Origin of the sequence: Bradyrhizobium sp. LCT2 (assembly GCF_009931255.1) — a bacterium.
Classification (GTDB): Bacteria; Pseudomonadota; Alphaproteobacteria; order Rhizobiales; family Xanthobacteraceae; genus Bradyrhizobium; species Bradyrhizobium diazoefficiens.
In genome coordinates, this window is sequence record NZ_CP034432.1 from 6,657,859 (window position 1) to 6,769,792 (window position 111,934).

At 64.9% G+C, this 111,934-nt stretch carries 109 protein-coding genes and 2 pseudogenes (2 of these 111 running past the window's edge); 45 read left to right on the forward strand and 66 right to left on the reverse strand.

Translation table 11 applies throughout. From position 1 onward, the window contains the following. Positions 1 to 840, reverse strand: partial view of a LysR family transcriptional regulator gene (locus tag EI171_RS31750; RefSeq protein ID WP_161535672.1) — the 5' portion only. The gene continues 84 nt to the left of window position 1, outside the view; 840 of the gene's 924 nt are visible here — the first part of the coding sequence; its start codon is at positions 838 to 840; its stop codon lies beyond the left edge, outside the window. A 128-nt stretch (positions 841 to 968) separates the two neighbouring features. On the opposite strand from EI171_RS31750, the gene EI171_RS31755 reads away from it, so the two are divergent. From EI171_RS31755 to EI171_RS46840, 15 genes are all read left to right on the forward strand, one after another. Next, complete coding sequence (locus EI171_RS31755; RefSeq protein WP_011086031.1) at positions 969 to 1,907, forward strand: ring-cleaving dioxygenase; 939 nt, start codon at positions 969 to 971, stop codon at positions 1,905 to 1,907. Beyond that, the gene (locus EI171_RS31760) at positions 1,904 to 2,530 is read left to right on the forward strand and encodes an alpha/beta hydrolase (protein WP_011086030.1); all 627 of its coding nucleotides are present in this window, start codon (positions 1,904 to 1,906) and stop codon (positions 2,528 to 2,530) included. Before EI171_RS31755 ends, EI171_RS31760 begins: the two co-directional genes overlap by 4 nt. 178 nt (positions 2,531 to 2,708) lie before the next feature. Next, complete coding sequence (locus EI171_RS31765; protein ID WP_011086029.1) at positions 2,709 to 3,491, forward strand: IclR family transcriptional regulator; 783 nt, start codon at positions 2,709 to 2,711, stop codon at positions 3,489 to 3,491. After that, entirely contained in the window at positions 3,488 to 4,363 is an 876-nt protein-coding gene (locus tag EI171_RS31770; protein ID WP_161535673.1) for an ABC transporter permease, read from the forward strand. Before EI171_RS31765 ends, EI171_RS31770 begins: the two co-directional genes overlap by 4 nt. An 8-nt stretch (positions 4,364 to 4,371) precedes the next feature. After that, positions 4,372 to 5,238 carry an ABC transporter permease gene (locus EI171_RS31775; protein ID WP_028172142.1) on the forward strand — a complete coding sequence of 289 codons (867 nt, stop codon included), beginning with the start codon at positions 4,372 to 4,374 and terminating at the stop codon, positions 5,236 to 5,238. Between the two features lie 28 nt (positions 5,239 to 5,266). Beyond that, positions 5,267 to 6,331 carry an ABC transporter substrate-binding protein gene (locus EI171_RS31780; protein ID WP_161535674.1) on the forward strand — a complete coding sequence of 355 codons (1,065 nt, stop codon included), beginning with the start codon at positions 5,267 to 5,269 and terminating at the stop codon, positions 6,329 to 6,331. Next, entirely contained in the window at positions 6,328 to 7,413 is a 1,086-nt protein-coding gene (locus EI171_RS31785; protein WP_161535675.1) for an ABC transporter ATP-binding protein, read from the forward strand. The genes EI171_RS31780 and EI171_RS31785 overlap by 4 nt, the downstream gene beginning before the upstream one ends. 2 nt (positions 7,414 to 7,415) lie before the next feature. Further along, positions 7,416 to 8,102, forward strand: coding sequence for an AroM family protein (locus EI171_RS31790; protein ID WP_161535676.1), 687 nt, complete (start codon positions 7,416 to 7,418; stop codon positions 8,100 to 8,102). Further along, complete coding sequence (locus EI171_RS31795) at positions 8,099 to 9,205, forward strand: DUF917 domain-containing protein (RefSeq protein WP_161535677.1); 1,107 nt, start codon at positions 8,099 to 8,101, stop codon at positions 9,203 to 9,205. Before EI171_RS31790 ends, EI171_RS31795 begins: the two co-directional genes overlap by 4 nt. Positions 9,206 to 9,211: 6 nt before the next feature. Next, positions 9,212 to 10,765, forward strand: coding sequence for a hydantoinase/oxoprolinase N-terminal domain-containing protein (locus tag EI171_RS31800; protein ID WP_161535678.1), 1,554 nt, complete (start codon positions 9,212 to 9,214; stop codon positions 10,763 to 10,765). 334 nt (positions 10,766 to 11,099) lie between these two features. Next, a complete protein-coding gene (locus EI171_RS31805; RefSeq protein WP_246740647.1) occupies positions 11,100 to 11,957 on the forward strand; it encodes a DUF3800 domain-containing protein in 858 nt (285 codons plus the stop codon). 75 nt (positions 11,958 to 12,032) lie between these two features. Next, positions 12,033 to 12,446 (forward strand): hypothetical protein, encoded by a 414-nt coding sequence (locus EI171_RS31810; RefSeq protein WP_161535680.1) that lies wholly within the window; start codon positions 12,033 to 12,035, stop codon positions 12,444 to 12,446. Positions 12,447 to 12,462: 16 nt separating this feature from the next. After that, positions 12,463 to 12,765, forward strand: coding sequence for a hypothetical protein (locus EI171_RS31815; protein WP_161535681.1), 303 nt, complete (start codon positions 12,463 to 12,465; stop codon positions 12,763 to 12,765). 491 nt (positions 12,766 to 13,256) lie between these two features. Then, positions 13,257 to 14,897, forward strand: a complete 1,641-nt coding sequence (locus EI171_RS31820; RefSeq protein WP_161535682.1) for a tetratricopeptide repeat protein — start codon at positions 13,257 to 13,259, stop codon at positions 14,895 to 14,897. Between the two features lie 172 nt (positions 14,898 to 15,069). Beyond that, positions 15,070 to 15,297, forward strand: a complete 228-nt coding sequence (locus EI171_RS46840) for an SH3 domain-containing protein (protein WP_371740549.1) — start codon at positions 15,070 to 15,072, stop codon at positions 15,295 to 15,297. A 725-nt stretch (positions 15,298 to 16,022) separates the two neighbouring features. Here EI171_RS46840 and EI171_RS31830 read toward each other — a convergent pair. Beyond that, positions 16,023 to 16,259: a hypothetical protein gene (locus EI171_RS31830; protein WP_039184130.1), complete on the reverse strand. Its 237-nt coding sequence runs from the start codon at positions 16,257 to 16,259 to the stop codon at positions 16,023 to 16,025. Positions 16,260 to 16,405: 146 nt separating this feature from the next. Next, positions 16,406 to 16,587: pseudogene (locus EI171_RS45925) on the reverse strand (ABC transporter substrate-binding protein); the annotation flags it as partial. Positions 16,588 to 16,771: 184 nt separating this feature from the next. Between EI171_RS45925 and EI171_RS45015 the strand changes: the two are divergent. Together EI171_RS45015 and EI171_RS31840 are read left to right on the forward strand one after the other, a co-directional pair. Beyond that, complete coding sequence (locus EI171_RS45015) at positions 16,772 to 16,945, forward strand: hypothetical protein (RefSeq protein ID WP_165448148.1); 174 nt, start codon at positions 16,772 to 16,774, stop codon at positions 16,943 to 16,945. Between the two features lie 8 nt (positions 16,946 to 16,953). Continuing rightward, positions 16,954 to 17,337, forward strand: coding sequence for a hypothetical protein (locus tag EI171_RS31840; protein ID WP_231166669.1), 384 nt, complete (start codon positions 16,954 to 16,956; stop codon positions 17,335 to 17,337). A gap of 831 nt (positions 17,338 to 18,168) precedes the next feature. Here the strand turns inward: EI171_RS31840 and EI171_RS31845 are convergent. The 6 genes from EI171_RS31845 to EI171_RS31870 all read right to left on the reverse strand — a co-directional run bounded on the left by EI171_RS31845 (position 18,169) and on the right by EI171_RS31870 (position 25,098). Next, positions 18,169 to 19,665, reverse strand: a complete 1,497-nt coding sequence (locus tag EI171_RS31845; RefSeq protein WP_161535684.1) for an ABC transporter substrate-binding protein — start codon at positions 19,663 to 19,665, stop codon at positions 18,169 to 18,171. Between the two features lie 54 nt (positions 19,666 to 19,719). Next, positions 19,720 to 20,724: an ABC transporter ATP-binding protein gene (locus EI171_RS31850; RefSeq protein ID WP_161535685.1), complete on the reverse strand. Its 1,005-nt coding sequence runs from the start codon at positions 20,722 to 20,724 to the stop codon at positions 19,720 to 19,722. Beyond that, complete coding sequence (locus EI171_RS31855; RefSeq protein WP_161535686.1) at positions 20,721 to 21,734, reverse strand: ABC transporter ATP-binding protein; 1,014 nt, start codon at positions 21,732 to 21,734, stop codon at positions 20,721 to 20,723. The genes EI171_RS31850 and EI171_RS31855 overlap by 4 nt, the downstream gene beginning before the upstream one ends. A 2-nt stretch (positions 21,735 to 21,736) precedes the next feature. Then, positions 21,737 to 22,630 (reverse strand): ABC transporter permease, encoded by an 894-nt coding sequence (locus EI171_RS31860; RefSeq protein WP_161535687.1) that lies wholly within the window; start codon positions 22,628 to 22,630, stop codon positions 21,737 to 21,739. Next, positions 22,627 to 23,577: an ABC transporter permease gene (locus tag EI171_RS31865; protein WP_161535688.1), complete on the reverse strand. Its 951-nt coding sequence runs from the start codon at positions 23,575 to 23,577 to the stop codon at positions 22,627 to 22,629. Before EI171_RS31865 ends, EI171_RS31860 begins: the two co-directional genes overlap by 4 nt. Positions 23,578 to 23,676: 99 nt before the next feature. Then, positions 23,677 to 25,098, reverse strand: a complete 1,422-nt coding sequence (locus EI171_RS31870) for an amidase (RefSeq protein WP_161537120.1) — start codon at positions 25,096 to 25,098, stop codon at positions 23,677 to 23,679. 134 nt (positions 25,099 to 25,232) lie between these two features. Here EI171_RS31870 and EI171_RS31875 point away from each other — a divergent pair, with 134 nt between their 5' ends. Next, positions 25,233 to 26,120, forward strand: coding sequence for a LysR family transcriptional regulator (locus EI171_RS31875; protein ID WP_028172156.1), 888 nt, complete (start codon positions 25,233 to 25,235; stop codon positions 26,118 to 26,120). 7 nt (positions 26,121 to 26,127) lie between these two features. Here EI171_RS31875 and EI171_RS31880 read toward each other — a convergent pair whose 3' ends face one another. From EI171_RS31880 to EI171_RS31950, 15 genes are all read right to left on the reverse strand, one after another. Beyond that, entirely contained in the window at positions 26,128 to 27,063 is a 936-nt protein-coding gene (locus tag EI171_RS31880) for a carbohydrate kinase (RefSeq protein ID WP_161535689.1), read from the reverse strand. 17 nt (positions 27,064 to 27,080) lie between these two features. Next, positions 27,081 to 28,727 (reverse strand): FGGY-family carbohydrate kinase, encoded by a 1,647-nt coding sequence (locus EI171_RS31885; protein WP_028172158.1) that lies wholly within the window; start codon positions 28,725 to 28,727, stop codon positions 27,081 to 27,083. 39 nt (positions 28,728 to 28,766) lie between these two features. After that, on the reverse strand, positions 28,767 to 29,540 hold the full coding sequence (locus tag EI171_RS31890; RefSeq protein ID WP_161535690.1) for an SDR family NAD(P)-dependent oxidoreductase: 774 nt from the start codon (positions 29,538 to 29,540) through the stop codon (positions 28,767 to 28,769). Between the two features lie 30 nt (positions 29,541 to 29,570). Beyond that, a complete protein-coding gene (locus EI171_RS31895) occupies positions 29,571 to 30,578 on the reverse strand; it encodes an ABC transporter ATP-binding protein (protein ID WP_161535691.1) in 1,008 nt (335 codons plus the stop codon). 15 nt (positions 30,579 to 30,593) lie between these two features. Further along, complete coding sequence (locus EI171_RS31900; RefSeq protein WP_038966046.1) at positions 30,594 to 31,424, reverse strand: carbohydrate ABC transporter permease; 831 nt, start codon at positions 31,422 to 31,424, stop codon at positions 30,594 to 30,596. Between the two features lie 3 nt (positions 31,425 to 31,427). Then, positions 31,428 to 32,300 (reverse strand): carbohydrate ABC transporter permease, encoded by an 873-nt coding sequence (locus EI171_RS31905; protein ID WP_161535692.1) that lies wholly within the window; start codon positions 32,298 to 32,300, stop codon positions 31,428 to 31,430. A gap of 96 nt (positions 32,301 to 32,396) precedes the next feature. Beyond that, positions 32,397 to 33,707, reverse strand: coding sequence for a sugar ABC transporter substrate-binding protein (locus EI171_RS31910; RefSeq protein WP_161535693.1), 1,311 nt, complete (start codon positions 33,705 to 33,707; stop codon positions 32,397 to 32,399). 314 nt (positions 33,708 to 34,021) lie between these two features. Further along, on the reverse strand, positions 34,022 to 34,972 hold the full coding sequence (locus tag EI171_RS31915; protein WP_011086003.1) for a DNA-binding transcriptional regulator: 951 nt from the start codon (positions 34,970 to 34,972) through the stop codon (positions 34,022 to 34,024). A 6-nt stretch (positions 34,973 to 34,978) separates the two neighbouring features. Beyond that, entirely contained in the window at positions 34,979 to 35,641 is a 663-nt protein-coding gene (locus EI171_RS31920) for an HAD family hydrolase (RefSeq protein WP_161535694.1), read from the reverse strand. 73 nt (positions 35,642 to 35,714) lie between these two features. Continuing rightward, on the reverse strand, positions 35,715 to 37,634 hold the full coding sequence (locus EI171_RS31925) for a nitric oxide reductase activation protein NorD (protein WP_161535695.1): 1,920 nt from the start codon (positions 37,632 to 37,634) through the stop codon (positions 35,715 to 35,717). Between the two features lie 10 nt (positions 37,635 to 37,644). Then, a complete protein-coding gene (locus EI171_RS31930) occupies positions 37,645 to 38,454 on the reverse strand; it encodes a CbbQ/NirQ/NorQ/GpvN family protein (RefSeq protein WP_028172166.1) in 810 nt (269 codons plus the stop codon). 62 nt (positions 38,455 to 38,516) lie between these two features. Continuing rightward, positions 38,517 to 39,863, reverse strand: coding sequence for a cbb3-type cytochrome c oxidase subunit I (locus tag EI171_RS31935; protein ID WP_028172167.1), 1,347 nt, complete (start codon positions 39,861 to 39,863; stop codon positions 38,517 to 38,519). 37 nt (positions 39,864 to 39,900) lie between these two features. After that, positions 39,901 to 40,353 (reverse strand): cytochrome c, encoded by a 453-nt coding sequence (locus EI171_RS31940; RefSeq protein ID WP_011085998.1) that lies wholly within the window; start codon positions 40,351 to 40,353, stop codon positions 39,901 to 39,903. 95 nt (positions 40,354 to 40,448) lie between these two features. Then, on the reverse strand, positions 40,449 to 40,709 hold the full coding sequence (locus tag EI171_RS31945; RefSeq protein ID WP_051000292.1) for a cytochrome C oxidase subunit IV family protein: 261 nt from the start codon (positions 40,707 to 40,709) through the stop codon (positions 40,449 to 40,451). Between the two features lie 2 nt (positions 40,710 to 40,711). After that, positions 40,712 to 41,287, reverse strand: coding sequence for a cytochrome c oxidase subunit 3 family protein (locus tag EI171_RS31950; RefSeq protein ID WP_011085996.1), 576 nt, complete (start codon positions 41,285 to 41,287; stop codon positions 40,712 to 40,714). 169 nt (positions 41,288 to 41,456) lie between these two features. Between EI171_RS31950 and EI171_RS45020 the strand changes: the two genes are divergently transcribed. Further along, positions 41,457 to 41,612: a hypothetical protein gene (locus EI171_RS45020; RefSeq protein ID WP_091892367.1), complete on the forward strand. Its 156-nt coding sequence runs from the start codon at positions 41,457 to 41,459 to the stop codon at positions 41,610 to 41,612. A gap of 102 nt (positions 41,613 to 41,714) precedes the next feature. Here EI171_RS45020 and mmsB read toward each other — a convergent pair whose 3' ends face one another. The 16 genes from mmsB to EI171_RS32030 all read right to left on the reverse strand — a co-directional run bounded on the left by mmsB (position 41,715) and on the right by EI171_RS32030 (position 59,562). After that, positions 41,715 to 42,905 (reverse strand): multiple monosaccharide ABC transporter permease, encoded by a 1,191-nt coding sequence (gene mmsB, locus EI171_RS31955; protein WP_011085994.1) that lies wholly within the window; start codon positions 42,903 to 42,905, stop codon positions 41,715 to 41,717. Next, positions 42,902 to 44,479 carry a multiple monosaccharide ABC transporter ATP-binding protein gene (mmsA, locus tag EI171_RS31960; protein ID WP_161535696.1) on the reverse strand — a complete coding sequence of 526 codons (1,578 nt, stop codon included), beginning with the start codon at positions 44,477 to 44,479 and terminating at the stop codon, positions 42,902 to 42,904. The genes mmsB and mmsA overlap by 4 nt, the downstream gene beginning before the upstream one ends. 113 nt (positions 44,480 to 44,592) lie before the next feature. Continuing rightward, positions 44,593 to 45,666 (reverse strand): multiple monosaccharide ABC transporter substrate-binding protein, encoded by a 1,074-nt coding sequence (chvE, locus tag EI171_RS31965; protein ID WP_011085992.1) that lies wholly within the window; start codon positions 45,664 to 45,666, stop codon positions 44,593 to 44,595. A gap of 72 nt (positions 45,667 to 45,738) precedes the next feature. Beyond that, on the reverse strand, positions 45,739 to 46,617 hold the full coding sequence (locus tag EI171_RS31970; RefSeq protein ID WP_161537121.1) for an SMP-30/gluconolactonase/LRE family protein: 879 nt from the start codon (positions 46,615 to 46,617) through the stop codon (positions 45,739 to 45,741). Further along, positions 46,617 to 47,693, reverse strand: a complete 1,077-nt coding sequence (locus EI171_RS31975; protein WP_161535697.1) for an aldose epimerase family protein — start codon at positions 47,691 to 47,693, stop codon at positions 46,617 to 46,619. Before EI171_RS31975 ends, EI171_RS31970 begins: the two co-directional genes overlap by 1 nt. A 2-nt stretch (positions 47,694 to 47,695) precedes the next feature. Next, positions 47,696 to 48,622 (reverse strand): Gfo/Idh/MocA family protein, encoded by a 927-nt coding sequence (locus EI171_RS31980; protein ID WP_028172172.1) that lies wholly within the window; start codon positions 48,620 to 48,622, stop codon positions 47,696 to 47,698. Between the two features lie 2 nt (positions 48,623 to 48,624). Beyond that, entirely contained in the window at positions 48,625 to 49,395 is a 771-nt protein-coding gene (locus EI171_RS31985; protein ID WP_011085988.1) for a FadR/GntR family transcriptional regulator, read from the reverse strand. After that, on the reverse strand, positions 49,392 to 50,372 hold the full coding sequence (yjfF, locus tag EI171_RS31990; protein WP_161535698.1) for a galactofuranose ABC transporter, permease protein YjfF: 981 nt from the start codon (positions 50,370 to 50,372) through the stop codon (positions 49,392 to 49,394). Before yjfF ends, EI171_RS31985 begins: the two co-directional genes overlap by 4 nt. After that, positions 50,369 to 51,361 (reverse strand): ABC transporter permease, encoded by a 993-nt coding sequence (locus tag EI171_RS31995; RefSeq protein ID WP_028172174.1) that lies wholly within the window; start codon positions 51,359 to 51,361, stop codon positions 50,369 to 50,371. The genes yjfF and EI171_RS31995 overlap by 4 nt, the downstream gene beginning before the upstream one ends. Then, complete coding sequence (locus EI171_RS32000; protein ID WP_161537122.1) at positions 51,358 to 52,902, reverse strand: sugar ABC transporter ATP-binding protein; 1,545 nt, start codon at positions 52,900 to 52,902, stop codon at positions 51,358 to 51,360. Before EI171_RS32000 ends, EI171_RS31995 begins: the two co-directional genes overlap by 4 nt. A 117-nt stretch (positions 52,903 to 53,019) precedes the next feature. Further along, positions 53,020 to 53,985, reverse strand: a complete 966-nt coding sequence (gene ytfQ / locus EI171_RS32005) for a galactofuranose ABC transporter, galactofuranose-binding protein YtfQ (RefSeq protein ID WP_011085984.1) — start codon at positions 53,983 to 53,985, stop codon at positions 53,020 to 53,022. A 406-nt stretch (positions 53,986 to 54,391) separates the two neighbouring features. Next, positions 54,392 to 55,564, reverse strand: coding sequence for a fumarylacetoacetate hydrolase family protein (locus EI171_RS32010; protein ID WP_161535699.1), 1,173 nt, complete (start codon positions 55,562 to 55,564; stop codon positions 54,392 to 54,394). A gap of 134 nt (positions 55,565 to 55,698) precedes the next feature. Further along, on the reverse strand, positions 55,699 to 56,676 hold the full coding sequence (locus tag EI171_RS32015; RefSeq protein ID WP_161535700.1) for a HEAT repeat domain-containing protein: 978 nt from the start codon (positions 56,674 to 56,676) through the stop codon (positions 55,699 to 55,701). 2 nt (positions 56,677 to 56,678) lie between these two features. Then, entirely contained in the window at positions 56,679 to 56,912 is a 234-nt protein-coding gene (locus EI171_RS32020) for a ferredoxin family protein (RefSeq protein ID WP_011085981.1), read from the reverse strand. 31 nt (positions 56,913 to 56,943) lie between these two features. After that, complete coding sequence (locus EI171_RS32025; RefSeq protein WP_161535701.1) at positions 56,944 to 58,686, reverse strand: fumarate reductase/succinate dehydrogenase flavoprotein subunit; 1,743 nt, start codon at positions 58,684 to 58,686, stop codon at positions 56,944 to 56,946. A 102-nt stretch (positions 58,687 to 58,788) separates the two neighbouring features. Further along, a complete protein-coding gene (locus EI171_RS32030; protein ID WP_028172180.1) occupies positions 58,789 to 59,562 on the reverse strand; it encodes a ferredoxin--NADP reductase in 774 nt (257 codons plus the stop codon). Between the two features lie 215 nt (positions 59,563 to 59,777). On the opposite strand from EI171_RS32030, the gene EI171_RS32035 reads away from it, so the two are divergent. The 5 genes from EI171_RS32035 to EI171_RS32055 all read left to right on the forward strand — a co-directional run bounded on the left by EI171_RS32035 (position 59,778) and on the right by EI171_RS32055 (position 64,586). Next, positions 59,778 to 60,074 carry a gamma-butyrobetaine hydroxylase-like domain-containing protein gene (locus EI171_RS32035; RefSeq protein ID WP_028172181.1) on the forward strand — a complete coding sequence of 99 codons (297 nt, stop codon included), beginning with the start codon at positions 59,778 to 59,780 and terminating at the stop codon, positions 60,072 to 60,074. A gap of 358 nt (positions 60,075 to 60,432) precedes the next feature. Next, positions 60,433 to 61,206, forward strand: coding sequence for a Crp/Fnr family transcriptional regulator (locus tag EI171_RS32040; RefSeq protein ID WP_186363047.1), 774 nt, complete (start codon positions 60,433 to 60,435; stop codon positions 61,204 to 61,206). Between the two features lie 181 nt (positions 61,207 to 61,387). Next, a complete protein-coding gene (locus EI171_RS32045; protein ID WP_161535702.1) occupies positions 61,388 to 62,809 on the forward strand; it encodes an ABC transporter substrate-binding protein in 1,422 nt (473 codons plus the stop codon). Continuing rightward, positions 62,806 to 63,717, forward strand: coding sequence for an ABC transporter permease (locus EI171_RS32050; protein ID WP_082756356.1), 912 nt, complete (start codon positions 62,806 to 62,808; stop codon positions 63,715 to 63,717). The genes EI171_RS32045 and EI171_RS32050 overlap by 4 nt, the downstream gene beginning before the upstream one ends. Further along, complete coding sequence (locus tag EI171_RS32055; RefSeq protein ID WP_161535703.1) at positions 63,714 to 64,586, forward strand: ABC transporter ATP-binding protein; 873 nt, start codon at positions 63,714 to 63,716, stop codon at positions 64,584 to 64,586. Before EI171_RS32050 ends, EI171_RS32055 begins: the two co-directional genes overlap by 4 nt. A gap of 134 nt (positions 64,587 to 64,720) precedes the next feature. Here the strand turns inward: EI171_RS32055 and EI171_RS32060 are convergent, their stop codons facing one another. From EI171_RS32060 to EI171_RS32090, 7 genes are all read right to left on the reverse strand, one after another. Continuing rightward, positions 64,721 to 65,779, reverse strand: a complete 1,059-nt coding sequence (locus EI171_RS32060; protein WP_161535704.1) for a YeiH family protein — start codon at positions 65,777 to 65,779, stop codon at positions 64,721 to 64,723. A 111-nt stretch (positions 65,780 to 65,890) separates the two neighbouring features. Then, positions 65,891 to 66,070, reverse strand: coding sequence for a hypothetical protein (locus tag EI171_RS32065; RefSeq protein ID WP_246740314.1), 180 nt, complete (start codon positions 66,068 to 66,070; stop codon positions 65,891 to 65,893). A gap of 205 nt (positions 66,071 to 66,275) precedes the next feature. Next, entirely contained in the window at positions 66,276 to 66,989 is a 714-nt protein-coding gene (locus tag EI171_RS32070) for an ABC transporter ATP-binding protein (protein WP_011085971.1), read from the reverse strand. Further along, positions 66,986 to 67,741, reverse strand: a complete 756-nt coding sequence (locus EI171_RS32075) for an ABC transporter ATP-binding protein (protein WP_028172187.1) — start codon at positions 67,739 to 67,741, stop codon at positions 66,986 to 66,988. Before EI171_RS32075 ends, EI171_RS32070 begins: the two co-directional genes overlap by 4 nt. A 145-nt stretch (positions 67,742 to 67,886) precedes the next feature. Beyond that, on the reverse strand, positions 67,887 to 68,906 hold the full coding sequence (locus EI171_RS32080; protein WP_161535706.1) for a branched-chain amino acid ABC transporter permease: 1,020 nt from the start codon (positions 68,904 to 68,906) through the stop codon (positions 67,887 to 67,889). Beyond that, positions 68,903 to 69,805, reverse strand: coding sequence for a branched-chain amino acid ABC transporter permease (locus EI171_RS32085; protein WP_011085968.1), 903 nt, complete (start codon positions 69,803 to 69,805; stop codon positions 68,903 to 68,905). Before EI171_RS32085 ends, EI171_RS32080 begins: the two co-directional genes overlap by 4 nt. A 90-nt stretch (positions 69,806 to 69,895) precedes the next feature. Beyond that, a complete protein-coding gene (locus EI171_RS32090; protein WP_028172189.1) occupies positions 69,896 to 71,155 on the reverse strand; it encodes an ABC transporter substrate-binding protein in 1,260 nt (419 codons plus the stop codon). A 171-nt stretch (positions 71,156 to 71,326) separates the two neighbouring features. Here EI171_RS32090 and EI171_RS32095 point away from each other — a divergent pair, with 171 nt between their 5' ends. The 3 genes from EI171_RS32095 to EI171_RS32105 are packed head-to-tail and all read left to right on the forward strand — an operon-like array spanning position 71,327 to position 75,365. Continuing rightward, on the forward strand, positions 71,327 to 72,820 hold the full coding sequence (locus EI171_RS32095) for an AMP-binding protein (RefSeq protein WP_161535707.1): 1,494 nt from the start codon (positions 71,327 to 71,329) through the stop codon (positions 72,818 to 72,820). Continuing rightward, complete coding sequence (locus EI171_RS32100) at positions 72,817 to 73,458, forward strand: TetR/AcrR family transcriptional regulator (protein WP_161535708.1); 642 nt, start codon at positions 72,817 to 72,819, stop codon at positions 73,456 to 73,458. The genes EI171_RS32095 and EI171_RS32100 overlap by 4 nt, the downstream gene beginning before the upstream one ends. Continuing rightward, a complete protein-coding gene (locus EI171_RS32105) occupies positions 73,455 to 75,365 on the forward strand; it encodes an NAD(P)/FAD-dependent oxidoreductase (protein WP_161535709.1) in 1,911 nt (636 codons plus the stop codon). The genes EI171_RS32100 and EI171_RS32105 overlap by 4 nt, the downstream gene beginning before the upstream one ends. Before the next feature lie 137 nt (positions 75,366 to 75,502). On the opposite strand, the gene ald is transcribed toward EI171_RS32105, so the two are convergent. After that, positions 75,503 to 76,618: an alanine dehydrogenase gene (ald, locus tag EI171_RS32110; protein ID WP_161535710.1), complete on the reverse strand. Its 1,116-nt coding sequence runs from the start codon at positions 76,616 to 76,618 to the stop codon at positions 75,503 to 75,505. A gap of 141 nt (positions 76,619 to 76,759) precedes the next feature. Between ald and EI171_RS32115 the strand changes: the two genes are divergently transcribed. From EI171_RS32115 to EI171_RS32125, 3 genes are all read left to right on the forward strand, one after another. Then, positions 76,760 to 77,239, forward strand: a complete 480-nt coding sequence (locus EI171_RS32115) for an Lrp/AsnC family transcriptional regulator (RefSeq protein WP_028172194.1) — start codon at positions 76,760 to 76,762, stop codon at positions 77,237 to 77,239. 250 nt (positions 77,240 to 77,489) lie between these two features. Then, positions 77,490 to 79,847, forward strand: coding sequence for an Orn/Lys/Arg decarboxylase N-terminal domain-containing protein (locus EI171_RS32120; protein WP_161535711.1), 2,358 nt, complete (start codon positions 77,490 to 77,492; stop codon positions 79,845 to 79,847). Positions 79,848 to 79,853: 6 nt separating this feature from the next. Further along, positions 79,854 to 80,432 (forward strand): GNAT family N-acetyltransferase, encoded by a 579-nt coding sequence (locus tag EI171_RS32125; protein ID WP_161535712.1) that lies wholly within the window; start codon positions 79,854 to 79,856, stop codon positions 80,430 to 80,432. A 3-nt stretch (positions 80,433 to 80,435) separates the two neighbouring features. Here EI171_RS32125 and EI171_RS32130 read toward each other — a convergent pair whose 3' ends face one another. From EI171_RS32130 to EI171_RS32140, 3 genes are all read right to left on the reverse strand, one after another. Beyond that, positions 80,436 to 80,648 (reverse strand): hypothetical protein, encoded by a 213-nt coding sequence (locus EI171_RS32130; RefSeq protein ID WP_028172197.1) that lies wholly within the window; start codon positions 80,646 to 80,648, stop codon positions 80,436 to 80,438. A gap of 190 nt (positions 80,649 to 80,838) precedes the next feature. Beyond that, a complete protein-coding gene (locus tag EI171_RS32135; RefSeq protein ID WP_161535713.1) occupies positions 80,839 to 81,279 on the reverse strand; it encodes a flagellar basal body rod protein FlgC in 441 nt (146 codons plus the stop codon). 119 nt (positions 81,280 to 81,398) lie between these two features. Beyond that, positions 81,399 to 82,448 (reverse strand): hydroxyacid dehydrogenase, encoded by a 1,050-nt coding sequence (locus EI171_RS32140; protein ID WP_161535714.1) that lies wholly within the window; start codon positions 82,446 to 82,448, stop codon positions 81,399 to 81,401. A 267-nt stretch (positions 82,449 to 82,715) separates the two neighbouring features. Here EI171_RS32140 and EI171_RS32145 point away from each other — a divergent pair, with 267 nt between their 5' ends. From EI171_RS32145 to EI171_RS32155, 3 genes are all read left to right on the forward strand, one after another. After that, positions 82,716 to 83,273 carry a thiamine pyrophosphate-binding protein gene (locus EI171_RS32145; RefSeq protein ID WP_161535715.1) on the forward strand — a complete coding sequence of 186 codons (558 nt, stop codon included), beginning with the start codon at positions 82,716 to 82,718 and terminating at the stop codon, positions 83,271 to 83,273. A gap of 8 nt (positions 83,274 to 83,281) precedes the next feature. Continuing rightward, complete coding sequence (locus EI171_RS32150) at positions 83,282 to 83,878, forward strand: thiamine pyrophosphate-dependent enzyme (protein ID WP_161535716.1); 597 nt, start codon at positions 83,282 to 83,284, stop codon at positions 83,876 to 83,878. A gap of 75 nt (positions 83,879 to 83,953) precedes the next feature. Further along, positions 83,954 to 84,331 carry a VanZ family protein gene (locus tag EI171_RS32155; protein WP_161535717.1) on the forward strand — a complete coding sequence of 126 codons (378 nt, stop codon included), beginning with the start codon at positions 83,954 to 83,956 and terminating at the stop codon, positions 84,329 to 84,331. 39 nt (positions 84,332 to 84,370) lie between these two features. Here the strand turns inward: EI171_RS32155 and EI171_RS32160 are convergent, their stop codons facing one another. From EI171_RS32160 to EI171_RS32210, 11 genes are all read right to left on the reverse strand, one after another. Beyond that, positions 84,371 to 84,754 carry a DUF1236 domain-containing protein gene (locus EI171_RS32160; RefSeq protein ID WP_028172203.1) on the reverse strand — a complete coding sequence of 128 codons (384 nt, stop codon included), beginning with the start codon at positions 84,752 to 84,754 and terminating at the stop codon, positions 84,371 to 84,373. A gap of 114 nt (positions 84,755 to 84,868) precedes the next feature. Then, on the reverse strand, positions 84,869 to 85,756 hold the full coding sequence (locus tag EI171_RS32165; RefSeq protein ID WP_161535718.1) for a 2-hydroxy-3-oxopropionate reductase: 888 nt from the start codon (positions 85,754 to 85,756) through the stop codon (positions 84,869 to 84,871). A 210-nt stretch (positions 85,757 to 85,966) separates the two neighbouring features. Next, entirely contained in the window at positions 85,967 to 86,752 is a 786-nt protein-coding gene (gene hyi / locus EI171_RS32170; protein ID WP_161535719.1) for a hydroxypyruvate isomerase, read from the reverse strand. An 11-nt stretch (positions 86,753 to 86,763) separates the two neighbouring features. Then, positions 86,764 to 88,554, reverse strand: coding sequence for a glyoxylate carboligase (gene gcl / locus EI171_RS32175; RefSeq protein ID WP_161535720.1), 1,791 nt, complete (start codon positions 88,552 to 88,554; stop codon positions 86,764 to 86,766). Positions 88,555 to 88,706: 152 nt separating this feature from the next. Further along, a complete protein-coding gene (locus tag EI171_RS32180) occupies positions 88,707 to 90,509 on the reverse strand; it encodes an adenine deaminase C-terminal domain-containing protein (protein ID WP_161535721.1) in 1,803 nt (600 codons plus the stop codon). 85 nt (positions 90,510 to 90,594) lie between these two features. After that, on the reverse strand, positions 90,595 to 91,392 hold the full coding sequence (locus tag EI171_RS32185) for an NYN domain-containing protein (protein ID WP_161535722.1): 798 nt from the start codon (positions 91,390 to 91,392) through the stop codon (positions 90,595 to 90,597). Positions 91,393 to 91,446: 54 nt separating this feature from the next. Then, positions 91,447 to 92,946: a tripartite tricarboxylate transporter permease gene (locus tag EI171_RS32190; RefSeq protein ID WP_161535723.1), complete on the reverse strand. Its 1,500-nt coding sequence runs from the start codon at positions 92,944 to 92,946 to the stop codon at positions 91,447 to 91,449. Beyond that, a complete protein-coding gene (locus tag EI171_RS32195; RefSeq protein WP_161535724.1) occupies positions 92,946 to 93,425 on the reverse strand; it encodes a tripartite tricarboxylate transporter TctB family protein in 480 nt (159 codons plus the stop codon). The genes EI171_RS32190 and EI171_RS32195 overlap by 1 nt, the downstream gene beginning before the upstream one ends. Continuing rightward, positions 93,422 to 94,390, reverse strand: a complete 969-nt coding sequence (locus EI171_RS32200; protein WP_161535725.1) for a tripartite tricarboxylate transporter substrate binding protein — start codon at positions 94,388 to 94,390, stop codon at positions 93,422 to 93,424. The genes EI171_RS32195 and EI171_RS32200 overlap by 4 nt, the downstream gene beginning before the upstream one ends. Positions 94,391 to 94,503: 113 nt before the next feature. Further along, the gene (locus tag EI171_RS32205; RefSeq protein WP_161537123.1) at positions 94,504 to 95,346 is read right to left on the reverse strand and encodes an IclR family transcriptional regulator; all 843 of its coding nucleotides are present in this window, start codon (positions 95,344 to 95,346) and stop codon (positions 94,504 to 94,506) included. 167 nt (positions 95,347 to 95,513) lie between these two features. Beyond that, entirely contained in the window at positions 95,514 to 97,643 is a 2,130-nt protein-coding gene (locus EI171_RS32210; protein WP_161535726.1) for an acetate--CoA ligase family protein, read from the reverse strand. Positions 97,644 to 97,989: 346 nt separating this feature from the next. On the opposite strand from EI171_RS32210, the gene EI171_RS32215 reads away from it, so the two are divergent. The 4 genes from EI171_RS32215 (at position 97,990) to EI171_RS32230 (ending at position 102,365) form a co-directional block, all read left to right on the forward strand. Beyond that, on the forward strand, positions 97,990 to 98,685 hold the full coding sequence (locus EI171_RS32215) for a GntR family transcriptional regulator (protein WP_161537124.1): 696 nt from the start codon (positions 97,990 to 97,992) through the stop codon (positions 98,683 to 98,685). Between the two features lie 60 nt (positions 98,686 to 98,745). Continuing rightward, the gene (oxc, locus tag EI171_RS32220) at positions 98,746 to 100,479 is read left to right on the forward strand and encodes an oxalyl-CoA decarboxylase (RefSeq protein ID WP_161535727.1); all 1,734 of its coding nucleotides are present in this window, start codon (positions 98,746 to 98,748) and stop codon (positions 100,477 to 100,479) included. A gap of 65 nt (positions 100,480 to 100,544) precedes the next feature. Then, entirely contained in the window at positions 100,545 to 101,822 is a 1,278-nt protein-coding gene (frc, locus tag EI171_RS32225; protein WP_011085940.1) for a formyl-CoA transferase, read from the forward strand. 360 nt (positions 101,823 to 102,182) lie between these two features. Continuing rightward, the gene (locus EI171_RS32230) at positions 102,183 to 102,365 is read left to right on the forward strand and encodes a hypothetical protein (protein WP_028172216.1); all 183 of its coding nucleotides are present in this window, start codon (positions 102,183 to 102,185) and stop codon (positions 102,363 to 102,365) included. Positions 102,366 to 102,407: 42 nt separating this feature from the next. On the opposite strand, the gene EI171_RS32235 is transcribed toward EI171_RS32230, so the two are convergent. From EI171_RS32235 to EI171_RS32245, 3 genes are all read right to left on the reverse strand, one after another. Beyond that, a complete protein-coding gene (locus EI171_RS32235) occupies positions 102,408 to 102,632 on the reverse strand; it encodes a hypothetical protein (protein WP_011085939.1) in 225 nt (74 codons plus the stop codon). 157 nt (positions 102,633 to 102,789) lie between these two features. Continuing rightward, positions 102,790 to 103,032, reverse strand: a complete 243-nt coding sequence (locus tag EI171_RS32240; protein ID WP_027546334.1) for a hypothetical protein — start codon at positions 103,030 to 103,032, stop codon at positions 102,790 to 102,792. A gap of 98 nt (positions 103,033 to 103,130) precedes the next feature. Further along, entirely contained in the window at positions 103,131 to 103,340 is a 210-nt protein-coding gene (locus EI171_RS32245; RefSeq protein ID WP_011085938.1) for a cold-shock protein, read from the reverse strand. 366 nt (positions 103,341 to 103,706) lie between these two features. Between EI171_RS32245 and EI171_RS32250 the strand changes: the two genes are divergently transcribed. Then, the gene (locus tag EI171_RS32250) at positions 103,707 to 103,904 is read left to right on the forward strand and encodes a hypothetical protein (protein ID WP_028172218.1); all 198 of its coding nucleotides are present in this window, start codon (positions 103,707 to 103,709) and stop codon (positions 103,902 to 103,904) included. 266 nt (positions 103,905 to 104,170) lie between these two features. Next, entirely contained in the window at positions 104,171 to 104,614 is a 444-nt protein-coding gene (locus EI171_RS32255) for an SRPBCC family protein (protein ID WP_060912999.1), read from the forward strand. 161 nt (positions 104,615 to 104,775) lie between these two features. On the opposite strand, the gene EI171_RS32260 is transcribed toward EI171_RS32255, so the two are convergent. Next, positions 104,776 to 106,107, reverse strand: a complete 1,332-nt coding sequence (locus EI171_RS32260) for an Hsp70 family protein (RefSeq protein WP_161535728.1) — start codon at positions 106,105 to 106,107, stop codon at positions 104,776 to 104,778. Positions 106,108 to 106,451: 344 nt separating this feature from the next. Here EI171_RS32260 and EI171_RS45025 point away from each other — a divergent pair, with 344 nt between their 5' ends. The 6 genes and pseudogenes from EI171_RS45025 to EI171_RS32285 all read left to right on the forward strand — a co-directional run. Further along, a complete protein-coding gene (locus EI171_RS45025; RefSeq protein WP_165448147.1) occupies positions 106,452 to 106,589 on the forward strand; it encodes a hypothetical protein in 138 nt (45 codons plus the stop codon). 247 nt (positions 106,590 to 106,836) lie between these two features. Continuing rightward, a complete protein-coding gene (gene oxlT / locus EI171_RS32265; protein WP_161535729.1) occupies positions 106,837 to 108,123 on the forward strand; it encodes an oxalate/formate MFS antiporter in 1,287 nt (428 codons plus the stop codon). Between the two features lie 249 nt (positions 108,124 to 108,372). Continuing rightward, positions 108,373 to 109,694, forward strand: a pseudogene (gene oxlT, locus EI171_RS32270) (oxalate/formate MFS antiporter). A 201-nt stretch (positions 109,695 to 109,895) separates the two neighbouring features. Beyond that, positions 109,896 to 110,324, forward strand: coding sequence for a CBS domain-containing protein (locus EI171_RS32275; RefSeq protein WP_028172222.1), 429 nt, complete (start codon positions 109,896 to 109,898; stop codon positions 110,322 to 110,324). Positions 110,325 to 110,424: 100 nt separating this feature from the next. Then, positions 110,425 to 111,444, forward strand: coding sequence for a 2-dehydropantoate 2-reductase (locus EI171_RS32280; RefSeq protein ID WP_011085931.1), 1,020 nt, complete (start codon positions 110,425 to 110,427; stop codon positions 111,442 to 111,444). Further along, positions 111,444 to 111,934: the 5' portion of a fumarylacetoacetate hydrolase family protein gene (locus tag EI171_RS32285; RefSeq protein WP_161535730.1), read on the forward strand. Its footprint extends 295 nt past the window's final position; 491 of the gene's 786 nt are visible here — the first part of the coding sequence; it begins with the start codon at positions 111,444 to 111,446; its stop codon lies beyond the right edge, outside the window. The genes EI171_RS32280 and EI171_RS32285 overlap by 1 nt, the downstream gene beginning before the upstream one ends.

The following is a 111,934-nucleotide window of genomic DNA, read 5'->3' on the forward strand; positions in this document are numbered from 1 at the left end:
CTTCACCGACAAATGCCGCGTCGGCGGATAGACCGCATAGAGCGCGAGCGGCGGCGCCGAATAATCATCCAGCACCGTCAGCAACTCGCCCTTCCGCAAAGCGTCGGCGGCGATGAACTCCGGGAGCAGCGCGAGCCCCCTGCCCTTGATCGCGACGTCGCGCAGCACTTCGGCGTTGTTGACGCAGAGCGACCAGGTCGGCTGGATCCAGTGATCGCCATCCGCGCCGGTAAGCTTCCACTGATTGCCGGTGAGCAGGAAGCCGTAGGTCAGCGCCGCATGCTCGCGCAGATCCTGCGGATGCTTTGGCGTGCCGTGCCGCGCGAGATAATCGGGCGAGGCGCAGATCATGCGCGCCACCGGCGTGATCTTGCGCGCGATCAGGCTGGAGGATTCCAGTTCGGCGATCCGCAGCGTCACGTCAAAGCCGTCCTGGACCGGATCGAGCAGATCGTCGCTCAGCACGATCTGGAGCTGAAGCTCGCCAAAGCGCGCCATGAAATCGGCGAGCACCGGCCCGAGCCGCATGGTGCCGAACGACATCGGCGCGTTGACGCGCAGCAGCCCGCGCGGCGCGGACTGGGCTTGCGCCACCGCCTGGTCCGCGGCCTCGATCTCCGAGAGGATCACGACCGCGCGCTCGAAATAACGCTGGCCGTTCTCGGTCGGGCTCGCGTGGCGGGTGGTCCGGTTCAGGAGCTGGACGCCGAGGCTCTCCTCGAGGTCGGCGATGTATTTGCTGATCGCCGACCGCGACAGCCGTAGCTGACGGCCCGCCTCGGCAAAACTGCCGCTTTCGACCACCTTCACGAAGGCCCGGAGGCTAGCGACCTTATCCAAGCTGCCGCTCCAGCGATTGTTTCCAAATCGTAGACATAGACGTCATATTTGCATGGATTGTCTCCAATCCAAAGCGGAACGATATTTCCGGCCAGAGCAAGACTGCTCCCCGAATTTGGAGGACGACAATGTCTGGACTGCACCACGTCACCGCGATCGCCGGCGATCCCATCAGGAATTTCGGCTTTTACACCAGGGATCTCGGCCTGCGCTTCGTCAAGAAGACGGTCAATTTCGATGATCCCGGCACCTATCACTTCTATTATGGCGACGAGACCGGCCGCCCCGGCACCATCCTGACCTTCTTCCCCTGGGCCGGCGTGCCGGCTGGGCGCCGCGGCGTCGGCGAAACCCATCAGACCGCCTTCCGCGTGCCTCAGCGTTCGCTCGGCTACTGGACGCAGCGCTTCACCGAGAAGGGCATCGCCTATGAAGCCCTGGAGAAGCGCTTCGGCGAGTCCGTGCTGCCGTTCACCGACCCCGATGGCATGGCGCTCGCGCTCGTCGGCGTTCCCGGTGCCGAGAACGAGCCCGGCTGGAGCAATGGCGACGTGCCGGCCGAGCATGCGATCCGCGGCTTCCACGGCGTGACCTTGCTGCTCGACAGCGCGGCGAAGACGGCCGCCGTCCTCACCGACGTATTCGGCTTCAAGGAGACGGGACGCGAGGGCTCGGTGATCCGCTTCAAGGCGCCGGGCGATGCCGAGGGCAGCGTCGTCGACATCTACGAGGCCAAGGGCTTCTTGCGCGGCCATCAGGGCGGCGGCTCGGTGCACCACATCGCCTTCCGTGCGGCCGATGACGCCGAGCAGGGAGCGATGGCGCAAAAGCTCGTCAGCAATCACGGCCTGCACCCGACCGAGCAGAGGGACCGCAACTACTTCCGCTCGATCTACTTCCGCGAGCCCGGCGGCGTGCTGTTCGAGATCGCGACCGATATTCCCGGCTTCGCCGTCGACGAACCCGTTGCGACGCTGGGACGCGACCTGAAGCTGCCGGCCTTCCTCGAAGCGCATCGCAAGCAGATCGAGGGTGTGTTGCCGAGCCTGGAAGAGAGCGTGTCATGACCGAGAGTGCATTCATCCATCGTTTCGAGCCCGCGCGCGACGCGGGCTCGGCCCCGCTCCTGCTGCTGCACGGCACCGGTGGCGACGAGAACGACCTGCTCGGGCTCGGCAAGATGATCTCGCCCGGTGCCGCCCTGCTCTCGCCGCGCGGCCGCGTGCTCGAGCACGGCATGCCGCGCTTCTTCCGCCGCCTTGCCGAGGGCGTGTTCGACGAGGACGATGTGCGCCGGCGTGCGCGCGAGCTCGGCGATTTCGTTGGCGAGGCGCGGCAGCGCTACGGCATCGCCGCGCCGGTTGCTGTCGGCTTCTCCAACGGCGCCAACATCGCAGCCGCGCTGTTGCTGCTGCAGCCGGGCGTGCTGGCAGGCGCGATCCTGCTGCGCGCCATGGTGCCACTGTCAGATCCGCCCAAGGCCGAGCTCGGCGGCAAGCCCGTCCTGCTCCTGTCCGGACAGGCTGATCCGATCGTGCCGGCGAGCAACTCGGCCCGGCTCGCTACGCTGCTGTCGGAAGCGGGTGCGCGTGTCGATCACAGGGTCCTGCCAGCGGGCCATCAATTGTCGCAAGCCGACGTGACGCTCGCCCGCGACTGGATCGGCAACGTCGCCGTGGAGGCGGCCTGATCCCAAAGCGGCGTACCGCCTGACCGCGGTGCGCCGCTTCGTTATATCCGAGCGACCTTCCGCCGCATCTGCGCAATCGGGCACCACCCTGCCGGAAATTTCCGCTTGCTCGTTTCCGCGCCAGGCTTAGAATTTGGGACAAGGTTCCGAAATATGGAACTACCTTGGACCGACCTGCATGAGCGCCCTCACCAACGCGATCGAGATCCTGCGCTGCTTTTCCAGCGCGCGGCCGGATCTGTCGTTCGCGGACGTGATGGCGCTGACGGGCAAACCGAAGAGCTCGACCTCGCGGCTGCTGCGCTCCTTGCGCGACTGCGGTCTGCTCGAGCAGGACCCGCACACCCGCCGCTACCGCCCCGGCCTCCTCACCTTCGAGCTCGGCCGGCTGCACCGCGCCCATGACGATCTCATCAGCATGGCCGAGCGCGAGCTGCGCGAGGTCTGCGCGCGCACCGGCCACACCGGCTACATCGCCGTGCTCGACGGCTACGAGCAGGTCGTGCTCCGGATCGTTCCGGGCTCGAATCCCCTGCGTGTCGTCAATCCGCCCGGCCAGCGCACGCCGGCGCTCGCCACCTCGAACGGCCGCGCCATGCTCGCCCGCCTCGCCGACGAGGACGTCCGCGCGCGGGTGCCTGCGACCTATCCAAAGCTGCCGCGCAACTCGCCGCAGAACTTCAAGCAGCTGATGGCCCGCCTCGACGAGATCCGCCGCACCGGCGTGTCCGAGGCAGCCGATGAATCGATCGAGGGCGTCGGCTCCCAAGGCTTTGCGCTGAAAAGCGGCGAGACCGGCGAGATGATCGGGATCGCGGTGTCCTATTCGGTGCAGGCGACCACTGCCGCCGAGCGCGCCAATGTCCGCCGCGAGCTGGCGGCGATGGCCGCAAAATTGCGGCGCATGACCGGCGATCCGCTCGACCAGGATACAGCGCGCGTTCAGACGGGGACGCGATGAGCAGCGCCACCACCCAGCGCCCCAACGGCCTTGCGCTCTTCATTCTGCCGAGCGCGCTGCTGTTCGCCCTCTTCTTCTTCCTGCCGATCGGGCTGATGGCGCTGATGAGCGTGCTCACCGGCAATCCGGTGGTGGCGCCGAAGGTCGCCTTCACCACGCGCCACTACGCCCGCATGATCGACGATCCCTTTTATCTCGAGGTGATCTGGACCACGATCCGGATCGGGCTCGTGACCACGCTGGTCGCGCTCGCGATCGGCTATCCGCTGGCGCACTGGATGGCGCGCATCAAGAGCCGCACCGGGCACGCGCTGCTGCTGATGGCGGTGCTGGCGCCGATGCTGACCGGCATCGTGGTGCGCACCTTCGCCTGGATGACGCTGCTCTCCGACAAGGGCGTCGTCAACCAGACCCTGATGTCGCTCGGCGTCATCTCTCAGCCCCTGAAGCTGATGTACACCGAGACCGGCATCGTGGTCGGCCTCGTCCATATCTACGTTCCGTTCATGGTGCTGACGCTGACCGGCGTGATCGGCCGCATCGACGAGCGGCTGGAGCAGGCCGCGGAAAATCTCGGCGCGAGCCCCTTGCGCGCCTTCCTCGAGGTGACGCTGCCCTTGAGCCTGCCCGGCATCCTCGCCGGCTCGCTACTGGTCTTCGCGCTGGCGATCAGCGCCTATGTCACGCCGATCCTGCTCGGCGGCTTCCAGATCATGACGCTGCCGATCCTGATCTACCAGCAGATCTCGGCGAACTTCAACGTCGGCTTCGCCGCCGCGCTCGGCATCATCCTGCTGATGATCTCGCTCGGGCTCGTCGTCGCCTATAACCGCGCGCTCGGCCTCGTCTCCGGCCAGCGCGAATTGCAGTGAGGCCGACGATGCAAACCACCGCCTCGCACAGCCCATCGCTCGCGGCGGCCCGGCAGGCAGCTCCCGCGCGGACGACGGGAAGCGTCAGGCACTACGGCCGCTATCTCTATCTCGCCGTCAACATCGCCATCCTGATCTTCCTGCTGGCACCGATCGCGATCGTCGTCGTGTTCGCCCTGAACCCGACGCCGTTCATCCAGTTTCCGCCGGTCGGCGTGTCGCTGCGCTGGTTCGAGAAATTCTTCGCCTCGCGCGACTTCATGCATGCGCTCGGCTTCAGCCTCGAAGTCGCGGTCCTCACCACCATATCGGCAACGATCCTCGGCGCTTCCGCGGCGCTCGCGCTCGCGCGCGGCAATCTGCCGGGCACGCGGCTGATCGTCGCGACGATGCTCTCGCCGTTGATGCTGCCGGCGATCCTGACGGGCCTTGCACTGTTCCAGACCTATGTGCTGCTCGATGTCGGACGTCCGACCTGGGGCCTCGTTGCCGGCCATACGCTGGTGACGCTGCCTTACGTGGTGCGCACCACGCTTGCCGTGCTGCATAATTTCGACCTGCGCCTCGAGGAAGCCGCGCGCAATCTCGGCGCAAGTCCCTTGCGCACCTTCTTCGAGGTGACGCTGCCGCTGATCAAGCCGGGCGTGCTGGCGGGCGCGATCTTCGCCTTCATCGTCTCGTTCGACCAGTTTCCGGTGTCGCTGTTCCTGGTCTCACCGGGCAACGAGACCCTGCCGGTCACGCTGTTCAACTATCTCAAGTTCGATCTGGACGGCACCATCGGCGCCGCCTCGGTGGTCTCCATCGTCCTCGCCTTTGTCGTCGTCATCGGGCTCGACCGCACCGTCGGCCTGCGCTCCTACGTCAAATTGTAACCGCTCATTGCACCGAAGGAATCGAGACATGATGAAAGCTCTGGGATCCTCACGGCTCAGCCGCCGCCGCTTTCTGACCGCGAGCGCCTCGCTCGGCATCGGCACGATCGCCGCGCCCTATGTCGCGCGCGCCGACGATCCGACGCTGCGCATCACCGGCTGGGGCGGCAAGTGGGGCGAGATCATGAAGGCCGAGATCGGCCCCGCCTTCGAGAGCGAGTTCAAGTGCAAGCTCCAGACCGACTCCGCCTTCCCCTATCTGCCGAAGCTCCAGGCAAGCTCGCGCTCCGCGCCGATCTACGACGTGCTGCACACCAATTCCAACGAGCAGTGGGCAGCGGCCGAAATGGGCCTGGTCGAGCCGAAGATCGATCCCAAGCTCGTCCCGAACCTTGCCGACGTCTACCCCTACGCGATCAGCGACAAGATCGTCGGCGTCTCGATCTTCACCAGCGCCATCGGCCTTGGACTTCGCACCGACAAGGGCTACGGCAACATCACCTCGTGGAAGGAGCTGTGGGACGCGAAATACAACGGCGTCCGCGGCGGCTACGTCATTCCCGTCAACAGCCTCGGCCAGGCCTTCCTGATGATGTGCGGCACCCTGTTCGGCAAGGGCCAGACCGATCTCGACGCGGCCTATGCCGCGCTGGAGAAACTGAAGCCGATCAAGATCGTCGATTTCACCGGCGCGATGGAGAAGATGCTGCTGTCCGGCGAAGTCGGCCTCTGCGTCATCCACGATTCCGGCATCTACCGCTATGACGGCCAGAACCAGCCGACCGATTTCGTCTCGCCGAGCGAAGGCATCTTGTCGCTCGAGCAGGTCCTGACCATCACGCCCGGCAGCAAGATGAAGGAGCTCGCCAACGCCTATGTGAACTACATGCTGCGCCCGGAGGTGCAGAAGCGCCTTGCGGAGACCGTGTGGTATTCGCCGGCCAACAGGAAGGTGAAGCTCGACGCCAAGTATGACGCCAAGCTGCTCACCACGCCCGAGAAGGTCTCGAAGCTGATCCAGGTCGACTGGAAGTGGTACAACGAGCGCAAGGACGAGATCGACCAGCGCGTCAACCGGATCTTCCGCGCATGAGCGCGTCGATCGAGATCGCCGGCGTCAGCAAGGTCTATGACGGCGGCGTGCGCGCGGTGGACGCGGTCGCGATGGACATCAGGCAGGGCGAGTTCTTCTCCCTGCTCGGCCCGTCCGGCTGCGGCAAGACCACGACGCTGCGCATGATTGCCGGCTTCGAGACGCCGAGCGCCGGCGCGATCCGTGTCGACGGCGCCGACATCACCCATGTGCCCGCGCACAAGCGCGACATGGGCATGGTGTTCCAGAACTACGCACTGTTCCCGCATCGCACCGTCGCCGAGAACGTCGCCTTCGGCCTGCGCATGCGCGGGCTCGACAAGGCGAGCATCGCAGCCAAGGTGAAGGCGGCGCTGGCCATGGTCGAGCTGTCCGGCCTCGAGGACCGCCGCCCAGCCCAGCTCTCCGGCGGCCAGCAGCAGCGCGTGGCGCTTGCCCGCGCCATCGTGATCGCACCGCGCGTCCTGCTCTGCGACGAGCCGCTCGGCGCGCTGGACAAGAAGCTGCGCCAGCAGATGCAATTCGAGCTCAAGCAGCTCCAGAAGAAGCTCGGCCTGACCCTGGTCTTCGTCACCCACGACCAGGAGGAGGCCCTCGCAATGTCCGACCGCATCGCCGTGATGAACGGCGGCCGCGTCGAACAGGTCGGCACGCCGACCGAGATCTACAACCAGCCCACGACGCGCTTCGTCGCCGACTTCATCGGCGACACCAACATCTTTCGTGGCGAGCGCACCACGACGAGCGCAGGCGGCCCGGCGCTCGACGTCGGCAAGGGTCTGATCCTGGCGCTCCCGTCCTCCGAGGCGCAAGGCACCGGCGTTCTCTCGGTCGCTCTGCGCCCCGAAAAGATTCGCCTCATCCCGCGCGCTGACGCCGCTACCGCAGCCGGCAGCTCCGCCCACGGCATCGTCGAGAACACCAACTTCCTCGGCGGCGCGGTGCTCTACCGGATCACGCTCGAGGGCGGCCATCGTGTCCTCGTGCAACAGCCCAATGCAGGCACGAGCCGCCTGTTCGTCCCCGGCAACGGTGTCACGCTCGACTGGACGCCGGCCGATCTCGTCGTCTTGAAGGACTAGACATGAACATGCCATTGAAGCACCAGCGCATCGGGGTGGTCGTGATCGGCCAGAGCCCGCGTCCTACCGTCGCCTCCGAGATCGCTGCCGTGCTGTCGCCGGGCATCGAGATCGAGCTGCGCGGCGCGCTCGACGGCATGAGCCGCGCGGAGATCGACGCCATTCCGCCGATGGACGGCTACGACACGCTGTTCACGCTGCTGCCGAACGGCGACGGCGTCACCATCAGCAAGAAGGAAGTCGAGCGCCGCGCAAGCCAGCAGATTACCCGCTTCAAGCACGAGGGCGTCGGCGTGACGCTGATGGCCTGCACCGGCAAATTCCCCAACCTTGCCGCCGACGGGCTCGTCATCCTGCCCTCGGCCATCCTGCACAATCTCGTCGAGGCCGTGCTGCCGAAGGGCCGGCTCGGCGTGTTCTCGCCGCTGCCCGAGCAGACCGTGCTGATCGACAAGAAATGGCAGCGCGACGGCGTCGAGGTCGTCGGCATCACGCTGCGTCCCGGTTCGAACGACGCCGTCGTCGACGAGGCCGCACGGACGATGGCGGATCTCGAGCCCGATCTCGTGGTGATGGATTGCATCAGCTACACCAGCGCCAACAAGGCGCGCGTGCGCACGGCCTATCCGGGTCCCGTGATCCTCGGCATTGCCGCCGCGGCCCGCATCGTCGAGGAGCTGGTGTCGTGAGCAAGGTGGAATTGAAGACGATCAGCCTCGAGGAGATCGAGGCGCTCGCGGTCGGCGCCTGGATTCTCGGCACCGGCGGCGGCGGCAGCCCCTATCTCGGCCTGCTCAATCTGCGCCGGCTCTATGCCGAAGGGCACCGCGTGCAATTGATGTCGCCGCTCGACCTCGACGACGCGGACTGGGTGGCGGTGGTCTCCAACATGGGCGCGCCGCTGGTCGGACAGGAGCGCCTCGCTGACAGCCGCAACATCGCGCGCGCCGTGCGGATGCAGGAAGAGATCAATGGCATCAAGTTCCGCGCCGTGATGTCGGTCGAGATCGGCGGCGGCAACGGCGTGCAGGCGCTGATGGCGGCCGCGCATCTCGGCATCCCCGTGGTCGACGCGGACTGCATGGGCCGCGCCTTCCCCGAAGCGCAGATGACCTCGGTCGCGATCGGGGACCTGCGTCCCTATCCCTGCACCCTCTACGATCCCCGCGGCATCGAGGCCGTCGTCACCAAGGTGCCGAGCTGGAAGTGGATGGAGCGGGCGAGCCGCAAGATCTGCGTCGAGATGGGCTCGATCGCCTCCACCAGCAAGGCGCCGCGCACCGGACGCGAGGTGAAGGACTGGGGCATCCACTTCACCACCACCAAGGCGATTCGCATCGGCCGCGCCGTGCAGGAGGCAAATCGTCGTCACGAAGATCCGATCGCCGCGCTGCTTTCGACCGAAGGCGGCAAGAAACTCTTCACCGGCAAGATCATCGACGTCGCCCGGCGCACGACGGAAGGATTTTTGCGCGGCTCGGCCATGATCGAGGGCAGCGATGCGGATCGCGGCAGCAGGCTGGTGCTCTCGTTCCAGAACGAATGGATCGTAGCCTGGCGTGGCGAGACGGCGATCGCGACATCGCCCGATCTGATCTGCGTGCTCGACAGCGTCAACGGCCACGGCGTCGGCACCGAAACGGTGCGCTATGGCCAGCGCGTCACAGTCGTGGCCCTGCCGGCGCCGGCCGTGCTGACGAGTCCCCGGGGTCTCGAATTCGTCGGCCCCCGCGCCTTCGGCTACGACCTCGACTACCGTTCCCTCTTCGCGCCCGCTGAGGCAGGAGCTTAAGATCCCATGAAGCGTATTGGCATCGATGTCGGCGGCACCAACACGGACGCCGTGCTGATCGTCGACGAGAAGGTCGTCCATTCCGTCAAGCGCCCGACCACTGCCGACGTGACCTCGGGCATCCTCGACGCCCTCAAGGCGCTGCGTGCCGAGCCTACGGCCGCGGTGAAGGTCGACGCGGTCGTGATCGGCACCACGCATTTCATCAATGCGGTGGTGCAGCGCCGCCATGTGCAGAAGATCGGCGCGATCCGCATCGGCATGCCCGCAAGCGCCTCACTGCCGCCGTTCTGCGACTGGCCGGCGGATCTCGCGACACTCGTCAACGGCGAAATCTTCATGCTGGAAGGCGGCCACGATTACGACGGCCGTCCGTTCATGCCGCTCGACACCGCCGGGCTGAAGGAGGCCGCGCGAAAAATCAGGGACAAGGGCCTGCGCTCGGTCGCGGTGTGCTCGAGCTTCTCGCCGCTCGATCCCTCCTGCGAGACGACAGCGCGCGAAATCCTCGCGGAGATCTGTCCCGACGTCGCGGTGACGCTGTCGCACGATCTCGGCCGCATCGGTCTTCTGGAGCGCGAGAATGCCGCGCTGCTCAACGCCTCCCTGCACGATCTCGCGGTCACCACGGTCGCCGCCTTCCGCAAGGCGATCGCCGACAGCGGCATCGATGCGCCGCTGTTCCTGACCCAGAACGACGGCACCGTCATGCAGGCCGAGATCGCCACCGCCTTCCCGGTGATGAGCTTTGCCTCCGGCGCCACCAATTCGATGCGCGGCGCCGCGCATCTGTCCGGCCTCGACGACGCCATGGTCGTCGATGTCGGCGGCACCACAAGCGACATCGGCCAGCTGCGTCACGGTTTTCCGCGCGAGGCGAATGCGGTCGTCGAGGTCGGCGGCGTGCGCACGCTGTTCCGGATGCCCGACCTGCTCTCGATCGGGCTCGGCGGCGGCAGCCATGTCGACGAGGACCCGGTCCGCGTCGGTCCGCTCAGTGTCGGCTACCGCCTGACGTCGGATGCTCTGGTGTTCGGTGGCTCGCGCCTCACCGCCACCGACATTGCGGTGGCCGCAGGTCTCATCGACATCGGCGACCGCTCCCGCGTCGCCAAACTGCCGAAGCGCCTGATCGAGGCCGCGCTACGCGATGCCTGGCGCAAGCTGGAGGAAGACATCGACCGCATGAAGACCGAGGCCGGCGACGTGCCGCTGCTCGCGGTCGGCGGCGGCGCTTTCTTGGTGCCGGATCGCCTGCCCGGCATCTCCGAGATCGTGCGCGTGCCGCACGGCGACTGCGCCAATGCTGTGGGTGCCGCGATCGCGCAGGTCTCCGGTGAGGCCGACCAGGTGTTCCGCGACCTCAGCCGCGAGGACGCGATCGCGGCCGCGCGCGACATCGCGGCGGACCGCGCGGTGCAGGCAGGTGCGGCACGCGACAGCCTCAAGACCGTTGATGTCGAGGACATGCCGATCGCCTATCTGCCCGGCAACGCGCTGCGGGTGCGCGTGCGTGTTGCAGGGGCGATCGCCGATCCGGATCTGCCTGCGGCGGCGTAGCCGTCCATCAAAAACTGAAAAACAACCCCATGCACAGTAGCCGATCATAGCAAAGTCAATGGCTTACGCGGGCAGCGAGGCCATTTGACTCGTCGGGCAAAACAGGGGCATAATGCTATTATTCCGAAGTCTGGGCATTCACCTCTTCCTTCTCCCCTTGCGGGAGAAGGGATGATATTATGCATTGTAAATCAATTACTTAATTCGCGAACCCTAGCGGAGTGTCCCTATAGTGTCCTAACCCGCTCCGCTCAGCTTTTCTGTTTATAGCCATTGCGGGGCCGGACCTTCACGGATTGATCCACCTCCTGTGGACACGCCATAGTTGAGTGTTATGGCGACTCATATCCCAGACCCTTATTACGTCGCTTTCATTGATGAGGCGGGCGACCCAGGACTGAAAACCGTGCGCCCAATCGATCCAGTTGGTGCCACGGAATGGCTGTGCCTTGGCGCGGTACTTATCCGAGCGAAGCATGAACCCGAAGTGAGCAACTGGGCTCGGACGATCCTGTCCAAGGCTGGATGTAACCGCACCGATCTTCACTACAGGCATTTGTCGCCCCCTCAGAAGCGGATCGCTTTAGGGGAAATCGCTCAGCTTCCGTTACGCGGTTTTGTTCTCGCATCGAACAAGAAGAACATGCGCCGCCACCAGAACGAACGAGCAGAGCGCGCTGGAGCCCAACAGTGGTTCTACAACTATTGTCTACGTTTGCTTTTGGAGCGCGTAACGGACTTCTGCTATCGGCATACAGTCAAGGACCGCGCAAAGGATCGCTTCCTCAAGATCCTGTATAGCGAACGCAGTGTCCATTCCTACGCGCAAACAGCCGCCTATCATGAGCTGCTTAAGATGCAGGCCAAAGCTGGGGCTCTCGTCCTTCCGAAGCGCCGGATTATGTGGGAAGTACTAGACTGGCGCCTTGCCCAGCCGGTGCCACACCTCGCAAGCCCCGGTGCTCAGCTTGCTGATCTTGTAACCAGCGCATTCTACCAAGCTGCGGACACGCTTCCACCGACGAAGTGGAGCAACGAATTTGCGAAACTACTGGAGCCGGTTATGGCTAAGGAGAATGGGTCGTGTATGGACTATGGCGTGTCTCTTCAACCGACACCAACTTGGAAGGCCAAGCTGAACGACAAGCAAAAGCAAATCTTCGAGTTCTATGGATACAAATTCTGGCCGTAAGGGCATGACAGGCAGCGAAAGCCCGTCTTTTGGTGATCGACCGGCTTGAGTGTGCGAACGACTAAGGGGTGGCCGATGCTGCGCTGGTGGGTCAACTACCAATACTGGAAGCGTGACACTATCCGGTTTGAGTACAGGGCAGTACTGATTTTTCTGCTCATTTTGGCAGGGGCTTGCTTCGTTGTCGGTTGGTTTTTCGCGGCGCCTGAAGTTCGAGGAAAATGGATAAACAGCGCCGGACTGATGTTCGATGTTGGTGGCGTGATCCAACTTCATATCAGCGGACTTTTCGATGAGATCGTCAACAAGTACGGCGACGCTGAAAAATACCCGTACGGACCGCCTTCTCACATCACACGGAAAATAATCGATGATCCAGATAGGCCGATCAAGATGTGGATACGAACCCACCTCTTCTTGGAGTCAACCGGCGGCTTTTACTTACTGCTAGTTGGGTTCGCATTTCAACTTATGGGAACGTGGGTCTGAGCCCCTGGGGGAGCAAATGAACTTCAGGCTGGGCTTTTTCAGAATTTGGGTGATCCTTTCTATCCTATTCATTATCGCGGTCGCCATTCTTTCGTACAAAGACGTCAGCGGCGAATTTGAGAAGGCGTCGCTAGATTTCAGTTTCGTTGGAATTGCAATGGTGCCGGTCAATTGCAAGGAGGCGCGGGCAAGGCCGGGACGGATTACGAACCGCCAGATCGCCCGTGGAATGCATATAGCAACGCAGCAAATTGCTGGTACCAAATGCCGACATTTCGACGGCTGTTCCCCGAATATAAGGACATGGTCGATGATGTAGTGAGCGACAAGCTGTACTCAAAAGCGGGCATTGAACTCCATCCGGCCCGCCCGTGGAAGGCGCTTGGAATTGCTCTCTCTATAGCGATTGGAGCGCCACTGATCGTTCTGGTTCTCGGAGCAGCTCTGGGCTGGGCGCTCGTAGGATTTCGCCCGAGGTCGACCTGAACAATTCGGAGAAGCCGAGTCGTCTCGTGGGGCGGACGAAGGAGACTTCGGCATCTGACCACGAACCGTCATCCTCGTACGAGCCGGCGTCGCAAACGGCTAGGTCGGTAACTTGCCGCCGGCCCCCGACGCATTGCCAGACAGGGGCCCGAAATGCGGGCCGCGCCGCGGCTCCCATCCGTAAATAACGGGCTCAATTTGTTCACCGGTTTTGGGGCTCCCTTTTGACAACCGGCCGCTTGGGCTCGTATTCTCGATGTCGGGCTGAGAGAACGTAACAGGAGCTGGCATCCGAAGAACGGGTGCACGCCGGGGGGCTGGCAAGTGCAATTAATTGAGAAGCTGCGCAATCAGATTGCGCAACCGCTCGGGCGACTGAACATTGCTGTCCGATTTGCGGTCGTCATTCTGGCCTGTGTCGTCATTGGCGGTCTTATTTTCTGGCTCTGCAATGAACTCGTCTACTACTACGTAGCGCGGACCTATGCGGAAGAACTTGCAGATGCGTACGACCTAAATACTGGAATAACGCGAGCCATCCTTTGGGCGAGTTTTGCCGCCGTTGTGGTTCTTGCGGGCTATTCGCTTTCGTTCTCCAAGCAAAAGCGGCGCATAGGATACGCGGGCCTGCTCGCACTTATCCTCGGACATTCGCTACTGCTGGGACGCCTCGACGCAAATTTCCGCAAGAACGGTGTTGCCGAGAGATGCTACGTGATGACGCGCACCAGCATCAAGACCCTCAACCGTGTCGGGATTGATGCGGACACAGGTCGTGAGTGCCGGCCGCTAACGCCCCAGATGGTCGAGAAGATTGCAGAGTACAAACGGGGGCATCGGCCGACACAGATAACCTCAAGTGACCCAACGTTTTTTGATCCGACAACTGGCGAGCCGGTCGTTTGGTATTTCAAGAACGATCGTGGCCAAATCCAGCTATTTGACCTCATGGGTTTTCATCCCCAGACAGGCGACGAACTAGTGCCCGTCACCCGAGAGGTCGTGGAGGCGTGGAAACAACAGAACGCAAAGGTTGTTCGGCGCGCGCCTGTTCTCGTCCCGGACCCCGAGAAGTTTGGTTTCTTCGATCCAACGACAGGTGCTGCCAAGGTTTGGTACTCGCGCAGCGAAACCGGACAGTATGAGTTCTATGACGGCCCGGGCTTCCACCCGCGATCCGGTGACCAGTTCACAATCGTCACCCGCGAAGTGATCTCCGACTGGCGACAGCAACAGGAGGCAATCGCCGCTCGCCAAAAGGCCGAGCAGGAGCAGAGGGACAAGGAGGCTCGCGAGCGAGCTGAACGCGAGGTTCAGCAGGCCCTAGAAGCAGCGGACCGGGAGCGGCGAGCACGTGAAGCCAGCGCCGAAGCTGAGCGACAACGACTGCAGGGCGGAAATGACTGCGATCGGCTTGCCGCAAACCCCACTGATGCAAAAAGAATTGGCGACGGCGTGTCGTTTGAGGCGTTGAAGTACCAAGCTGACCAAGCTTACGACGCTTGCACCAAGGCCGTAGCGGTCTCGCCCGCCGAACTCCGGTATCAGTACCAACTTGGCCGCGCGGCTCAATTCAAGGATAAGAAGCAAGCGTTCGAAATATTCTTCCGTCTCGTTCAGGCAAACTATCCCGCCGCGTTCGACAATCTAGGTGGGATGTATCTATGGGACCGCAAGGATGTAACCACAGCCATTACGCTGTTTAAGCGTGGGAGCGCACTCGGTGACGCGGACTCAATGGTGAGCCTCGTTGATCTTATCGACAAAGGGCAGATCCCAACGCCGAACCCGGAACAGACGAAGCTAGCCCTGTTGCAGCGAGCTGCCGAGCTCGGGCATGCGGGGGCCCAACGAGGTTATGAGCTTGAACTGCAAAAGCTCAATCAAGAGCGGGTCAATCAAGTGAACCAGCAACAAATGATGCAGCTGTTCGGAGCCTTCGTTCAGGGGATTGCAAGGCGTTAACCATCAGCGGCAATGCTCTATCAACTGCCCGCTAGCTGATTACATTTTGCCTTGGATAGGAAGCATCCTTTTGCGCACCGTCTGTCGCCGTCAGGTTCTAATTTTCATTCTCGCGGTCGCAAGCGGGATTTTTGGCAGTGCGTTTGCGTACGCGGGGACGGCGTCTTCTCCGATGCCGCCGGATGACCTACCAGCGTGCGTGGTGGTCGGTCCAACATCGACGCCGCTGAACGTTCGAGCCGCGCCCCAGGGGCAAATACTCTCGGCCATTTCTAACGGGCAGCTTGTTCGCATTCTGGACGAGACAAAGGACTCTCGCGGCAAGCACTGGGCTCACATAGCCGACGCTAACTCTCGGCCCGTGGGGTGGGTGTTCAGGGAATATCTTGCCTGCAGATAACTTCATGGGAGACAGCAATCTTTATGGCATCACTGCCAATCAAAGCTGCCGCGCGGCACGAAGAACGTGGATGCCCGGGACAAGCCCGGGCATGACGACCTTCGCCAAACAAAAAGCTCGAAAACAACCCCATGCACAGTAGCCGGTGATAGTGAGATCAATGGCTTACGCAGGCAGCCAACGGGGAGGTTTGACTCGGTCGGGCAAAACAGGGGCATAATGCGATTATTCCGAAATAACCGCGTGCTCCTCTTCCTTCTCCCCTCATGGGAGAGGGCACATCTACATCATATGAAAAATTTCAATTAGCTAGCGAAGCGGTATCCCTTTAACGCCCTCATTCGATTTTTGCGGTTATCTGGCTCGAGTGAAGGCGACCAGCGTGCGCAGCATCGACACCGTACCGAGATCGGTCCTCGGTGCGGCCGCGGGGGCCGTTCGCGCACTGACACGCACGCTTCATTTGTCTGTAGGGCGCTGCGGCCTTCCCTGTCTCGCCGCCTGCGAGGTTCGGCTTGCGGGGACCTCAAAGACCGCAATACGGCGATCGAGTTGCCATAGCTCGACGTCGTTGACATCAACCAGTTGCGCAGCACGTTCTCGTGCTTCCTGCTCGTCGGCACACTGCAATTTGGCTACGCTTATCACGTGGCGGTGCTGATCCAAAAGGTAAGCCCTGTAATGAGCCATCCCCACACCTCCCAACGCCCGCGTTTATCGGATCATCACCTCAATCCATCAATCAGCGTTCTCCAGCCGAACGCATCGTTCGCCGTCAGCAGCAAAGCGCCAAGCGTTGCCAAGTAGGATGGCAGTTCGCGATCAGGACGCGCGTTGATATTGGCGACAAACGAGGCGACCGCGTTCTTGAGATCGCGTCGGTCCAGATGATCGAAGGCCCGTTGCTTGCAACGCTCGACATATTTATCGCGCGCCAGCTCAATGAGCAGGGAACGTACCATTTCGTCTCCCCCAACCGATGACTGTTTTCAATCGTTGGGGAATTGGAACGGACCAGGCTTTTTCCGTCTGTTCGAAAAGCGACAAACGGATCTCTTTTGATCGCAAGTGTGGGAATTGAGATACAGGCCGCTCGTTGATGGCAACGCAGCGGTGCGGCCTGAGCGGCCGGATCGGAGATGAAGCGGATCGTCACCTTCGACAGCTTGATCGCCGAGGCGTTGCGGTAGTCGGCCCATTGTTGAGCGTGATCGAGGAGCCCTTGGCCCAAGCGCCGAGCTGGTACGGCCCTGTCCCGACCGGCTGCGTGACGTTGGTCGCCGCGCCCCTCGCTCGCGACACACCCTCGCGGGACTATTTGCGCAACATTGACCCCGACGACATCGAGACAAACAGCGGGAAGCCGAGAACTTGAAATAAAAAGTGAAAAGAAGAGCGGGGATATTCCTCAAAGCTGACTTGATTTCTCTCTCCGCTCGCTTTCCTGGCGCAACTAATTGATGAGTAAGCAGTGATGACTGATCAGCAATTAGCCCTGGAAGCGATTAGCGACGCGCAACTCATACTGGAAGAATACCTTCAGCCCTGCCCCAAGGATAATGCGCTTATCCTTGAAAAGTTGGTGGAAGTCCTCGAACGGCCTGCCTTGATCGTTGCCGTAAGTCGATTGCAGCAACAGGGCAATTGAGCGCGTCCATGAGCAAACCCCTTCGATCGTTTGCTTTAACCGTTTGCATTGCTGCGCTCTCATTGCTCGAAATGACCAGCGTGCATGCCAAGCAACAATGCAGCACCGCAATGCCGCCAAATCCGCAAGGGCAATGGTGGTCTTATCGTCTCATTGACGGACGAAAATGCTGGTACGCGGGTAAGCCCATGCTGTCGAAAGCATTGCTGGAATGGCCTATGGAGCGGTCCCCCCAACTCGGTGCTCGCGGAGAAGCGACAGGCATTGTCATAGCTAGCAAGCCCGGCAATCCCCTGGATGCACGAGCGTTGGCACTGAAAGAGGGCCCTGACACTTTTGAAGAGCGATGGCGTGCCAGGATCATCTCCAGCTCAAACACAGGGCATGACTGACCGATACTAACGACCTAAGCGATCCTGCATACCGCTTATCGCGGGCGAGGACTTTCGACTGCCTGTTCGCGGCCGTGCGCTTGGTTACATCATGCAATCACGCGCCTGAGTTCGTCCAGAACAACGCCCCTCCGCAACTCGTGCGCAGCAGCCGTCAAATGAGAGCCTACGATCAGACCGAGCCGCCTTAAAGTCAGGAGAGCAACGGGGTCACACAGCTCGATAGAAAGTCCGGCTCCCAAGGTCGCAAGGGCGCGTTGCTCATCCGCGTCGAGATCAGTCCACAAGATGCCTTCCATCAAAGCACCTAAAAATTGTTCCCAAGGGTATCTCAAAACCCAAACGCGTGCCTGATCTGCCGCAGCATGGCCATGGCCGCGTCGGTGTACCGACCGTTGGTTAGGTATCGATCCACTTGCGCTGTGCTAATCAGCGCCACAACTGCCACCGTAAAGCCCTTAAACATTGGGCCTCTCCTGAAAGAGACCGCCAACCGGGCGTGTCGAAATATCCAACCGTTCTTAGAATACGCTGCCGCGCATGGCGACGAGCTATATGCAAATGGTGACAGTGACGGGTAACCAGTTCCTTAACGAGCGCGATGTCTGGATCGGCGCGCCGTGGGCTGAGGCCAGGGCTCTAGAGACCGCCACCGGATGGTCGGCTTAAAATCGCGCTCTCCGCGAATTCATCTCGCGAGATTCGTGTGCGGAGACAGACCCCTCACCTTGCGAGTCAGTGTCTACCGGCGTCGCCGCCCTCTCCCACAAGGGGAGAGGGCACAGCAACGGGCAGGGCGCGCCTCGAACGACGAGGGTGCCCCCGCGCCCCCTACTCCCAATACCAGGTCGAGAAATCGTTCTCGTATTGCGGGACGTCCTTCCAGACGCCTTTCAGCTTCTTGGCTGTGATGGTGATGAGCTGCGGCTGGTACATGTAGGCGGAGACGGCGTCGGTGGCCAGCATGCGCTGGGCGTCGCCGAGAAGCTTGGCGCGGGCGGCCTCGTCGGGCGTGGACACGATCTGCTTATAGAGCGCGTTGAACGCCTCGTTGTTGTAGCCGAGGTAGTAGTCCGGCTCGGTGATCTTGACGAGGTCGAACGGCTCGACATGGCTGACGATGGTGAGGTCGAAATTGTGCGGACCATTGCCGGCGAACACCTGCGACAGCCATTGCGCCCATTCGACGTTCTCGATCTTGGCGATGATGCCGACCTTGGCGAGCTGGGCTGCGACGATCTCGCCGCCCTGCCGCGCATAGGATGGCGGCGGCAGCTTGAGCGACAGTTCGAGCGGCGTGGTGACGCCGGCTTCGGCGAGCAGCTTCTTGGCCTTCTCGGGATCGTAGGGGTTGATGCCTGTGGTGTCGACATAGCCGAGCGATCCCGGCACGTAGAAGCTGCCGATCGGCGTGCCGAAGCCGTCGACGGCACCGTCGATCATGGCCTTGCGGTCGATCGCGGCGAGGATGGCGCGGCGGACGCGGACGTCATCGAGCGGCTTCTTGCGCTCGTTGATCGCGACGATGGTCTTGGCCTTGGAGCCGCCCACCAGAACCGTGAAACGCGGATCGGCCTTGAACTGGGCAATGGTGCGCTGGGCCGCGACGCGCGGGAAGGCATCGACGTCGCCGGAGAGCAGTGCCGCGGTCTGCGCCGCCGGATCGGAGATGAAGCGGATCGTCACCTTCGAGAGCTTGATCGCCGCGGCGTTGCGATAGTCGGCCCATTTGGTCAGGGTCATCGAGGACCCCTTGGCCCAGGCGCCGAGCTGATACGGCCCGGTGCCGACCGGCTGCGTGACGTTGGTCGGCGCGCTCTTCGGCTCGACGATCGAGCCGCTCGCCTGCCCCAGCAGGAACGGCAGGTTCGGCTCGGAATTCTTCAGGGTGATCACGACCGTGTCGGCGTCGGGCGCGGCGACAGACTCGAAGCCCTGGAACAGGCTCTTGTCCTTGTTGGTGCTGGTCGGCACCGCGTTGCGCTCGAACGAGAACTTCACCGCGGCGGAGTCGAACGGCTCGCCATTGTGGAACTTGACGCCCTTGCGCAGCTTGAAGGTGTAGGTCTTCAGGTCGGGCGAAGCGGTCCAGCTCTCCGCCAGCAGCGGCGAGGTGGTGCCGTCCTCGTTGATCTTGGTTAGGGTCTCGTAGATGTTGTAGAGCGCGACTTCGGCGATCGCGGCAGCGGCCGCGTTGGTGGGATCGAGACCCGGCGGCTCCAGCGCCATCGCCATGACGACGCTGTCCTTCTTGCTTTGTGCCAGCACCGGCAGCGGCGCCGCGACAAACGCGGCAGTGAGTGCGACGATGGATAGTTTCCTGAACATGCGTAACTCCCCTGCCTTCTCAATTCCCAGTCTACGCCAATCCTGCGCCCGAGACTAACCCTCCGCAGCGGGCGGCGGCAACGCCATCACGGCCTCCGCCTTGTGACAGGCGGCAAGGTGTCCCTCGCCCACCTTGCGTAGCTCAGGCAGGGCCTCGCGGCAATGCTGGTCGGCGAGCGCGCAACGCGCGACATAGGGACACCCCGTGGCGGCCGCCGATTGCGAAGCGATTGCCTGGGCCCCGCGCCGACGCCGGCCGCCCCCCGCGCGCGCCCGCGGCACGGCGTCCAGCAGCGCCCGCGTATAGGGATGGGCGCAGCGCTCGAACAGATCCTCCGGCCGCCCCTGCTCGACGATCCGGCCGAGATACATCACCGCGACCTCGTCGCAGAGATAGTCGACGACGGCGAGGTCATGGCTGATCAGGACATAGCTCAGGCCGAACTGGTCCTGGAGGTCCTGCATCAGGTTCAGGACCTGGGCCTGCACGGAGACGTCGAGCGCCGAGACCGGCTCGTCGGCGACGATCAGCTTCGGCTGGGTAATCAGCGCGCGCGCGATCGCGATGCGCTGGCGCTGGCCGCCGGAGAATTCGTGCGGATATTTGTCCATGTCGGCATCGCGCAAGCCGACCTGGCGCAGCACCGCGGCGACGCGTTCCCGGAACGTGGTGCGATCGGCGCCGTCCAGCACCGTCAATGGCTCGGCGACGATGCGCGCGATGGTCTGGCGCGGATCGAGCGAGCCGTAAGGGTCCTGGAACACCATCTGGAAATCGCGGCGCGCACGGCGCAGCTCGTCGGCCGAGAGGCGGTTGAGGTCGCGGCCGAGCAGCGCGACCTGCCCCGACGTCGGCCGTTCCAGCGCCATCACGACGCGCGCAAACGTGGACTTTCCGGAACCTGACTCGCCGACGATGCCGAGGCTCTTGCCGGGCAGGACCTGCACGCTCACGCCGTTGAGCGCGCGCACCTGCCCGGGCGGACGGAACAGGCTCTCGCGCGGCAGCATGTAGCGCTGCTCCAGATCCCTGACGTCGAGAAGAGGCGCGGTGCTCATGCGGACAGGGCTCCGACATTCTCGGCCATCGAGACATCGGTGCGCACGCAGCGCACGACATGACCGGCTCCGACCTCGACCATCGGCGGCAGCGCGGCGCGGCACCGATCGATCACGAGCGGACATCGCGCGGAGAAGGTGCAGCCGGCCGGAAGATCCGCGAGCTCCGGCACGGTGCCCGAGATCGTCTTCAGCCGCGTCCCCTTGCGCGCGCCGAGCTTCGGACGGGCGCGGAACAGGCCTTGCGTATAGGGATGGCCCATGCGGCGGAACACCTCGTCGGTCGGCCCGCTCTCGACGACGGTGCCGCCATACATCACCATCATGCGCTGCACGTTCTCGGCGATGACGCCGAGATCGTGCGAGATCAGGATCATCGACATGCCGCGCTCCTCGACGAGATCGGCGATGAGGTCGAGGATCTGGCCCTGGATGGTGACGTCCAGCGCCGTGGTCGGCTCGTCCGCGATCAACAGGTCGGGCTCGCAGGCGAGCGCCATCGCAATGGTGATGCGCTGGCGCTGGCCACCGGAGAACTGGTGCGGATAGGCATCGACGCGCCGCGCGGGATCGGGCAGCCCGACGCGGTCGAGCAAGGCGATCGTCTCCTTCCGCGCCTGCGACGCCGAGTAGTTCTTGTGACGCCGCAGCGGCTCGGCGACCTGGTGGCCGATCGTGTGCATCGGATTGAGCGCGGTCATCGGCTCCTGGAAGATCATGCTGATGCGATTGCCGCGCAGGCGGCAATAATCCGCATCCGCAAGCCCGGCGAGCTCGCTGCCATCGAGCTTGATGCTGCCGGTGACGACGGCGCTGTCCGGCAACAGGCCCATCAGGGACATCGCGGTCACCGACTTGCCGCAGCCGGATTCGCCGACGAGCCCGAGCGTCTCGCCGCGCTTGAGCGAGAAGCTGACGCCGCGCACGGCCTGCGCCGGCCCGCGGCTGGTGTTGAGGCGGACGCCAAGATTATCAACCTCGATCAGCGGCATGGTGGAGCGCTCAGCCATGGTCATCGCTCCCGCGCCAGTCGTGGATCGAGCAGATCGCGCAAGCCGTCGCCGAGGAGATTGAGGCCGAGCACGGCGACCGCGATGGCGGCCCCCGGATAGACCGCGAGCATCGGCGACTGGAACAGCAGGGTCTGCGCATCGTTCAGCATGCGGCCCCAGGATGGCTGCGGCGGCTGCGTGCCGAGGCCGAGATAGGACAGTGCGGCTTCGGCGAGAATCGCGAGCGCGAACTGGATCGTCGCCTGCACGATCAGGATCGACAGGATGTTGGGCAGCACGTGCTCGATGGTGATGCGGAATCTTCCCTTCCCCGACGCTCGCGCGGCCAGCACGAATTCGCGCGCCCAGATCGCGTTGGCCGAGCCGCGCGTCAGCCGGGTCAATGTCGGGATCTGGAAGATGCCGATCGCGACGATCGAGGTCACCATGCCCGGCCCTACGACCGCGGCGAGCATGATCGCGGAGAGCACGGCCGGAAAGGCGAAGGTGAAGTCGGAGAAGCGCATGATGATCTCTTCGGTCCAGCCGCGCCGCGCCGAGGCGATCAGGCCGAGACAAACGCCGAAGGTGAGACCAATGCTGACCGCGATGACCCCGACCATGATGGTGGAGCGGGCGCCGGCGAGCAGCAGCGAGACGATGTCGCGGCCGAAGGAATCGGTGCCGAGCCAGTGCGCCGCCGATGGCGGCCGGAGCTTCGAGGCGATGTCGATCTCGTAGGGCGACCACGGCGTCCACACCAGCGAAAGCAGCGCCGAGGCGAGCACCAGCAGGCTCAGCGCGCCGCCGAGGACAAAGCTGCGATGGCGCGGCGCACGGCGCCAGAACGTGCGCGCGGGCAGCGGACGCGTGGCGACCGCTGCGTCAATCGGGGTGGTCAGGGGCGCGCTCACAGGTCGTGAACCTTGATGCGGGGATCGATGAAGGCATAGAGCACGTCGACCACGAAATTGACGATAACGACCATGGTTGCCAGCAGCATCACGCAATTGCGCACCACGATCAGGTCTCGGTTGGCGATCGACTGGAAGATCAGGCGGCCGAGGCCCGGCAGGTAGAACACGTTCTCGATCACGATTGTGCCGGCGAGCAGGTTGGCGAATTGCAGGCCCATCACCGTCATCACGGGGATCATGGCGTTGCGCAGCACGTGGCGCCACAGCACCTCGCGTTTGCCGAGCCCCTTCGCCCGCGCCGTCCGCACGAAATCCTCGCGCAGCACTTCGAGCACCGCCGAGCGCGTGACGCGGGCGAGGATCGCAGCCTGCACCACCGCGAGCGAGACCGCCGGCAGCAGCAGCGACTTGACCCCCAGCCAGATGCCGTCCTCCCAGCCGGCGAAGCCGCCCGCCGAGAGCCATTGCAGCCGCACCGAGAACAACAGGACCAGCAGGATCGCGAACCAGAAGTTCGGCAGCGCGATGCCGACCTGAGTCAGCGACATCACGCCGACATCGCCGAGCTTGTTGTGGTTGGCGGCGGTGTAGATGCCGGCCGAGAGCGCCAGCGTCACCGTGATCGACATGGCCATGATCGCGAGCGGAATGGTCAGCACCAGCCGCTCCGCGATCAGGCTGGCGACCGGCGTGCCGTAGACATAGGAGTTGCCGAGATCGCCGACGAGCAGGCCCTTGATCCATTGCAGGTAGCGAACCGCCAGCGGCTGGTCGAGCCCGAGCTTGACCGTGAGCGCGCGCACCGCGTCGGCCGAGGCATCGGCGCCCATCAGCATCTGCGCGGCATTGCCGGGAAGCGCATCCAGGACCAGGAAGATGATCAGCGACGCGCCGACCAGCGTCGCCAGCAAGGTCAAGACACGTCGGAGGACAAATACGCTCATGCGCGCCCGGTTTCAAAGCTCATCCGCGGCACGATCAACATGTCCGGACGGCGGACGCAAGTCCTTTGCGCGCAAGTGCTTTGCTGCATGCGCATGTCGTTATTCCGGCCAGCGGGAGAGAAGATTGGAGGACGCCTCGAACAGCGCGCTGACGCGCAGCAATTCGGCATCAGCCCGGAAGCGGCCGACGAGCTGAAGCCCGATCGGCAGGCCGTCGCGGCCAAAGCCCGAGGGCAGGCTGACGGCGGGATGCCCGGTCATGTTGAACGGCATGGTCCAGGGGAACCAGTGCGGCCGGACGCTGTCGAAATGCCGACCATCGATCTCGATGGTGCCGAACAAATCCTGCTTGATCGGCAGCGCGGAGCGCGTGAGCGTCGGCATCGCCAGGAAGTGGCCGCGCGCAAGCAGGGATTGCACGCGGCGGAACAGCGCGGTGCGCGCGAACATCGCCTCCTGGTAGTCAACGCCGCTGACCTCGGTGGCAAGCGCGAGCTGCTTGAGGAAGGCCTCGCTCAGCTCGTCCTTGTGCTCGGCCGCGAGTTTTGCAAAGCGCGTGCGCCAGACGGTGTGGTTGATGGCGCGCCAGATCGGCTCGATGTCGAAACCCTCGCCGGAGAATTCCTCGAGCTCGGCGCCGAGCCCGGCCAGCCGGTCGAGGCTCGCCCTGAAGCTGGCCGCGACCTCGGCGGACACCGGACGGCCCGGCGGCGTCAGGCAGTACAGGATCCTCAGCCCGCGCAAATCGCCGCGCGGGGCGGCGGTGCCGACGAAGTCGGATACGGGAATGCCGATCGACCAGGGATCGCAGGGGTCCTCGCCCGCCATCGCCTGCATCATCAGCGCGGTATCGGCGACGGTGCGCGTCGTCGGCGTGACATAGGTCTGGTTGCCGAACACATCCAGCGCCTGGCTGTGCGGGATGATTCCGTTGCTCTGCTTCAGGCCGACCACGCCGTTGCAGGCGGCTGGAATCCGCGTCGAGCCGCCACCGTCGGTCGCGACCGCGAGCGGCGCGATGCCGCTGGCCACAGCAACCGCCGCGCCGCCGCTGGAGCCGCCGGAGGAGCGGCAGGCATCCCACGCATTGCGGGTGCGGCCGAACAGCGGCGAATCCGTCAGGCACTTGCTGCCGAATTCCGGCGTCGTGGTCTTGCCGATCAGGATCGCACCTTCGGCGCGCAGCCGCGCGACCGCCACCGCGTCCTCAACTGGCACATTGTCCTTGTAGGGAACGGCGCCGAAGGTGGTCTTCACCCCCTTGGTGTTGACGATGTCCTTGACGGTGTAGGGGATGCCATGCAGCAGGCCGAGCGGCTCGCCGGCCATGACCCTGCGCTCGGCGGCGCGCGCGGCCGCCATCGCCTCGTCGCCGCAGATCGTGATGAAGCAGTTCAACTGGGGCTGGAGCGCCTCGGCGCGCGCGAGCACGGCCCGGGTGATCTCGACGGGCGAGATCCGCTTGTCGGCGATGAGGCCGCGCAGTTCGGTTGCGGACAGCAGGCAGGGATCGCCGTTCATCGTCACATCACGCTCCGAAGCCGGCCACCGTTGGCCAAGGCATTAGACAAGCCATTGACAGCCAGAATGACAGTTTTGTTAACTCGCCGTCCAATACGATTTTGGTCGCCAACCCATACGTTTTCGGTATGCCAATGGATCTTCGTCGGCTCCGCTATTTCGTCGCCGTCGCCGAGGCACGCAGCGTCGGCAAGGCCGCCGAGCGGCTGCGCATGGCGCAGCCGCCGCTCTCGGTCCAGATCCGCAAGCTGGAGGCCGAGGTCGGCGCGCCGCTGTTCCGCCGCGGCACCCGCGGCATGGACCTGACCGAGGCGGGCCAGGCGCTGCTGGTGCGCGCCAGCGAGGCGCTGGCGCTGGCGTCCGACGGCATCGAGGCCGCCCGCGCGGTCGCATCCGGCAAGCGCGGGCGGCTGTCGGTCGGCTACATGTTCGTGCTGGCCAATGCGATCCTGCCGCGGCTGATCCCCGAGCTGCGCCGCTCGGTTCCCGGTGTCGACCTCGACTTCGCCGAGCTCAGCGCATCGACACGCGAGGCGCGGGTGCTCGATCGCAGCGTCACGGTCGCGCTGTGCATGCCGGCCATCAACCATCCCGAGATCCAGGTGGCGCGGATCGGTGCACAGCGCTTCATGCTGGCGATGCCGACCAGCTCGCCGCTCGCCCGCCTGGGCTCCGTGCCGATGGCCCGGTTGCACGGACGTCCGCTGATCGCGCTGCCGCATCCGGACCATGGTCCCGCATCGTCCGCCGTGGTCCCCCTGCTGCGCCGGCACCAGGTGGTGATGCCGATCGCGAGCCGCGTGGAGACGGTGCATTCGGCGATGAGCCTGGTGCTGGCGGGCGAAGGCCTCGCGATCCTGCCGGCCTGCGCGCAGCTCGGCGCCCCGCGCGGCATCGTGTTCAGGCCGCTCCGCGATGCCACCGACTCCCTCGACATCGCGGTGTGCTGGCGGCGGGATTCGCAGAGCCCGCTGATCGGAACCTTCATCAAATGCGCCGAGAAGGCCGTCGCGCGGATGTGACGCGGCGCTACGGGCTCCAGGTGATCTCGTGGCTCCAGGGCGGATCGGCGCCCGGGCGGGTGCAGGTCAGGCCGGCGCAATTGGCGGCAAAGGACAGCGCGCGGCGGAGCTCGTCGGCATTGATGACTTTCAGCTGCTGCCGCGCCAGACGTCCCTGCTTGTGCAGGGCGAACAGCAGCGCCGCCTGAAAACTATCGCCGGCGCCGATGGTGTCGGCGACCGCGACCTTGGGCGCGGTGACCTCGATCTGCCCTGCTCCCGCGTGCCACGCGATCGCGCCGTTGTTGCCACGGGTGATGACGACGAGGCTCGTGCCCTGCCCGAGCAGCGTGCTCGCGCGCTGTTGATAGGGCTCGTCGCCGAAGAGATAGGCGAAGTCGACGTCCGACATCTTGATGAGATCGGCGCTATGCGCGAACTCGGCCATGCGGGCGAGATAGGCCGGCTTGTCCTTGACGAGGTTGGGGCGGCAGTTCGGATCGAACGAGATGGTCGACGACATCCGCGCGTCCGCGATCAGGGCTTTCGTTTCGGCGGCGCCCGGGTCGTTGACCAGCGTGGTCGAGCCGACATGGAGGACTTCGACCGTATCGAAGGGAATGGACCCGCGCCGGTAGGTCCAGTTCCGTGTCGCCGTCTCGGCATCGTAGAAGGCGTAATGCGACTCGCCCGCGACGATGCGCACGAAAGCGAGCGTGGTCTGGTGATCGCTGCGGGTGGCAAGGCCGAGCTCGACATGCGAGGCGGTTGCGTGATCGGCGATCATGCGGCCGAACAGGTCGGTCGAGATGCCGCCGACGAAGCCGGTCGGTGCGCCCAGCCGCGCCATGCCGATCGCGACGTTGAGGCAGGAGCCGCCGACCGCGGGCATCACCGCCTCGCGTCCATCGGCGTTTCGCGTCGGCACGAAATCGATCAGCGCATCGCCGCTAGCAATCAGCATTCGTTTCAACCCCGAATTCAGTCCTTTGCGATGTCGCGCATCGCGGCACGGCTGCCGCGATCGACCTCGCGCAGCAACTTGTACACCTCGCGCTTGCGGGCGTGAAACGCGGCCATATCAGGCGCGGTCGGCTCGCTCTTGCGTCCCAGCGCCGACATCTTTGCCATGGTCTCGCCGATCGAGGCACAGGCGCCGCCGGCCACCGCCCCGAGCATCGCGGCGCCGAGCAGCACCGGCTCCCTGGTCTGCGGCAGCGCGACGGTGAGGCCTGTGGTGTCGGCCATGATCTGGCGCACCAGCGGACTGCGGCTGGCGCCGCCGCCCATGATCATGATGCTGGAGCGGACGCCATGCGCGGCAAAGGCCTCGATCACCTCGGCAAGCCCGTAAGCGAGCCCGCAAAGGCCGGCGACGAACAGCCGCTCCATAGAGGCGACATCGGTGTCGAGATCGAGGCCCGCGATCACCGCGCGCGTATCGGGGTCAGCGTAAGGCGAGCGGTTGCCGATGAATTCGGGCAGGACGTGGACATCGCGGGCGAGCAGCGCGGCGCGGCTGGCATCGCCGGCGCGCGCGATGATGCGGCGCTCGAGGAAGTCGATGAGGTCGAGGCCCTTGTTGCGCGCAGCCGCGCTCGCCTCGGCAAAGCCCGGATGCGATTTGAGGAGGTGGTCGATCGCCGCGCCCGCCGCCGACTGCCCGCCCTCGTTCAGCCAGAAGTCCGGCACCATGCCGGAATAATAAGGCCCCCACACGCCCGGCACGAAGCACGGCTCCTTCGTCGTCGCCATGATGCAGGCCGACGTTCCCATGATGTAGGCGAGGCGGTCGCTGACATCGGTCGTTCCGCCCGAGCCGTCGCGACCGCCGATCGCGCCGATGCCGCCGGCATGCGCGTCGATCAGGGATGCGCCGACCGGCGTTCCTGGCGACAGGCCGAGCTCAGCGGCGGCCGTGCGGGTGAGGCCTGCGCCGAGCCGGGTGCCCGGCGCGACGATCTCGGTGCCGATGCGGGCATATTTCTCGCTGACGAAGTCGGACAGCCCGATGCGCTTGAAGAATTGCGCGCTCCAGCCGCCACCGTCATGGGCGAGATAGTTCCACTTGCAGGTGACGGTGCAGGTCGAGCGTTGCAGCGAGCCGGTCGCGCGCCAGGTCAGGTAGTCTGCCAGATCGAAGAAGTGGCCTGCGGCATCGAAGCTCGCGCGCAGATGGCGCTTCAGCCACAACAGTTTTGGCATCTCCATCTCGGGCGAGATCGAGCCGCCGACATAGCGCAGCACCGCATCCTCGGTCTCGTTGATCAGCCGCGCCTCGGCGGTGGCGCGATGGTCCATCCAGACGATGACGTTGCGCTGCGCCTCGCCTGAGGCGCTGACGGTGAGCGGCTCGCCCTGGCGGTCGAGCACCACGAGGGAACAGGTGGCGTCGAAGCCGATGCCGCCGACGCTGTCGGGCGCAATGGCAGCTTCCGCCATCGCCGCCCGCACGGATTTTGCGCAGGCCTCCCAGATGTCCCGGGATGACTGTTCGACGATATCGCCGGCCTCGTGCCAGATCCTGATCGGGTGCCGCGCCGTCGCCAGCAGCGTGCCGGCCTCGTCGAACACCCCTGCCCGCGTGCTGGTGGTCCCCACGTCGACGCCGATATACGCTCGCGGCATTGTCGCTCCTGGTCGCTCTCGTCAGTTTTGACGGTAAGCCTACCAGCAAGTGTAGCCGCCATCCACCAGCACGATGCTGCCGGTCATCAGGCTCGCGGCTTCCGAGGAGAGGAACAGCACGACGGAGGCGATCTCCTCGACCTGCCCCATCCGCGCCATCGGGGTTCCGCCGATCCAGGCGTCGTACATTTTGGGATTGCTCTTCACGAAGGCGTTGAGCGGCGTCTCGATATAGGTCGGCGCCACCGCGTTGACGCGGATGCCGCGCGCGCCCCATTCGGCGGCGAGCGACTTGGTCAGATGGTGCACACCGGCCTTCGACGCATTGTAGAAGCACTGCTCCTGCGGCTTGTTGACGATGAAGCCTGACATCGAGCCGACATTGACGATGGCGCCGCTTTGCGCCTTCAGCATGTGCTTGCCGAACTCGCGGCAGCACCAGAAGGTGCCGTTGAGGTTGACGTCGATGACGTTGAGCCAATGCTCGTCGGTTACGGTCTCCGCCGGCGTCTCGCTGCGGGCGATGCCGGCATTGTTGACGAGGATGTCGACCTTGCCGTGGCGGGCGACGAGGTCATTGGCGACCTCGGCGACGCGCCTGGTATCGGTCACGTCCATGACCGCGGTCTCGGCGTCGAACCCCTTGGCTTTCAGGCTGGCCTTGGCGCTGTCGGCGACCTTGCCGTCGCGGTCGCCGATGACGACCCTGGCGCCGGCTTCGGCGAGCGCCTCGGCGCAGGCCAGCCCAATGCCCTGCCCGCCGCCGGTGATGAACGCGGTCTTGCCGTTCAGCTTGAATTTTTCCAGGTACATGTTGGTCTTTCCGTTCTTTGCCGTTTCTTGTCAGCCGCGAAGCGCGTTGCCGCTCGCATCGAAGCGGTGGATCCGCGCGGGGTCCGGCACCAGCGACACGTGATCGCCGGCATGCAGGCTCAATTCGCCGATGTAGCGCGCGGTCAGCATGCCGAGCGGACCGGCATCGACGTAGAGAAAGGTGTCGCTGCCGAGATGCTCGGCGACCGCGATCGTCCCCTGCCAGCCGCCGGCGCCGTCGCGCTCGATCTTGAGGTGCTCCGGCCGCACGCCGATCGTGGCCGCGCCCTGCTGCCTGGCGAGTTCGCCGGTGACGAAGTTCATCTTGGGCGAGCCGATGAAGCCGGCGACGAAGAGATTGGCGGGCTTCTCGTAAAGCTCCAGCGGCGAGCCGTATTGCTCGATCTTGCCGCCGTTGAGCACGACGATCTTGTCGGCCATGGTCATGGCCTCGACCTGGTCATGGGTGACGTAGATCGCGGTGGTGCCGAGCTGCTTCTGGAGCCGCGTCACCTCGATGCGCATCTGCACGCGGAGCGCGGCATCCAGGTTCGACAGCGGCTCGTCGAACAGGAACGCCTTGGGCTCGCGCACGATGGCGCGGCCGATCGCGACGCGCTGGCGCTGGCCGCCGGAAAGCTCGCGCGGCTTGCGGTCGAGGTAGGGCGTGAGGTTCAGCGTCGCGGCGGCGGCCTCGACCTTGCGGTTGATCTCGTCCTTGGGGAGCCCCGCCATCTTCAGGCCGAAGCCGATATTGCCGCGCACGCTCATGTGCGGATAGAGCGCGTAGGACTGGAACACCATGGATAACCCGCGCTTCGCGGGCGGCGTGTCGACGACGTTCTTGCCGTCGATCAGGATCTTGCCGCCGGAGACGTCCTCGAGGCCGGCGATCAGCCGCAACAGCGTGGTCTTGCCGCAGCCGGAGGGACCGACGAACACCACGAAGGAGCCGTCGGCAATGTCGAGATCTGCGCCCTTGATGATGTGCACGGGGCCGAAGGATTTCTGCACGTCCTGAAGTGTGATCTGACCCATGATCCGGCAGCCCCTCTACTTCACCGCGCCGAAGGTCAGCCCGCGCACGAGCTGCTTCTGGCTGAACCAACCGAGGACGAGAATGGGCGCGATCGCCAGCGTCGAGGCCGCCGACAGCTTTGCCCAGAACAGCCCTTCCGGGCTCGAATAGGAGGCGATGAACGTGGTGAGCGGCGCGGCGTTCGAGGTCGACAGGTTCAGCGTCCAGAACGCCTCGTTCCAGGCCAGAATCAGATTGAGCAGCAGGGTCGATGCCAGACCCGGGATCGCCATCGGCGTCAGCACGTAGACCAGCTCGCGGCCGATGGTGGCGCCATCCATGCGCGCGGCTTCGAGGATGTCGCGCGGGATCTCCTTGAAATAGGTGAACAGCATCCAGATCACGATCGGCAGATTGCCGAGGCACAGGATGAAGACGAGGCCGATGCGGGAATCGAGCAGGCCGAAGGTCTTGTAGATCAGGTAGATCGGCACCAGCACGCCGACCGGCGGCATCATCTTGGTCGAGAGCATCCAGAGCAGGATGTCCTTGGTGCGCTTGGTCGGCGCGAACGCCATCGACCAGGCCGCCGGGATGGCGATCAAGAGCGCAATCAGCGTCGAGCCGCCGGCGATGATGACCGAGTTCATGGCGTGGTGCAGATAGTCGCTCCGCTCCTGCACGGTCGCGTAATTTTCCGTGGTCCAGTGGAAGAACAGGAAGGACGGCGGAATGGCGAAGGCCTCGAGCTCGGTCTTGAAGCTCGCCAGCACCATCCACAGGATCGGGAAGAAGATCAGAAAGCCGAAGAACCACGCCCCGATCGTCGAGATCACCACCCGCTGTGTCGTTGCCATCCGCGCCATGCTTCAAGCCTCCAAATTGCGGCCGACGATGCGGACGAGGAAGAAGGCGACGACATTGGCGATCACCACCGCGACGAGGCCGCCGGCGGAGGCGCTGCCGACGTCGAACTGGATCAGTGCCTGCGAGTAGATCAGGAAAGCGATGTTGGTGGTCTGCAGGCCCGGCCCGCCGCCGGTGGTGACGAAGATCTCGGCGAACACCGTGAGCAGGAAGATGGTCTCGATCAGGATCACGACGGTGATGGGGCGCGCCAAATGCGGCAGCGTGATGTAGATGAAGGCCGAGACGGCGCTCGCGCCATCCATCTCGGCGGCCTCCTTCTGCTCCTCGTCGAGCGATTGCAGCGCGGTCAGCAGGATGAGCGTCGCGAACGGCAGCCATTGCCAGGCGACGATCAGGATCACCGCGAACAGCGGCACGTCGTTGAACCAGTCGATCGGCGTCAATCCGAGCAGCTTGGCGAGCCAGGCGAACAGCCCTGACACCGGATGCATCAACAGGTTCTTCCAGACCAGCGCGCTTACCGTCGGCATCACGAAGAACGGCGCGATCACCATCAGGCGCACGATGTTGCGGCCGATCACGGGCTGGTCCATCAGCAGCGCCAACGGAATGCCGAGCAGAATGGTCATTGCCAATACCGAGCCGACCAGCACCAGCGTGTTCTGGAGCGACGCGAGGAAAGCGGGATCGGTGAGGAAGTAGCGGAAGTTTTCCAGCCCGACAAACTCTTCCGAGCCGGGATCGAGCAGGCTGTAGTGCAGGGTCGAGAAATAGATCGTCAGCGCGAGCGGGACGATCATCCAGATGAAGAGCAGCCCGACGGCCGGGGTCAGGAGCGCGCGCGCCAGAAACTGCGTCTGCCGGGTTGCCATCCCTGACTTCTCCGCTTGCCGAAAGAAGGCGGCCATCCATCCGGGGCTGGACTGGAGGATGGCCGCCAGTTTGAGCTCAGGAGGGAGAGCTCGGGTTCACTTGATGTAACCGGCGCGCTTCATCTCGCGCTCGGTCACGGATTGCGCGGCGGTGAGCGCGGCATCGACCGTCATCGAGCCCGAAAGCGCCGCCGAGAACTGCTGGCCCACCTGGGTGCCGATGCCCTGGAATTCGGGGATCGCGGCATATTGCACGCCCACGTAAGGCACCGGCTTCACCGTCGGCTTGTTCGGATCGGCGGCGTCGATCGAGGCCAGCGTCAATTTGGCGAAGGGCGCGACCTTCAGATATTCAGGGTTCTGGTAGAGCGAGGTGCGGGTGCCCGGCGGCACGTTGGCCCAGCCCTCCTTCGAGGCCACGAGTTTCGTGTAGTCCTTGCTCGTTGCCCAGGCGATGAACTTTTCGGCCGCCTCCGCCTTCTTCGAGCCGGCAGGGATCGCGAGATTCCAGGCCCACAGCCAGTTGGCGTTCTTGCCGAGCCCGGTGTTGGGCGCGAGCGCAAAGCCGACCTTGTCGGCGACCTTGGAGTCCTTGGGATTGGTGACGAAGGACGCCGCCACCGTCGCGTCGATCCACATCGCGCATTTGCCGGCGTTGAACAGTGCCAGGTTCTCGTTGAAGCCGTTGGAGCTCGCGCCGGGAGGGCCGGCGTCCTTCATCAGGTTCACATAGGTCGTGAGCGTCGTCTTCCATTCCGGCGTATTGAACTGCGGCACCCACTTCTCGTCGAACCAGCGCGCACCGTAGGAATTGGCCATCGCGGAGAGGAACGCCATGTTCTCGCCCCAGCCAGCTTTGCCGCGCAGGCAGATGCCGTAGACGCCCGCGTTCTTGTCGGTCAGCTTCTTGGCGGCGTCGATGACGAAATCCCAGGTCGGCTTCTCCGGCATCTTCAGGCCGGCCTTGTCGAACAGGTCGGTGCGGTACATCACCATCGAGCTCTCGCCGTAGAACGGCGCGGCATAAAGCTTGCCGTCGGCAGAGACCGCGTCCTTGATCCTGGGCAGCAGGTCGGCGACGTCGTAATCGGCGCCGAGATTGGCGAGCGGCACCAGCCAGCCCTTCTTGGCCCAGATCGGCACCTCATAGGTGCCGATGGTGAGCACGTCGAACTGGCCGCCCTTGGTGGCGATGTCGGTGGTGACGCGCTGGCGCAGCACGTTCTCCTCCAGCGTCACCCATTTCACAGTGATATCGGGGTTCTTCTTGGTGAATTCACCGGTCAGCCCCTGCATGCGGATCATGTCGCCGTTGTTCACGGTGGCGATCGTCAGGGTGGTTTCGGCCATCGCGGGGATGGCCAGCAGGACGGACGCGCCGCAGACGGCGCCGAGGACGTGTTTCACGGTGACCTCCCTCAAACTCGCGTTTTGAGCATATGCCCACGCGTTGGGCGTATGTTCGGATGAGGGATACCGCTTGTCAAGCAGGCGCGCGGGTGTTTCGGCAACTTATGAGTGCTGCGATGCGGGAGGGCGGGCTGTTGCGCACCCTCCCCTGTCATGCCCCGCGCAGGCGGGGCATCCAGTACGCCGTGCTGTCTGTTGGTTTGCCCCAAGTGAGGCCGCGGCGTACTGGATCATCCGCCTCCGCGGATGATGACAGTGTTGTGCGGGGAAAGACCTTCCGCCTCGCAAGGATGCTGACGTGCTGGCTCGCCTCAGCGCTCCAGGATCGCCCTGGCCGTCGCCTCGTCGGTGATCAGGCCGTTGATCAGGCCCCCGCTCAACGCCGCCGCGATCGCCGGGACCTTGGCCGCGCCGACCGCGGCGCCAATGGTCGTGGTCTTCGCCGGCACTTCCGGCGGGATGCTGGTGAGGCGTTTGTTGGTGCCGGCCTTGAGCAGGCGACCCTTGGCGTCATAGGCCCAGCCGGTGATCTCGCCGATCGCCCCCTGCCGCATCATCTCGAACAGTTCGTCGCGGGTGACGAAGCCGTCGATGTGGACCTGCGCCTTCTGGTCCATCTGGCCGATGCCGACGAGGCGCAGATCCGCCTTGGCCGCGACCGCCTTCACCTTGGCGATCGGCTCGATGCGCACCATCCTGTTGCGCTCGTCCTCCGACGACATCAGGAACGGCAGCGGCATCGGGTAGTGCCGCGCCCCGGTGCGGTCGGCGAGCCGCCCGACGGTGTCGTAGAAGCTCGCCGAACCGTCGGCGGAGATGTTGCCGACCAGCGAGACGATCTGGTGATTGGGCCGGTCGATCGGCGTGACGCGCTCGACCGCGGCGCGCACCGCCCGCCCGGTGCCGAGCGCGACGATGACGGGCGTTTCGGAGCGCAGCGTGGAATCGAGCAGGTTGGCGCAGCGCTCGGCAATGCCGGCGGTCGCCTGCGGCGCGGCGGGATCTTCCGGCACCACCTCGCAATGGACGAGATCGAACCGCTCCTTCAGACGCGCCGCCAATTCCATGCAGGCGGCGATGGGATGTTCGAGCCGGAAGGTGATCAGCCGCTCGGCAAGGCAGAGCGAGACCAGCCGCTGCGCCGAGGCGCGCGAGACCTGGAGCATTTTTGCGATCTCGTCCTGGGTGTGGCCGGCAATGAAATAGAGCCAGCCGGCCCGCGCGGCGTCGTCGAGTCTCGACTTGTCGTTCTCGGCGGCCATGCGGGCTCACATCTCCCAGAAATCGCTCATGCGCGCGAAGACCCGATCGGCCCCGGCGGCGGACAATATAGCCCGGCCGTCGCGGGCGCGATAATGGCTGCCGCCGACAAATCCCCATACGGTCATGCCGGCCGCCCTGCCGGCCTGCACACCGCTGACGCTGTCCTCGATCACCAGCGTGCGCGCGGGCTCCGCGCCCATCTGCGCCGCCGCGTGGAGAAAGAGATCCGGCGCCGGCTTGCCGTGCCTGACCATCTGCGCTGTGTAGAGCCGCGCGCCGAAATGCGCCTGAAGGCCGGTGACATCGAGCGAGAGCGAGACACGGTCGATGTCGCTGGACGAGGCCACGCAGAACGGCGCGGCGAGCCCGGAGATCACCGCCCCTACCCCGGGGATCGGCTCGAGCGAAGCAGAGAACGTCTCCAGCACACGCGACTTCAATCGCGGCAGGAAGCCATCCGGCACGACCTGCCCGAGATCACGGTAGTGCTGCTCGATCGCCCTGGTGCTGCGCCCGAGAAACAGCTCGAGCGCCTGCTCCTCGCTGAGCGCGAGGCCGAATTCGGCCAGCACCTCGGACAAGCACCGGCAGCTCAAGAGCTCGCTATCGACGAGCACGCCGTCACAATCGAAGATGATGAGATCGGGTTTTGGCCGGCCTTGGTCCATTCGGACATTCGATCATATACTCACCGCATGAGCAATAGCTCAGGCAAGAACGCGGTGCCGCGGCGTTCCCGCCTCAATGCGCCACCTGCCGGTAGATCGCCGGCAGCGCCGCAGGCAATCGCTTGATGTTGCCGACGATCGCATAGCCGCCGCGCCCGAACAGCGTTGGAAAATAGGATTGCGCAGTCGCGTCGACCGTCACGCCGAAGACGGCGATGCCGAGCCGGCGCGCTTCCTGCACGGACTTCCTGGTGTCCTCGACCGCAAAGCGCCCCTCGTAGTGATCGACGTCGTTCGGCTTGCCGTCGGTGAGGACGAGCAGCAGCTTCTTGCGCTGCGGCTGGCGCGCCAGCTCGGCCGAGGCGTGGCGCACTGCGGCGCCGATCCGCGTATAATAACCGGGCTTGAGCGCGCCGATCCGGCGCTCGACCAGTCCGCTCATCGGCTCGCCGAACGCCTTGATCGTTTCGAGCCGCACCCAGGACCGCCGGCGCGAGGTGAAGGTCAGGATGCTGTGGTGGTCGCCGCAGGCCGACAGCCCGTGTGCGAGCACGAGCAACGCCTCCTTCTCGACGTCGAGCACGCGGTAGCCGTCAACCCAGGCATCCGTCGAGAGTGAGACGTCCGCGAGCAGCGTGACGGCGAGATCGTGCCCTTGCGGCCGCATCGCCATGTGGACGCGATCAAGACCCGCGCCATTGCCGCCGGCGCGAAGATCGCACCGCGCGCGCACGAGCGCATCAAGATCGAGATCGTGTCCGTCGGCCTGCGCACGCATCAATTCGTGGCGCGGCCGCAGGATCTCGAAGCGGCGGCGCACCTGGCGGATGTGCCGGCGCATCGTCTCGTCCGGCGTCCAGCTCTCACCTCGCTCGGAGGCCGCGCCGGCGAGCACGCGGCAATGATCGGACAGATAGGAGCTGCTGCGATAATCCCATTCGGGATAGGTCAAATCCGCGTTCAGGCGCGAGGCGTCGAGGGCTTCCGGCGGCAGGTCGAGATCGAATTTGAAACGGCTCGCCGGCTTGCCGCTGCGGCGGCTGAGCGTGATCTCCTCGAGATCGTCGGCCGCCTTCTGTGCGTCTTCGTCATCGCTGTCGTCGGCCGGGCGATCGACATTGACCATCTCGGCCATCGCGAGGATCTTTTCGAAGCGGTTGAGCACGAAGGGATCGCGGCGATTGGCGCCGTCCTCGCGCTCGCGGACGGCGAAACGCTTGCGATTGTCCTGGGCTGCGGGCTCCGCGCCATCAGCGCACTCGTCCTCGCCGGCATGCGCGGGCGACAGCTCGCGCGTCCAGCAATCGCCCCAGAGCGGGCACGGCAGGATCGAATGATAGCCCGGCGGCGCCTTGTCCGGCAGCGGCTCCGTTCCCATCATCGCCGGCCATAATTTGCCCGCGGGCGCAGGTCCCGCTCCGAGCAGGGCGAGAACGATCTGCTCGATCTCCTGCTCAATGCGCGGCAACGGACGCCGCGGCCGGGCCGCGGCGGTTGCCGCGGCAAGCTGCGCGTAATCGGCGACGAGCCCGGGAAACTGCGTGAGCACAAAGACCGCCGTTTCGGCGGCGCGGCGCAGCACCAGCAGATCGCGCCTAAGCGGATCGGCCTCCACAATCGTCTCGATCGGCGCGACCGCGAACCATGCCGCGAGCCAGCGATAGAGGCATGCGTTGAGCTCGCGGTCGGGAAAGATCGCGATGCGATCGGGCAGGAAGATGGTTGCGGCGTCGCGGCCCGGCTGCTCGAGACGCTCGTCGCCGAGGCCGATGCGTTGCCGCCAGCCGAGCCGGTGCCCGGACTTGCGGGCGCCGGCGCTTGCGATCTGCACGCCGGCCTCGCCGCCGAGCGCGCGGAACATCACCGCGATCCGGTCCCTCACCTCGGTGAGCGACACCGCGTGATCGGCGTGAACCGGATAGCTCGCGGTGCCGCCGACCATCCGGTGCCAGGCACGGCCGACGGTTTCCTCCAGTTCGAGGAAGTCGAGCATGGGCCCGTCCTCACCCGATCACGGCGCGCGCGACGTCGAGCAGCGCGGCCTTGACGTCGGAATCGTCGGTCAAGGGCTCGATCATGCCGGCCAGCACGGCGTCGGCGATCGGCGTGCCTGCCGCAATCAGCGTGGCGCAATAGACGACGAGGCGCGTCGAGACGCCCTCCTCCAGATCGTGCCCCCTAAGTGCGCGCAGCCGCCCGGCGAGCGCAACCAGCGGCCGCACGCGGTCCGGCGGCAGCCCGCTCTCGGCGGACACCACCGCGACCTCCTGCTCTGGGGCTAAGAAGCCGAACTCGATGGCGACGAAGCGCTGCCGCGTCGAGGGCTTCAGTGCCTTGAGCAGCGTCTGGTAACCTGGATTGTAGGAGACGACGAGCATGAAGCTCTTCGGTGCCGCCAGCTCTTCGCCGGTGCGCTCCAGCGGCAGGATGCGGCGATCGTCGGTGAGCGGATGCAGCACCACGGTGACGTCCTTGCGCGCTTCCACCACCTCGTCGAGATAGCAGATGCCGCCCTCGCGCACCGCGCGCGTCAGCGGACCGTCGGTCCATACGGTGTCGCCGCCCTTCAATAGATAGCGGCCGGTGAGATCGGCGGCGGTGAGATCGTCGTGGCAGGCCACGGTGTGGAGTGGCAGTCCGAGCCGTGCCGCCATATGCGCGACGAAGCGCGTCTTGCCGCAACCGGTCGGCCCCTTGAGCAGGACCGGAAGCTGATGACGCCAGGCGTGCTCGAACAGCGCGCATTCATTGCCGGTTGCGACATAGGCCGGCAACGCGGGCGCCGAGGTCACCGTGTGAAGGGCAGGTTTCATGATGTCTCTCCGGACTTTCCAGGAAGCAGGCGGCCGCGGCGAACCGCGGCCGCCATTTGCGTTTACTCAGCCGGCTGCAGCGCGGCGGGCACGGTCGCCTGCTTCTCGCGGCCCGGCACCAGCACCGCCCAGACGAACATCAGCGCGGAGATCGCGACGAACACGCCGGAACCGAGCCGGACCCAGTAGAACATCGCGAGTTGGTCCTGCACGTCCATGTAGCTCTGGCCGAGCACGCGCTGGAGATGGACCTGGACCACGCCGGCGAAGGTCAGCGCAAAGGTCATGGTCATCATGGCCGTGCACATGATCCAGAAGCTCGTCATGCTGAGCCACTGGTTGTAGGGCGCGCGTCCCTTCAGCTGCGGGATCGCATAGGCCATCACCGACAGGTTCAGCATCACATAGGCGCCGAAGAAGGCGAGATGGCCGTGCGCGGCGGTGACCTGGGTGCCGTGGGTGTAGTAGTTCACCGAGGACAGCGTGTGCAGGAAGCCCCAGACGCCGGCTCCGAGGAACGCCATCACCGAGCAGCCGACCGACCACAGCAGCGCGGCGCGGTTCGGATGCTTGCGGCCGGCCTTCCAGGTCATCTGCACGGTGAAGATCACCATGGTGAAGAACGGCGCGACCTCGAGCGTCGAGAACAGCGAGCCGATCCACTGCCAGTAGCCGGGCGCGCCGATCCAGTAGAAGTGATGGCCGGTGCCGAGAATGCCGGAGAACAGTGCCAGGCCGATGATGACGTAGAGCCACTTCTCGACCACCTCGCGGTCGATGCCGTTGAGCTTGATCATCAGGTAGGCGAGCACGGAGGCCATGATCAGCTCCCAGACGCCCTCGACCCAGAGGTGGACGACGTACCACCAGTACATCTTGTCGACGGCGAGGTTCGCCGGATTGTAGAACGCGAACAGGAAGAAGATCGCAACGCCCCACAGGCCGAACAGCAGGATGTTGGTCACCGTGGTCTTGCGGCCCTTGAGCGCCGTCATGGTCACGTTGAACAGGAACATCAGGCAGACCACGACGATGCCGACCTTGATGATGAAGGGCTGCTCGAGGAATTCGCGGCCCTCGTGATAGTGAAAGAGATAGCCGACCACGGCGACGCCGGCCGCGCCGAAGAACATCCAGAACTGGATCTTGGCGAGCAGCGGGCTGTACAGCTCGGTCTCGGTCTCTTCCGGGAGCAGGAAGTAGGTCGCCCCCATGAAGCCGATCAGCGACCATACGATCAGCGCGTTGGTATGGATCATCCTGACGATGTTGAACGGCAGGAGGGTCGACAGGGTGTTGGGCAGGACGTAGATGGTTCCGGCGAGCAGGCCGAACAGGACCTGGGCCAGGAACAGCGTCAGCGCGCCGTAGAAATACAGCATCGCGACTTTCTGGGTCTGATATTTCATCTCGGTTCTCTCTGTCTTGAAAGAGGATTAGCGGCGCTCAACCGGCCTTGTTCGGCGGCCAGTCCTGGCGCTTGATCGTGCTCACCCATTGCAGGAAGTCGGCAAGATCGTTGAGCTCCTGGTCGGTCAGGTTGAACTGCGGCATCTGCCGCCGGCCCTCGGCGCCCGACGGCTGCGACTGCATCCAGGCCTTCAGCGTCTCGCGCGCGCTTGCCGGATCCTCCTTGCCGCCCCAGCGATCCCAGACGTTGCCGACCTCGGGGGCGAAATAGGCGCCCTCACCGAGCAAGGTGTGGCAGTTGATGCAGGAGTTCTTCTCCCAGACATGCTTGCCGCGGGCGACCGACGACGTCAGCGTCGAAGCGTCGGTCGAGGTCGTGGCCATGTAGTAATGGCTGTGCGCCGTCAGCCCTATGAAGATGGCGAAGAAAAAAGCCGAGCCGCCGTAGAAGACGTTTCGAGCGGCCGACTTGGTCAGGCGTTCAGCCATTGCCAATCCTTTCCGGTTGATTCCTGTCGAGGTCCGATGCTGCGATTTATTGCCGCTTCGCGCGGCCGGTTCTTTGTCAGGGCGCAATGAGCGCGTCAGATCAGGGCGACGACGGCCGACACGGACCAGGCAAAGAGCACGACGATGACGACCCAGGCGCTCACGAGGCCGCGCCAGAGCGCCGGCGCGGCGCGGAGATCGAGGAAATCGAGCACGATCCGGCGGCCCTTGAGTGCGGCGAAGGTCAGCAGCAGGGCGTTGCCGAGCAGCGGACGCGTCACAAGGGATGGCACCAGGACGGTCGCGAGCGCGAGGCCGACCAGCACGATCCATGTGAGGTCGAGACGATCCGGCATCATCAGCGCACCAGATACAGGATCGGAAACATGACGATCCAGAGCAGGTCGACCATGTGCCAGAAGGCGGCCCCCGTCTCGACGCCGATCACCTCCGCCCTCCGGGAAACCACGGCCAGGATCACGATGCCGAGGCCGACATGCAGAAGATGAAAGCCGGTGAGAAGGAAGTACAGCGTGAAGAACGGGCTGGTCTCCAGCCCGTTTCCCTGCGCGATCTCGCCGGCATATTCGAGCAGCTTGATCGCGATGAAGACGCCGCCAAGGGCCATGGCACCGAACAGCCAGCCGCGCGCGGCCTGCTTGCGTCGTGCCCGTGCGGCAGCCGTGCCGCGGGCCGCGGCCCAGCCGCTGGTCACCAGGACGATTGTGTTGAGCCCGGCGAGATGCGCATCGAGCGTGGCCTGTCCGGCCGCGAACATCGCGGGATGAATGGCGCGGGCGACGATGAAGGCGCCGAGGAACAGGCCGAACGCGGCCAGCTCGCTGAAGATCAGCACCCAGATCATGGGATCGCCGGGGAGATCCTCGAGGATGCCCCAGCCGGTTCCCTGTTGTTCGCAATCGGTTGCCGACATCTGCCTTCCGGATCAGGACACCGGACAGACTTAGCTGACCCGCCCCGATCCGAGTTTGTCGGCGGACAAACTGGTGGATTGCGCCGGCTTGTTTGCGCCGACGCAACGTCCACCCGCCCGGATCACGGTAGGAACCACCTCAGGATTTCAGGGAGCGGCGAGCAACGATATGAGCGACGCACAAATCGGGCTGATGACCGCGACCCCCATCATCATCGCGTTCGCCATCGCGCTCAGGCGCATGGGGGTACTGTCAACCGTGGCGACCGTCTCGGCGGTCAGCCTCTCCGTCGCCATCGCGGCGGTGCTGTTCACCACGCAGTAGCGGCTGCCGTAGGGTGGACGCGTGCCCACCACTTCTCGCGCGATCGTGGAAGGGTGGTAGGCACGGCGCTTACGCGCCTTTGCCGACCCTACAACAGTCCACTCACCGCCGCTGATTATACACGTCGATGCACACCGCTCCCAGCAGCACCAGGCCCTTGATGACCTGCTGATAGTCGATGCCGATGCCGAGGATGGACATGCCGTTGTTCATCACGCCCATGATCATGGCGCCGACCACGGCGCCGCCGACGCGGCCCACGCCGCCATAGGCCGAGGCGCCGCCGATGAAGCAGGCGGCGATGACGTCGAGCTCGAAGCCCAAGCCCGCCTTCGGCGTCGCGGTGTTGAGACGCGCGGCGAAGACGAGGCCGGCGAGCGCGGCCAGCACGCCCATGTTGACGAAGGTGAGGAAGGTCAGCCGCTCGGTTTTGATGCCCGACAGGCTGGCCGCCTTGGCGTTGCCGCCAACCGCGTAGATCTGCCGCCCGATCACGGTGCGACGGGTGACGAAGCCGTAGAGCGCGATCAGCGCCCCCATGATCACCAGCACGTTGGGCAGGCCGCGATGCGAGGCGATCAGATAGGTGAAGTAGAGCACGGCGCAGGCCAGCAAAATGCTCTTGCCGAGGAAGAAGGCATAAGGCTCGACCTCGATGCCGTGCGACTGCTCGCGCGACCGGCCCTTGGCGCTGACATAGACGAGGCCGAGCGCGAGCACGGCGCCGATCAGCATGGAGGTCGGATGCAGCGTGCCGGCCTCGGGCAGGATCTCCGGAATGAAGCCCGAGGACAGTTTCTGGAAGGTCGCCGGGAACGGCCCGAGCGACTGGCCCTGCAACACCGCAAGCGCAAGACCCTTGAACACGAGCATGCCGGCCAGCGTCACGATGAAGGACGGGATCTTGAAATAGGCCACCCAATAGCCCTGCGCCGCGCCGATCGCGGCGCCCAGCAGCAGGCAGGCGATGAAGGCCAGCGTGTAGTCGACCTTGTACGTCACCATCAGCACGGCGGCCACCGCGCCGACGAAGCCCGCGACCGAACCGACCGAGAGGTCGATATGGCCGGTAACGATCACCAGCAGCATGCCGAGCGCCATGATGACGATGTAGCTGTTCTGGAGCACCAGGTTGGTCAAATTGAGCGGCTGCAGCAGCGTGCCGCCGGTCATGACCTGAAAGAACAGCATGATCGCGATCAGCGACATCAGCATGCCGTAATTGCGCAAATTGTTCTTGATGAAGCTGCCGTGCCGGCGCTCCTCGGGCAGCGAAACCGTCTTGTCGGTCATGGCTGCAATCCTCCCATCTCCGCGGCCTCAGGCACGCCGTTTCCGTTGCTTCTCTGGTTGCGCATGATGGCGCGCAGGATCTTCTCCTGCGTCGCTTCCGTGCCGGAGAACTCGCCGACGAAAGCGCCGTCGTTCATCACGCAGATGCGGTCGCAGATGCCGAGCAGCTCGGGCATCTCCGAGGAGATGACCACGACGCCGCGGCCGGCCTCCGCAAGCTCGTTGATGATACAGTAAATCTCGTATTTGGCACCGACGTCGATGCCCCTTGTCGGTTCGTCCAGGATCAGCACCTTGGGGTCGGTCATCAGCCATTTCGACAGGACGACCTTCTGCTGGTTGCCGCCGGAGAGCTGGCCGGTCTCCTGGTAGACGTCGGAGCAGCGGATGCGCATGCGATTCCTGTAGTCGCTGGCAACCTTCAGCTCGGCGATGTCGTCGATCACCCTCCCCGGCGCGACCTGGTCGAGGCTGGCGAGCGTGATGTTCTTGCGGACGTCGTCGGCGAGGATCAGCCCGAGCTGCTTGCGGTCCTCGGTGACATAGGCAAGGCCGGCATCGATTGCGGCCGCGACGCTCGGCAGCACGATCTCCCTGCCTTCGAGCCGGATATGGCCGCTGATATTGGTGCCCCAGGAGCGGCCGAACAGGCTCATGGCGAATTCGGTGCGGCCGGCGCCCATCAGCCCGGCGATGCCGACGACCTCGCCGCGCTTGACGCCGAAATTGACGTTCTTGATGACCTGCCGCTCGGGATGAATGGGGTGATAGACCGACCAGTTCTCGATGGCGAGCACGGGCTCGCCGATCTTCACGCTGCGCTCGGGGAAGCGATGGGCGAGATCGCGGTTGACCATGCTGCGGATGATGCGGTCTTCCTGGATCGGCTCGGCACGGCAGTCGATGCTGTCGACGGTGCGGCCGTCACGCAGCACGGTGATGTGGTCGGCGACCTTGGCCACCTCGTTGAGCTTGTGCGAGATCAGGATCGAGCCGATGCCCTGCTCGCGGAACGCCATCAGGCGTTCGAGCAATGCGGCACTATCGGCTTCGTTGAGGCTCGCGGTCGGCTCGTCCAGGATCAGCATCCGCACCCGCTTGGACAGCGCCTTGGCGATCTCGACCAGCTGCTGCTTGCCGACGCCGAGGTCGGTGATCAGCGTATCCGGCGATTCCCTCAGGCCGACCTGCGCCAGCAGCTCGCGGGTGCGCCGGTACACCTCGTCGCGGTCGATCACGCCGAATTTCGACGGCGGATGCGACAGGAAGATGTTTTCGGCGATCGACATCAACGGGATCAACGCCAGCTCCTGGTGGATGATGATGATGCCGAGCGCCTCGGAATCGTTGATGTCGCGGAAGCGGCGCTCCTCGCCCTCGAAGATGATGGTGCCCTCGTAGCTGCCGTGCGGATAGACGCCGCTGAGCACCTTCATCAGCGTGGACTTGCCTGCGCCGTTCTCGCCGACAAGCGCGTGGATCTGCCCGGCGTGAACCGAGAAGTTGACGTCGCGCAGCGCCTGGACGCCGGCAAAGCTCTTGCTGACGTTGCGCATCTCCAGCATGGCGGTCATGGCTTTGGTGTCCTAAATCGCGGTCGTTCCGGGGCGCCCGAAGGGCGAACCCGGAACCTCGAGATTCCGGGTTCGATGCTACGCATCGCCCCGGAATGACGGAACAAGAACGTCTACTGGAACTGCGACTTCTTGTAGTAGCCGCTGTCCACCAGAACCTTCTCCCAATTGTCCTTGTAGACCACGACCGGCTTGAGCAGATAGGACGGAACCTTCTTGACGCCGTTCTCATAGGTGTTGGTGTCGTTGACCGTGACCTGCTTGCCGGCGAGCGCGGCGTCGACCATGTCGGCGGTCACCTTGGCGAGATCGCGGGTGTCCTTGAAGATGGTCGAATACTGATCGCCGCGCAGCATCGCCTTGATCGAGGGCACCTCGGCGTCCTGGCCCGAGATGACGGGCATCGGCTGGTCGGCGCTGCCATAGCCCACGCCCTTCAGCGAGGAGATGATGCCGATCGAGAGGCCGTCATAGGGCGACAGCACGGCGTTGACCTTCTTGTTGCCGTAGTAGGCGCTGAGCAGGTTGTCCATGCGGGCCTGCGCGGTGGCGCCGTCCCAGCGCAGGGTCGCGACCTTGTCCATGCCCATCTGGCCGGACACGACGACGAGCTTGCCGCTGTCGATGTAGGGCTTCAGCACGCTCATGGCGCCGTTGTAGAAGAAGTAGGCGTTGTTGTCGTCGGGCGAGCCGCCGAACAGCTCGATGTTGAACGGACCCTTGCCGTCCTTCAGGCCGAGACCCTGCACGAGCGACTCCGCCTGGAGCACGCCGACCTGGAAATTGTCGAAGGTCGCGTAATAGTCGACGTTCGGCGTGCCGCGGATCAGGCGGTCATAGGCAATCACCGTGATGCCCTTTGCTTTCGCCTGCTTGAGCACGTCGGACAGCGTGGTGCCGTCGATCGCGGCGATCACCAGCGCCTTCGCGCCCTTGGTCACCATGTTCTCGACCTGCGAGAGCTGGTTCGGGATGTCGTCCTCGGCATATTGCAGGTCGGTGTTGTAGCCGCGCTCCTTCAGCACCTTGACCATGTTGTTGCCGTCGTCGATCCAGCGCGCCGACGATTTGGTCGGCATGGCGATGCCGACGGTCGCCTTGTCCTGCGCGGAGGCGGTGACGCCCGCGGCCATCGTCGCAGCGCCGGCCAGCGCCAGCGCGAGGAATGTCGTCTTCAGTTTCAGCATGCTTCACTCCCTTGGGTGTCAGACTGTTTTTCGTGTCGTCGAGAACGTTCGTCGTGTGCGGCTCCGAGCCTCCTATGCGAGCTTGACGTCGGGCTCCGCGCGACCGCGCGCGGATGCCTCCAATAAAAACGTGCAGCCGGCTTGCGGATCGGCAGCGCGTGCCGCCGCGTCCATATCCTGCCAGGCCGAGGTGACGAGGAGACGCGACAGGTCAGGGCCGACGAAGGCCGGGCAGCTCGCCTGCCTGGCCGGCACACTCAGCGAGCGCAGGCGCTCGCCCTGCGGAGAGTAGACGTCGATCCGGCTCGCGCCCCAGCACGCATTCCAGATCTGCCCGTCGGCGTCGCACACCGAGCCGTCGAGGCCGCCGATGCCGGTGTGGCGGAGCAGCACCTCCGGCTCGCCGCGTGGCAATCCGGTCGCGGGATTGAGCGGGACGGCGTAGAGCATGGCGCGCGGGGTGTCGGTGAAATAGCCGGTCGCGCCATCCGGCGAGAAGCAGATCGAGTTGGGAATGCTGATGCCAGGAAACAGCGTCGAGATCTTGCCGCGATGGAGCGCGTAGATCGCGCCCGCCTTCGGCTCGGCCTTCTTGCCCATGGTGCCGATCCAGAACGTGCCGGACTGGTGCACGCGGCAATCATTGGAACGCGTCGCGGGATTGTCCGCTTCGAGCGGGCAGAACAGCGTCATCGCGCCGTCGGCGAGACTGCGGATGTAGAGGCCGTCCTCCGCGACGATCAACTGCCGGTCGGCATCGATGCGTCCGAGCGCGCTCGCCATCCGGCCGAGCGCGTGGACGCGGATGCTGCCGCCGCCGAGATGCGCCTCGAACAGGCGTCCTTCGCGGATATCGAACCACCAGGCGGTATCGGTGGTGACGTCATAGGTCGGCCCTTCGCCGAGATGACACTGCTCGGCGGAGAGCACGGAGGTCGGCACTTCTTCCATCATGGCGCCCTCACTGCAAAGCGATAGACGGTGTGATGCCGGTAGACTTGGCCCGGATCGAGGCGCGGGCTCGGAAAGTCCGGCCGGTTCGGTGCATCAGGCCAGATGTGCGGCTCCAGGCACATGGCGTCCGATTGCCGGATCAGCTTGCCGCCCTTGCCCGAGATCGTGCCGTCGAGATAGTTGCCGGAATAGACCTGCAAGCCGGGCTGATTGGTGAACAGCTCCATGATGCGTCCTGAACGCGGGGCTTCCAGCCGTGCCGCGAGCGCGAGCTTGCCGTCGCGGCCGAGGCAGTAGGTGTGGTCGTAACCCCTGCCGTTCTGCAATTGCCGATCGTTTTCGCGGATGCGCTCGCCCACGGCATGCGGGTTGCGGAAGTCGAACGGCGTGCCGGTCACCGCGCGCGGCGGCTCCGGCAACGGAATGGCGGTGGGATCGATCGCGAGGAAATGCTCGGCTGCGACCGTCAGTCTGTGGTCGAGAATGGACGTGCCTGATGTCGCGCCTTCGAGATTGAAGAAGCTGTGGTTGGTCAAATTGACGATGGTCGGCCGGTCCGTCCGCGCCTCCATCATCAGCGACAGCTCGGCGGGGCCGGTGACGCGATAGGTCAGGCGCACATCGAGCCGGCCCGGATAATTCTCCTCGCCGTGCGGGCTCGTATAGATGAGCGTCACCGCGGGCTCGGCGCCCTCTTCGATCCCGGCGATCGCCCAGAGCTTGCGGTCGAACCCGTCGAGGCCGCCATGCAGCGCATTCGGGCCATTGTTGACGGGAAGCTGCACCGTCTCGCCGTCGAGCGAGAACTGTCCCCTGGCGATACGGTTGGCGTAGCGGCCGACGGTGGCGCCCAGGAATTTTCGTTCGGCGAGATAGCCGGCGAAGGCGTCGTGGCCGAGCACGACATCGTCGTAGCCGCCCTTGGCGTCCGGCGCGATCAGCGCCTGGATCACCGCGCCATGGGTGATGATGCGGGCTTCAAAGCCGCCCTCGCCGCGCAGCACGATGCGCTCGACATTGCGGCCGTCCGGCAGCGTTCCGAAGACGTCTTTTGTTATTTTTGAGCCAGCCATGTTCAGTCCACAAACGGTTCGACGATCGTGCGCCTGCCGAGCAGGAAAGAGTCGGCAACGAGACGCAACGGCGCCAGATCGACATCGCTTGCGCCGGTCGCCGCGAGTTCGACAAAGCGCCGGTACAGCTCGCGATATTCCTGATCGGGCGCCTCGGCAATGGCCTTGCCGTCGACAGCCATCCGACGCCCGCCGCCGGACAAATTCATCCGGCCCTGATCGGTCTCCACGAGGATATCCCAGCTCTGCGGCCCGGTCTGGCGGAAGTCGAATTCGGCGGTGACCGGCAGGCCGCCGATATCGGTCAGCGTCAGGTTCGCGGCAATCGGGGCCTGGCAGTTGGCCGGAAAGGCAAGCTCGGCCGCGGTGACGAACACCGGCTTGGGCAGGATGCGGGTCAGGATCGACAGCGCATTTATGCCGGGATCGAACACGCCGAGCCCGCCCGGCTCCCAGATCCAGGCTTGGCCGGGATGCCAGACGCGGACGTCTTCCTTCCAGTTGATGTGCACGGACTTGATCCGGCGTGTCGCCAGCCATTCGCGGGCCGGCTCGACCGCCGACGCATAACGCGAATGCCAGGTCGCAAACAGCGTGCGCCTGGCATCGGCCGCCATCGCGATCAGCGGATCGAGCTCGGCAACGCCGGTGCCGGGCGGCTTCTCCAGCATGACGTGCTTGCCGGCGGCGAGCGCCGTGGCGGCCTGGGCGCGCCGCACCTGCGGCGGCGTGCAGAGCGAGACCGCGTCGATCGCCGGGCCCTTCTCCAGCAGCTCTTCGATGGTGGCAAAATGCGGCAGCTCCGGCAGCGAAGCATTGCGACTGGCAACAGCCGCGAGCGTCGCGCCCGGTACCGCCGCGATCGCACCGACATGCTGGTCGCGCGCGATCTTGCCAAATCCGACGATGGCAATGCGAAGGTCGGTCACGCTTATTCTCCAGTATCGGCTGACGGCAGCACCTCGGCCGGGGCGGTCTCGATCACCGTGTCCTCGTGGCGGCTCATGCCGTTGTGAATGACAAAGACCATGGCCTCCGATGCCGCCTCGGCATCGCCGGCCGCGATCGCGTCGACGATCTTCTGATGCCAGAGCAGCACGGCGTCGCGGTCCTCCGGCTCGACCGGGGCGCTGAGCAGGAACGAGGCGCGCAAGGCGGCTTCGATGACATGCCCGATCGAGCGCATGAACAGATTGCCGGAGGCCCGCGCCACGGCAACGTGAAGCGCGAGGTCGGCATCGGCAAAGCCCACCGAGTCGGAGGCTTCACGCCGCATGCGCTCCATGCTGCGCCGCAGTTCGGCGACGTCCTCCTCGGACCGCTGCTTCGCTGCGAGCTCGGCCGCGCGCGGCTCGACCGCAAGACGAATCTCTGCGAGGTCGTTGAGGAAGCGCTTGTCGATGCCGGCGTCGAGATGCCAGGCCAGCACGTCGGCATCGAACATGTTCCAGGCCGCGCGCTCGCGCACGACGGTGCCGACGCGGGCCTTGGTGGTGAGCAGGCCCTTGGCCACCAGCGTCTTCACGCTCTCCCGCAGCACCGGCCGCGACACGCCGAACATCGCGATCATCTCGGCATCGCCCGGCAGGCGTGTCCCCTCCGCGTAACGGCCGGCGATGATGTCGACGCCGATCGAGCGGGCCACCTCCGCGTGATTGGAGTGGGCCCGGCGCGTCGGGATGACGACAATGCGCGAGGTCATGTGGCAGCTCCCGCACTCTTGGCCGCGGGCCGGCGCGCGAGCGCGACCAGCCCCTGCTGCAAGGCGATGAAGGCGAACAGTAGCACGCCGGTCGCGATCTTGGTCCACCAGCTCGACAGCGTGCCGTCGAAATTGATGTAGGTCTGGATCAGGCCCTGGATCAGCACGCCGAGGAAGGTGCCGATCACCGAGCCCTGCCCGCCCGTGAGCAGCGTGCCGCCGATCACGACGGCGGCGATGGTGTCGAGCTCGACGCCGACGGCGGACAGCGAGTAGCCGGCGATGGTGTAGAAGGAGAAGACGATGCCGGCGATGCCTGCAAGCAGGCTCGACAGCATGTAGATCTTCACCGTCATCTTGCCGACCGCAACGCCCATCAGGCTTGCAGTGGTCCGGCTGCCGCCGAGCGCATAGACATTGGCGCCGAACCTCGTGAGATGCAGCAGCAAGGCGCCCCCGATCACGATCACGAGCATGATGATCGCAATCGCGGTCAGCCGCCCGCCGCCGGGCATCCGCAGGGCGAAGTCCGACACGGTGGAATAGACCGGCGCGGTGATCGGGACCGACTCCGTCGAGAGCAGGAAGCTCGCGCCGCGGGCCAGGAACATCCCCGCCAGCGTCACGATGAAAGGCGGCAGATCGAAGACATGGATGACCGCGCCCATCGCCGCACCGAACGCCGCCGAGAGCGCGAGGATGGCGACGAAGGCGACCAGCGGCGGCACGCCCCAGCGCTCGATCGCCAGCGCGACGAAGACGGTGGTGAAGCCGATCACCGAGCCGACCGACAGATCGATGCCGCCGGAGATGATGACGAAGGTCATGCCGGTCGCGACGATGCCGAGAAAGGCATTGTCGGTGAGGAGATTGCCGACCACGCGGGTGGAGGCGATGTTGGGGAATTGCACGGCGCAGAGCGCGAAGCCCGCGACGAGCACGATGGCCGTGATCAGGACGGGCGGCAGGCCTTTCATGCTTTCGCCCTCCGCAGCCGCGCCGCGATACCGGCAAGCCCCGAGAATTTCGGCGATTGCAGCAGCAGAACCGCGAGCACGACCACCGCCTTGACCAGCAGATTGAACTCCGGCGGATAGCCGGACAGCAGGATCCCGGTGTTCATGGTCTGGATGATCAGCGCGCCGAGTACGGCCAGAACGAGGCTGAAGCGGCCGCCGAACAGCGAGGTGCCGCCGATCACCACGGCCAGGATCGCGTCGAGCTCGAGCCAGAGGCCGGCATTGTTGGCATCGGCGCCCATGATGTCGGCGGCCGCAATCACGCCGGCCAGCGCGGCGCAGACGCCGCACCAGACATAGACCGACAGGATCATCGCGCGGGTGCCGACGCCGGCAAGCTCGCTCGCCCGCGCATTGCCGCCGGTCGCCTCGATCAGAAGCCCGAGCGCCGAACCGCGCACCACCGCGCCGGTGAGGATCAGCATGCCCAAGGCGATCGCGACCGGAACCGGCAGGCCGAGGATGGCACCATTGCCGAGCCAGACCAGGTCGGGCGAGGAAAACGTCACGATGCGTCCCTCGGTGATGAGCTGGGCGATGCCCCGCCCCGCCACCATCAGGATCAGCGTCGCCACGATCGGCTGCATGCCGAGCACCGCGACGAGAAAGCCGTTCCACAATCCGCAGACGAGGCCGGCACCAAGCGCGGCCGCCAGCACGATCGGAAGCCCGTGGCTGTCGGCGAGGCTCGCCGCAATCGCGCCCGAGATCGCCATGATCGCGCCGACCGAGAGGTCGATGCCGCGCGTCGCGATCACCAGCACCATGCCGAGCGAGAGCAGCGCCACCGGCGTGCCGCGGTTGAGCACGTCGATCAGGCTGCCGAACAGACGGCCGTCCTGCAGGCGCAGGTCGAAGAATTGCGGCGACACCACGCGGTCGACCGCCAGGATGACGATCAGTGCGAGGATCTGGGCAAGGCCGCGGCGCGGCAACAGCGCTATCATGCCCGCCCCTCATGCGCTGTGGCGGCGCCGTCGGCCGCGATGGCCGCGAGAATGTTGCCGACGTCGATCGCCTCGCCCGCGAGCTGCTCGATATGGGCGCGGTCGCGCAGCACCACGACCCGATCCGAATAGGTCACGATCTCGTCCAGCTCCGAGGAGATCACGAGCAGAGAGAGCCCTTCGTCGCAGAGGTCGCGGATCAGGCGGATGATCTCGGCATGCGCGCCGACGTCGATGCCGCGGGTCGGCTCGTCCAGCACCAGCAGCCGCGGCGAGGTCGCGAGCCAGCGCGCCAGCAGCACTTTTTGCTGATTGCCGCCGGAGAGCAGGCCCACCGGGCGCTCCGGATCGGACGGACGGATGTCCAGCATCCTGACGTAGCGGCGCGCGATCTCGTCCTGCTCGCGGCGCGACAGCGGCCGATGCAGCCCGCGTTTGGCCTGGAGCGCCAGCACGATGTTCTCGCGCACGCTGAGCTCGGCGACGATGCCTTCGGTCTTGCGTTCCTCCGGGCAATAGCCAAAGCCGTGGCGCACGCCGTCGCGCGGCGAGTGCAGCCGCACGGGCGCGCCTTCAACCTTCGCCTGCCCGCGATCGGCGCGCTCGGCGCCGAACACCAGCCGCGCCGTCTCGGTGCGGCCCGAGCCGAGCAGGCCGGCGAGGCCCACGACCTCGCCATGGCGCAGCTCGAGATTGAACGGCGCGACATAGCCGGATTTGCCGTAATTCTCGAAGCTCGCGCAGATCTCGCGCGCCTGATGCTCGCGTGTCGCCGGCCGCGCGCCGGTGGTCTCGGCCAGTTCGCGGCCGAGCATCATGCGGATCAGTTCGATCCGCAGCAGCGAGGCGGTCTCGCGTTCGCCGACCAGGCGGCCGTTGCGCAAGACGGTGATGCGGTCGGAGATCTCGTAGACCTGGTCGAGGAAGTGGCTAACGAAGACGATGCCGATGCCGCGCCCCGCGAGCTGGCGCATGATGCCGAAGAGGATCTCGACCTCGTGACGGTCGAGACTCGCGGTCGGCTCGTCCAGGATCAGCACGCGCGCGGACAGATCCACGGCGCGTGCGATCGCGGTGACATGCTGCACGGCGACGGAATAGCTGCCGAGCGGCGCTGATACGTCGATGTCGAGGCCGAACTCCGCGAGCAGCGCTTTGGCGCGGCGGCGCATCTCGCCGTCGCGCACGATGCCGAAGCGCATCGGCTGGCGGTCGAGAAACAGGTTCTGCGCCACCGAGAGATTCGGCAGCAGATTGACCTCCTGGTAGACCGTAGCGATGCCGGCCTGAAGCGCGGCCTTGGCCGAGCGCGGCGCGACCTCCTCGCCGCCGAGCCTGACGATGCCGGCGTCGCGCGGGAATACGCCGGTGACGACCTTGATCAGCGTGGACTTGCCGGCGCCGTTCTCGCCGAGCAGCGCATGGATCTCGCCGGCGCGAAGCGTGAAGTCGACCTCCTGCAACGCACGCACAGCGCCGAAGCTCTTGCTGATCCCGCACACCTCCAGAAGGGGCGGAGCAGGATCGGGGCTGTTCTCCATAACGACGTCACTCCCACCGGCGTCCGCTGATGCTGCGGACACCCAGCCTATTCGTTCGCGCAGCGGTGCCGAAGGGGGTGCCGGACCACAAATGGGCGGTCCGGCACGGCGCCCGCCTCAGTAACCGAGGCCCTTCTTGCTGTCGTAGATCTTCTGCGGATCATCGGCCGCGGTATAGAGCTTGGACTCGGTCTGGATCCACTTGGGCGGAACGGTGCCCTTGTCCTTGAAGGCCGCGATGGCATCGAGTGCGGGGCCCGCCATGTTCGGCGTCAGCTCGACCGTGGCATTGGCTTCGCCGGCGGCCATGGCCTTGAAGATATCGGGAACCGCGTCGATCGAGACGGTGAGGATCTCCTTGCCGGGCTTGAGGCCGGCTTCCTTCATCGCCTGGATCGCGCCGACCATCATGTCGTCGTTGTGCGCGTAGACCGCGCAGATCGACTTGCCGCCGCCTTCGGCCTTGATGAAGCTCTCCATCACCTCCTTGCCCTTGGCGCGGGTGAAGTCGCCGGTCTGGCTGCGCACCACTTTCAGGTTCGCGTGCTTGGCGATGGCAGTGTCAAAACCCTTCTTGCGGTTGGCAGCGACGCTGGCGCCGACCGTGCCCTGCAATTCGACGATGTTGCAGGCCTTGCCGCCGACGGTCTTGGCCAGCCAGTCGCCGGCGACCTCGCCTTCGTGCACGCTGTCCGACGTGACGGCGGTGAGATAGAGTTCCTTGCCGGAGGGATCGATGTCGCGGTCGAGCAGCACGACCGGGATCTTGGCCTCCTTGGCTTCCTTCAGCACCGAGTCCCAGCCGGTCGAGACGACGGGCGCGAGGAAGATCGCATCGACGTTCTGCGCGATGAAGGAGCGGATCGCCTTGATCTGGTTCTCCTGCTTCTGCTGGGCGTCGGCGATCTTGAGATTGACCTTGCGCTTGGCGGCCTCCTGCTTGGAGACCGAGGTCTCGGCCGCGCGCCAGCCGGATTCCGATCCGATCTGCGAGAAGCCGATGGTGAGCTCGGCGGCATTCGCCGGCAGCGCGAGCAGCAACGCGGCCGTGGCGCTGGCTGCAAAGAGGGCTTTGAGGATCATCAGGCGTGTCTCCCAAGAAGTGATCTTGTGTTTATCTCAGGCGCCGATTGGTAGCATGGCACCTGCAGACCGCCCTTTGCGGGCGGCGGGAGGCACTATTTCACGGAAGATCGGTTCCGACTAGTCATATTATTTGACTATTTGGAGGAAACCGCGCGTTGGCGGACTGGGTGGCTCTATGACACACCCAGCGCGATTTTGTTCCAGCGATGCAACGAGGAGATGAAGGTGCGCTCCCTCGCCCCGCTTGCGGGGAGAGGGTTGGGGTGAGGGCGCTCGCAATGACGATGTGTGGAGCTCGGCGTAGGTCGACCAAATCGACTCGCGGAGACTCCCCCTCACCCGGAATTCGCGCTTCGCGCAAATTCCGCCCTCTCCCCGCAAGCGTGGAGAGGCGAAAAAGAAGCTAGATCAGCTTCCGCTGCGCGAGGTTCTTCATCAGCGCACCGATGCCAAACGTCCACGGCTCGCACTCGTCGCTGGTGCGCATGCGGTTGACCAGCTTGCCGAGCTGGGGCGCGGCGATGGTGACGATGTCGTCGCGCTTGTGGGTGAAGCCCTGCCCCGGCGCATCGCGGTCCTTGACCGGCGCGAACATGGTGCCGAGGAACAGCACGAAGCCGTCAGGGTATTGATGGACCTTGCCGATGGTCTGTTCGACAAGGTCGGTCGGATCGCGGCTGATCTTGCTGATCGAGGAATGGCCGTCGAGCACGAAACCGTCGGTCCCCTTCACGTTCAGGCTGATGTCGAGCTTGCGCGCGTCGTCGAGCGTGAAGGTGTCGTCGAACAGGCGCAGCAGCGGGCCGATCGCGCAGGAGGCGTTGTTGTCCTTGGCTTTCGAGAGCAAGAGCGCCGAGCGTCCTTCGAAGTCGCGCAAATTGACGTCGTTGCCGAGCGAACCGCCGACGATCTTGCCGCGGCTCGAGACGAACAGCACGAGCTCCGGCTCGGGGTTGTTCCAGGTGGACTTCGGATGCAGGCCGGCGTCCATGCCGGTGCCGACCGAGGACAGGGTCGGTGCCTTGGTGAAGACCTCGGCATCGGGACCGATGCCGACCTCGAGGTACTGGCTCCAGGCGTTCTGATCGATCAGCACCTGCTTCAGGTGCATCGCCTGGTCGGAGCCCGGCTTGAGCTTTGACAGATCGTCGCCGATCAGCCGCGTCACCTCTTTCCGGATCGCTTCGGCCGAGGCCGGATTGCCCTTGGCGCGCTCCTCGATGACGCGCTCCAGCATCGAGATCGCGAAGGTGACGCCGGCCGCCTTCAGGGTCTGGAGATCGACCGGCGCGAGCAGCCACGGCTTCCTGGGGTCACGTCCATCGGGGGCCGTATTGGCCACGATGGCGTCGAGATCGCCGATGCGCTCACCCCCGGTCGCGGCGAGCGCCTTGGCCGGATTGTCCTCTTCGCAAAGCGCGCTGACGGTCGGAAATTTGGCGGTGACGTCGAAGACACCGTCGCCGCGCACGGCGACCACGGCCGGACCGTTCGCCTGCGGCAGCCAGACGCGGCCGACCAGCGTCCCCTTCGTTCCATCTTCGGGGAGAAGGTCTTTAACGGACAGTGTCGTCATGGCCGGCGTCCTCGCTGTTTTTCGGACCGGCCGCGTTCGAACGGCAGGCCGATCCCATTGGCGAAGACCAATAAACGTCTGGCAGGGGAAGTCCAGACCGGCAGCGAAGAGCCGCTATGCCCCTGCGCGCGCCTCTATGCGCCTGCGCGCGCTTTGCGGGCCGCGATCTGCTGGAGTGCCCAGCGTGCGTTCTTGCGGACATCAGGGTCGGCATCGTCGGCGATGACGGCGAGGAACGCCTCGCCGTCGGGATGGGCGATCTCGCCGAGCGCGGCGGCCGCCTCCTTCCGCAAATTGGCCTGGTCATGGTTGATGCAATTGCCGATCGGGCGCACCGCGCGCTCGATCTTCATCCTGCCGAGGCTGCGGATCGCCTTCAGCCGCACCTGCCAGAATTCGTCGCCAAGCGAAGCCACGAGCTGGTCTGCGGCGAGCGAGCCGTTGACGTTGAGGCCTAGCGTTTCGGCCGCCATCTCGCGCACCATCCAATCGCTGTCCTTCAGCGCGCGTGTGATCGTCTCGGCGGCCGGCTTCATCTGCGAGAACGCCAGCGCACTCACGGCGGCGCGGCGCACATGCGCATCAGGGTCGTTGATCAGCGCGGTCAGCGCCGGGATGGATTCTTCCAGCTTGAGGAAGCCGATCACGCCGATCGCCTGCACGCGTACGGCGGCGTCCGTGTCCTGGAGCGCTTCCAGCGCCGGCTTCAGCGTGTCCTTGCAGCGCAATTCCTTCAGCGCGCGCAGCGCGCCCATGCGGACGAAGGCGTGGGCGTGCTTGACCAGCGGCAGGATGATTCCGGCACAGGCCGGATCCTTGAACTCGGCCATGCTGTCGGCAGCGGCCGACGCCACGATTCTCTCAGGGTCGACCAGCAGCTTGACCAGCGCGCTCGCGGCCTCCGGCCCGTCGAACTCGCCGAGCGCCATCGCGACCTGCTGGCGTACGCCGGCATCGGGATCTGCGACCATGTTGGCGAGATGCGCAACCGCCGCCGGATCGCCGGAATGACCGAGCGCGATGATGGCGACGCGGCGCTCCGCGGGATCGGCGGCCTGAAGCCGCTCGTCGGCGTCTTCGAGGTCGTCATAGGATTCGAACGGGCTCGACATGATCACCTCAGCAGATAGGGAATGTTGACGGTGACGGCGCCGGTCGGGCAATCGGCTTCGCAGGGCATGCAGTACCAGCACTCGTCATAGGCCATGTAGGCCTTGTTGGTCATCTCGCTGATGCGGAGCACGTCGAGCGGGCAGACGTCGACGCAGACGGTGCAGCCCTTGTCGGCGATGCATTTGGCGTCGTCGACGACCACCGGAACCGATGTCTGATAGGACGCGAGAGGCATTTTATGTCTCCTGTTGCTATGGTCTGGTGGATCAGGCGGAGGCGCGGATGCGCTGCTTGTCGTAGAGGTCCTTCTCGTCGTCGGCGATCGGCACGACGTAGGGCTCCACCGCGCGCTTCTCGCTGGTCATCTTGCCGTCCTGCTTGCTCAGCAGCGTGTGGCAGAACCAGTTCTCGTTGTCCTTCTCCGGGAAATCGGTGCGCCAGTGATAGAGACCCCAGCGGCTCTCCTCGCGATACAGCGAGGCGTGCACCGCCATGTCGGCGCAGTCCATGATCGACTGCACCTCTAGGGCGCGGAGCAATTCGTGGGCGTTGCGCGCGATCATGTGCTCCTGCATGTCCTGCCGCGTCTCGGCGAGGCGGCGCATGCCGAGCTCGTACTTGCGCGTCACCTTTGGCGGCTGGAGATAGTCGTTGACGAGGCGGCGGGTCTTGTACTCGACCTGGTTCGGCGGAATGCCGTCCTCCCGCCTGGTCGGCGCCATCACGCGGTCGCGCTCCAGCGCGACATCGGCGGCGTCGAACTCCGCAAAGTCGTGGCTGTCGGCGAACTCCATCGCGTCGATGCCGGCGACCGAGCCGTTGGTGAAGGCGCCGAGCATGTAGTTGTGCGGCACGCTCGCCATGTCGCCGGCGGCGTAGAGGCCGGGCACGGTGGTGCGGGCATTGTCGTCGACGAACACGCCGGAGGCGCTGTGGCCGGAGCAGAAGCCGATCTCGGAGATGTGCATCTCGATCGATTCGCTGCGGTAGTCGACGCCGCGTCCCTGCTGGAACAGGCCGCGCGTCGGACGCTCGACCTTGTGCAGCGTGGATTCGATCTCCGAGATGGTGTCGGGGTGAAGATGCTTGAGCTGGAGGAACACCGGCCCCTTGCCGGACAAGAGCTCATTGTAGAACTCCAGCATCATCTGGCCGGACCAGTAGTCGCATTCGATGAAACGCGAGCCTTCGTTGTTGGCGGTGAAGGCGCCGAAGGGACCGGCGACATAGGCGCAGGCCGGGCCGTTATAGTCCTTGATCAGCGGATTGATCTGGTAGCATTCGAGGTTCGCGAGCGCCGCGCCGGCGTGATAGGCCATGGAGTAGCCGTCGCCGGAATTGGCGGCGTTCTCATAGGTGCCGAACATGTAGCCGGAGGTCGGAAGGCCAAGGCGGCCGGCGGCGCCCATGCACAGGATCACCGCCTTGGCCTTGATCACCAGCATCTCGGCCGTTCGCGTGTTGACGGAGATCGCGCCGGCGATGCGGCCATCAGACGATTTGAGCAACCGCGTCGCCATGTAGCGGTTGGAGATCAGGATGCGGGCACGGCGGAGCTGACGGTACAGCGCCTTCTTCACGGTCTCGCCGTTCGGCATCGGCAGCACATAGGTGCCGATGTGATGCACCTTCTTGACGGCGTAGTCGCCGTTCTCGTTCTTCAGGAAGCGGATGCCGAAACTGTCGAGCTCTTCTATGATCTTGTAGCAGTTCTGCGCGTATTTATAGACCGCCTTCTGGTCGACGATGCCGTCATTGGCGATGGTGATTTCCTTGGTGTACTGCTCGGGCGTCGCGTAACCGGGGATGACCGCGTTGTTGAGCCCGTCCATGCCCATGGAGATCGCGCCGGAGCGCTTGACGTTCGCCTTCTCGAGCAGGACGACATTGGCCTTCGGATTCTTCAGCTTCGCCTTGAGCGCCGCCATCGGGCCGGCCGTGCCTCCGCCGATGACCAGCACATCGCAGGAAACCTCCGAAAGTCCGTCGACGATCTGATCTAGTGCCATCGCTTGCTCCTGGTTCGCCGATAGCCGGCGCCTTTGCATCAGATTTGTTCAGGCGACGTTCCGGCGATAGCAATTAGTTGTCGCCGGGCCGCGATTTGCGCCTCAGCGCTCGACAAAGGCCTTTTCGATCACGAAATGGCCGGGCTGGCTGTGATTGCCCTCGACAAAGCCGCGCGCCGAAAACATCGCAGGGAGTTCCTCCAGCATCGCCGGGCTGCCGCACAGCATGATGCGGTCGGTCTCGATATCGAGGCCCGGCAGCCCGATGTCGTCGAACAGCTGGTTCGAGGCGATCAGATCGGTGATGCGGCCGCGGTTCCTGAATGGCTCGCGGGTCACGGTCGGGTAGTAGACCAGCTTGTCGCGGATCAGGGGACCGAAGAACTCGTGGCTGCGCAGGCCTTCGACGAGGTGCTCGCCATAGGCGAGCTCGGAGACCTGGCGGCAGCCATGGGCGAGCACGATGGTCTCGTAATTCTCGTAGACATCGGGATCCTTGATCAGGCTGGCGAACGGCGCGAGTCCCGTGCCGGTCGAGAGCAGCAGCAGGCGTTTCCCCGGAATGAGGTTGCCGGTGATCAGCGTGCCCGTCGCCTTGCGGCCGACCAGGATGATGTCGCCTTCCCGGATCTTCTGGAGGCGCGAGGTCAGCGGGCCGTCCTGAACCTTGATCGAGAAGAACTCGAGCGCCTCCTCGTGGTTGGCGCTCGCCATGCTGTAAGCCCGCATCAGCGGCTTGCCCTCGACCTCGAGGCCGATCATGGCGAACTGGCCGTTCTGGAAGCGGAAGCCCGGATCGCGGGTCGCGGTGAAGCTGAACAGGGACTCGGTCCAGTGGCGGACCGACAACACCGTTTCCCTCTGAAATGCGCTCATGGTCTCTCCTTGGCCATCGACGACGCCCAAGGTTTCGGAGCGAGGAGGGTCCGGCAATTCGTAAGTGAAATTTCCGGTCGATTAGTTTCACATTTCGCAGGCGGTGACTGAAGAGAAGGCAGCGAAGGGCAGGCGAGCGCACGCGCGCTGGCAATTAGTTGCTATCGCAGTGGCGTCACAACGACGTAGAGAGGAGTCGGAGGTTCGTCATGACCATGACTTTGGTGGCACCGACCGTAGCCGACTACGAAGCCAGCGCCGATCTCGCCGCGCTCCTCGTCCGCACCACGCAGGACGATGCGTTGAGCCTGCCCGCCGAACAGCTTCGCCTCTCCTGCAAGTGCGCCCATTGCACCCGCGCCCGCTTCGACGGCCGCTTCCCCGACCGCTTTCCGGGCATCGCCATCACCGAGATCGGCGATCTCGGCTATGGGCTGAACATCTCATTTTCGGATGGGCACAACCGGGGGATTTACCCCAAGCCGTATCTGCTGAGCCTGGCGGGGCGCTAACCCATCGATGTCGTCCTGGCGAAAGCCAGGACCCATTACCCCAAGAGCAAGTTGCAAAAGCGGGCTGTGGCAACATGGCCGCGCAACAACGCACACGTGTGGTAATGGGTCCTGGATCAGCGCTCCGCTTCGCTCGCTTGTCCAGGACGACGATGTTGGTGAGGCACGCTAGCCAAGCCACAAATTCCGCTGTCATTCACCGCGAAGGCGGGGAATCCAGTACGCCGCGGCCTCTCGATAACCCATTGACGCCTCTGGAATACTGGATCGCCCGGTCAAGCCGGGCGATGACAGCGGAGTGAATCTGGCACGGACATTGCTCCTCATTAGAACGACTTGAACGTTCCGGAGGCAGGTGATGTTGCAGGCGGCCAATGTGGTTCGCGGGGCTGTTCCCCCAGCAGTCCGGCCTGCCGGAAGCTCCTCGCTGCTGCTCACCGAGAACCAGCAATGGATCGGCGGACCGCCGGCGCTGATGGACAAGCTGACGCCGCGCGAGCGGGAGCTGGTGCTGAAGCAGGGGCGCCGCAAGGTGCTCAACCGCGGCCAGACGCTGTTCAGCCAGGGCGGCAAGCATGACGGCATCTGGCTGATCGAGAGCGGCCGCATCCGCGTGTTCTACACCTCCCCGCTCGGACGTGAGATCACGCTGGCCTATTGGCATGTCGGCAATTTCGTCGGCGGGCCGGAGGTGTTCGAAGGCACCGTGCATCAATGGTCCGGCGTCGCATCCAGCAATTGCAGCGTGGTGCACCTTCCCGGAAAGGAACTGCGGTCCCTTGCCGCAGAGATCCCGAACCTTGCGATCGGCCTGATCGAAGGCCTCACCTTCAAGGGCAAATGCTATTCCGCGCTGGCGCAGATGCTGGGAACGCGCTCGATCACCCAGCGCCTTGCGCATCTCCTGCTGCATCTCGTCGAGCTCTACGGCGTCGAGGATGCGGACGGCCGGGTGATCGCAGCCGCCTTCACCCATGCCGACATCGCCCACATGGTCGGCGCCACCCGGCAATGGGTCACGATCAGCCTGAAGCGCATGCAGGAGAAGGGAATCGTCGTGACCAAACGCTCGCAGATCGTGGTGTGCCGCACCGACGTGCTGGAAGAGATGCGCGGCCAAGCGTCCGATTAAGGAAGCCTGCGGCCAGGGCCGGTGCACAGGCAAGCGGCTTTATAGTGCAGGACTGCCCAAGGAGTATGCAATCAGCTTTTCCCGGCAACTAATCGACTGCGGCGCTCATTCCGGATTTGCCCTGTCCAGGCCCTCACCCAATCATGGCAACCACAGCACATCCAACCGAATGAGGATGAGAATGGTCCGCCATCTTCCCACGCTCTCGATCGCGATGTCGGTGACGTCGCTGGCGCTGATCCTCGCGCAGCCGGCCTCGGCGGAAACCGTGACGCTCGGCATCGGAACGCAGGACACCACGACCAACACGGTGACCGCCGGCGTCGTGATCCGCCAGCTTCATCTCCTCGAACAATATCTGCCGAAGGAAGGCAAATACGCCAACATCAAGTTCGAGCTGGAGTGGCAGAACTTCACCTCCGGCCCGCCCGTCACCAACGCGATGATGGCGAACAAGCTGCAGATCGGCATGATGGGCGACTATCCGCTGATCGTGAACGGCTTCACCTTCGAGAGCAATCCGGAGAGCAAGAGCCGCCTGATCGGCATCGCCGCCTACAGCCTGTCCGGCTCCGGCAACGGCCTCGTCGTCCACAAGGACTCGCCCTACTACGATCTCGCCGATCTCAAGGGCAAGCTGGTCAGCGTGCCGTTCGGCTCCGCCGCGCACGGCATGGTGCTCAAGGCGATGCAGGACCGCGGCTACACATCCGACTTCTTCCAGCTCGTCAGCCAGAGCCCGGAGGTCGGCTCGACCAATCTCCAGGAAAAGAAGATCGACGCGCATGCCGACTTCGTCCCCTTCGCCGAGCTGCTGCCGTTCCGCGGCTTCGCGCGAAAGATCTTCGACGGCGTCGAGACCAATCTGCCGACTTTCCACGGCATCGTGGTCCGCACCGACTTCGCGGAAAAATATCCCGAGGTCGTCGTCGCCTACTTCAAGGCGCTGATCGCCGCCAACCAGTGGCTACGCGACGATCCCAAGCTTGCCGCCGAAAAGATCCAGGAGTGGACCGGGATCAACAAGGAGGTCGTCTATATCTTCCTCGGCCCCAGCGGCAACATGACCACAGACCCGACGATCAAGCCGGCGCTGATCGATGCCGCCACGACCGACGTCAAGGTGCTGCAGAACCTCGGCCGCATGAAGGAGTTCGATCCGAAGAAATGGGTCGACGACAGCTACATCCGCAAGGCCTATGCCGAGATGAAGCTCGACTATGACGCGCAGCTTGCGAGCACCAAGAACTACGAAATCACGGGCGAAGACAGCTTCTGCAAGAAGCCGATCACCGATCCGCGCAAGGCCGGCGAGGTCTGGGTGGATGAAGCCGGCATCCTGCCGTTCGCGTCCGCGGCCTGCACGTTAGGCGCCTATGCCGACTTCAAGGCCAAGGGCAAGAAGATCAACGTGGCCTACGTCTTCGACACCACCCGCGGCATCAAGCTGTTCGCCGACCAGGCCTTCTTCGCGGTCGGCAATGGCGACGTCGCGCCGTTCCTGCTGAAGAAGGATGCCGAAGCCCATGCGGCCAAGATCGGCGGCAAGGTGCTCGGCTTCGACGATGCGGTGAAGGCAGCGGTCGGCGGAGGCAAGACGTGAGCAGTCCCGCCCTCGTCAGACAGTCCGAGGACAGCATGCCGGCAACAACTGCAATGGCTGAGGCGGGCCCCATGCCCGCCGTCACGCCGCCCCAGACACCGCACTCCTTCGGCACGCTCGCGCTGCGCTGGTATCGCCTGAACCAGGGCCGGCTGCGCGCGACCGCGATCGGCATCGCCTCGCTGATCGCGTTCCTGCTGGTCTGGCACCTGCTCACGACCTACCGCGTCGTGTTCTTCGTGCGCTTCACCAACGTGCCCTCGCCGCTCGCGGTCTATGCCAGCTTCACCAAGGCGATCCACGATCCCAAGTTCCTGATGCACATCGTGCTCAGCTGCCGGCGCATCTTCATCGGCTTCTCGCTCGCGGCCATCGTCGGCGTGCCGCTCGGCCTGATCATGGGCCGCTTCAAGCTGGTGCATGAAATCATCTTCCCGGTCGCCGAGGTGCTGCGGCCGATCCCGGCGATCGCCTGGGTGCCGATGGCGATCATGCTGTGGCCGACCAACGAGCAGAGCATCGTCTTCATCACCTTCCTCGGCTCGTTCTTTCCGATCCTGGTCAACACGCTGCACGGCATGTCGCTGGTCGATCCCGTTCTGGTGCGCGCCGCGCAGTGCCTCGGCGCGCGCGAACGCTCGATCTTCCGCGAGGTGTATTTCCCGGCCTCGCTGCCGCACATCTTCACCGGCCTCACCGTCGGCATGGGCGTCGCCTGGGTGTCGCTGATCGCCGCCGAGATGATCTCGGGCCAATACGGCATCGGCTACTTCACCTGGGAGGCCTATTCGCTGGTCCAGTATGCCGACATCGCGCTCGGCATGATCGCGATCGGCGTGCTCGGCCTCGGATCGAGCCTGCTGATCAGGGGCGCGGGACAATTGGTGATGCCGTGGAGGTCGACATGACCGAGATGCTCGCGAACCCGTCGAAGGGCCATATCGAAGTCCGGAACTTCTCGCTCAGCTATGACAGTATCGAGGGACCGGTTCAGGCCGTTACCGATACGCAGATCCATGTGAAGCCCGGCGAGTTCGTCTCGATCGTCGGTCCCTCGGGCTGCGGAAAGTCGACGCTGCTCAACGCGGTCGCGGGATTCCTCAAGCCCACCACAGGAATCGTCACCGTCGACGGCGAGCGCGTCAACGGCCCCAGCGCCGAGCGCGGCATGGTGTTCCAGCAATATTCGCTGTTTCCCTGGAAGACGGTGCGGGAGAATGTCGAGTTCGGCCTGAAGATGCGCGGCATGGCGCGCTCCCAGCGCGAGCGCGCCGCGCGCACGCTGCTGGGACTTGCCGGGCTAGAGGCCTTCGAGAAGCATTATCCGGAAAAGCTCTCCGGCGGCATGAAGCAGCGCGTCGGCATCGTCCGCGCGCTCGCGACGGGACCGAAGGTGCTGCTGCTGGACGAGCCGTTCGGCGCGCTCGACGCGCAGACCCGCGTCATCATGCAGCAGATCCTCACCAATATGTGGCAGCGGCTGAAGATCTCGGTGCTGTTCGTCACCCACGACATCGACGAGGCGATCTTCCTGTCCGACCGCGTCTACTGCATGACCGCCCGCCCCGGCTCGATCAAGGCGGAGATTCCGATCCCGCTGGAGCGGCCGCGGCAGCAAGCGATGATGATGTCGTCGGAGTTTTTGGGCCTGCGCCGCGGGCTGATGTCGCTGATCCGCGAGGAAAGCCTGAAGGCGATGGGCGGCGAGATCACCGACATGGGCATGCAGGGGCTGAACATCGAGCTGCACGGGCATTCGCTGGCGGATGTGATTTGACTTAACCTCGCCCCGTTTGCGGGCCTCGTAGGGTGGGCAAAGCGAAGCGTGCCCACCATCTTCATCATGAATGTGGATACATGGTGGGCACGGCGCCTTCGCGCCTTTGCCCACCCTACGGCAGTTCGTTCTAATCACTTGAACCAATGCACCAGCGCGATGCTGATGCCGAGCAGCAGCATCAGCGACAGCGTCACCGCAGCCGTCACCCGTCCGCCGACATTGGCGAGCACGCGGACGTCGACGCCGAGGCCCAGCGCCGCCATCGACACCACCGTCAAAAAGCTGGTGATCTTGGTCACCGGTCCGACCACCGTGCTAGGGACGATCTCCAGCGAGCGCAGCGTCGCCAGCGCGAGGAAGCCGAGGATGAACCACGGGACCAGGCGGAAGAAGCCGACATTGGTCTTCTTGGCGTCGCTCTGCCAACGCGAGGCGACCAGCGACAGGCCGACGACGACCGGTCCGAGCATCAGCACACGCATCAATTTCACCAGCGTGCCGATCTGCGTCGAGACGAGGCCGGCCGGCACCGTCGCCGCGAGCACCTGCGGCACCGCGTAGACGGTGAGGCCCGCGAGAATCCCGTATTGCGTGGCGGAGAGTTGCAGCAGCGGGATCAGCAGCGGCAGGCCGAGCACCATCATGACGCCGAGGATCGCCGTGAAGGAGATCGAGGACGCGATCTCGTCGTTGTTGGCGCCGATGATCGGCGCCACGGCCGCGATCGCCGAATTGCCGCAGATAGAGTTGCCGCAGGCGATCAGGATCGACAGCCGGGTCGACAGGCCGAGCAGCCGGCTGAGGCCGAAGGAGACGCAGAGCGCGATGACGACGACCGCGGCGATCGATGCGAGCAGCGCGATGCCCGAGGCGGCGATGGCCGCGAAGCTGATCGAGGCTCCGAGCAGCATGACTGCGACTTCAAGCAGCTGTTTTGCGCTGAAGGCGATGCCGGCCTGCCAGCGCGGCGCGGGCTTCCAGAAGCTGCGCAAGGCCATGCCTAGCAGGATCGCCATCACCAGCGCCTCGACATAGGGATGCTCGAACACGCCCAGTTCCGCCCGCTCCAGCAGGGCGGAGATGCCGGCGACGGCAATGCAGAGGAGGATGCCCGGAATCAGCGCCGCAATGCGGCTTATGGCGGTGGCCGGCTTGGCATCGGCCGGGCTGGATGCTTGATTCTGCGACACAAATCTCTCCCAGAGGAGAAAGATTTATACGCAGCACGATCCAATTGGGAAATAAGTTTTCGACATATCAGGGCCGAGGGAAGTTCTGTCCTCGACCCGGAATAAACCGGCTCAGAAGATCAGGTTTTTGGCCAGCGAGGCGACGCGGCTGAAGCCGTCATAGATGCCCGGCTCAAAGAAGGCCGCGCGCGCCAGCACGATGCCCGCGACCAGCGACCAGAACAGCGTGGTTCCGGCCCGCAACAGGAGCTTCGAGGCGCGCGACCTGGGCTGGGTGTCGGTTGCGGACACCAGCTGCTCGCCGAAGGGTTCAAATCGAGTGCGTTCCATAGCTCGCGCCAATCCATCAAATTCTGAACGGAATGTCGTCGTTTCGGCCCCAAACGGCAATGGAAGCGATTGGCGTTTTTGCGCCTCGACGGGGAAACTCCTTCCGTCGGACGCCCCCGGGACAACAGTTTTCTTCTTCCGGCCTATTTGGACACCGGCGCCCAGGCTATAGGGCCAGATAACGCCGCCGGATCGCCTCGTTGGCCTTCAGCTCGTCGATTCCGGCGGCATAGACGATCTGGCCCTTGTCGATCACCGTGGCATGGCTCGCCAGGCCAAGGCAGAAATGCATGTTCTGCTCGGCGATCAGCACGGTCGAGCCGAGCTGGCGGAGCTGGCGCAAGAGCTCGCCGATCCGCTGCACGATGATCGGCGCGAGGCCCTCGCTGGGCTCATCGAGCAGCAACAGCGCCGGGTTGCCCATCAGCGTGCGCGCAATCGCCAGCATCTGCTGCTCACCGCCCGACAGGCGTCCGGCGATGCGATGGCGCAGCGGCTCCAGCAGCGGGAAGACTTCATAGATGCGCTTGATCGGCCACTCGTCCTGGCCTTCCGGCCCCTTCTTGCGACCGATGACGAGATTGTCCTCGACCGTGTGTTCCGGAAAGATCTGGCGGTCCTCCGGCACGAAGCCGAGCCCGGCGCGGGCGATATGGTGCGGCTTCCGGCCTGATATCACCGCGCCGCGCAGGCTGACCCTGCCCCGCCGCGGCGGTGCCAGGCCCATGATCGCCTTCATCGTCGTCGACTTGCCGGCGCCATTGCGGCCGAGCAGCGCCATGGTCTCGCCCTGCCGCACGGAAAGCCCGACGCCGAACAGGATCTGGCTGGTGCCGTAATAGACGTCGAGATCGGCGACTTCGATGATGGCTGCGCTCATTCGGCCGCTCCCGCATGTTCGGTGCCGAGATAGGCTTCGATCACCGCGCTGTTGTTGCGGATCTCGTCCGGCGTGCCGGTGGCGAGGATGCGGCCATAGCAAAGCACGACGATCTTCGGCGCGATCTTGAACACGATGTCCATGTCGTGCTCGATGAAGACGACGGTGATCTTTTGCGTCTCCCAGAGCTCGCGCACCTTGTCGATCATGCGCCAGCGCTCCTCCGGGCCCATGCCAGCGGTCGGCTCGTCCAGCAGCAGCACCTTTGGTTCGAGCACGAGCGCCAGCGCGATGTCGAGCAGCTTCTGATCGCCATGCGACAGCGTCGCCGCGGTGCGGTTGCGCTTGCCGGACAGGCCTAACAGCTCCATCACATGCTCGGCGCGATCGCGCGTCTCGGGCAAGGGAAAGCGCTTGTGCAGCACTGCGGAAGTGCGCTGATCGGCGCTGACCGCGGCGAGCATGGTTTCCTGCACCGTCAGCGATTTGAAGATGCTGGCGACCTGGAAAGCGCGGCCGATGCCGTGGCGCACGATCTCCGGCGGCGAACGCCCGGCGAGATCGACGCCGTCGAGCAGGACCTCGCCGGAATCCGGCCTCAAGGCGCCGGTGATCAGGTTGAAGAAGGTGCTCTTGCCGGCGCCGTTCGGGCCGATCACGGCGGTGAGCGAGCCATCGGGGAAGTCGAGCGTCACGTCGTTGGTCGCCTTCACGCCGCCAAAGGACTTTGCGAGGTTGCGGATCTCGAGCATCGCTAGCGCCCCTCGCCTGTCTCGCGCCGTTGTCTGGCATTGTCATTCCGGGATGGTCCGTCAGGACCAGACCCGGAATCTCGAAGTTCCGGGTTCGCACTTCGTGCGCCCCGGAATGACTGCCCGATGGATACACCTGACATCGCTAGCGTCCCTCGCCGGCGTCGCGCCGGTGTGCGAACCATTCGGCGACGAAATCGAGCAGGCCTTTGCGCAGGCCCAGTGCGAAGAACAGGATGACTACGCCGAGCACGATGCCGTGGTACTCGGTGTACCGCGTCACGGTGTCATTGAGCAGCAGCAGCAGCACGGTGCCGACCATCGGCCCCAGGAAGGTCGAGACGCCGCCGAGCATGTTGATGAAGATGGCTTCGCCCGAGATGGTCCAATAGGCGAATTCCGGATAGGCGCCGGAGACGAACAGCGCCATCACCATGCCGCCCATCGCCGCGAACAGCGCCGCCAGCACGAACACGGTGAGCTTTGCGCGCCAGACGTCGATGCCGAGGAAGCTTGCGCGCGCGGCGTTGTCGCGGATCATGCGCAGCGTGTAGCCGAACGGCGATTGCGCGATCTGGCGCATCGCGAGCAGGCCAAGGACAAGGAGCGCGCAGCTCGTGACATAGAGATGGACGTGGTTCGACAGATCGATGCCAAGGAACGCGGGACGCGGGATGCCGCCGCGCAGGCCCTGGTCACCGCCGGTGAAGGACGCCCAGGACAGGATGGTCGAGTGGATCAGCATCTGGAACGCCAGCGTGACGAAGGCAAAGTAGATCTCCTTCAGCCGCACGCAGATCGCGCCGATCACGGCGGCGATGAGCGCCGTGATCACCAGCGTCGCGACGAAGGCGACCGGAATGGGCAGGCCAAGCTTCTGCATGATCAGGCCGAAACTGTAGGCGCCAAGGCCGAAGAACATGCCGTGGCCGAACGAGGTCAGGCCGGTGTAGCCGACCAGGAGGTTCAGCGAGGTCGCGAACAGGCCGTAGGCCGAGCAGCGAATGACGAAATCGAGCAGCGCCTTGCTGCCGGTCAGCAGCGGCAGGCTCGCCAGCACGGCGAAGGCGATCAGCGCGATCAGAACGTCGCGATGGCGGTGAACCGCCGCGCCGCTGCGCACCGGCGCCAGCGCTTGCGCGCGTCCGGCCTCCAGCTCGGTCATGCCGCCTCCTTGCCGAACAGGCCGGTGGGTTTTGAGACCAGCACGATCACCATGAACAGGTACATCAGGCCTTCCGTGAACAGGGGAAAGCCGAGCGAGCCGAACGAGCGGATCAGGCCGATCAGCAGCGCGCCGATCAGGGCGCCCAGGATCGAGCCCATACCGCCGATCACGGTGACGATGAAGGATTCGATCAGCACCGAGAATCCCATACCGGGGGTCAGCGACCGCACCGGCGCGGCAAGTGCACCAGCCAGCCCCGCCAGCATGCCGCCGAGCGCGAACACGCCGCCATAGATCAGGCCGGTGTTGATGCCGAGCGCCGACACCATGCCGGGATTGTGCGCGGCGGCGCGGATCACCTTGCCAATGCGGCTGCGCGACAGCCCAATGCCGAGCACGATGGCCGCGACGAGCGCGACGCCGATCAGCAGCAGGTAATAAGGCGGCACCACGCCGCCGGCGATGAACAGCGGCATCACCTGGAACGCCGCAGGCATGCCCATCGACTTGAACTCGGGGCCCCAGATGATGCGCACGACATCATCGAAGATCAGCACGAAGGCGTAGCAGACGAGGAGCTGCATCAAGACGTCGGCGCCATAGACGCGGCTCATGAAGACGCGCTCGAAGATCAGGCCGAGGATGGCGGTGCCGCCCGCACCCGCCAGCATCGCCAGCGCAAAGCTGTCGGTGAGATGATAGGCCGTCATCGCAAAATAGGCGCCGAACATATAGAAGGCGCCGTGGCTGAAATTGACGACCTTGAGCACACCGAAGATCAGCGTCAGCCCGACCGCGACCAGAAACAGCAGCATGCCGATGATGAGGCCGCTGGTGGTTTGCGTCACCAGGCAGGCGGAGCTGGAGAGGCAGCCGGCGAGCGCGTCGAGATCCACGGGAGCACTTTCATTGCAGCGCGCCGGACCTGGCGCGGAGAATCAAACGAAACAGGCGGAGACGGTTGGCCGCCTCCGCCTCGCGCGCGGTCAGGTGTAGCCCTTGCTCTTCTTCCACTCGGCCTCGAGCTCGAAGATCGTCTTCCAGTCACCGGCCTTGACCTCGGGCACATAAGGCTCCTGCGGGATCGTGGTGCCCCAGCCGATGGCGTAGCCGACGAGGGTGTGATCATCGCCGCGCATGGTCACGGTGCCGTCGGCGCCGAACGGGCACTTGATGGTGAGGCCGGCCAGCACCTCGGCGATCTTCTTGCCGTCGGTGGAGTTCGCCTTCTTGGCGGCTTCGGCCAGGAACATCACCGCGGTCGCGTTCTGCCACGACCAGTTGGTCGGGTACTCGTTGTACTTGGACTTGTAGGCATCGCCCCAGGCGGCATTCTCCGGCGTGGTCGGGAAGGTCTTGATGTAGCGGTTGCCGGAGTGGATGCCCTTGGGCAGGTTCTTCACCACCGTGAGCGCGGTGTAGTCGGCCATGTTGACCGCGAACACCTCCATCTGGCTGAACATCGCGTAGATGTTGGCCTGGTCGATGTACGAGGTGAGATCGCCGCCCCACAGGCAGGAGTACAGCGCCTGCGGCTTGGCCTGGAGGATCTTGGTCACCACTTCGGTGTAGTCGGGCTGGAACAGCTTTGGCCAGGACTCGCTGATGACCTCGACGTCCGGCGCGAAGCGCTTCAGGTATAGCGTGAACTCGCCGGTGGTGTCGCGGCCATAGGCATAGTCCGGCGAACAGGTCGCCCACTTCTTCAGGCCCTTGGCTTTGGAGATCGCCGCTGCATAACTGCCGCCGACGATGGAATCGTGGATGCCCTGGCGCACGCAGCGGAACGCGTTCGGGATGTGCTGCTTCGGATCGGCGGTGAGCGAGGATGCCTCCGAGCAGGTGTGGACGCAGAGCACGCCGAGATCGCGCGCCACCTCGTGCACCGCGAACGATCCGGACGAGGCCTCGCCGTCGATCAGCCATTCGCAGCCATCGGTGTTGACGAGCTCGCGCGCGACGCGCGCGGCTTCCTGCGGCTGGCCCTTGGAATCGCGGATCACCATCTCGATGGGACGCCCGGCAAGGCCGCCGGCGGCATTGACCTTGTCGACCTCGAGCATCACCGCGTTGCGCGAGGACGTGCCGAGCTGCGCCACGCGGCCCGACAGAATCGTCGGCATGCCGACCTTGATCGTCTTGGCCTGGGCGCGCGCCACCCAGGGCGCTGCAACACTCATCGCACCGGCGCCCATCAGCGCCAGCGTTGAACGGCGGCTGATGCCCGGCGTGCGGGTTCTCGTCATTTTTCCCTCCCTCTGTCGGGTCGGCGTTTCCAAATCCCTGTCGGAGATCGTCTCGTCTCCGTGTTCCCAAGGATTTCAGAGGTAGGGGGGTGACGTCAAGCCAAAGATGAATTACGAGTCAGAATTCATCAAGGGAGGAAATGAGGCCGCAACCGGCCCAAAACCCGCACAATGATCAACCTGTCGAGCTTCATCGGCTTTCATGCACGGCGCACGCCGGAGCGGCCCGCGCTGAAATACCGCGGCGAGGAGATCTCCTACGCGGTCTTCGACGCGCGCATCCGGAAAGCGGCCGGCTGGCTGGCCGCGCAGGGCATTGGCGCCGGCGATGTCGTGGCCGTGCTGATGAAGAACAGCGCGGCGTTCCTGGAGCTGGTGTTCGCCACCAGCCATCTCGGCGCGGTTTTTCTGCCGATCAACTTCCGCCTCTCCCGTGACGAGGTCGGCTACATCGCCGGCAATGCCGGCGCGCGCCTTCTGATCGTCGATGAGGAATTGGCCGCGAACGCGGCGGGCGCGAAGATCGTCGTGCTGGACGAAGCCGCCCAGCAGAGCGTTACGCGTCTCGCGGGCGGCGCTGCGGCTGCGCCAATGCACGTCCGCGCGCCGTCCGACCTGATGCGGCTCATGTACACCTCGGGCACGACCGACCGCCCCAAGGGCGTGATGCTGTCTTACGATAATTTCTACTGGAAGTCCGCCGACCAGACCATCGCGCTGGGTCTCAGCGCCAAGACGCGCCTCCTCGTCGTCGGTCCGCTCTATCACGTCGGAGCACTCGACCTGCCTGGCATTGCCGTGCTCTGGCATGGCGGCTTCATCCGCATCGAGCGCAATTTCGAGCCTGAGGCCGCGCTTGCAGCGATTGCGGAGGACAAGCTCAACGCCGCATGGTTCGCGCCGGTCATGACCACGGCGATGCTCACCTGCCCCACCCGCGATCGCTACGACGTCTCCAGCCTGACATGGGCGATCGGCGGCGGCGAGAAGACGCCGGAGCTGCGCATCCGCGCCTTCTCGGAATATTTCCGCAATGCGCGCTACATCGACGCCTATGGCCTCACCGAGACCGTCGGCGGCGACACCTTCATGGAGGCCGGCCGCGAGATCGAGAAGATCGGCTCGACCGGGCGCGCCATCGCCCATGTCGAGATCGAGATCCGCGACGAGGACGGCAGGACGCTGCCGCCGAACGTCAACGGCGAGATCTGCCTGCGCGGGCCGAAGATCACCCGCGGCTACTGGAAGGACCCGGAGAAGACGGCTGCGGCTTTCTTCGGCGACTGGTTCCGCAGCGGCGACGTCGGCTATCTCGACGACGAGGGCTTTCTGTATCTGACCGATCGCAAGAAGGACATGATCATCTCCGGCGGCGAGAACATCGCCTCCTCCGAGGTCGAACGCGTCATCTACGAGCTATCAGAGGTGCGCGAGGTCGCGGTGATCGGCCTGCGCGATGCGCGCTGGGGCGAGCGGCCCGTCGCCATCGTCGTGCTGGCGGAAGGTGCGAGCCTCGAGCTCCCTGCCCTTACCGAACATTGCCGCGCGCGGCTGGCGAGCTTCAAGGTGCCGAAGCAGCTCGTCGTCCGCGACAGCCTGCCGCGCAACCCGAGCGGAAAGATCCTCAAGCGCGTGCTGCGCGCCGAGCTGGAGACGTCTGAATGACGCAAGCGAATGCCAAGGTCACAAAGCTCAACCGCGTCGAGCGCAACGCCTGGACGAAGCAGAAGATCTTTGACGCCGCGACCAAGGTCGTCGGCAAGCATGGTTATGCCGAAGCCTCCGTCGCCCGCATCACCGAGCAGGCCGGCGTCGCGCAAGGCACCTTCTACAATCATTTCGAGAACCGCCAGGAGCTGCTCGACCAGCTGCTGCCCAAGATCGGCCTCGACATGGTCCAGTTCATCCGCGCCCGCACCGGCAATGCGCACGCGGCGCGGCAGGAGATCGAGCGCTTCTCCGCCTTCTTCGATTTCATCCGCGAGGTGCCGGAATTCCTGCGCATCCTCAACGAGGCGGAATTTTTTGCCCCGATCGGCTACCAAAAACATCTCGACAACATCTCGGTCGCCTATGTGCGCATCCTGCGCCGCGCCCGCCTTGCGGGCGCGATCGGGGATTACAGCGACGAGGAATTCGAGGCGATCGTCCACATGCTGATGGGCGCGCGCGGTTATCTCAGCCGCCGCTACTCCTATTCGGAAGGCGGCGTCACCGCCGTGCCCGACCACGTCATCTCCGCCTATCGCAAGCTGATGACGCGCGGCCTGTTCAGTTCATCGGGAGATCAGGAAACGCCATGAACATCGCATCTCCCCACCACCCGCTCGACATCGCCTCGGCGATCGCGGAAGGCGACATCCGCTGCCTCCTGATGGTGCTGGTGCACATGACCGGCGAGGCGCGCTGGCTCGAGCCGCCGTACTTGCCCAAGCGCGACATCCGCCTCATTCCCGATCCCGAAGCCGGCGTTCCGAAGGAGATCCAGGACGAAATCCGCACCGCGGTGGTCAACCTCTTCGCCAATGGCTCGCCGCAGCCGGTCATCACCGACCCCGGCGAAGAGCTGCTCTTGAAGATGATGCGCGCCTGCCTCGGCGAGAACGTCGCGCCGGAATATGCGCCCCTGATGCGCGAGGAGATGGGCTTTGTGCCGCGCGAGACACGATGGACGACGCGTCCTTCCGACGACAAGCTCGCGGAGCAGCACGTTCTGATCGTCGGCGCCGGCGTCTGCGCCATCGCGCTCGGCGTGGCGCTCGGTCATCTCGGCATCCCCTACACCATCGTCGAGAAGAACGACGAGCTCGGCGGCACCTGGTGGATCAACCGCTATCCCGGCTGCGGCGTCGATACACCGAACCATTCCTATTCGTATTCGTTCGGCTCGCGCAACGCATGGACGCGGTACTTCTGCCAGCGCGAGGAGCTGCTCGGCTATCTCCTGAAGGTCGCCGATGAATACGGCATCCGCAAGCATCTGCGCGTCAACACCGAGCTGACCTCGTCGCGCTGGGACGAAGGCAAGAGGCGCTGGATTTCCACGCTCAGGACCAAGGACGGAGAAGAGACCTTCGAATCCACCGCGCTGGTCAGCGCGATCGGCCAGCTCAACGATCCCTCCCGCGCGCGCTTCAAAGGCGAAGAAAGCTTCAAGGGCACGATCCTGCATTCGGCGCTATGGTCCGGCGATATCGATCTCGACGGCAAGCACGTCGCCGTGATCGGCACCGGCGCGACCGCGATGCAGCTGGTGCCGGCGATTGCCGGCCGTGTTGCCTCGGTCACCGTCTATCAGCGCAGCGCGCAATGGGCGCGGCCGGTGAAGGGCTATTCCGACCCGATCAGCGAGGGCGCGCGCTGGCTGCTGGCGCATCTGCCGTTCTATGTGCAGTGGTATCGCTTCAACATGTTCTGGCGCTATGGCGACGGCCTGCTGCCGTTCCTGCGCAAGGACCCGGCCTGGCCGCATCCGGAGCGCGCCGTCAACAAGGGCAACGACCGGCACCGGCAGGAATTGACCGACTTCATCCTGACCGAGCTGAAGGACCGCCCCGACCTGATCGAAAAATGCGTGCCGACCTATCCGCCTTACGGCAAGCGCATCCTGCTCGACAACAACTGGTTCAAGACGTTGACGCGACCGAACGTGGAGCTCGTCACCGACGCGATCGACCGTTTCGACCAGGGCGGCATCGTCACCGCGGACGGCAAGCACCGCCCCGCGGATATCATCGTGGTCGCGACCGGCTTCAAGGTCACGGAGATGGCGGCGCGCCTGAACATCAGCGGCCGCAACGGCAAGAATTTGCGCGAGGCCTGGGGCAACGACAACCCAACCGCGTTCCTCGGTCTCACCGTGCCTGATTTCCCCAACTTCTTCTGCATGCTCGGCCCGAACTCAGGTCCCGCGCATGGCGGCAGCGTCATCTTCCAGTCGGAGTGCCAGAGCCGCTACATCTCGGCGTGTCTTGCCGACATGATCGCGCGCGATGTCGCAGCGATCGACGTCCGTCCGGACGTGCTCGACGATTACGTCCGCAAGGTCGACGCCGAGCACGAGGGCATGATCTGGACCCATCCGGGCATGACGACTTACTATCGCAACTCAAGCGGCCGCGTGTTTTCCGCGATGCCCTGGCGCTTCGTGGATTACTGGCGCATGACGCATGATCCGGATCTTGGGCAGTACAGGCTGACGAAGGCGTAGAGTTGATGGCGCCCACAACGTCGGCGCACCCTCTCTCCACGTCGTCATTGCGAGCGCAGCGAAGCAATCCAGAATCTTTGCGTGGAGATACTCTGGATTGCTTCGCTACGCTCGCAATGACGGAACTGGCGGCCCGTCTACGCCGCGAGCCCGGTCTCCACCGGAGCGAACTCCAGCCCGAGGCTTTCGGCCACCGCCTTGTTGGTGATGCGGCCACGGTGGACATTCAGGCCGTTGCGCAAATGCGGGTTCTCCAGCACCGCCGCAAAACCCTTGTTCGCGAGCATCAGGCCGAACGGCAGCGTCGCATTGTTCAGGGCCTGGCTCGACGTGACAGGCACCGCACCCGGCATGTTGGCGACGCAATAATGCACGATGCCGTCGACCTCGTAGGTCGGGTCCGTGTGCGTGGTCGCATGCGACGTCTCGAAGCAACCGCCCTGGTCGATGGCGACGTCGACCAGCACGGCGCCCGGCCGCATCGATTTCAGCATCGCGCGCGTGACGAGTTTGGGCGCGCTCGCGCCCGGCACCAGCACCGCACCGATCACGACGTCGGCGGCAAAGACCTCCTCCTCGACCGCCTCGATGGTTGAAAAGCGGGTGCGCACCCGTCCGAGAAAGACATCATCCAGCTCGCGCAGCCGGGGAATCGAGCGATCGATCACCGTGACCTCCGCGCCAAGGCCCGCGGCCATGCGCGCGGCCTGTGTTCCCACCACGCCGCCGCCGAGCACGACGACCCGCGCCGGCTGCACGCCGGGCACGCCGCCCAGCAAAAGCCCGCGACCGCCGGCCGACCGCTTGAGCGCGGCGCCAGCGGCCTCGATGGCGAGGCGGCCGGCGACTTCGCTCATCGGCGCAAGCAGGGGGAGGTGACCGGCCGCGTCGGTGACGGTTTCATAGGCGATCGCCGTACAGCCGGAGGCGAGCAAGCCCTTGGCCTGTTCGGGATCCGGTGCAAGATGGAGGTAAGTAAACAGGATCTGGCTTTCGCGAAGCTGGGTCCATTCGCTCTTCTGCGGCTCCTTCACCTTCACGATCATGTCGGAGCTGGCGAAGACGTCGCGGGCGCTCCCGGCGATCTCCGCCCCTGCCCGCCGATAGACCTCGTCCGAAGCACCGATGCCGCTGCCAGCGCCTGTCTCGACCGTCACCTGATGCCCGGCCGCGACATATTCACGGACCGCGCCCGGGGTGAGCCCGACGCGATATTCCTGCACCTTGATCTCCTTGGGCACACCGACACGCATCCTGGGCTCCTTCCAACGTCTTGATTCACCTCGCCATGGTAGCGACGGGTCCAGTTTGGTTTCGTGCAAATATCAGCTAGTTTCGCGATCTCCGCGCCGGTTTCCGGCGCCGAAGTGCCCTTTCACGCTGGAAACGAAACATTGGCCCTCGACCGGAAAGATCTCGCCATCCTCGCGGAACTCACGACCAACGCGCGGGCCAGCCACACCGAGCTTGCCAACAAGGTCGGACTATCCAGCACGGCGCTGGCGCGGCGGCAGAAGGCGCTGGAGGACGACGGCTACATCCAGGCCTATCAGGCCGCGCTCGACCTGGCGCAGTTCGGCCTCACCACGACGGTGCTGGTGCGCATTGCGCTGGAGAGCCAGAGCGACGAAGCGCTGAAAGCGTTCGAGGCGGAGGTGGTGAAATGCCCCTCCGTCGTGCGTTGCTTCCTGATGTCGGGCACCGACGACTACATCCTGATCGTGCTCGCGCGCGACATCCAGGATTTCGAGCGCATCCACCGCACCGAGCTGTCACGCCTGCCGCGCGTCGCGCGGGTGCAATCGAGCTTTGCGCTGCGCGAAGTCGTCAACCGCGCGGTGCCGACGGTGGTGTTCAGCGAGGCCAAGCGGTAGCGGACTTCTCCCTCTCCCCGTTCTTACGGGGCCGCGCCGAGCTTCGCTCGCGCTGAGAGCGTTGGAGTGAGGGGCTGCACCCACAAAGGCGGTGATAGTCGGACTCGCGGAAGCTCCTCCTCGCCCGGATTGCTGCGCAATCCGCCTCTCCCCGCAAGCGGGGAGAGGCGAAACGCCAGCCGCAGCTCCTGTCATCCAACTGTCATCGAATGTGCCGAGAGCTGTGTCTCCAGTACATTCGGGACAGATAATGGACTATTTCAAGCGCTTCAACTTCCTGTTCGCCGCACCCGTGTTCGACGCCGACGACCTCGAAGGCGTCCGCTTCAACCAGATCATCGAGGAAATCCAGCGCTCCGGCTTCGAGGTCGTCCGGGCCCGCAAGCTGGAGGACGCGGAGATCGCGGTGCAGACCGACGCCGCGATCGGCTGCATGGTGGTGGACTGGGGCAAGAAGGGCCTGGAGGGCAAGACCTCGGCGCTGATTAATTTGATGCGGCGCCGCGGCCTCGACTTCCCGATCATCCTCCTGATCCGGCGCAAGCGGTTCGAGGATCTGCCGGTCGAGGTGCTCGACTTCATCGACGGCTATGTCTTCCTCTCCGAGGAGACGCCGACCTTCATCGCCAAGAACCTGATCAGCCGGCTCAAGCAATATGCCGAGACGCTGAAGACGCCGTTCTTCGGCGCGTTGGTCGACTATGCCGAGGAAGGCAACCAGCTCTGGACCTGTCCGGGCCACAATGGCGGCGTGTTCTACAATCGCAGCCCCATCGGCCGGGTGTTCGTCGAGCATCTCGGCGAATCCGTGTTCCGCGACGACCTCGACAATTCCGTGCTCGACCTCGGCGACCTCCTCACCCATGAGGGCCCGGCGCTGAAGGCGCAGAAGGAAGCCGCCCAGATCTTCGGCGCGGAGAAGACCTATTTCGTGCTCAATGGCACCTCGACCTCGAACAAGGTCGCGCTCGGCGCGCTCGTCACCGACGGCGACCTCGTGCTGTTCGACCGCAACAACCACAAGGCCGCCCATCACGGCGCGCTGATGATCAATGGCGGCATCCCGGTCTACGTCCCGACCATCCGCAACGCCTGGGGCCTGATCGGCCCGATGCGCTGGGACATGCTCGACGAGAAGGCCCTGCGCGAGGCGATCCGCAGCCATCCGCTGGTCAGGGATCGCGACGCCTGGCGCAAGGAACGGCCGTTCCGCGTCGCCGTGGTCGAGCAGTGCACCTATGACGGCTCGATCCACAGCGCCGAGATGATCCTGAAGCGCATCGGCCATCTCTGCGAATACATCCTGTTCGACGAGGCCTGGGCCGGCTTCATGAAATTCCACCCCCTCTATGCCGGCCGCTTCGCCATGGGCCTCGCGAACCTTCCCCCGGAAGCGCCCGGCATCATCGCGACGCAGTCGACCCACAAGCAGCTCGCGAGCTTCTCGCAGGCCTCGCAAATCCACATCAAGGACCGTCACATCCGCGGCCAGAAGCGGCGGGTCGAGCACCGCCGCTTCAACGAAAGCTTCATGCAGCACGCTTCCACGTCACCGTTCTACCCGCTGTTCGCATCCCTCGACGTCGGCGCGCAGATGATGAAGGGGCGCTCCGGCGAAGTGCTGTGGGACGACACGATCCGGCTCGGCATCGAGCTGCGCAAGAAGATCCGCGCGATGCGGCGTGAGTTCGAGGAGAAGGAGCAGAACCCCGATCGGCGCTGGTTCTTCGAGCCCTTCGTCCCGGATCGCGTCGCCATCCCCGACGTCAGCCGCCCCGGCGCCGCCCACAACGTCGCCTGGGAGACGCTGTCCACCGACGAGCTCGCCACCAATCCCGCCTTGTGGCAACTCTCTCCGGATACCAACTGGCACGGCTTTCCCGATCTCGCGGAAGGCTTTGCCATGACCGATCCGAACAAGCTGACGCTGCTCACGCCTGGCTTCGATCGCACCACCGGCGCCTATGCCGAGCACGGCATCCCCGCCCCCGTCGTCGCGCAATATCTGCGCGAGAACCGCATCGTGCCCGAGAAGAACGACCTCAACTCCCTGCTCTTCCTGCTCACTCCCGGCGTCGAGGCGAGCAAGGCCGGCACGCTGATCTCCGGCCTCGTCGCCTTCAAGAGGCTGCACGACGACAATGCGTTGCTGGCGGACGCAATCCCGGAATTCTACCAGCGGCGGCAGGCGCGCTATGCCGGCGTGCGGCTGCGCGATCTCTGCGGCGACATGCACCGTTTCTTCCGCGCCGCCGATGTCAGCGCGCTCCAGGCGCGGCAGTTCATGCCCGAGCACATGCCTGAGATCGCGATGTCGCCCCGCGATGCCGCCCGCTATTTGTTCCGCAACGACGTCGACTATCTGCCGATCGCGGCGATCGCGGGCCGCATCGCCACCACGCCCTTCGTGGTCTATCCGCCCGGCATCGCCACCATCGTGCCCGGCGAGCGGCTGACGGAACGCGCCAAGCCCATGGTCGACTATCTCAAGATGTTCGAGACCTGCTTCAACACGTTCCCGGGCTTCGACGTCGAAATCCAGGGCGTCTACAAGGAGATCGATGCGCAGGGCCGTATCGGGCTCTATACTTACGTCGTTGCCGAGTAGGTGCCGATGAACGAAACAGCCGCAATCCGCGCGGATGACGAGCCGGTCCAGGTCCGCCCCTCGCGCGAGAGCGATGTCGAGGCGATGCTGGCGATCTACCGCCATCATGTCCGCAACGGCGTGCCGCGCGATGTCGAGGGAACCGGCGCGCCGGAGCCGGACGATCTGCGCGACCGGCGCAAGAACCTGAAGCAGACCCGCCTGCCGCATCTGGTCGCGACCTATCGCGGCGAGGTGGTCGGCTACGCCTATGCGGTGCTGTTCCGCAAGCGCCCGGCCTATCGCTACACCGCCAAGCACTCGATCTACGTCCACCACGCGCGTCTCGGCCGCGGCGTCGGACGGCTATTGCTCCAGGAGCTGGTCGATGTTTGTGCGGCGGCCGGCTTCCGCCAGATGATCGGCTATATCGACGCCGACAACGCGCCCTCGCTGGCGCTGCACGAAAAGTTCGGTTTCGCGCGCGCCGGCCTGCTCTGCGGCGTTGCCTACCGGCACGGCCGCTGGTCCGACACCGTCATGGTGCAACGCTCGCTCGGCGCGGGCGCAACCGCGCCGCCGCCGGCAACGGCACCCGGCCGGTAAGCCTTACGAGGGGAAGTCGGCCGGTCTGACGTGGATGCGATCGGCATGCAGCGACCAGTCACACAACGCCTGGTCCTTGCAAAACCGCGCCTTCGCCCGTTCCCTGGCCTCGTCCTCGTCGGCGGCGTCGATCTCGAGCGTGCCCTGGCAGACCTCGATCTGCCGGCCGTACTCCCCGAGCACGTCCTTCATGAACCTGACGACATAAGTGGACATGGGACCTCCTGCTGCCTCGGCAGCACTCTAATCCCATTTACCCGGTTTCGGGGAGGCAGATTTTGACCGGGATCAAGGCCGGCAACGGTTCCCGCCGCCGAACCAGGCGCCGGTTCGATCCGTGAGCCGCCCCGCCTGGAGCCTCGCGAAAGCCGCGCGCGACACCGGGCGCACGGGCCGACATCAACCATTACGTCGTGATATCGAGCAGCGATTCTGTCGTCTCGGCGTAAGCTTGAATGACCTTCGCATTGGCAATGAAGCTGTACTTCGCGGTCGCCAGTTCAACGAATTCGCCGGCGAGATCGACATTCGGCGCTGCGACCAGGCCGTCCTCGTTTGCGAAGGGAGCGCTCGGATCCGACTGTGCGATATAGCTCGGCGAAACCGCCGACACGGTCGCGACCGTACCGCCCGGCGTCGAGCCGCTCGATTGGGAGACCTGATCGACTCGCAGCGGCACATAGGCCGCGGGAAACGTCGGAGCTATGCCCGCACCGGCCGATGTGCTCGATCCGCCTGACGCTGGCAGCGGGCCGGTCGTGTTGATATTGGCGATGTTGCTCGCGGCCACGCTCACGCGCAGGCTCGCCGCAGAAAGTCCGGACGTCGCAATCGAAAATATGCTCATGGCCTTTCATCTACAGGACAAGCAATACGCGTTCCCTCACGCAATCGATAAGATGCGCCACTTTGTATTTTCATCGCGGTAACCAATGACTGGAGCGCAATCAAACGTCGTGCGCGTCCCTACCCCGGCATCACGCCGAACGCCTGCTTGAAGCGCTCGGCGTAGCGCGGCCAGACCTCGGGATTGATGATGCGCGGCGGGCGCTTGCCGTCGAGCGTGTCCAGCACCTGCTCGGCGGCGATGCGGCCCATGTTCTGGCGCGCCTCGGTCGTCACGCCCGCGGTATGCGGGCTCGCCAGCACGTTGTCGAACTGGAGCAGCGGATGCTCGGGCGGCGGCGGCTCCTTGGACCAGACGTCGAGACCGGCCCCCGCAATGCGCTTGTCGCGCAGCGCCTGGAGCAGCGCGTCCTCGTCGTGGATGAAGCCGCGCGCGGTGGTGATGAAATAGGCATGCGGCTGCATCAGCGCGAATTCACGCACGCTGATCATGTTGCGGCTGCCCTTGTTGAGCGGGCAGGAGATCGAGACGAAGTCGGCGCGGCGCAGCAGCTCGTCGAGCTCGACCTTCTCACCGCCGCGCTCGGCCATCACTTCGGCGGTTAGATACGGGTCATAGGCCAGCACCTTCATGCCGAGCAGGCCCTTGCACAGCGCGGCGATGCGGCGGCCGACATTGCCGAGGCCGATGATGCCGACGGTCTTGTGCTCGACCTCGTTGCCGACGAGGTCGTTGCGGTTGACGTCGCGCTCGCGGCGCAAGCGACGGTCGGACTGGATGATGCGCTTGGACAGCGTCAGCATCATCGCCAGCGCGTGCTCGGCGACCGAATGGGCGTTGCCGCCGGACTGGTTGACGACCAGCACGCCCGCATCCGTACAGGCTTCGACGTCAACGGGATCGAAGCCCGCGCCGTTGCTGGAGACGAGCAGCAAATTCGGCGTCCGTTTCAGGAAGGCGGCATCGACATGGAAGTGCGGGGCGAGCTCGTCGCGGGCCGCGCCGATCTGGTAGACATGGGCGGCCGAGAGGATCGGCGCATAGAAGTCTTCGGGGCTCTCGTTCTCGATGCGGTCGAGCCGGACGTCGGGCCGCGCCTTGAGGATGTCGATATAGATCGGATTGGCCAGATATTTGACGTAGAAGACGCGCTTGTTGTTGACGGACATCAGGACCCTTCCGGCTCTCTCGAGGAGGTCCACAAGGTCAGCGCGGCGCGCGCCCGTCCATGCCTTCCTCCCAATTTCTCATTGTCGCCGCTTATGACATGGCGGTGCCGGCCACGGCAGGCCGCCTGGCGCAGATCACGGTGCCGGCCCGGACATGTTGACAATCCCGCGGCCTGCGTCAAGTTCGGCGGATCGCCGCGACGGCCAGAGCAATGGCAAAGACCAAGAAGCATGCGCGGCCCAAGGAATACGCCAAGGGAGAGCGCAATGGCGATTGCGGAACAGCCGACCTCGACGCAGGGGTCCGGCGACGGGAGCTGGCACGGCATCGTCCTGCAGACCTTGAAGCGGAACGAGATCAGCCTGATCCCTTACGTGCCCGACCGCGTGCTGACGCCGCTGATCAAGAACCTGCATGCCGATCCCTTCTTCACCACCTTCGCCACCGCCCGCGAGGAGGAAGCCGTCGGCATCGTCTCGGGCGCCTGGATGGGCGGACGGCGCGGCGCGGTGCTGATGCAGACCTCGGGCTTTGCCACGCTCGCCAACGTGCTGGCCTCGCTCGCGGTGCCCTACCAGATCCCGCTGATCATGTTCGTGTCCGAGCGCGGCACGCTCGGCGAGTTCAACTACGGCCAGTCGCTGGTCTGCCGCACCATGCGCCCGGTGCTGGATTCGCTGGCGCTGGAGCACCACACCATCACCCGGCTCGACGAGCTCGAATTCATCGCCGACCGCTCGATCAAGCAGGCGGTCACCACGCAGGCGCCGGTGGCCTTGATCCTCAACCCGCTGCTCACCGGCGGCAAGGTTTTCGACAAGTGAGGCCAGCGATGAACACGCGCAACACCAAGGTGATGAACCGCTTCGACGTGACTTCGCGCCTGATCGCAAAGCTCAAGCACGAGGAGGCCGTGATCGGCGGCATCGGCAACACCAATTTCGACCTCTGGGCCGCCGGCCACCGCCCGCAGAACTTCTACATGCTGGGCAGCATGGGGCTCGCCTTCCCGATCGCCCTCGGCGTCGCGCTGGCGCAACCCGAGCGCCGCGTCTTCGCGCTCGAAGGCGACGGCTCGCTCTTGATGCAGCTCGGCGCGCTCTCGACGATTGCGGCGTTGAAGCCGAAAAACCTGATCATGATCGTGATGGACAACGGCATCTACCAGATCACCGGCGCGCAGCCGACGCCGGCCGCTGACGTCGCCGATATCGTCGCCATCGCCGCCGGCTCGGGGCTCGCCAACAGCGCCTGGGCCGCCGACGAGGAGGATTTCGAGCGCCTGGTCGAGAAGGCCATGTCGGCTAACGAGCCCAGCCTGATAGCGGTCCGCATCGACGACAAGCCGGGCGCCGGCACCACCCGGCGCGATCCCGTGCAGATCCGGGAGCGTTTCATGCAGGGCCTTGGCGTGCGCGAGCCACTTTAACGTTTCGTCATTAACTACACGGCGATCTGATCCGCAGCCCGCGCAGGCCCTGCAAAACCGTGCTAAGCGGTGTGGATGTCCATTTATGTTCGCGCCTTTGCCTGGCTGCTCGCCGTCGCCGTGAGCTTTGCAACCCTCGGTCCGCCCGGCCTGCGCCCCCATTCCGACCTCGGCCAGGACGGCGAGCATGCGCTCGCCTTCATCCTGGTCGGGCTGGCCTTCGGCCTCGCCTATCGGAAGCGACGCCTGGCAGCGGCGGCCACCTCGGTCATCCTGATCGGCCTGCTCGAGCTGATGCAGTTCTGGACGCCGGGACGCCATGCACGGCTGGAGGATTTTCTGGTCGATGCCGCCACCGGCTGCGCCGGCTTCGCGCTCGCAGCCGCAGCCGATTGGGTCATGACACGGCTACGCCCCAGCGTATCCGTCACAAGCGAAGGCCCCGCGGAGTGACGCTCCGCAGGGCCCGTTTTCACTCAACGCTCATGCCGGTCAGTCGATGATCTTGACGACGCGGCGGGTCCGCGGCTCGACGATGACGCGGCGGTCGTTCACGACCGCATAGCGATATTCGGTGTAGTTCGGCACGGGACGCAGCACCACGGTCGGGGGCAGCGGCTCGCCGACCACGACGCGCTCGTGGATCACGACAGAGTCATCGCGCGGGATTCCGCCCAGGATCGCATTCGGGATTTCGAGGCCGGCGCCGACGGCCGCACCGACGGTGCCGCCGACCATCGCTCCGACCGGGCCACCGATATCGCCGCCCGCGCGTGCGCCGTTCCTCGCGCCCTCTTCGGTCGTCGACTGAGCAAAGGCCGCACTCGACGCCAGCAGGGACGCGGCAGCCAACGAAATCGCAAGACGGGTTTTCATGCGCTTATCTCTCCAGTGATTGTCATGCACTCCCAACCCGCGGGAGCGGACCATTGTTCCGGTTCCCGCGCGACGAAAGACAGGTCAAATCTGGAGAGTGTTCCCAGGTAACGCTTACGCAGCGGCGATCTCGTGCCCCGCCATCAGTTCCAGCGCGCGCACCATCGCCGAGTGATCCCAGCCCTTGCCGCCATGCGCGGTGCAGGACGAGAACAATTGCTGCGCCACCGCCGTGCTCGGCAGCGACAGTCCGAGCGCGCGAGCGCCTTCGAGCGCGAGATTGAGATCCTTCTGGTGCAGCTCGATGCGGAAGCCGGGATCGAAATTGCGCTTTACCATGCGCTCGCCATGCACTTCGAGAATCCGCGACGAGGCAAAGCCGCCCATCAGCGCCTTGCGCACCAGCGCCGGATCGGCCCCGGCCTTGGATGCGAACAACAGCGCTTCGCTCACCGCCTCGATCGTCAGCGCGACGATGATCTGATTGGCGACCTTCGTGGTCTGTCCGTCGCCATTGGCGCCGACATGCGTGATGTTCTTGCCCATCCTGTCAAAGATCGGCTTCATGGTGCCAAAGGCCCGCTCCGGCCCGCCGACCATGATGGTGAGGCTCGCAGCTTTCGCCCCGACCTCCCCGCCCGATACCGGCGCGTCGAGATAGTCCGCACCCAGCGCCTCGATCTTCTTGGCAAACTCCTTGGTCGCCAGCGGCGAGATCGAGCTCATGTCGACGACGATCTTACCCTTGGAGATGCCGCTCGCGACGCCGTCCTTGCCGAACAGCACAGCCTCAACATGCGGCGTATCCGGCACCATGATGATGACGGCATCCGCCTCCTCCGCGACCTCCCTGCCCGACTTGCAGGCGATGCCGCCCGCCGCGATCAGCTCGGGCGACACGGGCGCAACGTCGTGCAGGAGCACGCGATGGCCCGCGGCCAGAAGATGGCCGGCCATCGGCCGTCCCATGGTGCCAAGTCCGATAAAGCCGATGTCGATCATGTCAAATCATTCCTCTTTGTTCAGGCTAAGTCGATCCGCGGGCTCGGTGCACCTCTCCCGCTTGCGGGAGAGGTCGGCGCGAAGCGCCGGGTGAGGGTTCTGTCCGCATTGGGATTGTCGACGCATCTCACGAGCCCCATTGCGGAGGCACCCTCACCCCAGCCCTCCCCCGCAAGCGGGAGAGGGAGCGCACCGTGACCGTGGCTATGACTACGTCTCGAAGGTCTGCGCGGCGTGCCAGGACAGGCCTTCCAGCGTCGTGGTGCGCGGCTTGTATTCGCAGCCGATCCAGCCGCGATAGCCGATCGCGTCGAGATGGCGGAACAGGAAGGGATAGTTGATCTCGCCGGTGCCCGGCTCGTGACGGCCGGGATTGTCGGCAAGCTGGACGTGGGCGATCTGGGGGAGATATTCCTGCATGGTGCGGGCGAGATCGCCCTCCATGATCTGCATGTGGTAGATGTCGTACTGGATGAACAAATTGTTCGACCGCACCTCGGAGATGAGCTGCACCGCCTGCTCGGTGCCGTTGAGGTGGAAGCCGGGAATGTCGAGCGTATTGATCGGCTCGACCAGCAGCTTGATGTTCTCCCGCGCCAGCGTCGAGGCGGCAAAGCGCAAATTGCCGACCAGGGTCTCGTTGAGTTCGCGCGGATCGGCATCGGCGGGCGCGATGCCGACGAGGCAGTTGAGCTGGTCGCAATCAAGCGCCTTGGCATAATTGATGGCGCGGAACACGCCGTCGCGGAATTCGGCGGTGCGGTCCGGCAGGATCGCGATGCCGCGCTCGCCCCCGGCCCAATTGCCGGCCGGTAGATTGTGCAGCACCTGCGTCAACCCGTGGGCCTCGAGCTGCTCTCGGAGCTGCGCCTTGTCGAAATCATAGGGGAAGAGATACTCGACCCCGGCAAAGCCCGCCGCTTTCGCCGCGGCGAAGCGGTCGAGGAACGGCATCTCGTTGAAGAGCATGGTGAGGTTGGCGGCAAACTTCGGCATGATGCTGTCCCCTATTCCGCCGGCTGAAGCACGCCGGGCCGCTTGGTCCCGACCTCGTCGAGAGCCAGGTCCAGCACCTCCTCGAACTCGACGATGTTGTCGATCTCCGTCCCCATCGCGATGTTGGTGACGCGTTCGAGGATGAACTCGACCACCACGGGCACGCGGTGCTTCGCCATCAGCTCGCGCGCCGTCGCAAACGCGGCCTGCGAGTCCTTGGGATCGGTGACGCGGATCGCCTTGCAGCCGAGGCCTTCGGCGACGGCGACATGGTCGACACCGTAGCCGCCGAGCTCGGGCGCGTTGATGTTCTCGAACGAGAGCTGGACGTGGTAGTCCATGTCGAAGCCGCGCTGGGCCTGGCGGATCAGACCGAGATAGGAATTGTTCACGACGACGTGGATGTAGGGCAGGTTGAACTGCGCCCCGACCGCGAGCTCCTCGATCAGGAACTGGAAATCGTAATCGCCTGACAGCGCGACGATGTCGCGATCCGGGCAGGCCGCGCGCACGCCGAGCGCCGCGGGCAGCGTCCAGCCCAGCGGCCCCGCCTGCCCCGCATTGATCCAGTTGCGCGGCTTGTAGACGCCGAGGAACTGCGCACCCGCGATCTGCGACAGGCCGATCACGGTGACATAGGTGGTGTCGCGGCCGAATGCCTTGTTCATCTCCTCATAGACGCGCTGCGGCTTGATCGGGACATTGTCGAAATGGCTCTTGCGCAGCATCGAGCGCTTGCGATCGCGGCAGGCCGCGGGCCACGCCTGGCGCTCGCGAAGCCTGCCTGACCGACGCCACTCCCTGGCGACGGTGACGAAAAGCTCGAGCGCGGCCTTGGCGTCCGAGACGATGCCGAGATCGGGATTGAACACCCGCCCGATCTGCGTCGGCTCGATGTCGACATGCACGAAGGTGCGGCCCTTGGTGTAGGTCTCGACCGAGCCGGTGTGGCGGTTGGCCCAGCGGTTGCCGATGCCGAGCACGAAATCGGATTCGAGCATCGTGGCGTTGCCGTAGCGGTGGCTGGTCTGAAGGCCGACCATGCCGGCCATCAGCACGTGATCGTCGGGGATCGCGCCCCACCCCATCAGCGTCGGCACGACCGGCACATTGGCGATCTCGGCGAATTCGACCAGGAGGTCCGAGGCGTCCGCGTTGATGATGCCGCCACCCGCCACGATCAGCGGCCGCTCGGCCGCATTGAGCATCTCCAGCGCCTTCTCGACCTGCTTGCGGGTCGCGGCCGGCTTGTAGACCGGCAGCGGCTCATAGGTCTCGTCGTCGAACTCGATCTCGGCGAGCTGCACGTCGAGCGGCATGTCGATCAGCACCGGCCCCGGCCGCCCTGAGCGCATGACGTGAAACGCCTGGCTGAACACCCGCGGCACCAGCGCCGGCTCGCGCACGGTGACCGCCCATTTGGTCACGGGCTTTGCGATCGACTCGATATCGACCGCCTGAAAATCCTCCTTGTAGAGCCGCGCCCGCGGCGCCTGCCCGGTGATGCAGAGGATCGGAATCGAATCGGCGATCGCCGAATAGAGCCCGGTGATCATGTCGGTACCGGCCGGCCCAGACGTGCCGATGCAGACCCCGATATTGCCGGCCTTCGCCCGCGTATAGCCCTCGGCCATGTGCGAGGCGCCCTCGACATGACGCGCCAGGATATGGCGGATCGAGCCGCGCTTCTTCAACGCCGAGTAAAGCGGATTGATCGCGGCCCCTGGAACACCGAAGGCAGTCGAGATGCCTTCCTTCTCCAGAATTCGCACGGCCGCATCGATAGCTCGCATCTTCGCCATATCGGACCTCGCTCGAGTTGCGTCAGCGAGCGAGATCATCGGGCGCGCAAGGTGCGATCTCAACGAGATCGATTTTATTTTCCACGATGCGGCAGCCGTGGAAAAATCGTGGGCGTGTCAATCAGTTAGATCGAGATATCCGTGAAAGCGCTTCACTCGAACAGCGGCGCCAGCTCCATCTGCGGCACCAGCACGAGGCCCTTGTCGGTGATGCGAATTTCCGGAATGACCGATAGCGGAATCAGATTGAAGCCCATGTAGGGGATGGTGCAACCGGCTTCCGCCCATTCCTTCTTCAGCACCTTGACCTCCTCGGCCACCTCCGTGACACGCTTGTCGGACAACAGTCCCGCGATCGGCAGCGGCACCAGCGCTCTCACCTTGCCGTCGGCGACGACGCAGACAGCGCCCTGGTGCTCCTTGATCGCCGCGATCGCGACCTGCATGTCGGGTTCGTTGGTTCCGGCAACGATGATGTTGTGGCTGTCGTGCCCGACGCTGGAGGCGACCGCGCCGCGCTTCAGGCCAAAATCCTTCAGCAGGCCATAGGCGACATTGCCGGCCGATTTGCCGTGGCGCTCGACCACGGTGACGAAGCACAGGCCGTAGCGTGCGAACAGCGTCGGCCAGTCCTTGGCCGGCTCGATTGCGACTTTCTCATGGATCAGCGTGATGCCCGGCAGCGCGGTCTTGATGGCGTTGACGGTGCAGGCTTTCGCCGGCAGCTCCGGCGTCAGCTTCATCTTCTCCGGCAGCTTCACGGTCGCATAGGCCGGCTTCGGATATTGATAGCGCTGCGACAGCGCCTGATCGAGCCGAGGCGTGATCTTGCCGTGCTCGACCACAAGCTCACCGCCATACCAAGTGCATTGCGGCTTGAGCTGATCGTCCATCAGCACGAGATCGGCGCGGCGGCCGCCGCCGAGCCCGCCGATATCGCCCTCCATGCCGAAGCGGGTGGCGCCGTGCAGCGAGCCCATCGACCAGGCCTGTTCGGGCGACATGCCCGCCTTCACCGTCTCGCGCACCACCCAGTCGAGGCCGAACAGCAGGAGATCGTCGGCGTCGCGGTCGTCGGTGCACACGGCGGTGCGCTTGTGCGAGGCCCCGAGCTCGGTGATCGTCCGGATCGCCTGCGGCAGCGAGTGCCAGGGCGTGGTCGGCGGGCCGCCGCGCAGGAACACCCAGACGCCGGCGTCGAGCAGATCGTCGGCGATATCGCGGTCGATCGCCTCATGGGTGTCGGTGACGCCGCTCGCCGCATAGGCCGCGACGAATTCACGGCCGTAGACGTGGCCGGACACCGGGCGTCCGCGCTTCAAGGCGGCGGCGAGGATGGCGTGGCTCCGCTCGTCACCCATGGTCACCGGCACGAAATCCATCTTCTCGCCGAGCGCCACCGCCTCGGGCCAACGGTCGAACAGGCCAGCGATCTTGTCCGGCGTGAGGTCGCCACCCGCGGTCTCAAGCTCCGCCGACGTGGCCGGGACGGTCGACGGCACCGTCAAGAAGATCGAGAGCGGCGCCTCGCGCGCGTCCTCCAGCATCGCCTCGACGCCGGCGACGTCCATGACGTTGCCGATCTCGTGGCTGTCGCAGAAGATGGTGGTGGTACCGTTCAGCAGTGCGGCCTCGGCGTAGGCGCAGGCCGTCACCATCGAGGATTCGATGTGGATATGCGGATCGACCAGCCCCGGCGCGATGATGCCGCCGGCCGCGTCGTAGAGGGCAACGCCGCTCCACGCCTTCTTGGCCGTTCCAGCCGGCTTGACCGCGGCGACACGGCCGCCGGTGATCCAGACCTCGCGGTTCGCGTGGATGCGCTCCGAATAGGTCGAAAGCACCCGGCCCCCGGTGACCACGAGATCCGGCGCGACGCGCGCGGAGGCGACATCGGCCAGCCGCCGGGTCATCGAATGCAGCGGTGCGACGGCGAAGCGGGTAAGTCTGGTCATCGGGACCCTCGCGTGGCGTTACGGCCCACCGATGGTTACGCCCCGCGCCATAGCGGGCAAGCGCAAATATAACGGCAGGCCCTGCTTACGCCTTAGGCGCCGAGCCGCCCGTCGCCGCCCTTGCAGGCCTGCGCGGGTTCCGCCTTCTCGGCGGCGCTGCGGCAGCGGGCTTGACTCGAATCCGCATCGAGCGGCCCTTTGACTCGTCGATCTCGAACGAGTTCGTCTTGCGCACGAGGTCGCTCAGCTTGCGGAACCCGAACGTCCTCGGATCGAAATCGGACGCCAGATTGGCGAGCTGCCGCCCGACTTCCCCGAGCGCGACCCAGCCGTCCTCGCTCTCCATCTGGGTGATGACCTTCTTGATGATGGGGGTCGCTGCATCAAGCGGCTGAAGCGACGTCGATCTTGCGGCGGCGTCCTGGTTGGTCGTCGGGGCGGCAAGCAGGTTCTCGGTGTAGACGAACCTTCGGCAGGCCTGCCTGAAGCTTTCCGGCGTCTTCTGCTCGCCGAACCCGAAGACGTCGACGCCCTGTTCCCGGATGCGGGCGGCCAGACGGGTAAAGTCGCTGTCGGACGACACCAGGCAGAAGCCGTCGAACCGGCCGCTGTGCAGCAGGTCCATCGCGTCGATGACCAGGGTGATGTCGGACGCGTTCTTTCCCGTCGTATAGGCGAATTGCTGCTGCGGGATGATGGCGTGCTTCGACAGAATGTCGGCCCAGCCCCTCGATCGCGCATTGGAGAAGTCGCCATAGATGCGGCGGACGCTGGCCTCGCCGATCTTGGCAATCTCCTCGAACAGGCCATCCGCGATCTTTGCGGAGGCGTTGTCGGCATCGATCAGGACGGCGAGACGGGGCGAGCGAAGTTCCGACGGCATGGCGTTTCCTCAACGAGCTGGACGCAGCATTCAAGGACGCGCGCGCCGGGACGGCTAGTCCTCATTCGCCTTGAAGCGCCCCATCCCCTTCAGCACGAACGGGGCCAGCAGCGCAACCAGCGCGATGACGAGCAGCGTCGCCGAGATCGGACTCTGGAGCAGCGTCATGGGATCGCCGAGGCTGATCGCAAGCGCTCTGCGCAACTGGCTCTCGGCGATCGGGCCGAGGATCAGGCCGACAACGACCGGCGCGATCGGAAAATCGAACCGGCGCATCAGGAAGCCGAGCACGCCGAAGCCGGCCAGCATCGACAATTCGACCACCGACGGCTTGGCCGCGATGGTGCCCATGGTCGCGAAGACGAGGATGCCGGCATAGAGCCACGGCTGCGGGATCGCGAGCAGCCGCACCCACAGCCCGACCAGCGGCAGATTGAGCACCAGCAGCATGCAATTGGCGATGAAGAGGCTCGCGATCAGGCCCCAGACGAGATCCGGCCGCTCGGCGAACAGCAGCGGCCCCGGATTGAGGCCGTATTGCTGGAAGCCCGCCAGCATCATCGCGGCCGTCGCCGAGGTCGGCAATCCCAGCGTCAAGAGCGGCACCAGCGTTCCGGCGGCGGAGGCATTGTTGGCGGCCTCCGGTCCCGCGACGCCCTCGATCGCGCCCTTGCCGAATTCTTCGGGGTGCTTCGTCAGCCGTTTCTCGGTCGAATAGGACAGGAAGGTCGGGATCTCCGCGCCGCCCGCCGGCAGCGCGCCGATCGGGAAGCCGAACATGGTGCCGCGCAGCCACGGCTTCCATGACCGCTTCCAGTCTTCCTTCGTCATCCACAACGAGCCGCGCACCGGCTCGAGCTTCTCCTCGGTGTGGTGGCGGCGCGATGCGACGTAGAGCGCCTCGCCCACCGCGAACAAACCGACCGCAAGCGTCGTCACCTCGACGCCGTCGAGCAGCTCGGGGACGCCGAACGCGAGCCGCGCCTGACCGGTCAGCTTGTCGATGCCGACGAGGCCCAGCGTCAGGCCGATGAACAGGCTGGTGAGGCCGCGGATCGGGGAATCGCCGAAGGTCGCCGACACCGTGACGAAGGCGACGCACATCAGCGCGAAATAGTCCTCGGGGCCGAAGCGCACGGCGAAATCGACCAGCCACGGCGCGAGAAAGGCGAGCCCGATGGTGGCGATGGTGCCGGCGACGAAGGAGCCGATCGCGGAGGTCGCGAGCGCCGGCCCGCCGCGGCCGGCCTTGGCCATCTTGTTGCCCTCGAGCGCGGTCGCCATCGAGGCGCTCTCGCCGGGCGTGTTGATCAGGATCGCGGTGGTCGAGCCGCCATACATGCCGCCATAATAGATGCCGGCAAACATGATCAGCGAGCCGCCGGGATCGAGCTTGTACGTCACCGGCAAGAGCAGCGCGACCGTCAATGCCGGGCCGATGCCGGGCAGCACGCCGACGGCGGTGCCCAGGAATACGCCGATCAGCGCATAGAGCAGATTCATCGGCTGGACGGCGACCGCCATGCCGTGCGCCAGCGCGGCGAAGGTGTCCATCACAGCAGTCGCTCCAGGGGGCCGGCGGGAAGGCTCAGCGTCAACAGCCGGTCGAACGCGAGATAGATGAGGGTCGACATCACGAGCGCGATGACGGAATCGACAAGGACGGCACGGCGTCCGAACGCCGCCGACGTCGTGACGAACAGCGCCGACGTCGCCAGGATGAAGCCACCGCCGAAGCCGATGATGGCGATCAGCAGCGCAAGGCCGGCGAGGATCAAGACCACAGGCACGGGATCGGCGCTCTCGCGCGCCGGCAGGTTGCCGCGCAGCGCGTCGACGAGATTGCCGATCGCGAGCAGCGCGAGGCCGGTGGCGATCACCACCGGCATCGCCTCCGGCCCCATCCCGTACATCGTGGTGGATTGCAGGCCGCGCGCGTCCCAGACCAGCACCGCGGCAAGACCTGCGAGCAGTGCAGCGATGACGGCGCGATCGACGCGCCGCGGCGGCTGGGCGGGATCGCCTGAGGTCATGACTTGACCAGGCCGACCGACCTCAGCACGTCGGTGACGCGCACCGTTTCCTTCTTCAGGAAGTCGGCGAAAGCGTCGCCGCCGAGATAGGCGTCCTCCCAGCCCTTCTGCTTGAGGATGTCCTTCCAGGCGTCCGACTTCACCATCTTCTCGACCGCATCGCTCAAGGTCTTGCGCTGCTCCGCGGTGATGCCGGGAGGCGCGACCACCGAGCGCCAGTTGGCGATCACGAGGTCGATGCCCTGCTCCTTGAAGGTCGGGATGTCGCTGCCCGCGATGCGCTTCTCCGAGGTCACACCGATTGCGCGCAGCTTGCCGGATTTGATCCGCCCTTCATATTCGCTCATCCCCGAAATGCCCGCGGTGACCTTGCCGCCGAGGATCGCCGCCAGAGACTCGCCGCCGCCGGAGAACGGGATGTAGTTGATCTTCTTTGCATCGGCGCCGACGGCGCCGGCGAACAGTGCCGCCATGACATGGTCGACGCCGCCGGCCGAGCCGCCGGCGAAGGTCACCTTGGCGATATCGGCCTTCACCGCAGCGGCCAGATCCTGCGCCGTCTTGATCGGCGAATTCGCGGGCACCACGATCACCTGGATTTCCTCGGTGAGGCGCGCGATCGGCGTCACCTGCTCGAGCGTCACCGGCGACTTGTTCATGGCGAGCGCGCCGACCATGACGAAGCCGTTGACCATCAGCTGGTTGCCGTCGCCCTTGGCGCCGTTGACGAACTGCGCGATGCCGACGCTGCCGCCGGCGCCAGGAACGTTGGTGACCTGCACGCTGCGCGCGACGCCCGCGGCGACAAGCGCCTGCTGCATCGAGCGCGCGGTCTGGTCCCAGCCCCCGCCCGGTGCCGCCGGCGCCATCAGCTTGAGCTCGAGCTGCTGGGCAAGGCTCGGCGTGGCTGCCGCAAGGGTCAGCGCAACGGCTGCGCCGACAAGGCGCGCGGGAAATCGAAACATGAGGGCATTCTCCAGGCTCGTGCGGACGTTGCTGATCAGCTGCCGCATTGTGTCGTTTGGTCGCATATCAGCCAAAACGGCCGATGCTGTCCAGCGACGGCGCCCGTGTTCCTTCAGCGGGAGTTCGGCATCACCCCGCCGAGCGCAACCGTCAGCTCACCGGCGACATCGCGCACAATTCGCCCGATTTCCGGCAGCCTGTCGTCGGTCAGACGGCTGGTCATGCCGGAGACGGAGATCGCCGCCAGCGGCTCGGCGCAGTCGTTGTAGACGACTGCGGCAATACAGCGCAGGCCCATGCAGGCCTCTTCGTCATCGATCGCAAAGCCCTGCTTGCGGATCGTCGCGAGCTCCTTGAACAGGTCGCTCGGCCGCACGATCGATTTCTCGGTCAGGCGTGGCATGCCGTGATGGCGGATGACGGCGCCGACGTCCTCGTCGGAATAGGTTGCGAGCACCGCCTTGCCGACGCCCGACGTCACCATGGCGACGCGGCCGCCGACCTGGGTCAGCGAGCGCATGATCTCGCGGCTCTCCATGCGGGTCAGCACGATGATGAACTCGTCGTCGACGACGGCGAGATTGGCGGTCTCGCGGGTGAGATCGCGCAGCTTGCGCAAATAGGGAATCGCCTGCGTGGAGAAATTACGCCTCCGGGCAAAGCTCGCGCCCACCGTGAAGCCGCGCACCCCGACATGCCATTTGGATTCGGCGCGGTCGAACTGCACGAAGCGGCGGCTTTCGAGCGTTGCCAGCAGGCGGTGGACGGTGGAGGCCGACAGGCCGGTGCGCACGGCGAGATCGCTGAGGCGATAGCCCTCGTCGTCTTCGGCCAGCGTCTCGAGGATCGACAGCGCGCGGTCGACGGACTGCACGCCGCCGTCGCGTGCGTCATGGTCGGCCTCCGCAGGCGACCTGGGCTCGAGCGATTTGCGCCGGATCACGTTCTTGCTCATCGCGACCTGCCGCTTGTGCATCCGTCATTCCGGGATGGTGCGCCGGGACTGCGCGCAGCGCGGGCCTGGCGTACCAGACCCGGAATCTCGAGATCCCGGGTTCGATGCTCCGGGCCGCGCTTGCGCGGTCCCGTCGCGTCGCCCCGGGATGACGTCAGAGATAACGCTCAGAGCAGCCCTGCCCCGCGCGCCCACTTGTACTTGGCACCCAGGACCTCGACCGGCAGTTCGGTCGAATAGGCGTAGGCCGGGATGCCGTTCTGGTAGAGATATTCGGCGGCTTCCTCGACCTCGACGTCGCCGGCGAGCGAGGCCACAATCGGCTTCACGAAGCCCTTGGCTTCCATCTCCTTCTTCACCTCGACCATGTTGCGGGCGAACACCATCGGCGGGGTGACGATGGTGTGCCAGTAGCCGAGGATCAGCGAATGGATGCGCTCGTCCGACAGGCCGAGCTTCACCGTGTTGACGTAGGTGATCGGCGGCTCGCCACCGGTGATATCCACAGGATTTCCGGCCGCGCCGAACGGCGGGATGAACTTGCGGAAGGCCGCATCCAGATCCGGCGGCATCGACATCAGCGACAGGCCGTTGTCGACGCAGGAGTCCGACAGCAGCACGCCCGAGCCGCCCGCACCGGTGATGATCAGCACGTTCTCGCCCTTCGGCGTCGGCAGCACCGGCACGCCGCGGGCGAATTCGAGCAGCTGGCGCAAGCTGCGGGCGCGGATCACGCCGGACTGCGCCAGGACGTCCTCGTAGATCTTGTCGTTACCGGCGAGCGCGCCGGTGTGCGAGGACGCCGCCTTGGCGCCGGCCGAGGTGCGGCCGGCCTTGAGCACGACGACCGGCTTCTTCTTGGAGACGCGCTTGGCGGCTTCCGCGAAGGCACGGCCGTCCTTGAGGTCCTCGCAGTGCTGCGCGATCAGGTTGGTGTTGGGATCCTGCTCGAAGAAGGCGAGCAGATCGTCCTCGTCGATATCCGACTTGTTGCCGAGGCCGACGATCGCCGAGACGCCCATCTTGGCCGAGCGCGAGAAGCCGATGATGGCCATGCCGATGCCGCCCGACTGCGACGACAGCGCCGCGTGGCCCTTGACGTCGTAGGCGGTGCAGAAGGTCGCGCAGAGATTGGCCGGCGTATAGTAGAAGCCGTAGATGTTCGGCCCCATCAGGCGGATGTCGTACTTCTTGCCGACCTCGACGATCTCGGCCTGCAGCTCCGGCGCGCCGGCCTCGGCGAAGCCCGACGGGATCAGCACCGCACCCGGAATTTTCTTCTCGCCGCATTCGGTCAGCGCAGCAGCCACGAACTTCGCGGGAATCGCGAACACCGCCGTGTCGATCACACCCGGCACGTCCTTGACACTCTTGTAGGCCTTGTAGCCGAGGATCTCGGTGGCCTTGGGATGGATCGGATAGATGTCGCCCTTGTAGCCGCCGTTGATGAGGTTCTTCATCACGGAGTTGCCGATCTTGCCGTCCTCGGCGGAGGCGCCGACCACGGCGACCGCCTTCGGCTGCATGATGCGGCTCATGGCAGCTACGATCTCTTCGGTCGGGCGCGGCTTCGGCTTGGGCACATAGGCGAAGTCGACGACGATACGCACGTCGGCGGCGATCGCGCTCTTCGCCGTCGCGAACACCGGATTGAGGTCGAGCTCGACGATTTCAGGGAAATCGGTGACGAGCTGCGAGACCTTGACGATGACGTCGGCGAGCGCCGTGCGGTTCACCGCCTCGCCGCCGCGCACGCCCTTCAGGATCTCGTGGGCCTGGATGCCGTCGAGCATCGAGAGCGCGTCTTCCTTGGTCGCGGGCGCGAGGCGGAAGGTGATGTCCTTCAGCACTTCGACCAGCACGCCGCCGAGGCCGAAGGCGACCAGCTTGCCGAACGAGCCGTCGGTGATCGAGCCGACGATGACCTCGGTGCCGCCGGCCAGCATCTGCTGCACCTGGACGCCCTCGATCTTGGCATCGGCTTTGTACTTCTTGGCGTTGCCGAGAATGGTCTCGTAGGCCTTCTCGGCATCCTCCGCCGTCTTGAGGCCGACGATGACGCCGCCGGCTTCGGTCTTGTGGAGAATGTCCGGCGAGACGATCTTCATCACCACTGGGAAGCCCATCGAGGCGGCCATCTTGCCGGCCTCGCCTGCCGACCTTGCCACGCCCTCCTTCGGCACCGGAATGCCGTAGGCGTCGCAGACCAGCTTGCCTTCCGGCGCCGTCAGGCTGGTGCGGTTGTCCGCCTTGACCTGGTCGAGCACCTTGCGGACGGCATCTTTGGAATTGGACATGTGGCTTCTCCCTTGACCTAGTTCGTTCTTTGCAAAGCGCGCGTATTGCGGCTGCCCGTGATGCTTGCCATTCGCCGCGCTCTGTTCCATGCGGCGGAACGGAGTGGCATAAAGCCCGAGATTACTCCGCCCGCTTGGATCAAAAATGGCTGGCGATGGCATTTGGTATGCCAGAAGCCAATTTGTCAAGCTGCGGCGCCTCCTGGAACGCCGCAAAAAATAGGCAGCTTGACATTCTGGCATGTGGTATGCCAAAAACTTTCCCGTTAATAATCCTGTAAAAGACGACTCCCACTGGAGGAGATTCGTCGTGTCACTGCGGAAACCAACCAAGGCGTTGCCGAACATGGCCGAGGCAGATATCGCAATCGTTCGTATTGCCCCGGAGAGCAGCTTCAAGAACAAGGCGTATGACGCCTTGAAGGAAGCCATCCTCAAGATGGACATCTACTCGACGCCCGAGCCGGTGATGCTCGACGAGCGCGCGCTGTCCGAGCGCCTGGGTGTCAGCCGCACACCGATCCGCGAAGCGATCGCGATGCTCGAGCAGGACGGATTCGTGAAGACGGTTCCGCGCCGCGGCATCATGGTGGTGCGCCGGACCAAGAGCGAGATCGTCGACATGATCCGCGCCTGGGCGGCGCTGGAGAGCATGGCGGCCCGCCTCATCACCACCACCGCGCGCAAGAAAGACATCACGGCGCTGCGCGACTTCTTCAAGGACTTCGGCAAAGACCGCCTGCCCGAGGACCACGTCGAGGAATATTCGCGCGCCAACATCGCCTTCCACCAGGCGCTGATCTCGCTGTCGGAATCCCCCGTGCTGGTCGATCTCACCAACGACCTGCTGCTGCACGTGCGCGGCTACCGGCAGCTGACCATCGGACGCAAGGACCGCACCGCGACCTCGCTGCCCGAGCATCTCGGCATGATCGAAGCACTGGAAGCGCGCGACACCGAGCTCGCCGAGAAGCGCGCCCGCGACCACACCCTTGGCCTTGCCGCTTACGTCGAAGCGCACGGTCAGGAACTCTTTACCTAGCAACGTTCACCAGAAGGGCGAAACATTCGCCCCAGTATTGAGACCAGGGAGACAAGGCCCATGCTGAACACCGCGACCAAGTCCGAGGCACCGGGCACCGAGCAGGAATTGACGGATGGCTTCCATCTCGTCATCGACGCGCTCAAGCTGAACGGCATCAACACCATCTATAATGTGCCGGGCATCCCGATCACGGACTTGGGCCGCATGGCGCAGGCCGCCGGCATTCGCGTGATCTCCTTCCGCCACGAGCAGAACGCCGGCTATGCCGCGGGCATTGCCGGCTACCTCACCAAGAAGCCCGGCGTCTGCCTCACGGTCTCCGCGCCCGGCTTCCTCAACGGTCTCACCGCGCTCGCGCACGCGACCACCAACTGCTACCCGATGATCCTGGTCTCGGGCTCCTCGGAGCGCGAGATCGTCGACCTCCAGCAGGGCGACTACGAGGAAATGGACCAGCTCGCGATTGCGAAGCCGCTGTGCAAGGCGGCCTATCGCGTGCTGCACGCCCAGGACATCGGCATCGGCTTCGCCCGCGCCATCCGCGCCGCGGTCTCGGGCCGTCCGGGCGGCGTCTATCTCGACCTGCCGGCCAAGCTGTTCGGCCAGGTGATGAACGCCGAGGCCGGCCAGAAGTCGCTGGTCAAGGTGATCGACGCAGCACCCGCGCAGATCCCCTCGCCCGCGTCGGTCAAGCGCGCGCTCGACGTGCTCAAGAGCGCAAAGCGTCCGCTCATCATCCTCGGCAAGGGCGCGGCCTACGCGCAGGCCGATGAGGAGATCAAGAGCTTCGTCGAGAAGAGCGGCGTACCGTTCCTGCCGATGAGCATGGCCAAGGGCCTCCTTCCCGACACGCATCCGCAGTGCGCCGGCGCGGCTCGCTCGACGGTGCTGAAGGAATCCGACGTCGTCATGCTGATCGGCGCGCGGTTGAACTGGCTGCTCTCGCACGGCAAGGGCAAGAGCTGGGGCGAAGCGCCCAAGAAGTTCATCCAGATCGATATCGAGCCCAGGGAAATGGACTCCAACGTCGAGATCGTCGCGCCCGTCGTCGGCGACATCGGCTCGGTCGTCTCCGCCTTCAACCAGGCGATGGCTTCGGGCTGGACCGCCCCGCCCGCCGACTGGACCAAGGCGATTTCATCCAAGCGCGAAGAGAACGTCGCCAAGATGGCGCCGAAGCTCATGAACAACAAGTCGCCGATGGACTATCACGGCGCGCTCGGCGTGCTGAAGAACGTCATCAAGGATCACCCCGAGGCGATCCTCGTCAACGAGGGCGCCAACACGCTCGACCTCGCCCGCGGCGTCATCGACATGTACAAGCCGCGCAAGCGTCTCGACGTCGGCACCTGGGGCGTGATGGGCATCGGCATGGGCCAGGCGATTGCGGCCGCGCTGGAGACCGGCCACCCCGTGCTCGCGGTGGAAGGCGACAGCGCATTCGGCTTCTCCGGCATGGAGGTCGAGACCATCTGCCGCTACAACCTTCCGATCTGCGTCGTCATCTTCAACAATGACGGCATCTATCGCGGCACCGACGTCAACAGCGTCAACGCGGATCCCGCGACGACCGTGTTCGTCAAGGGCGCGCGCTACGACAAGATGATGGAAGCCTTCGGCGGCGTCGGCGTGAATGCCACCTCGCCCGACGAGCTCAAGCGCGCCGTCAACGAGGCGATGGCTTCACGCAAGCCGACGCTCATCAACGCGGTGATCGATCCGGCCGCAGGCTCGGAGAGCGGCCGCATCGGCAACCTCAATCCGCAGAGCGTCCTGCAGAAGAAGAAGTAAGTCCTCCCCTTCAACCCATTACTCCCTGCGGGTGCAGGGGCAGACAGAGTATACGGAGCAATACGATGACCAAAGCGCTCACGGGCGTTCGCATTCTCGACTTCACCCACGTCCAGTCCGGACCGACCTGCACGCAGCTGCTCGCCTGGTTCGGCGCCGACGTGATCAAGGTTGAACGCCCGGGCGTGGGTGACATCACCCGCGGCCAGTTGCAGGACATCCCGAACGTGGACAGCCTGTATTTCACCATGCTGAACCACAACAAGCGTTCGATCACGCTCGACACCAAGAACCCCAAGGGCAAGGAAGTCCTCACCGAGCTGATCAAGAAGTGCGACGTGCTGGTCGAAAACTTCGGCCCCGGCGTGCTCGACCGCATGGGCTTCCCCTGGGAGAAGATCCAGCAGATCAATCCGAAGATGATCGTCGCCTCGATCAAGGGCTTCGGTCCCGGACCGTACGAGGACTGCAAGGTCTATGAGAACGTCGCGCAGTGCACCGGCGGCGCCGCCTCCACCACCGGCTTCCGCGACGGCCTGCCGCTCGTGACCGGCGCGCAGATCGGCGATTCCGGCACCGGCCTGCATCTGGCGCTCGGCATCGTCACCGCGCTCTATCAGCGCACGCATTCGGGCAAGGGCCAGCGCGTCACCGCCGCGATGCAGGACGGCGTGCTCAACCTCGCCCGCGTCAAGCTGCGCGACCAGCAGCGCCTCGCCCACGGCCCGCTTAGGGAATACAGCCAGTTCGGCGAAGGCATTCCGTTCGGCGATGCCGTGCCGCGCGCCGGCAACGACTCCGGTGGCGGCCAGCCCGGTCGCATCCTGAAGTGCAAGGGCTGGGAGACCGATCCCAACGCCTACATCTACTTCATCACCCAGGCGCCGGTCTGGGAGAAGATCTGCGACGTGATCGGCGAGCCGACCTGGAAGACCGATCCGAACTACGCCAAGCCGGCGGCCCGCCTGCCGCGGCTGAACGAGATCTTCGCCCGCATCGAGCAGTGGACGATGACCAAGACCAAGTTCGAGGCGATGGAGATCCTCAACAAGGACGACATCCCCTGCGGCCCGATCCTGTCGATGAAGGAGATCGCCGAGGACCAGTCGCTGCGCGCGACCGGCACCGTGGTCGAGGTCGACCACCCCACCCGCGGCAAGTACATCTCGGTCGGCAACCCGATCAAGCTGTCGGATAGCCCGAGCGACGTGCAGCGCTCCCCGCTGCTCGGCGAGCACACCGACGAGATCCTGCGCAGCGTGCTCGGCTTCTCGGATCACCAGGTCGCCGACATCCACAAGTCCGGCGCGCTCGCCCCGCCGCAGAAGCAGGCCGCCGAGTAAGCGGTTCGACCAGAGACACGAAAGGCCGCCGGTTTCGGCGGCCTTTTTGTTGGTGGCGAGACGGACTGCATCCCACAATCGGTACGCTTGCTGCGATGAACCAGCCGACACCGAATTGAGGATGGGTCCGGGGGAACAAATGCGGGGGCCGGCCGTTATTCTTTTGCCGGCGCGCTCCCGGAAATGCGAGCGAGCCGCCTCCACAGCGAGTGACCAGGCGCCTCGCAGAATACCTGCCCAACGCTGAAGAATTGTCCTCCTCGTCCCGAGGGTGACAAGTCGACCCATCTCAGCTTGCGAGCGGGAGGCGTCGCGTCCAGCACTTGCCGGGACCACGCCCGTTGATCAAACGAGGTCGATATGTTGAGACATCAATCCTCTGATCGCGCCAAGCGTGAAGCCAACAAGGCGTTCAAGCCCGCCAACACGCACAAGCCGATGAGCGACTATGCGAAGGACCAGCACGCCCTCAACGAGAACCGTGAGCGTCTGAAGGCGGAGCGATTGGCCCGCGAGACCAAGCCGAGTGACCGCTCCGAATAGGGAGCGACTGAAGGGGCGCGTCACGTTCGGCGCGCGCTTGGCCTATAGCATCGAGAGCACGACGATCCCGTCTTCAAGTTCGCCGGACGCCAGCCGTATCCGCGCGATACGCTCGAACTCGGTCCGGTACTTCTGAAGATAGCTGAAGGCCTGTTTCTGCGTCTGAAACGTGGTGGCAAGCCGGCACATCTGACGACCCGCGCCAAGCGCGAGGAAAAAGGTGATTGTGCCGCCGCCATCCGGCTTGATCCTAGGCACGATCCGCACTCTTTGGCATGTGACCGGCCCTCTCGGAAATGATCGTCGGCGCTATCGAGCCCGACTAGAGCCTTTCCCGTTCCGATGGAATCGGAACGGGGCTCTAGATTCTTGTTTTGACGCGTTTTCCTGCCGCGAACCGGTACCCATTTCGCTCGAAAACGCTCTAGCGCGGCGATTTCCGCGCGCGCTTCTTCGGCACAGGCGCCGGCAACGACGCGCGAATATCCGCGTCGGCCGCTTCCTTGGCCTCCCGCAACTCGCGTAGCCGCGCCATGTTCTTGCGGAGTTCGGCGGACTGCCGTTCGGCATCCGCCATCGCGCGCGCGCCCTCTTCAGCCGCCAGGCGTTGGCGGTTGGAACGCGCGATGCCTGCGGGCGAAGGTTCTGCCGATTTCCTGGCGCTCATCTTCCACCCTAGTTGGCAACGGACAAAACCCGCTCAATCCAGGGATCGAGCGGGTCGCATGGCCGTTTCAGTACATCCGTGAAACGGCACTGGAGAGCTTAGGCCAGCGAGAGATTCTCAGCGCTGACCTTGCCCCGCATCTTATCGGTCTTGGCCTCGAAGTTGACCTTTTGGCCCTCGGCGAGACCCGAAAGACCAGCCCGCTCGACCGCGCTGACGTGAACGAACACGTCGTTGCCGCCGTCGTCGGGCTGAATGAATCCAAAGCCCTTCTGGCCGTTAAACCACTTCACTGTACCTGTCGGCATTGTTCTTCTCCAAAGCGCGCATGCGCGTAACCCGCGTGACGCTCACGCAGAATCGATTCAATTCGTCGATGTCTCTGGAAAAAGGAGCCCGCGGGCGCATTCAACAAGGCACAGCGGCTGAACGAATGGCGACAGGCTATACCCCATCACGGTCAGTTACAAGGCTTGGACCGGATTTAATTGCGCGCCCGCGCCGGCGGAACGGTTGAAGCTCGCGACACTTCCGGGCGAACAACGTGTCTTAGTAGACATACACGCCACTGATTTGTGGGTATGCTTTCTCATCACCGCCCGGCCCGTGGCTTCTACCGGTGATGAGAACGCCAGTTGCGCTCCCGCCCCCATCCGAACAAGGGGAGCATTGTCATGGAACGGCGTCGCTTCAAACAAAGTCAAACTCTGAAACAGCGGCTCGTCAATGAGGTCGGCCGTCTGCGCGACGAAGCCCGCTTACTCCCTCCCGGCCGGCGCCGCGAGATGCTGCTGCGAAGGGTGCGGCAGGACGAGACGGCCATCCAGATCGACGCGTGGCTCAGCTCTCCGGGCCTGAGGGCGCCGACGTAACACAGCGATATCGGGGCGGGGGATAGAGCTGGTCAATTCGCCGCGATGAAAAGCCGCCCGGTCGAATCCCGCCGGAACGTCAGTGCAGATGCGTAGGCAGAATTGCGGCAACGCCGCAGGATATCGCCGCGTGGGGAACATACGGCCAGCCCCCCTCAAAAAAAATCGGATGTCCTGTCGGGTCGACGACGTCTTGCTCGTCCTCGTATCATGAACGGGCAACAGACGTTGATGTCGCGCCCGCCAATGCAAGAGGATGAATGAACATGCCCAGCACTGTCCGCCTGCACCGCGTTCTCACGACCAGCCCCGAGAAAGTCTATCGCGCCTTCCTCGAGGCCGATGCGCTGGCAAAATGGCTTCCGCCGAACGGCTTCACCTGCACCGTGCATCATTTCGAGCCGAGGGTCGGGGGCACGTTCAAGATGTCGTTTCGGAACTTTACGACGGGCAACAGCCACGCCTTCGGCGGCGAATATCTCGAGCTCGTCCCCGGCGAACGCCTACGCTACACCGACAAGTTCGACGACCCCAATCTGCCCGGCGAAATTCAGGTGACCGTGCTGCTGAAGAAAGTCTCGGTCGGCACCGAGGTGGACATCACGCAGGCCGGCATTCCGGACCTCATCCCGCCCGAAGCCTGCTATCTCGGCTGGCAGGAATCGCTACGGAATCTCGCGAAGCTCGTCGAGCCCGACATCAAGCAATAGCAATGACTGGGTGGGGAGCTTCCTTGCGGCCGATCCTTCGAGACGCCCGCTTTGGCGGGCTCCTCAGGATGAGGTCGTGCTTCGCGGCGAAGTCTTAGTCCCTCATGGTGAGGAGCGCCGCCTCACGGCGCGTCTCGAACCATGAAGGCCGAGAGGGTGCCCTACCCGCCCGCCTTCGGCGCCAGCCCACCGTCTGCGGTCCAGCGATCGGGATCTGGACTGTGTCCGATCAGCGCGAGGCCGTAGGCGATCGACTCGAACTGGTCGCCGGACATCAGCCGCTCGTTGCCGAACCGGTCGGCGAACAGCTTTCGGACGGCGGGGACGAACGATGTGCCGCCGGTCAGAAACACCTTCTCCACCTCGCGCGCGGTGATGCGGGCTTCGCCCAGCACCTTGTCGACGGTCGCCCCCAACCTGGCGATATCGTCGGCAATCCAGGATTCAAAATTCTTCCGCGTGATGGTCGAGCCGATATCGACGCCGCCGCCCTTGAAACGGAAGTCCACCTGATCCTGCGCCGACAGCGCGACCTTGGCGTTCGACACCGCGCGGTACAGCGAAAAGCCGAGGTCGAGATCGACGATGGTGATGAAATCCTCGAGCAGCTCCGGCTTCAGCGCGCTGCGCGCAAGCTCGCGGAGCTCGCGCAGATCGCCGTTGCTCTTCATCATCGCGAGCTGATGCCAACGCGCGAGGTTGGTGTAGTGGCCGCTGGGAACCGGGAGCACCTTGTCGAACGAGCGGAAGCTGGAGCCCTTGCCGAGCCGCGGCGAGACGACGTGGTCGACGATGCGGTAATCGAACGTATCGCCCGCAATGCCGATGCCGGCATGACCGAGCGGCTCGGCGCGCAAGGCGCCGCCTTTGCGCGAGAAGCGCATCACGGAGAAGTCGCTGGTACCGCCGCCGAAATCCGCGACCAATACGGTGGCATCGCGCTCCAGGCGGCGGGCGAAGGAGAACGCGGCGCCCACGGGCTCGTAGACATAGCGCGCGTGGCCGGCGCCCAGGCGCTCGAACGCGGCCCGGTAGCGCTGCATCGCCAGCGCCTCGTCGGGATTGCCGCCGGCGAAGCGCACGGGACGGCCGACCGTGATCGTTGACGTCTCGAAGCCGAACCGGTCGCCGCCATGGCGCGCCAGCGTCCGCAGGAACGCCGCCAGAATATCCTCGAACTTGTAGCGCTGCCGGAACACCTGGGTGGTGTTGAAGCTGCTGCTCGCGGCGAAGGTCTTGAACGACTGGAGGAAGCGGTAGACGTGGCGTCCTTCGAGAAACTGCTCGATCGCCCACGGGCCGCCCTCGGCCTGGGCGCCGGCTCCCGGCCGGTCCTCCCAGAAGCACAGGGCCGACACAAAGACGCTGTGTCGCTGTCCGCCGTGATCGAAGCGGATGGCCTCGACCCGGCGGTCGTCCGCCGCGAGGGCGACGACCGTATTGCTGGTCCCAAAATCGATGCCGATCGAGACGGCGGGCGAGGCGCTCGACATGAACCACTCTGACAGATGATTGGAAGGGGGCAGACCACTAGCGGCTTTGACTTGCCGTGCCAAGACCCGGCCCGCGGCTTGCCCCCGCCGGAATTCGTGCCCGTGGGGCGACCGTTTGTGCCAGTTGCGGCGGCAAACTGGGGCATTTCGGAGCCGGCAGCTCGTTTCGACCGCCCTTCCAGCAATTTTAGGCCCGGTACGGCCCCTTTAACGGAGCATTATGCTGCAATGCGGGATGATGCATGCTGCTATGCAATGGCATGCATGGACATTGGCATCTGGTATACATAAATTCCCTTTCGAAATGAGACAGCGCTACTGACCGTCTCAAGAAAGGAATTCCGATGTCCAAGACCGCTTCCGTCGCTCTCGCCCCCTCCTCCACCCTGTTCGCGCGTTTCATGGCCGCGGTCGACCGCTTCCTGATGGCCAGCGCCGAGATCTCGAATCACAACGGCGACCTGCCGCGTTTCGGCCTGTAAGCGCGCGCTTCCTGCGCCGCGGGAGCCGCACGCCGGTTTCACAGGTGCCGACATGCTACTTTTGATGAATGGCCCCGCAGGACGGGGCCATTTCTACTTGTGCTGTCCTGAGTCACTGCCGCGGCCGGAGAAGGGTCCTGCGGCATTTGCGCACGGTGACCGGACCAGCGCTTGAACCTTGGCATAATGAATACAAGAATGCCTCTCCAGCGCTCGCAGAAAAATTAGAGGCGCCACGGGAGGCTTTATGACGGACATGGTGCAGGCAACGGCCCCTACAACCGCGCGCGTTAGCGACACGTATCGCTGGGCGCAATTGGCGATCGGTGTAGCGGCGATGGTGATGATCGCCAACTATCAATATGGCTGGACGTTCTTCGTCCCCGACATCCAGAAAAAGTTCGGCTGGGATCGCGCGTCGATCCAATGGGCCTTTACCCTCTTCGTCCTGTTCGAGACCTGGCTGGTGCCGGTCGAAGGCTGGTTCGTCGACAAATACGGTCCGCGCATCGTCGTGCTGGTCGGCGGCGTGCTCTGCGCCATGGGCTGGGCGATCAACGCACAGGCCACCTCGCTCAACGGCTACTATCTCGGCATGATCATCGCAGGCATCGGCGCCGGCGGCGTCTATGGCACCTGCGTCGGCAACGCGCTGAAATGGTTTCCCGACAAGCGCGGTCTCGCTGCGGGCATCACGGCGGCCGGCTTCGGTGCAGGCTCCGCGCTGACGGTCGCGCCGATCCAGGCCATGATCAAGGACAGCGGCTTCCAGACCACCTTCCTGTATTTCGGCCTCGGGCAAGGCCTCATCATCTGCATCCTCGCCTTCTTCCTGCTGGCGCCGAAGCCTGGCCAGGTGCCAGTCGTCGTGGCGAACGCCGCGTTGGTGCAGACGCGTCGCAACTACCAGCCGACCGAGGTGCTGCGTCAGCCGATCTTCTGGCTGATGTACTTCATGTTCGTGATCGTTGGTGCCGGCGGCCTGATGGTGACGGCCAATTTGAAGCCCATCGCGGTTGACTGGAAGGTCGACAGCGTTCCGGTGACGCTGATGGCGGTGACGATGACCGCGGTGACCTTCGCAGCCACGATCGACCGCGTGCTCAACGGCCTGACGCGTCCGTTCTTTGGCTGGATCTCCGACATGATCGGCCGCGAGAACACGATGTTCATCGCCTTCGGCATGGAAGGTGTTGGCATCTGGATGCTCTACCTCTGGGGCCACGATCCCATCTGGTTCGTGCTGCTCTCGGGCTTCGTGTTCTTCGCCTGGGGTGAGATCTACTCGCTGTTCCCCTCGACCTGCACCGACACGTTCGGCGCCAAGTTCGCGACCACCAATGCGGGCCTGCTCTACACCGCAAAGGGCACGGCCGCGCTGCTGGTTCCGATCGCCAATTACATGCAGCAGTCGTCGGGGACCTGGGACAGCGTGTTCATCATCGCAGCCGGCGCCAACATCATGGCCTCGGCGCTGGCGATCGCGGTGCTCAAGCCCTGGCGCAAGGTCGTGGTGGCGAAGTCCACGGTCTGACGCGCTTCACCACACTTCATTCCGACGGGACGCCCGGCCTCATGGCCGGGCGTTTTCGTTTTGAGGATTCGGAACCCGTGTCCGAATGGAACTGCCGTTTTGTAACGGGCAAGCCAAGATTGGGCTTGCATTCTGGGATATGGTATACCAAGCTTCGGGCCGCGCTTGCGACGATAAGCCACAATATTTGCGACATCAGGTCATCTTGGCAACCGGTGTCGACCAGACAAGCGCGTTGGGAGGTTCTTGATGATTTCCAGCACGGACGGCGCCGTCACGGCCGCGCCTCTTCGCACAGGTTTCCGTTGGTTCCAGCTTGCCATGGGCATCGTCTGCATGGCGATGATCGCCAACCTGCAATATGGCTGGACGCTGTTCGTCGATCCGATCGATGCGGCCCACCATTGGGGACGCGCCGCGATCCAGCTCGCTTTCACCATCTTCGTCGTCACCGAAACCTGGCTGGTGCCGGTCGAGGCCTGGTTCGTCGACAAGTACGGCCCCCGCATCGTCATCATGTTCGGCGGCGTGATGATCGCGCTGTCCTGGGTGCTCAACTCCTACGCCGACTCGCTCACCCTGCTCTATGCGGCCGCGATCGTCGGCGGCATGGGCGCGGGCGCCGTCTACGGCACCTGCGTCGGCAACGCGCTGAAATGGTTTCCCGACCGCCGCGGCCTCGCCGCCGGCGCGACGGCCGCCGGCTTCGGCGCGGGCGCCGCGCTCACCATCGTGCCGATCGCGACCATGATCGCCGCTAGCGGCTATCAGAGCGCGTTCTTCACCTTCGGCATCGGCCAGGGCCTGATCGTCTTCGTGCTCGCCTTCTTCATCCAGCCGCCGCGGATCTCGATCCCGCCGAAGAAGAAGCAGCTCAACCTGCCGCAGACCAAGATCGACTTCACCCCGCCGCAAGTGCTGCGCACCCTATTTTCTGGGTGATGTACCTCGTCTTCGTCATGGTCGCTTCCGGCGGCCTGATGACCGCGGCCCAGATCGGCCCGATCGCACACGACTTCAAGATCGCCGACACGCCTGTGACGCTCGCCGGCTTCCAGATGGCGGCGCTGACCTTCGCGATCTCGCTCGACCGCATCTTCGACGGGTTCGGACGTCCGTTCTTCGGCTGGGTCTCCGACACGATCGGCCGCGAGCACACCATGTTCATCGCCTTCGGCACCGCCGCGGTGATGCTGCTGACGCTGTCAGCCTACGGCCACGTTCCGATCGTGTTCGTGCTCGCGACCGCCATTTACTTCGGCGTGTTCGGCGAGATCTACTCGCTGTTCCCCGCGACCTGCGGCGACACTTTCGGCTCGAAGTTCGCGACCACCAACAACGGCATGCTCTACACCGCGAAGGGCACCGCCTCCCTGCTCGTTCCGCTCGCAAGCGTGATCTCGGCAACGTACGGCTGGAAGGCCGTGTTCGTGGTCGCGGTCGCCTTGAACGCGACGGCGGCGCTGACGGCGCTGTTCGTGATCAAGCCGCTGCGCCGCTCCTTCATCCTCGGCAAGGAAGCCGAGAGCGCAAGCCCTGCAACGGGCGACGCCAAGACCGAGACGGCGTGACAAGCCACACACTTTGCACGGTTGAAAAAGGGGCGCAGAATGCGCCCCTTTCTTTTTGGCCAAGGTTTTTTGGCCGAGGCCGGAGGCACCGCAAACGTCAATAATGCTGTCGCAAGATTTTTCGGATCCGCCAAATCCAGCGCTTGACGATTGGCATTATGTATACCACACTTACCTCGTCATTCACCTAGGGAGGTTGCAATGCTGGTCGGAGACATTCTGCGCAAGAAGACGCCGCGCGTTGTCACGGTGCGAATGAACGAAACGGTGGGTATCGCCGCCAAGCTGATGCGCGCCAACAACATCAGCGCCCTCGTGGTGAAGGACGTGGTCCGCTCCGAGGGCAACACCGCGGTCGGCATGTTCACCGAGCGCGACGTGGTGCGCGCCGTCGCCGAGCACGGCGCCAATGCCATCAACGTCAAGGTCTCGCAGCTCGTGTCGGTGCAGCAGCTCGTCTCCTGCACCTCGAGCGATACGATCGAGCACGTGCGGCATCTGATGAACCGTCATCACATCCGCCACCTGCCCGTGATCGACGATTACAGCCTCATCTCCGTCATCAGCATGCGCGACATCGCCGCTGCCGTTGACGAGGCGATCAACGGCACGCCGCAAGCAGCAGCTTAAAGCGCCACGACCCTTCCCCTGCGACTACCGGCCCCGGCTCGGATCCCTCCGCGCCGGACCGGATCCTTCGTCCCAAAATCCGGTCACCCGCGAGGATTTCATGAAGATCTGCATCTACGGCGCCGGCGCAATCGGCGGATATCTCGGGGTTCAGCTGGCGCGCGCCGGCGCCGACGTCAGCCTGGTCGCACGCGGCGCGCATCTCGCCGCGATGCGCGAGCGCGGCCTGACGCTTCTCGCGGGCGACGAGACGCACACCGTGCATCCGCGCTGCACCGACGATCCCGCCGAGCTCGGCGTGCAGGACTACATCATCATCACGCTCAAGGCGCATTCGATCACCGGCGTGATCGAGAAGATGCAGCCGCTCTTGGGCCCGCACACCCGCATCGTCACCGCGGTCAACGGCATCCCCTATTGGTACTTCTACAAGCACGGCGGCAAATACGAGAATTCGACGCTGGAGAGCATCGACCCCGGCGGGCGGCAATGGCGCGAGATCGGCGCCGAGCGCGCCATCGGCTGCATCGTCTATCCCGCCACCGAGATCGAGGCGCCCGGCGTGATCCGCCACGTCTACGGCAACAATTTCCCGCTCGGCGAGCCCTCCGGCGAGATCACTGGCGACGTGCAGCGTCTCGCCGATCTCTTCGTCGCAGCCGGGCTGAAGGCGCCGGTGCTCGACCGCATCCGCGACGAGATCTGGCTGAAACTCTGGGGCAATGTCTGCTTCAACCCGATCAGCGCGCTCACGCACGCGACGCTCGACGTGATCTGCACCGATCCGGCCACACGCGCGCTGTCGCGCGCGATCATGGTGGAGACGCAAGGCATCGCCGAGACGTTCGGCGTCAAATTTCGCGTCGATGTCGAGCGCCGTATCGAGGGCGCCCGCAAGGTCGGCGCGCACAAGACCTCGATGCTGCAGGATCTCGAGCGCGGCCGTCCCATGGAGATCGACCCGCTCGTCACCGTGGTGCAGGAGATGGGCCGTCTCACCGGCATTTCCACGCCCGCACTGGACTCGGTGCTGGCGATGGTGACCCAGCGCGCCCGCATCGCCGGTCTCTATGACGGTGTCTCCGCGCCCACCGATCCCCGCGCGCTGGCGGTGGCGTGATGACCGGCGAGATCAGGAAATGGCTGCGCTTCCGGAATAATGGAGCGACCGGTTTCGGCACGCTGACCTCATCCGGCATCAGCGTGCACGAGGGCGAGATGTTCGGCCGCCATGCAGCTACCGGCAGGACGCTGGCGCTGTCGGAGGTCGAGCTGCTCGCACCCTGCGCGCCCAACAAGATCGTCGCGCTCTGGAACAACTTTCACGCGCTCGCGGCCAAGCTGAACCAGCCCGAGCCGCCGGAGCCGCTCTACCTGCTGAAGGCCACGACCAGCATCGCGGCCCCCGGCGCGGTGATCCGCCGCCCCTCTTATTACGACGGCAAGACCACCTATGAGGGCGAGCTCGGCATCGTCATCGGCAAGACCTGCGCCCGCGTCTCGCCTGGCGAGGCCGACAGCCTCATCTTCGGCTACACCTGCGTCAACGACATCACCGCCAACGACATCCTGACCAGCGATCCCACCTTCCCGCAATGGGCGCGCGCCAA

What these genes read in the sequence shown, in the direction of transcription:
- mmsA (WP_161535696.1), bottom strand. Translation starts at nt 44,479, where the DNA reads ATGACCGCCATGCTGGAGATGCGCAACGTCAGCAAGAGCTTTGCCGGC.
- EI171_RS31775 (WP_028172142.1), top strand. Translation starts at nt 4,372, where the DNA reads ATGCAAACCACCGCCTCGCACAGCCCATCGCTCGCGGCGGCCCGGCAG.
- EI171_RS32200 (WP_161535725.1), bottom strand. Translation starts at nt 94,390, where the DNA reads ATGTTTCGATTTCCCGCGCGCCTTGTCGGCGCAGCCGTTGCGCTGACC.
- EI171_RS32150 (WP_161535716.1), top strand. Translation starts at nt 83,282, where the DNA reads ATGAACACGCGCAACACCAAGGTGATGAACCGCTTCGACGTGACTTCG.
- EI171_RS32250 (WP_028172218.1), top strand. Translation starts at nt 103,707, where the DNA reads ATGGAACGGCGTCGCTTCAAACAAAGTCAAACTCTGAAACAGCGGCTC.
- EI171_RS32260 (WP_161535728.1), bottom strand. Translation starts at nt 106,107, where the DNA reads ATGTCGAGCGCCTCGCCCGCCGTCTCGATCGGCATCGATTTTGGGACC.
- EI171_RS31780 (WP_161535674.1), top strand. Translation starts at nt 5,267, where the DNA reads ATGATGAAAGCTCTGGGATCCTCACGGCTCAGCCGCCGCCGCTTTCTG.
- EI171_RS32130 (WP_028172197.1), bottom strand. Translation starts at nt 80,648, where the DNA reads ATGTCCACTTATGTCGTCAGGTTCATGAAGGACGTGCTCGGGGAGTAC.
- EI171_RS32010 (WP_161535699.1), bottom strand. Translation starts at nt 55,564, where the DNA reads ATGACGACACTGTCCGTTAAAGACCTTCTCCCCGAAGATGGAACGAAG.
- EI171_RS31805 (WP_246740647.1), top strand. Translation starts at nt 11,100, where the DNA reads ATGGCGACTCATATCCCAGACCCTTATTACGTCGCTTTCATTGATGAG.
- EI171_RS32045 (WP_161535702.1), top strand. Translation starts at nt 61,388, where the DNA reads ATGGTCCGCCATCTTCCCACGCTCTCGATCGCGATGTCGGTGACGTCG.
- EI171_RS31765 (WP_011086029.1), top strand. Translation starts at nt 2,709, where the DNA reads ATGAGCGCCCTCACCAACGCGATCGAGATCCTGCGCTGCTTTTCCAGC.
- EI171_RS32070 (WP_011085971.1), bottom strand. Translation starts at nt 66,989, where the DNA reads ATGAGCGCAGCCATCATCGAAGTCGCCGATCTCGACGTCTATTACGGC.
- EI171_RS31815 (WP_161535681.1), top strand. Translation starts at nt 12,463, where the DNA reads ATGAACTTCAGGCTGGGCTTTTTCAGAATTTGGGTGATCCTTTCTATC.
- EI171_RS32025 (WP_161535701.1), bottom strand. Translation starts at nt 58,686, where the DNA reads ATGGCACTAGATCAGATCGTCGACGGACTTTCGGAGGTTTCCTGCGAT.
- oxc (WP_161535727.1), top strand. Translation starts at nt 98,746, where the DNA reads ATGCTGAACACCGCGACCAAGTCCGAGGCACCGGGCACCGAGCAGGAA.
- EI171_RS31755 (WP_011086031.1), top strand. Translation starts at nt 969, where the DNA reads ATGTCTGGACTGCACCACGTCACCGCGATCGCCGGCGATCCCATCAGG.
- oxlT (WP_161535729.1), top strand. Translation starts at nt 106,837, where the DNA reads ATGACGGACATGGTGCAGGCAACGGCCCCTACAACCGCGCGCGTTAGC.
- EI171_RS31760 (WP_011086030.1), top strand. Translation starts at nt 1,904, where the DNA reads ATGACCGAGAGTGCATTCATCCATCGTTTCGAGCCCGCGCGCGACGCG.
- EI171_RS32140 (WP_161535714.1), bottom strand. Translation starts at nt 82,448, where the DNA reads ATGTCCGTCAACAACAAGCGCGTCTTCTACGTCAAATATCTGGCCAAT.
- EI171_RS45025 (WP_165448147.1), top strand. Translation starts at nt 106,452, where the DNA reads ATGTCCAAGACCGCTTCCGTCGCTCTCGCCCCCTCCTCCACCCTGTTC.
- ytfQ (WP_011085984.1), bottom strand. Translation starts at nt 53,985, where the DNA reads ATGATCCTCAAAGCCCTCTTTGCAGCCAGCGCCACGGCCGCGTTGCTG.
- EI171_RS32185 (WP_161535722.1), bottom strand. Translation starts at nt 91,392, where the DNA reads ATGCCGTCGGAACTTCGCTCGCCCCGTCTCGCCGTCCTGATCGATGCC.
- EI171_RS32000 (WP_161537122.1), bottom strand. Translation starts at nt 52,902, where the DNA reads ATGGAGAACAGCCCCGATCCTGCTCCGCCCCTTCTGGAGGTGTGCGGG.
- EI171_RS32255 (WP_060912999.1), top strand. Translation starts at nt 104,171, where the DNA reads ATGCCCAGCACTGTCCGCCTGCACCGCGTTCTCACGACCAGCCCCGAG.
- EI171_RS31800 (WP_161535678.1), top strand. Translation starts at nt 9,212, where the DNA reads ATGAAGCGTATTGGCATCGATGTCGGCGGCACCAACACGGACGCCGTG.
- EI171_RS31830 (WP_039184130.1), bottom strand. Translation starts at nt 16,259, where the DNA reads ATGGTACGTTCCCTGCTCATTGAGCTGGCGCGCGATAAATATGTCGAG.
- EI171_RS32180 (WP_161535721.1), bottom strand. Translation starts at nt 90,509, where the DNA reads ATGACCAGACTTACCCGCTTCGCCGTCGCACCGCTGCATTCGATGACC.
- EI171_RS32090 (WP_028172189.1), bottom strand. Translation starts at nt 71,155, where the DNA reads ATGACGAGAACCCGCACGCCGGGCATCAGCCGCCGTTCAACGCTGGCG.
- EI171_RS31930 (WP_028172166.1), bottom strand. Translation starts at nt 38,454, where the DNA reads ATGAAACCTGCCCTTCACACGGTGACCTCGGCGCCCGCGTTGCCGGCC.
- EI171_RS31770 (WP_161535673.1), top strand. Translation starts at nt 3,488, where the DNA reads ATGAGCAGCGCCACCACCCAGCGCCCCAACGGCCTTGCGCTCTTCATT.
- EI171_RS31920 (WP_161535694.1), bottom strand. Translation starts at nt 35,641, where the DNA reads ATGGACCAAGGCCGGCCAAAACCCGATCTCATCATCTTCGATTGTGAC.
- EI171_RS32035 (WP_028172181.1), top strand. Translation starts at nt 59,778, where the DNA reads ATGACTTTGGTGGCACCGACCGTAGCCGACTACGAAGCCAGCGCCGAT.
- EI171_RS31945 (WP_051000292.1), bottom strand. Translation starts at nt 40,709, where the DNA reads ATGCCGGATCGTCTCGACCTCACATGGATCGTGCTGGTCGGCCTCGCG.
- EI171_RS31870 (WP_161537120.1), bottom strand. Translation starts at nt 25,098, where the DNA reads ATGAACGGCGATCCCTGCCTGCTGTCCGCAACCGAACTGCGCGGCCTC.
- EI171_RS31935 (WP_028172167.1), bottom strand. Translation starts at nt 39,863, where the DNA reads ATGAAATATCAGACCCAGAAAGTCGCGATGCTGTATTTCTACGGCGCG.
- mmsB (WP_011085994.1), bottom strand. Translation starts at nt 42,905, where the DNA reads ATGACCGACAAGACGGTTTCGCTGCCCGAGGAGCGCCGGCACGGCAGC.
- EI171_RS32275 (WP_028172222.1), top strand. Translation starts at nt 109,896, where the DNA reads ATGCTGGTCGGAGACATTCTGCGCAAGAAGACGCCGCGCGTTGTCACG.
- EI171_RS31865 (WP_161535688.1), bottom strand. Translation starts at nt 23,577, where the DNA reads ATGAGCGTATTTGTCCTCCGACGTGTCTTGACCTTGCTGGCGACGCTG.
- yjfF (WP_161535698.1), bottom strand. Translation starts at nt 50,372, where the DNA reads ATGAAAGGCCTGCCGCCCGTCCTGATCACGGCCATCGTGCTCGTCGCG.
- EI171_RS31995 (WP_028172174.1), bottom strand. Translation starts at nt 51,361, where the DNA reads ATGATAGCGCTGTTGCCGCGCCGCGGCCTTGCCCAGATCCTCGCACTG.
- ald (WP_161535710.1), bottom strand. Translation starts at nt 76,618, where the DNA reads ATGCGTGTCGGTGTGCCCAAGGAGATCAAGGTGCAGGAATATCGCGTC.
- EI171_RS31785 (WP_161535675.1), top strand. Translation starts at nt 6,328, where the DNA reads ATGAGCGCGTCGATCGAGATCGCCGGCGTCAGCAAGGTCTATGACGGC.
- EI171_RS32055 (WP_161535703.1), top strand. Translation starts at nt 63,714, where the DNA reads ATGACCGAGATGCTCGCGAACCCGTCGAAGGGCCATATCGAAGTCCGG.
- EI171_RS31875 (WP_028172156.1), top strand. Translation starts at nt 25,233, where the DNA reads ATGGATCTTCGTCGGCTCCGCTATTTCGTCGCCGTCGCCGAGGCACGC.
- EI171_RS32075 (WP_028172187.1), bottom strand. Translation starts at nt 67,741, where the DNA reads ATGCTCGAGATCCGCAACCTCGCAAAGTCCTTTGGCGGCGTGAAGGCG.
- EI171_RS32215 (WP_161537124.1), top strand. Translation starts at nt 97,990, where the DNA reads ATGGCCGAGGCAGATATCGCAATCGTTCGTATTGCCCCGGAGAGCAGC.
- EI171_RS32240 (WP_027546334.1), bottom strand. Translation starts at nt 103,032, where the DNA reads ATGAGCGCCAGGAAATCGGCAGAACCTTCGCCCGCAGGCATCGCGCGT.
- EI171_RS32105 (WP_161535709.1), top strand. Translation starts at nt 73,455, where the DNA reads ATGAACATCGCATCTCCCCACCACCCGCTCGACATCGCCTCGGCGATC.
- hyi (WP_161535719.1), bottom strand. Translation starts at nt 86,752, where the DNA reads ATGCCGAAGTTTGCCGCCAACCTCACCATGCTCTTCAACGAGATGCCG.
- EI171_RS31975 (WP_161535697.1), bottom strand. Translation starts at nt 47,693, where the DNA reads ATGGCTGGCTCAAAAATAACAAAAGACGTCTTCGGAACGCTGCCGGAC.
- gcl (WP_161535720.1), bottom strand. Translation starts at nt 88,554, where the DNA reads ATGGCGAAGATGCGAGCTATCGATGCGGCCGTGCGAATTCTGGAGAAG.
- EI171_RS31885 (WP_028172158.1), bottom strand. Translation starts at nt 28,727, where the DNA reads ATGCCGCGAGCGTATATCGGCGTCGACGTGGGGACCACCAGCACGCGG.
- EI171_RS31915 (WP_011086003.1), bottom strand. Translation starts at nt 34,972, where the DNA reads ATGGCCGCCGAGAACGACAAGTCGAGACTCGACGACGCCGCGCGGGCC.
- EI171_RS32190 (WP_161535723.1), bottom strand. Translation starts at nt 92,946, where the DNA reads ATGGACACCTTCGCCGCGCTGGCGCACGGCATGGCGGTCGCCGTCCAG.
- EI171_RS32030 (WP_028172180.1), bottom strand. Translation starts at nt 59,562, where the DNA reads ATGAGCGCATTTCAGAGGGAAACGGTGTTGTCGGTCCGCCACTGGACC.
- EI171_RS32100 (WP_161535708.1), top strand. Translation starts at nt 72,817, where the DNA reads ATGACGCAAGCGAATGCCAAGGTCACAAAGCTCAACCGCGTCGAGCGC.
- EI171_RS32230 (WP_028172216.1), top strand. Translation starts at nt 102,183, where the DNA reads ATGTTGAGACATCAATCCTCTGATCGCGCCAAGCGTGAAGCCAACAAG.
- EI171_RS32080 (WP_161535706.1), bottom strand. Translation starts at nt 68,906, where the DNA reads ATGACCGAGCTGGAGGCCGGACGCGCGCAAGCGCTGGCGCCGGTGCGC.
- EI171_RS31985 (WP_011085988.1), bottom strand. Translation starts at nt 49,395, where the DNA reads ATGACCTCGCGCATTGTCGTCATCCCGACGCGCCGGGCCCACTCCAAT.
- EI171_RS32040 (WP_186363047.1), top strand. Translation starts at nt 60,433, where the DNA reads ATGTTGCAGGCGGCCAATGTGGTTCGCGGGGCTGTTCCCCCAGCAGTC.
- EI171_RS32165 (WP_161535718.1), bottom strand. Translation starts at nt 85,756, where the DNA reads ATGATCGACATCGGCTTTATCGGACTTGGCACCATGGGACGGCCGATG.
- EI171_RS46840 (WP_371740549.1), top strand. Translation starts at nt 15,070, where the DNA reads ATGCCGCCGGATGACCTACCAGCGTGCGTGGTGGTCGGTCCAACATCG.
- EI171_RS32205 (WP_161537123.1), bottom strand. Translation starts at nt 95,346, where the DNA reads ATGAGCAAGAACGTGATCCGGCGCAAATCGCTCGAGCCCAGGTCGCCT.
- EI171_RS31850 (WP_161535685.1), bottom strand. Translation starts at nt 20,724, where the DNA reads ATGAGCACCGCGCCTCTTCTCGACGTCAGGGATCTGGAGCAGCGCTAC.
- frc (WP_011085940.1), top strand. Translation starts at nt 100,545, where the DNA reads ATGACCAAAGCGCTCACGGGCGTTCGCATTCTCGACTTCACCCACGTC.
- EI171_RS32160 (WP_028172203.1), bottom strand. Translation starts at nt 84,754, where the DNA reads ATGAAAACCCGTCTTGCGATTTCGTTGGCTGCCGCGTCCCTGCTGGCG.
- EI171_RS31845 (WP_161535684.1), bottom strand. Translation starts at nt 19,665, where the DNA reads ATGTTCAGGAAACTATCCATCGTCGCACTCACTGCCGCGTTTGTCGCG.
- EI171_RS31840 (WP_231166669.1), top strand. Translation starts at nt 16,954, where the DNA reads ATGAGCAAACCCCTTCGATCGTTTGCTTTAACCGTTTGCATTGCTGCG.
- EI171_RS32125 (WP_161535712.1), top strand. Translation starts at nt 79,854, where the DNA reads ATGAACGAAACAGCCGCAATCCGCGCGGATGACGAGCCGGTCCAGGTC.
- EI171_RS32210 (WP_161535726.1), bottom strand. Translation starts at nt 97,643, where the DNA reads ATGTCCAATTCCAAAGATGCCGTCCGCAAGGTGCTCGACCAGGTCAAG.
- EI171_RS31880 (WP_161535689.1), bottom strand. Translation starts at nt 27,063, where the DNA reads ATGCTGATTGCTAGCGGCGATGCGCTGATCGATTTCGTGCCGACGCGA.
- EI171_RS31925 (WP_161535695.1), bottom strand. Translation starts at nt 37,634, where the DNA reads ATGCTCGACTTCCTCGAACTGGAGGAAACCGTCGGCCGTGCCTGGCAC.
- EI171_RS32020 (WP_011085981.1), bottom strand. Translation starts at nt 56,912, where the DNA reads ATGCCTCTCGCGTCCTATCAGACATCGGTTCCGGTGGTCGTCGACGAC.
- EI171_RS32155 (WP_161535717.1), top strand. Translation starts at nt 83,954, where the DNA reads ATGTCCATTTATGTTCGCGCCTTTGCCTGGCTGCTCGCCGTCGCCGTG.
- EI171_RS31940 (WP_011085998.1), bottom strand. Translation starts at nt 40,353, where the DNA reads ATGGCTGAACGCCTGACCAAGTCGGCCGCTCGAAACGTCTTCTACGGC.
- EI171_RS32280 (WP_011085931.1), top strand. Translation starts at nt 110,425, where the DNA reads ATGAAGATCTGCATCTACGGCGCCGGCGCAATCGGCGGATATCTCGGG.
- EI171_RS31895 (WP_161535691.1), bottom strand. Translation starts at nt 30,578, where the DNA reads ATGGGTCAGATCACACTTCAGGACGTGCAGAAATCCTTCGGCCCCGTG.
- EI171_RS32095 (WP_161535707.1), top strand. Translation starts at nt 71,327, where the DNA reads ATGATCAACCTGTCGAGCTTCATCGGCTTTCATGCACGGCGCACGCCG.
- EI171_RS45015 (WP_165448148.1), top strand. Translation starts at nt 16,772, where the DNA reads ATGACTGATCAGCAATTAGCCCTGGAAGCGATTAGCGACGCGCAACTC.
- EI171_RS31950 (WP_011085996.1), bottom strand. Translation starts at nt 41,287, where the DNA reads ATGTCGGCAACCGATTGCGAACAACAGGGAACCGGCTGGGGCATCCTC.
- EI171_RS31905 (WP_161535692.1), bottom strand. Translation starts at nt 32,300, where the DNA reads ATGGCAACCCGGCAGACGCAGTTTCTGGCGCGCGCGCTCCTGACCCCG.
- EI171_RS31855 (WP_161535686.1), bottom strand. Translation starts at nt 21,734, where the DNA reads ATGGCTGAGCGCTCCACCATGCCGCTGATCGAGGTTGATAATCTTGGC.
- EI171_RS32245 (WP_011085938.1), bottom strand. Translation starts at nt 103,340, where the DNA reads ATGCCGACAGGTACAGTGAAGTGGTTTAACGGCCAGAAGGGCTTTGGA.
- EI171_RS32015 (WP_161535700.1), bottom strand. Translation starts at nt 56,676, where the DNA reads ATGTCGAGCCCGTTCGAATCCTATGACGACCTCGAAGACGCCGACGAG.
- EI171_RS31900 (WP_038966046.1), bottom strand. Translation starts at nt 31,424, where the DNA reads ATGGCGCGGATGGCAACGACACAGCGGGTGGTGATCTCGACGATCGGG.
- EI171_RS31810 (WP_161535680.1), top strand. Translation starts at nt 12,033, where the DNA reads ATGCTGCGCTGGTGGGTCAACTACCAATACTGGAAGCGTGACACTATC.
- EI171_RS32135 (WP_161535713.1), bottom strand. Translation starts at nt 81,279, where the DNA reads ATGAGCATATTTTCGATTGCGACGTCCGGACTTTCTGCGGCGAGCCTG.
- EI171_RS32145 (WP_161535715.1), top strand. Translation starts at nt 82,716, where the DNA reads ATGGCGATTGCGGAACAGCCGACCTCGACGCAGGGGTCCGGCGACGGG.
- EI171_RS32120 (WP_161535711.1), top strand. Translation starts at nt 77,490, where the DNA reads ATGGACTATTTCAAGCGCTTCAACTTCCTGTTCGCCGCACCCGTGTTC.
- chvE (WP_011085992.1), bottom strand. Translation starts at nt 45,666, where the DNA reads ATGCTGAAACTGAAGACGACATTCCTCGCGCTGGCGCTGGCCGGCGCT.
- EI171_RS31790 (WP_161535676.1), top strand. Translation starts at nt 7,416, where the DNA reads ATGAACATGCCATTGAAGCACCAGCGCATCGGGGTGGTCGTGATCGGC.
- EI171_RS45020 (WP_091892367.1), top strand. Translation starts at nt 41,457, where the DNA reads ATGAGCGACGCACAAATCGGGCTGATGACCGCGACCCCCATCATCATC.
- EI171_RS31970 (WP_161537121.1), bottom strand. Translation starts at nt 46,617, where the DNA reads ATGGAAGAAGTGCCGACCTCCGTGCTCTCCGCCGAGCAGTGTCATCTC.
- EI171_RS32195 (WP_161535724.1), bottom strand. Translation starts at nt 93,425, where the DNA reads ATGACCTCAGGCGATCCCGCCCAGCCGCCGCGGCGCGTCGATCGCGCC.
- EI171_RS31890 (WP_161535690.1), bottom strand. Translation starts at nt 29,540, where the DNA reads ATGTACCTGGAAAAATTCAAGCTGAACGGCAAGACCGCGTTCATCACC.